Annotated in this window: 96 protein-coding genes, 1 tRNA gene, 1 other RNA gene and 1 pseudogene; 21 read left to right on the top strand and 78 right to left on the bottom strand. The window is 35.5% G+C overall.

The features are described 5' to 3' along the window. Positions 1–181: 181 nt before the first annotated feature. The 3 genes from copZ to AHA02nite_RS12230 form a co-directional block, all read right to left on the bottom strand. Complete coding sequence (gene copZ / locus AHA02nite_RS12215; protein ID WP_146817699.1) at positions 182–388, bottom strand: copper chaperone CopZ; 207 nt, start codon at positions 386–388, stop codon at positions 182–184. Between the two features lie 70 nt (positions 389–458). Continuing rightward, complete coding sequence (locus AHA02nite_RS12225; RefSeq protein ID WP_281284102.1) at positions 459–944, bottom strand: PCYCGC motif-containing (lipo)protein; 486 nt, start codon at positions 942–944, stop codon at positions 459–461. A 74-nt stretch (positions 945–1,018) separates the two neighbouring features. Further along, the gene (locus AHA02nite_RS12230; RefSeq protein WP_146817705.1) at positions 1,019–1,408 is read right to left on the bottom strand and encodes a DUF302 domain-containing protein; all 390 of its coding nucleotides are present in this window, start codon (positions 1,406–1,408) and stop codon (positions 1,019–1,021) included. A 165-nt stretch (positions 1,409–1,573) separates the two neighbouring features. On the opposite strand from AHA02nite_RS12230, the gene AHA02nite_RS12235 reads away from it, so the two are divergent. From AHA02nite_RS12235 to AHA02nite_RS12250, 4 genes are all read left to right on the top strand, one after another. After that, positions 1,574–2,776, top strand: a complete 1,203-nt coding sequence (locus AHA02nite_RS12235) for a metal ABC transporter solute-binding protein, Zn/Mn family (protein WP_146817706.1) — start codon at positions 1,574–1,576, stop codon at positions 2,774–2,776. A 106-nt stretch (positions 2,777–2,882) separates the two neighbouring features. Further along, positions 2,883–3,635, top strand: coding sequence for a metal ABC transporter ATP-binding protein (locus AHA02nite_RS12240; RefSeq protein WP_146817708.1), 753 nt, complete (start codon positions 2,883–2,885; stop codon positions 3,633–3,635). Positions 3,636–3,655: 20 nt separating this feature from the next. Then, positions 3,656–4,501 carry a metal ABC transporter permease gene (locus AHA02nite_RS12245; RefSeq protein WP_146817710.1) on the top strand — a complete coding sequence of 282 codons (846 nt, stop codon included), beginning with the start codon at positions 3,656–3,658 and terminating at the stop codon, positions 4,499–4,501. A 5-nt stretch (positions 4,502–4,506) separates the two neighbouring features. Further along, positions 4,507–4,917 carry a Fur family transcriptional regulator gene (locus tag AHA02nite_RS12250; RefSeq protein ID WP_146817712.1) on the top strand — a complete coding sequence of 137 codons (411 nt, stop codon included), beginning with the start codon at positions 4,507–4,509 and terminating at the stop codon, positions 4,915–4,917. Between the two features lie 50 nt (positions 4,918–4,967). On the opposite strand, the gene ftsW is transcribed toward AHA02nite_RS12250, so the two are convergent. Both ftsW and AHA02nite_RS12260 read right to left on the bottom strand, forming a co-directional pair. Further along, complete coding sequence (gene ftsW / locus AHA02nite_RS12255; protein ID WP_146817714.1) at positions 4,968–6,095, bottom strand: putative lipid II flippase FtsW; 1,128 nt, start codon at positions 6,093–6,095, stop codon at positions 4,968–4,970. 350 nt (positions 6,096–6,445) lie between these two features. Continuing rightward, positions 6,446–8,053, bottom strand: a complete 1,608-nt coding sequence (locus AHA02nite_RS12260; RefSeq protein WP_146817716.1) for an ABC-F family ATP-binding cassette domain-containing protein — start codon at positions 8,051–8,053, stop codon at positions 6,446–6,448. 183 nt (positions 8,054–8,236) lie between these two features. Between AHA02nite_RS12260 and AHA02nite_RS12265 the strand changes: the two genes are divergently transcribed. From AHA02nite_RS12265 to AHA02nite_RS12275, 3 genes are all read left to right on the top strand, one after another. Further along, on the top strand, positions 8,237–9,106 hold the full coding sequence (locus tag AHA02nite_RS12265; RefSeq protein ID WP_146817718.1) for a DMT family transporter: 870 nt from the start codon (positions 8,237–8,239) through the stop codon (positions 9,104–9,106). 108 nt (positions 9,107–9,214) lie between these two features. Beyond that, on the top strand, positions 9,215–10,435 hold the full coding sequence (locus tag AHA02nite_RS12270; RefSeq protein WP_146817720.1) for an MFS transporter: 1,221 nt from the start codon (positions 9,215–9,217) through the stop codon (positions 10,433–10,435). Between the two features lie 100 nt (positions 10,436–10,535). Further along, on the top strand, positions 10,536–10,805 hold the full coding sequence (locus AHA02nite_RS12275) for a YqhV family protein (RefSeq protein WP_017185147.1): 270 nt from the start codon (positions 10,536–10,538) through the stop codon (positions 10,803–10,805). 2 nt (positions 10,806–10,807) lie between these two features. Here AHA02nite_RS12275 and AHA02nite_RS12280 read toward each other — a convergent pair whose 3' ends face one another. Next, on the bottom strand, positions 10,808–11,263 hold the full coding sequence (locus AHA02nite_RS12280) for a DUF2512 family protein (RefSeq protein WP_170236096.1): 456 nt from the start codon (positions 11,261–11,263) through the stop codon (positions 10,808–10,810). 115 nt (positions 11,264–11,378) lie between these two features. After that, complete coding sequence (locus tag AHA02nite_RS12285; RefSeq protein ID WP_146817722.1) at positions 11,379–12,197, bottom strand: alpha/beta fold hydrolase; 819 nt, start codon at positions 12,195–12,197, stop codon at positions 11,379–11,381. A 257-nt stretch (positions 12,198–12,454) separates the two neighbouring features. Here AHA02nite_RS12285 and AHA02nite_RS12290 point away from each other — a divergent pair, with 257 nt between their 5' ends. Together AHA02nite_RS12290 and AHA02nite_RS12295 are read left to right on the top strand one after the other, a co-directional pair. Continuing rightward, positions 12,455–12,670: a helix-turn-helix transcriptional regulator gene (locus tag AHA02nite_RS12290; protein WP_146817724.1), complete on the top strand. Its 216-nt coding sequence runs from the start codon at positions 12,455–12,457 to the stop codon at positions 12,668–12,670. Further along, complete coding sequence (locus AHA02nite_RS12295; protein WP_146817726.1) at positions 12,660–13,400, top strand: hypothetical protein; 741 nt, start codon at positions 12,660–12,662, stop codon at positions 13,398–13,400. The genes AHA02nite_RS12290 and AHA02nite_RS12295 overlap by 11 nt, the downstream gene beginning before the upstream one ends. On the opposite strand, the gene AHA02nite_RS12300 is transcribed toward AHA02nite_RS12295, so the two are convergent. The 4 genes from AHA02nite_RS12300 to AHA02nite_RS12315 are packed head-to-tail and all read right to left on the bottom strand — an operon-like array spanning position 13,397 to position 16,084. After that, positions 13,397–13,912: a GrpB family protein gene (locus tag AHA02nite_RS12300; protein WP_146817728.1), complete on the bottom strand. Its 516-nt coding sequence runs from the start codon at positions 13,910–13,912 to the stop codon at positions 13,397–13,399. The genes AHA02nite_RS12295 and AHA02nite_RS12300 overlap by 4 nt on opposite strands. Positions 13,913–13,934: 22 nt before the next feature. Then, positions 13,935–14,192, bottom strand: coding sequence for a M48 family metalloprotease (locus AHA02nite_RS12305; protein ID WP_146817730.1), 258 nt, complete (start codon positions 14,190–14,192; stop codon positions 13,935–13,937). A 27-nt stretch (positions 14,193–14,219) separates the two neighbouring features. Then, the gene (locus AHA02nite_RS12310) at positions 14,220–14,837 is read right to left on the bottom strand and encodes an NUDIX hydrolase (RefSeq protein ID WP_146817732.1); all 618 of its coding nucleotides are present in this window, start codon (positions 14,835–14,837) and stop codon (positions 14,220–14,222) included. 11 nt (positions 14,838–14,848) lie between these two features. Beyond that, positions 14,849–16,084 (bottom strand): phosphotransferase, encoded by a 1,236-nt coding sequence (locus tag AHA02nite_RS12315; RefSeq protein WP_170236097.1) that lies wholly within the window; start codon positions 16,082–16,084, stop codon positions 14,849–14,851. A 164-nt stretch (positions 16,085–16,248) separates the two neighbouring features. Between AHA02nite_RS12315 and AHA02nite_RS12320 the strand changes: the two genes are divergently transcribed. Next, positions 16,249–17,268 (top strand): DUF2332 domain-containing protein, encoded by a 1,020-nt coding sequence (locus AHA02nite_RS12320; RefSeq protein WP_146817736.1) that lies wholly within the window; start codon positions 16,249–16,251, stop codon positions 17,266–17,268. A gap of 101 nt (positions 17,269–17,369) precedes the next feature. Here AHA02nite_RS12320 and AHA02nite_RS12325 read toward each other — a convergent pair whose 3' ends face one another. From AHA02nite_RS12325 to smpB, 6 genes are all read right to left on the bottom strand, one after another. Continuing rightward, on the bottom strand, positions 17,370–17,717 hold the full coding sequence (locus AHA02nite_RS12325) for a hypothetical protein (RefSeq protein WP_170236098.1): 348 nt from the start codon (positions 17,715–17,717) through the stop codon (positions 17,370–17,372). Between the two features lie 41 nt (positions 17,718–17,758). Continuing rightward, on the bottom strand, positions 17,759–18,910 hold the full coding sequence (locus tag AHA02nite_RS12330; RefSeq protein WP_170236099.1) for an erythromycin esterase family protein: 1,152 nt from the start codon (positions 18,908–18,910) through the stop codon (positions 17,759–17,761). 100 nt (positions 18,911–19,010) lie between these two features. Next, positions 19,011–19,211, bottom strand: a complete 201-nt coding sequence (locus tag AHA02nite_RS15475) for a hypothetical protein (RefSeq protein WP_407642747.1) — start codon at positions 19,209–19,211, stop codon at positions 19,011–19,013. 21 nt (positions 19,212–19,232) lie between these two features. Continuing rightward, a complete protein-coding gene (locus AHA02nite_RS15480; RefSeq protein ID WP_407642748.1) occupies positions 19,233–19,376 on the bottom strand; it encodes a hypothetical protein in 144 nt (47 codons plus the stop codon). Positions 19,377–19,872: 496 nt separating this feature from the next. After that, positions 19,873–20,232, bottom strand: a transfer-messenger RNA (tmRNA) gene (ssrA, locus tag AHA02nite_RS12340). 87 nt (positions 20,233–20,319) lie between these two features. After that, positions 20,320–20,778 (bottom strand): SsrA-binding protein SmpB, encoded by a 459-nt coding sequence (smpB, locus tag AHA02nite_RS12345; RefSeq protein WP_146817742.1) that lies wholly within the window; start codon positions 20,776–20,778, stop codon positions 20,320–20,322. 185 nt (positions 20,779–20,963) lie between these two features. Between smpB and AHA02nite_RS12350 the strand changes: the two genes are divergently transcribed. Then, entirely contained in the window at positions 20,964–21,830 is an 867-nt protein-coding gene (locus AHA02nite_RS12350; RefSeq protein WP_146817744.1) for a GNAT family N-acetyltransferase, read from the top strand. Between the two features lie 148 nt (positions 21,831–21,978). After that, on the top strand, positions 21,979–23,235 hold the full coding sequence (locus tag AHA02nite_RS12355) for an amidohydrolase family protein (RefSeq protein ID WP_146817746.1): 1,257 nt from the start codon (positions 21,979–21,981) through the stop codon (positions 23,233–23,235). A 50-nt stretch (positions 23,236–23,285) separates the two neighbouring features. On the opposite strand, the gene rnr is transcribed toward AHA02nite_RS12355, so the two are convergent. The 11 genes from rnr to AHA02nite_RS12410 form a co-directional block, all read right to left on the bottom strand. Beyond that, on the bottom strand, positions 23,286–25,445 hold the full coding sequence (gene rnr / locus AHA02nite_RS12360) for a ribonuclease R (protein ID WP_146817747.1): 2,160 nt from the start codon (positions 25,443–25,445) through the stop codon (positions 23,286–23,288). Positions 25,446–25,470: 25 nt separating this feature from the next. After that, positions 25,471–26,217, bottom strand: coding sequence for an alpha/beta hydrolase (locus AHA02nite_RS12365; protein ID WP_146817748.1), 747 nt, complete (start codon positions 26,215–26,217; stop codon positions 25,471–25,473). 162 nt (positions 26,218–26,379) lie between these two features. Beyond that, positions 26,380–26,613 (bottom strand): preprotein translocase subunit SecG, encoded by a 234-nt coding sequence (gene secG, locus AHA02nite_RS12370; RefSeq protein ID WP_146817749.1) that lies wholly within the window; start codon positions 26,611–26,613, stop codon positions 26,380–26,382. Positions 26,614–26,711: 98 nt separating this feature from the next. Continuing rightward, complete coding sequence (locus AHA02nite_RS12375) at positions 26,712–27,965, bottom strand: dicarboxylate/amino acid:cation symporter (RefSeq protein WP_146817750.1); 1,254 nt, start codon at positions 27,963–27,965, stop codon at positions 26,712–26,714. 185 nt (positions 27,966–28,150) lie between these two features. Beyond that, the gene (gene eno, locus AHA02nite_RS12380; RefSeq protein WP_146817751.1) at positions 28,151–29,434 is read right to left on the bottom strand and encodes a phosphopyruvate hydratase; all 1,284 of its coding nucleotides are present in this window, start codon (positions 29,432–29,434) and stop codon (positions 28,151–28,153) included. Between the two features lie 22 nt (positions 29,435–29,456). Next, on the bottom strand, positions 29,457–30,995 hold the full coding sequence (gpmI, locus tag AHA02nite_RS12385; RefSeq protein ID WP_146817753.1) for a 2,3-bisphosphoglycerate-independent phosphoglycerate mutase: 1,539 nt from the start codon (positions 30,993–30,995) through the stop codon (positions 29,457–29,459). Next, positions 30,988–31,749 carry a triose-phosphate isomerase gene (tpiA, locus tag AHA02nite_RS12390; protein WP_146817755.1) on the bottom strand — a complete coding sequence of 254 codons (762 nt, stop codon included), beginning with the start codon at positions 31,747–31,749 and terminating at the stop codon, positions 30,988–30,990. The genes gpmI and tpiA overlap by 8 nt, the downstream gene beginning before the upstream one ends. Next, entirely contained in the window at positions 31,749–32,987 is a 1,239-nt protein-coding gene (locus AHA02nite_RS12395; protein WP_407642749.1) for a phosphoglycerate kinase, read from the bottom strand. The genes tpiA and AHA02nite_RS12395 overlap by 1 nt, the downstream gene beginning before the upstream one ends. A 75-nt stretch (positions 32,988–33,062) precedes the next feature. Next, positions 33,063–34,070, bottom strand: coding sequence for a type I glyceraldehyde-3-phosphate dehydrogenase (gap, locus tag AHA02nite_RS12400; protein ID WP_146817757.1), 1,008 nt, complete (start codon positions 34,068–34,070; stop codon positions 33,063–33,065). Between the two features lie 36 nt (positions 34,071–34,106). After that, positions 34,107–35,120: a sugar-binding transcriptional regulator gene (locus AHA02nite_RS12405; protein ID WP_146817759.1), complete on the bottom strand. Its 1,014-nt coding sequence runs from the start codon at positions 35,118–35,120 to the stop codon at positions 34,107–34,109. 174 nt (positions 35,121–35,294) lie between these two features. Next, a complete protein-coding gene (locus AHA02nite_RS12410; RefSeq protein WP_146817761.1) occupies positions 35,295–35,552 on the bottom strand; it encodes a glutaredoxin family protein in 258 nt (85 codons plus the stop codon). A 186-nt stretch (positions 35,553–35,738) separates the two neighbouring features. On the opposite strand from AHA02nite_RS12410, the gene AHA02nite_RS12415 reads away from it, so the two are divergent. Further along, a complete protein-coding gene (locus tag AHA02nite_RS12415; protein WP_146817763.1) occupies positions 35,739–36,074 on the top strand; it encodes a hypothetical protein in 336 nt (111 codons plus the stop codon). A gap of 345 nt (positions 36,075–36,419) precedes the next feature. Here the strand turns inward: AHA02nite_RS12415 and AHA02nite_RS12420 are convergent, their stop codons facing one another. The 28 genes and pseudogenes from AHA02nite_RS12420 to AHA02nite_RS12560 form a co-directional block, all read right to left on the bottom strand. Then, positions 36,420–36,632 (bottom strand): hypothetical protein, encoded by a 213-nt coding sequence (locus AHA02nite_RS12420; RefSeq protein WP_146817766.1) that lies wholly within the window; start codon positions 36,630–36,632, stop codon positions 36,420–36,422. Between the two features lie 222 nt (positions 36,633–36,854). Further along, positions 36,855–37,319 (bottom strand): hypothetical protein, encoded by a 465-nt coding sequence (locus AHA02nite_RS12425; protein WP_146817768.1) that lies wholly within the window; start codon positions 37,317–37,319, stop codon positions 36,855–36,857. A 12-nt stretch (positions 37,320–37,331) separates the two neighbouring features. Next, positions 37,332–37,541, bottom strand: a pseudogene (locus AHA02nite_RS12430) (tyrosine-type recombinase/integrase); the annotation flags it as partial. Between the two features lie 293 nt (positions 37,542–37,834). Next, positions 37,835–38,647, bottom strand: a complete 813-nt coding sequence (locus AHA02nite_RS12435) for a metallophosphoesterase (RefSeq protein ID WP_146817771.1) — start codon at positions 38,645–38,647, stop codon at positions 37,835–37,837. Between the two features lie 88 nt (positions 38,648–38,735). Further along, positions 38,736–39,629, bottom strand: a complete 894-nt coding sequence (locus AHA02nite_RS12440) for a hypothetical protein (RefSeq protein ID WP_146817773.1) — start codon at positions 39,627–39,629, stop codon at positions 38,736–38,738. A gap of 648 nt (positions 39,630–40,277) precedes the next feature. Continuing rightward, entirely contained in the window at positions 40,278–40,577 is a 300-nt protein-coding gene (locus AHA02nite_RS12445; RefSeq protein ID WP_146817775.1) for a hypothetical protein, read from the bottom strand. A gap of 110 nt (positions 40,578–40,687) precedes the next feature. Next, positions 40,688–41,857: a DUF4238 domain-containing protein gene (locus AHA02nite_RS12450; RefSeq protein ID WP_146817778.1), complete on the bottom strand. Its 1,170-nt coding sequence runs from the start codon at positions 41,855–41,857 to the stop codon at positions 40,688–40,690. 303 nt (positions 41,858–42,160) lie between these two features. Further along, positions 42,161–42,601 (bottom strand): hypothetical protein, encoded by a 441-nt coding sequence (locus AHA02nite_RS12455; protein ID WP_146817779.1) that lies wholly within the window; start codon positions 42,599–42,601, stop codon positions 42,161–42,163. 705 nt (positions 42,602–43,306) lie between these two features. Further along, positions 43,307–44,218: a hypothetical protein gene (locus AHA02nite_RS12460; RefSeq protein WP_218025426.1), complete on the bottom strand. Its 912-nt coding sequence runs from the start codon at positions 44,216–44,218 to the stop codon at positions 43,307–43,309. 767 nt (positions 44,219–44,985) lie between these two features. Then, positions 44,986–45,252, bottom strand: a complete 267-nt coding sequence (locus tag AHA02nite_RS12470; RefSeq protein WP_170236101.1) for a DUF1871 family protein — start codon at positions 45,250–45,252, stop codon at positions 44,986–44,988. Between the two features lie 124 nt (positions 45,253–45,376). After that, a complete protein-coding gene (locus AHA02nite_RS12475) occupies positions 45,377–45,703 on the bottom strand; it encodes a GIY-YIG nuclease family protein (protein ID WP_246118863.1) in 327 nt (108 codons plus the stop codon). Positions 45,704–46,323: 620 nt separating this feature from the next. Beyond that, complete coding sequence (locus tag AHA02nite_RS12480) at positions 46,324–47,328, bottom strand: PD-(D/E)XK motif protein (protein ID WP_146817788.1); 1,005 nt, start codon at positions 47,326–47,328, stop codon at positions 46,324–46,326. Between the two features lie 15 nt (positions 47,329–47,343). Then, complete coding sequence (locus AHA02nite_RS12485) at positions 47,344–50,163, bottom strand: Z1 domain-containing protein (protein WP_146817791.1); 2,820 nt, start codon at positions 50,161–50,163, stop codon at positions 47,344–47,346. 150 nt (positions 50,164–50,313) lie between these two features. Beyond that, positions 50,314–51,339, bottom strand: coding sequence for a hypothetical protein (locus AHA02nite_RS12490; RefSeq protein WP_146817793.1), 1,026 nt, complete (start codon positions 51,337–51,339; stop codon positions 50,314–50,316). 114 nt (positions 51,340–51,453) lie between these two features. Further along, entirely contained in the window at positions 51,454–51,867 is a 414-nt protein-coding gene (locus tag AHA02nite_RS12495) for a hypothetical protein (RefSeq protein ID WP_146817795.1), read from the bottom strand. A 697-nt stretch (positions 51,868–52,564) separates the two neighbouring features. Next, positions 52,565–53,122 (bottom strand): recombinase family protein, encoded by a 558-nt coding sequence (locus AHA02nite_RS12500; protein WP_146817798.1) that lies wholly within the window; start codon positions 53,120–53,122, stop codon positions 52,565–52,567. A 369-nt stretch (positions 53,123–53,491) separates the two neighbouring features. Continuing rightward, the gene (locus tag AHA02nite_RS12505; RefSeq protein ID WP_170236102.1) at positions 53,492–55,489 is read right to left on the bottom strand and encodes a hypothetical protein; all 1,998 of its coding nucleotides are present in this window, start codon (positions 55,487–55,489) and stop codon (positions 53,492–53,494) included. 85 nt (positions 55,490–55,574) lie between these two features. After that, a complete protein-coding gene (locus AHA02nite_RS12510) occupies positions 55,575–58,781 on the bottom strand; it encodes a DEAD/DEAH box helicase (RefSeq protein WP_146817803.1) in 3,207 nt (1,068 codons plus the stop codon). A 53-nt stretch (positions 58,782–58,834) separates the two neighbouring features. Beyond that, positions 58,835–59,545, bottom strand: a complete 711-nt coding sequence (locus AHA02nite_RS12515) for a hypothetical protein (RefSeq protein WP_146817805.1) — start codon at positions 59,543–59,545, stop codon at positions 58,835–58,837. 18 nt (positions 59,546–59,563) lie between these two features. Beyond that, a complete protein-coding gene (gene pglZ, locus AHA02nite_RS12520) occupies positions 59,564–61,513 on the bottom strand; it encodes a BREX-3 system phosphatase PglZ (RefSeq protein ID WP_146817808.1) in 1,950 nt (649 codons plus the stop codon). 20 nt (positions 61,514–61,533) lie between these two features. Further along, positions 61,534–64,302, bottom strand: coding sequence for a DNA methyltransferase (locus tag AHA02nite_RS12525; protein WP_146817810.1), 2,769 nt, complete (start codon positions 64,300–64,302; stop codon positions 61,534–61,536). Between the two features lie 18 nt (positions 64,303–64,320). Continuing rightward, entirely contained in the window at positions 64,321–68,004 is a 3,684-nt protein-coding gene (locus AHA02nite_RS12530; protein ID WP_146817812.1) for a DUF6079 family protein, read from the bottom strand. A gap of 16 nt (positions 68,005–68,020) precedes the next feature. Then, entirely contained in the window at positions 68,021–68,479 is a 459-nt protein-coding gene (brxF, locus tag AHA02nite_RS12535) for a BREX-3 system P-loop-containing protein BrxF (RefSeq protein WP_170236103.1), read from the bottom strand. A 23-nt stretch (positions 68,480–68,502) separates the two neighbouring features. Continuing rightward, the gene (locus tag AHA02nite_RS12540; RefSeq protein ID WP_146817816.1) at positions 68,503–68,754 is read right to left on the bottom strand and encodes a TIGR04540 family protein; all 252 of its coding nucleotides are present in this window, start codon (positions 68,752–68,754) and stop codon (positions 68,503–68,505) included. 618 nt (positions 68,755–69,372) lie between these two features. Continuing rightward, positions 69,373–70,431 carry a replication-relaxation family protein gene (locus AHA02nite_RS12545; RefSeq protein ID WP_146817818.1) on the bottom strand — a complete coding sequence of 353 codons (1,059 nt, stop codon included), beginning with the start codon at positions 70,429–70,431 and terminating at the stop codon, positions 69,373–69,375. Positions 70,432–70,731: 300 nt separating this feature from the next. Continuing rightward, positions 70,732–71,124 carry a hypothetical protein gene (locus AHA02nite_RS12550; protein ID WP_146817821.1) on the bottom strand — a complete coding sequence of 131 codons (393 nt, stop codon included), beginning with the start codon at positions 71,122–71,124 and terminating at the stop codon, positions 70,732–70,734. Between the two features lie 239 nt (positions 71,125–71,363). Beyond that, positions 71,364–72,857 carry a DUF3987 domain-containing protein gene (locus AHA02nite_RS12555; protein ID WP_170236104.1) on the bottom strand — a complete coding sequence of 498 codons (1,494 nt, stop codon included), beginning with the start codon at positions 72,855–72,857 and terminating at the stop codon, positions 71,364–71,366. A 104-nt stretch (positions 72,858–72,961) separates the two neighbouring features. Beyond that, the gene (locus AHA02nite_RS12560; RefSeq protein ID WP_146817826.1) at positions 72,962–73,282 is read right to left on the bottom strand and encodes a DUF771 domain-containing protein; all 321 of its coding nucleotides are present in this window, start codon (positions 73,280–73,282) and stop codon (positions 72,962–72,964) included. Between the two features lie 176 nt (positions 73,283–73,458). On the opposite strand from AHA02nite_RS12560, the gene AHA02nite_RS12565 reads away from it, so the two are divergent. The 4 genes from AHA02nite_RS12565 (at position 73,459) to AHA02nite_RS12580 (ending at position 78,108) form a co-directional block, all read left to right on the top strand. Beyond that, the gene (locus tag AHA02nite_RS12565) at positions 73,459–74,022 is read left to right on the top strand and encodes a helix-turn-helix domain-containing protein (RefSeq protein WP_281284103.1); all 564 of its coding nucleotides are present in this window, start codon (positions 73,459–73,461) and stop codon (positions 74,020–74,022) included. A 17-nt stretch (positions 74,023–74,039) separates the two neighbouring features. Further along, the gene (locus AHA02nite_RS12570) at positions 74,040–75,167 is read left to right on the top strand and encodes a tyrosine-type recombinase/integrase (protein ID WP_146817831.1); all 1,128 of its coding nucleotides are present in this window, start codon (positions 74,040–74,042) and stop codon (positions 75,165–75,167) included. Positions 75,168–75,571: 404 nt separating this feature from the next. Continuing rightward, positions 75,572–77,023, top strand: a complete 1,452-nt coding sequence (locus AHA02nite_RS12575; protein ID WP_146817832.1) for a DUF5677 domain-containing protein — start codon at positions 75,572–75,574, stop codon at positions 77,021–77,023. Further along, positions 77,020–78,108, top strand: coding sequence for a hypothetical protein (locus AHA02nite_RS12580; protein WP_146817835.1), 1,089 nt, complete (start codon positions 77,020–77,022; stop codon positions 78,106–78,108). The genes AHA02nite_RS12575 and AHA02nite_RS12580 overlap by 4 nt, the downstream gene beginning before the upstream one ends. A 411-nt stretch (positions 78,109–78,519) precedes the next feature. Here the strand turns inward: AHA02nite_RS12580 and AHA02nite_RS12585 are convergent. Beyond that, positions 78,520–78,591, bottom strand: a tRNA-Arg gene (locus tag AHA02nite_RS12585). A 207-nt stretch (positions 78,592–78,798) separates the two neighbouring features. Between AHA02nite_RS12585 and clpP the strand changes: the two genes are divergently transcribed. The 4 genes from clpP (at position 78,799) to AHA02nite_RS12605 (ending at position 82,783) form a co-directional block, all read left to right on the top strand. Then, positions 78,799–79,377, top strand: a complete 579-nt coding sequence (gene clpP / locus AHA02nite_RS12590) for an ATP-dependent Clp endopeptidase proteolytic subunit ClpP (protein ID WP_146817837.1) — start codon at positions 78,799–78,801, stop codon at positions 79,375–79,377. Between the two features lie 152 nt (positions 79,378–79,529). Then, positions 79,530–80,372 (top strand): ATP-binding protein, encoded by an 843-nt coding sequence (locus AHA02nite_RS12595; RefSeq protein WP_146817895.1) that lies wholly within the window; start codon positions 79,530–79,532, stop codon positions 80,370–80,372. Between the two features lie 10 nt (positions 80,373–80,382). Beyond that, a complete protein-coding gene (locus tag AHA02nite_RS12600) occupies positions 80,383–82,287 on the top strand; it encodes a vWA domain-containing protein (protein WP_146817898.1) in 1,905 nt (634 codons plus the stop codon). A gap of 40 nt (positions 82,288–82,327) precedes the next feature. Continuing rightward, positions 82,328–82,783, top strand: a complete 456-nt coding sequence (locus AHA02nite_RS12605; RefSeq protein WP_170236105.1) for a hypothetical protein — start codon at positions 82,328–82,330, stop codon at positions 82,781–82,783. Here AHA02nite_RS12605 and AHA02nite_RS12610 read toward each other — a convergent pair. From AHA02nite_RS12610 to uvrB, 21 genes are all read right to left on the bottom strand, one after another. Continuing rightward, positions 82,738–82,995: an HPr family phosphocarrier protein gene (locus tag AHA02nite_RS12610; RefSeq protein ID WP_146817843.1), complete on the bottom strand. Its 258-nt coding sequence runs from the start codon at positions 82,993–82,995 to the stop codon at positions 82,738–82,740. The two genes, AHA02nite_RS12605 and AHA02nite_RS12610, sit on opposite strands and share 46 nt — an antisense overlap. A 107-nt stretch (positions 82,996–83,102) precedes the next feature. Next, a complete protein-coding gene (whiA, locus tag AHA02nite_RS12615; protein ID WP_146817845.1) occupies positions 83,103–84,050 on the bottom strand; it encodes a DNA-binding protein WhiA in 948 nt (315 codons plus the stop codon). A gap of 35 nt (positions 84,051–84,085) precedes the next feature. After that, the gene (locus tag AHA02nite_RS12620) at positions 84,086–85,042 is read right to left on the bottom strand and encodes a gluconeogenesis factor YvcK family protein (protein ID WP_146817848.1); all 957 of its coding nucleotides are present in this window, start codon (positions 85,040–85,042) and stop codon (positions 84,086–84,088) included. Next, positions 85,039–85,923, bottom strand: a complete 885-nt coding sequence (rapZ, locus tag AHA02nite_RS12625; RefSeq protein WP_146817850.1) for an RNase adapter RapZ — start codon at positions 85,921–85,923, stop codon at positions 85,039–85,041. Before rapZ ends, AHA02nite_RS12620 begins: the two co-directional genes overlap by 4 nt. A 256-nt stretch (positions 85,924–86,179) precedes the next feature. Continuing rightward, positions 86,180–87,130 (bottom strand): thioredoxin-disulfide reductase, encoded by a 951-nt coding sequence (gene trxB, locus AHA02nite_RS12630; protein ID WP_146817853.1) that lies wholly within the window; start codon positions 87,128–87,130, stop codon positions 86,180–86,182. Positions 87,131–87,243: 113 nt separating this feature from the next. Next, positions 87,244–88,257, bottom strand: coding sequence for a tetratricopeptide repeat protein (locus tag AHA02nite_RS12635; protein WP_146817855.1), 1,014 nt, complete (start codon positions 88,255–88,257; stop codon positions 87,244–87,246). A 464-nt stretch (positions 88,258–88,721) separates the two neighbouring features. Then, positions 88,722–90,365, bottom strand: coding sequence for a glycerol-3-phosphate dehydrogenase/oxidase (locus AHA02nite_RS12640; protein WP_146817857.1), 1,644 nt, complete (start codon positions 90,363–90,365; stop codon positions 88,722–88,724). Between the two features lie 21 nt (positions 90,366–90,386). Continuing rightward, on the bottom strand, positions 90,387–91,880 hold the full coding sequence (gene glpK, locus AHA02nite_RS12645; RefSeq protein ID WP_146817860.1) for a glycerol kinase GlpK: 1,494 nt from the start codon (positions 91,878–91,880) through the stop codon (positions 90,387–90,389). A gap of 33 nt (positions 91,881–91,913) precedes the next feature. Then, positions 91,914–92,720: an MIP/aquaporin family protein gene (locus tag AHA02nite_RS12650; protein ID WP_146817863.1), complete on the bottom strand. Its 807-nt coding sequence runs from the start codon at positions 92,718–92,720 to the stop codon at positions 91,914–91,916. 203 nt (positions 92,721–92,923) lie between these two features. Beyond that, complete coding sequence (locus AHA02nite_RS12655; protein ID WP_146817865.1) at positions 92,924–93,487, bottom strand: glycerol-3-phosphate responsive antiterminator; 564 nt, start codon at positions 93,485–93,487, stop codon at positions 92,924–92,926. Continuing rightward, positions 93,477–94,028: an acyltransferase gene (locus AHA02nite_RS12660; protein WP_146817867.1), complete on the bottom strand. Its 552-nt coding sequence runs from the start codon at positions 94,026–94,028 to the stop codon at positions 93,477–93,479. Before AHA02nite_RS12660 ends, AHA02nite_RS12655 begins: the two co-directional genes overlap by 11 nt. 4 nt (positions 94,029–94,032) lie before the next feature. After that, positions 94,033–94,671 carry a pyrophosphatase PpaX gene (gene ppaX, locus AHA02nite_RS12665; RefSeq protein ID WP_146817870.1) on the bottom strand — a complete coding sequence of 213 codons (639 nt, stop codon included), beginning with the start codon at positions 94,669–94,671 and terminating at the stop codon, positions 94,033–94,035. Further along, positions 94,668–95,621, bottom strand: coding sequence for a nucleoside recognition domain-containing protein (locus tag AHA02nite_RS12670; protein WP_146817872.1), 954 nt, complete (start codon positions 95,619–95,621; stop codon positions 94,668–94,670). Before AHA02nite_RS12670 ends, ppaX begins: the two co-directional genes overlap by 4 nt. Positions 95,622–96,040: 419 nt before the next feature. Then, entirely contained in the window at positions 96,041–96,925 is an 885-nt protein-coding gene (gene lgt, locus AHA02nite_RS12675) for a prolipoprotein diacylglyceryl transferase (RefSeq protein ID WP_146817875.1), read from the bottom strand. Positions 96,926–96,937: 12 nt separating this feature from the next. After that, positions 96,938–97,873: an HPr(Ser) kinase/phosphatase gene (gene hprK / locus AHA02nite_RS12680; protein ID WP_146817876.1), complete on the bottom strand. Its 936-nt coding sequence runs from the start codon at positions 97,871–97,873 to the stop codon at positions 96,938–96,940. A gap of 274 nt (positions 97,874–98,147) precedes the next feature. Then, positions 98,148–98,504 (bottom strand): phage holin family protein, encoded by a 357-nt coding sequence (locus AHA02nite_RS12685; protein ID WP_146817879.1) that lies wholly within the window; start codon positions 98,502–98,504, stop codon positions 98,148–98,150. Between the two features lie 22 nt (positions 98,505–98,526). Then, positions 98,527–99,591 (bottom strand): DUF4097 family beta strand repeat-containing protein, encoded by a 1,065-nt coding sequence (locus AHA02nite_RS12690; RefSeq protein WP_146817881.1) that lies wholly within the window; start codon positions 99,589–99,591, stop codon positions 98,527–98,529. 113 nt (positions 99,592–99,704) lie between these two features. Further along, positions 99,705–100,397 (bottom strand): bacillithiol biosynthesis deacetylase BshB2, encoded by a 693-nt coding sequence (gene bshB2, locus AHA02nite_RS12695; RefSeq protein ID WP_146817884.1) that lies wholly within the window; start codon positions 100,395–100,397, stop codon positions 99,705–99,707. Positions 100,398–100,411: 14 nt separating this feature from the next. Continuing rightward, positions 100,412–100,762 carry a YojF family protein gene (locus tag AHA02nite_RS12700; protein ID WP_146817885.1) on the bottom strand — a complete coding sequence of 117 codons (351 nt, stop codon included), beginning with the start codon at positions 100,760–100,762 and terminating at the stop codon, positions 100,412–100,414. Between the two features lie 13 nt (positions 100,763–100,775). Then, positions 100,776–103,628: an excinuclease ABC subunit UvrA gene (uvrA, locus tag AHA02nite_RS12705; RefSeq protein WP_146817887.1), complete on the bottom strand. Its 2,853-nt coding sequence runs from the start codon at positions 103,626–103,628 to the stop codon at positions 100,776–100,778. 6 nt (positions 103,629–103,634) lie between these two features. After that, positions 103,635–105,611, bottom strand: coding sequence for an excinuclease ABC subunit UvrB (gene uvrB / locus AHA02nite_RS12710; RefSeq protein ID WP_146817890.1), 1,977 nt, complete (start codon positions 105,609–105,611; stop codon positions 103,635–103,637). Positions 105,612–105,910: the final 299 nt, after the last annotated feature.

The following is a 105,910-nucleotide window of genomic DNA, read 5'->3' on the forward strand; positions in this document are numbered from 1 at the left end:
TTTGCGTTGTTCACTTAATACACAAGCATTTTTATCACTTTTGTCCTGTACCATTTTATTCTGTTAGAGATGTTGAAGATACATTTTCGCTATATCAAATATCAACAAAAAACGTAAACAGAGGACAAAAATAAAAAAGCACTAAACTTCATGTTGAGAAGCTTAGTGCTTGTATACTTTATTAATTTGTTACATCATAACCTTGTTCTTCAATAGCTTCTTTTACTTCTTCAGTACTCACGGTATCTTCATCAAAACTTACATCAACTTTACCGCTATCTAAATGGACTTCTACAGAAGCAACGCCGTCTAAGTTCTTCAGCGCACCTTGTACTGCTTGTTTACAATTCCCACATGACATTCCTTGTACATTAAGAGTTAATTCCATCTAATGTTCCCTACCTTTCAACCTTTTCTATATTATTGCGTATTTTCTGATATTTTTCAAACATAAACTACTATTCAGACATTGGCGTTGGTGTAGGTTCTAAACCTGTGTCTTCATACTGAGCATCAATGGCTTCACGAATCTCTACTATGTCGTAACCTTCATCATACATTTGTTTAGCCTCACGGGCTATATCAACACAGATCGTTCAACCAAAGCCCATTTGGTCAATTTCAGCTATCCCATCATTAACGCCTTCTACAAAACAGTCACGATTGCTTTCGTGCCCCATCTCGTAACACCCACAATAACAGGGCATATAAGACAATAAATCACCGTGATGAATCGCAATTTCATATGCTTCTTTCATCGGTTCTAATGTCTCGTCTTTAAAAACATCAGCTAGTTGCGGTGACCAAGCTTGTTCTTCTACATTATAAGTTAACCCTTCTAATGAAGAATCATACTTAATACCTGCCTCATTTTCGCTAATTGGATCGGAGCATGCAGCCAACATTGTCAGTAGAAGGACTACTATTAGGAAGTATTTCTTCATCGTCTGATTCCTTTCTAATATATTGTACAAACCCAATATATCATAAAAACTTGTGCTACTTTTTATCAATTTTATTACGATTTAGCTTGATCAATTGCTTTAACCATCGTCTCTTCAATATCTTGTGCAAATTGTGTTACCTCTTCTTTTTCAATATAGCTTAATAAAACTGTTGGTTTCGGCATTCCGATCTTCGTCGTTCCTTCACTTTCATAAACAACCACTTTACATGGTAAGAAGTAACTTACTTTTTCCTCCATCCCTAATACATCTTTTGCTGCTTTCGGATTACAAACTTCTAGAATTCGGTAAGTTTGGTCAAAGTCATCAAACCCTTTTTGGTGCAGTGTTTCTTTCACATCAAAATCCCACAAAACACCGAACTTCACCTCTTGCAGTGACTGCGTTAATGCTTCAACCGCCTCATCTACTGACTTATGCGTCGTAACCGTATAATCAAACATGGCAATCCCTCCATTATTATTCATTTATTTTCAGTCTACCCAATATAGTAGGTATTGAAAACTTTTAGTAAATCGTAATAATTACTATTTACAAATCGTAACCGTTACGATATAATCCGTTATAGTTACTTACAAAACGAAAAAAAGTAAAGGGAGAGAAACAGGTTGAAGCTACTTAAAGGATTTATTTTTATTACTCTTTTATTTATTCTAGCCGCTTGCGGTGGAGAAGCTGAAGAAGAAACTACAGCAGATGAAAACGGGGATACTCAGTCAGAAGAAACTGCAGATGAAGAAGTAATTGAAGAAGAACTAGGAACGATTGTTACTTCACTTTACCCGATTGAATATATCATCTCAGAAATTGCTGGGGACTTAGTTGATGTAGAAACAGTAATTCCTCCAGGTGCAGATGCTCACGTATATGAGCCATCTACTAGAGAAATGATCGAATTAGCAGATAGCGATGCTTTCTTCTATATCGGTGAAGGTATGGAAGTATTCGCTGAGACGATGGCGAACACGATTGAAGATGAAGGTGTTTATACATTAGCCCTTTCAAAATATGAAGAAGAACTATTCATGGAGTATGATGACGACCATGGCCATGATCACGACCACGGTCATGAAGATGACCACAATCATGAGGATGATCACAGTCATGAAGACGATCACAGCCATGAAGACGATCATAGCCATGAAGATGACCACAACCATGAAGACGACCATAGCCATGAAGACGACCATAGCCATGAAGACGATCACAATCATGAAGATGATCATAACCATGAAGACGAAGATCATGACCATGACCACGGACACGATCACGATCATGACCACGGTGACTATGATCCACACTTCTGGTTAGATCCATCTCGTATGATTGCTGTTGGTCAAGTGATCTTAGATGAACTAAAGGACATTTACCCAGATCATGCTGATTTACTAGAAGAAAACTATGAACAGTTTGCTAACAACATGTTAGAATTAGACACGACGTTCCAAGAAGCTTTAACAGTTGACGAAGATGTTAACCTTTTAGTTGCTCACGAGGCTTTCGGTTATTGGGAACAAGCATATGGTATTAACCAATATGGCATTCGTGGCTTATCATCATCTCAAGAACCATCTCAGCGAGAGCTTCAAGAGCTGTTTGAGTCATTAGATGATTTAAATATTCACCATGTCATCTTAGAGAAGAACCGTGAAGATCGTTTAGCTCAAACGATTGCGGATGAATTTGATTTAGCAGTATATGAATTACACAACTTAGAAACTTTAACAGAAGAAGATATTGAAAATGATAAAGATTATATTGATATTATGCTAGAAAACCTAGACATTTTACTAGAAACAATCGAAGAATAATATGTTATGATAATAAAGGCGAAAAGCGGACTAATTATAGTTCGCCATCGCCTTTCTTTTCTTGTTTATAGTTATTTAAATTACCTCTTTGGAAGGAGGATCAACAATGGCGAATTTAATTACCGTTAACGGTGTGACGCACCGATATGATAAACACAAAGTACTTGAAGATGTTAGTTTCACAATTGAAAAAGGTTCATTCGTCGGTTTGGTCGGTCCAAATGGTTCTGGTAAAACGACGATTATTAAACTAATCCTTGGACTTGAGAAGTTACAGAAAGGCTCGATTGAAGCATTTGATAAGCCAATCGAAAAGTTTCACAATAAAGGGCATGTTAGTTTCGTCTCACAAAAAGCCAACTCGTTTAGTCGAGGGTTTCCAGCAACGGCTAAAGAGGTCGTTAGTATGGGGTTAACATCTAAAGTGAGCTTACTTCGCCCAACGACTAAAAAATATGAGTATTTAATTTTTGAAGCATTAGATCGCGTCAATATGATGGAGTATGCTAATCATAATATTGGCGACTTATCTGGCGGTCAGCAACAAAGAATTTTCATCGCGCGTGCGATTGTTAATAACCCAAGTCTATTAATCTTAGATGAACCAACAGTTGGTGTTGATACAGAAAACGTCGAGCAATTCTATCAACTACTGTCTCAATTAAACGAAGAGTTAGGGATTACGTTAATTCTCGTTTCACACGATATTGGAACAATTACGACACATGTTACTGACTTATTATGCTTAAATAAATCTGTCCATTATCACGGTAATCCAGGTGATTTTGAACATATGACAGATGTGCAAAGATCAAAAATTTATGGACACGACATGCACACCATTACGCATGATCATTAACGTCGATTGGAGGGGCAATTGTGTTAGATGCTATATTAAACTTTGAAATTTTACGAAATACGTTTTATACCGGATTAATTGTTGGTTTACTTGCCCCTTTATTAGGGACATTTATTGTTGTACGTCGCTTGTCACTGATCGCAGACGGTCTATCTCACGTGACGTTAGCCGGAATTTCTTTTGGCTTATTTATGCAAAAGAAATATACACTTCTTGCTTTGACACCCTTTCACACCGGAATTATTTTCTCGATTATTGGTGCGATCGTCATTGAAAATTTACGAGGGGTTTATAAAGCTTTCCAAGAGATTGCAATTCCAATCACGTTATCCATTGGTGTCGGTTTAAGTGTCGTATTTATTGCGATGGCTGATGGGATAAACACGGATATATATGCGTATTTATTCGGATCAGTAGCTGCTGTTAGCCGTTCTGATCTATATTTAGTTTTGTTTACTGCTGTTTTCGTAATTGTTGTGATTATTTTCTTATATAAGGAACTGTTTGCTTTATCATTTGATGAAGAATTCGCGACAGTATCTGGTATACGTGCTAAGATTATTCATTATTTATTTATCATTATGACAGCTTTAGTCATTGCTGCTTCTATTAGAATTGTCGGTGTCTTACTAGTTTCTGCTTTAATGACGCTACCGGTTGCTACAGCAATGCGTATAGCAAAAAGCTTTAAACAAACGATTGTCTATAGTATCATTTTTGGTGAAGTTGCTGTTATAATAGGTTTAATTGCAGGTTATTATTTAGAAATTCCACCAGGTGGAACGATTGTGATCACATCCGCTATATTACTAGGTTTAACATTATTAATTAAGAAATGGTATTTGGCTTATATTTATAAAGGGTGAGCGTTATGAATCTTGAGAAAGCTTTAGGTCTTTTAAAACAAGAGGGCTATAAGTATACGAAAAAAAGAGAAGATATATTAGAATTTTTCACTGAAGAAGATGGTTATCGTACAGCGAGCGACCTTCTTAACTTCATGGGTGAAAAATATGGTGGCTTAAGTTATGACACGATTTATCGTAATTTACATCTATTTCGTGAGCTTAACATTTTAGAGTCGACGGATTTAAATGGTGAGAAACATTTCCGTTTAGCTTGTGATCACCATGAGCACCACCACCATTTTATATGCCAATCTTGTGGTAAAACAAAAACGATTGATGCTTGCCCAATGAATTTTATTCAACAAGACTTTCCTGGATATACGATTGAAAATCATAAATTTGAAATATACGGACGCTGCCCAAGTTGTCAATAAAGTAAAAGGTCTTTTCTCTAAATGAGAAAGGACCTTTTTTATGTGGTGTATTAATTGGCTTCTCCTCTTCTTAAAATGTTTCCTTTAATAGCAATATTCATTAGGACCCCTAAGAGGAAAAAGGTAATTAACATCGATGAACCACCGTAACTTATTAATGGTAATGTAATACCTGTAATTGGCATAAGCCCTGATACGGCAGCGAAGTTAATCATTGCTTGTGTTACGATTTGAAATGTAATACCGAATGCTAACAATCGACCGAAGCTATCAGGCGCTCTTTTCGCAATTAGAATGCCTTTAAACATAAAGACAAAATAAATGCTAATAACTGTTACGGCACCAATTAGGCCAAGTTCTTCTGCAATGATCGACATAATAAAGTCAGTATGGGCTTCAGGTAAGAAACCAGACTTTTGAACACTATTCGCAAGACCAACACCTGTTACTTGTCCATTGGCAATTGCGATTAATGAATGAATTAACTGATAACCATCTCCAGCAGGGTCAGCAAATGGATCTAGAAAAGATGTAAATCGACCCATTCGATAGTCTGCACCCCAAATTAATAAAACAACACCTACTACGGCTGTAACACCTAATAAAAGCAAATGATGAATTCTAATGCCAGCAAATAATAAAATCATTCCACAAGCTAAAACAATTGAAGCTGCGGTACCTAAGTCTGGTTGTAACACGATTAAACCACCAACGAAAGCTAGCACTAATAAAGGCGGCAAAACACCTTGCCCAAAATGGTGCAACTTATCTCGTTTATTCGTATACACTTTAGCAAAGTACAATATCATAGCTACTTTTGCCAATTCAGACGGTTGGAATAACACTGGCCCTAAACTTAACCACCTTGTTGAGAAGTTACGCTCCACCCCAACTCCAGGGATTAATACTAAGACGAGCATCACTAAAGTTGCGATGATTAAAATTTTAATAAAATTCCCTAGTTTTCTATACGAAAATAGACTGACGACTAAGAAGACCAAAAAGCCTAAAATAACCCAAAGTCGCTGTCTATTAAAATAAAATGATGGATTATCTATATCTGGATTCATCCCTGCATATACAAAGCTAGCACTATAAACCATGACAAGGCCGATACAAGAAAGAATCACGATCATGATAAATAAAGGGTAATCTATATTTCTCAAATGCTTTTTCAATTCGAACACGCTCCTATATCTACCATCATAACGGAAAATCAAACTATATGGATAGTAGATTTTAGGACTATTTTATAAAAATTTTATAACGATAGATTTCCTTTGACGATTTTTGTCGGCTATGAGCCTTTTGAGCGGTTCTATGAGCCATTTGTGCCGGTCTATGAGCTATTTGAGCATTTCTATGAGCCATTTGCACCGACCTATGAGCTATTTGAGCATTTCTATGAGCCTCTTGAATGATTCTATGAGCCTCTCGAACGGTTCTATGAGCTTCTCAAGCAATTCTATGCGCCTCTCGCAATAATTCCCATCAAAAAGCCCGCCGACAAAATCGGCGGGCTTCCAAATTATACTGTTGGTGTTTTAATTTCTTTAACATCCTCTAAATACTCTTCATAACTTAACTCACGGTCGATGACACCTTCATCTGTAAGTTCAATAATACGATTTGCGATCGTTTGAATGAACTGGTGGTCGTGTGACGTAAAGATCATTGATCCTTTAAAGTTAATTAATCCTTCGTTTAATGACTGAATGGATTCTAAGTCTAAGTGGTTAGTTGGATCGTCTAACAATAGTACGTTCGCTTCGCTTAACATCATACGTGACAGCATACAACGTACTTTTTCACCACCTGATAAGACGCTTGCTTTCTTAAATACTTCATCGCCTGAAAATAGCATACGACCTAAGAAGCCACGTAAGAAAGTTTCGCTCTCATCTTCTGGTGAGTATTGACGTAACCAATCGATTAAGTTTTTGTCATTTCCTTCAAAGAACTCAGTGTTATCTTTCGGGAAGTACGATTGAGATGTTGTAACACCCCACTTGAACGTTCCTTCATCTGGTTCCATTTCACCCATTAAAATTTGCATTAATGTCGTTTTGGCAACATCATCACCAAGTAAAACAACTTTATCATCTTTATTCATTCTAAATGTTACGTTGTTTAATACTTTTTTACCGTCGATTGTTTTTGATAAGCCTTCTACTTCTAACAAGTCATTACCAATTTCACGACCTGGTGAAAATGCAATATACGGATACTTTCTTGATGATGGTTTAATATCATCGATTGTAATTTTATCTAAAAGTTTTTTACGAGAAGTCGCCTGACGTGATTTAGACGCATTGGCGCTGAACCTTGCGATAAATTCCTTAAGCTCATTAACTTTCTCTTCTTTTTTCTTATTTTGCTCATGTGCCATCTTTTGGGCTAATTGGCTTGATTCATACCAGAAATCATAGTTACCAACGTAAAGTGTAATCTTCTCAAAGTCTAAGTCAGCAATGTGTGTACACACATTGTTTAAGAAGTTACGGTCGTGTGATACAACGATGACTGTATTATCAAAATTAATTAGAAACTCTTCTAACCAACGAATCGCCTGAATGTCTAGACCGTTTGTCGGCTCGTCTAATAGCAATACATCTGGATTACCAAATAACGCTTGAGCTAATAAAGTTTTTACCTTTTCTGACTCAGGTAAGTCTTTCATCTGTTTGTTGTGAAGCGAACCATCTACACCTAAACCTGTTAATAGTGAGGATGCATCGCCTTCTGCTTCCCAACCGTTTAACTCAGCAAATTCACCTTCAAGTTCTGCAGCACGCATGCCGTCTTCTTCAGTAAACTCACCTTTAGCATAAATAGCATCCTTCTCTTTCATCACTTCAAATAGACGCTCATGCCCCATCATAACAACTTGTAGCACTTCTTCTTCTTCATAAGCGAAGTGATCCTGCTTTAACATAGCAATTCGCTCATCCTTACCTACTGAAATGTTACCTTCTTGAGGTTCGATTTCACCAGAAAGGATTTTTAAGAACGTTGACTTACCAGCACCATTTGCACCGATTAAGCCGTAACAATTACCTTTAGTAAATTTTATTGAAACATCTTCAAACAGCTTACGATCTGAAAAGCGTAAGCCGACACCTGTCGCTTGTAGCATATTAAAAATCCTCCAGAAAATTAAAGTTAACCTTTATTATTATAGCATTTATATAGAGGTTTTGACGAATTTTAACCAAACTTACGGAAACTCCACTCCACAGTTACCATCATTTACTAATTCTTACACTATAGCCAAGCACTTATACAACAAATGACAATATATTAAGTATAGGTGAATAACATGCGAGTATACTTAGCATTAATTAGTTTAAGTGTCATTTGGGGTTTAGCCTTTATTTTCATCAAAATGACCGTTGAAGATACTGGTGTTTGGGGGATGGTGTTTTTCAGGTGTTTTATAGGAGCATTTTTTCTCCTGCCAATATTTCTCGTTAAAATAAAACAAAGAACGACCGCAATTCCATACAAACATCTTATTATTCTCGGCATTATAAATGCAGGTATTCCATGGGGCTTTCTCGCCTGGAGTGAGACTGTAATTATGAGTAACACTACTTCTGTTATTAATGCGTTAACCCCTTTATTCACAGCTATAATTGGCTACATGTTTTTTAAAAAGCAACTAATAAAAAAACAGTGGATCGGTATTTTAATTGGATTTTTTGGCATTGTTGTATTAACAGAGTTTCAAATTCACCAACTTTTTGGAAGTAACTTTGTTGGAATTGGAACGATGGTTGTAGCGACAATCTTTTATGGGTTTGGTTCACAATATTTTAAGAAACATTTGCAACATGAAGATTTAATCATCACCATAACGATTTCTCTTTTTGTAGCGTCACTCGTAGGGTTGATGATCGCTGTGCCAGTTGAAGGTTTACCACAAATAGCAGCTTTTGATTTCCAAACATTGATTATTGTGTTAGCGCTTGGTGCTATCGGCTCTGGGGTAGCTCACTTTTTGTTATACTATATGATCATTAACGGAACACCCGAATTTGCTGCAACGGTCGCGTATATCATCCCAATTACGGCGATTATTGCGAGTTACTTCATTTTAAGCGAACCAATAACGGCTAATTTAATCGCAGGCATGTTGTTTATATTTATCGGAATTTATATTACAGGTCAATACCAAAAAAGACATTAGGTGCTTTCATGCGCCTATTATTTTTTGCCTTATTATCCCTCTTATAGAAACTGTTTATTTGCAAAGTCTAAGCAGTGAGTACAATGGATCTTCTATGAGGTGGAAATAATGGCAAGTAAAGTCACTAAAACAAATAATGTATCAATTTGGTGTATAATCACAATTGCATCGATCCCTCTTATTATGACATTGGGGAATTCGATGCTTATTCCAGTGTTGCCTGTTTTTGAAGAAGAGATTGGTATTTCGCCATTCCAATCGAGTTTAATTATAACGGTATACTCGGTTGCTGCTATACTGATTATCCCCATTGCAGGCTATTTGTCCGATCGCTACGGAAGAAAAATGATTATGATCCCAGGGTTAATTTTCACTTTCATTGGAGGCTTAATTGCTGGAATTGCTTCACTAATTGTTGAAAACCCGTTTGCATGGATTCTAGTTGGACGTGCATTACAAGGAATTGGTGCCGCTGGTGCGCTCCCTATTATTTTACCTTTAGTTGGCGACTTGTATAAAGACAATGATGAAAAAGCGAGCAGTTGTTTAGGGCTTGTCGAAACATCTAATACGTTTGGCAAAGTATTAAGTCCGATAATCGGTGCACTTTTTGCTGCTATGTTATGGTATTTACCGTTCTTTTCCATTTCTGCCTTTAGTTTAATCTCTTTAATAGCTGTCATCTTCTTCATTAAAGTTCCAAAAGACAAAGAAGAACCGCTAAAGCTTAAAGAGTTTTTATCAGAAACGAAAAAGATCTTCCAAGTCGAAGGTAAATGGTTGTATACCGTCTTTCTACTCGGTGCTTACACGATGCTCTTACTGTTTGGCATTCTCTTTTATTTATCTGACATACTTGAAAAGCAATATGGAGTTGATGGTGTCCCTAAAGGTGTCGTCTTAGCCTACCCATTAGTCGTACTATGTCTAACCTCGTTTATTACTGGGCGTAAAATTAAAGGTGACTTAAAGACGATGAAAATTATCATTATGAGTGCTGTCGCAGTACTAGCTGTTAGCATTACAACAGTTGGATTTTCTTCTGATTCAATTGCTTTATTACTTATTTCAACGAGTTTAAACGGTTTAGCTATTGGAGCTCTACTTCCAACATTAGATGCAATGATTACAGAAAGCATTAATAAAGAAACCCGAGGAACCATTACTTCTTTTTATAGTTCTGCTCGTTTCATCGGGGTAGCTGCTGGACCGCCAATCGTTTCATTAATGATGCCAATCGATATAAATGTTGGTTACATTATGGCTGGTGTACTTGGTGCACTATTATTTATCCTCTCGTGGAAATGGATTAACCCTAATCAAACATAAAAAATCTCCGGAATAATTTCCGGAGATTTTAATTTTTAGGACTAGCTTCCTACCTCATACCATATATTAGATTGAATGATGTTATAGGGAGAGTTCTACTATGAGTTGGGACAAACTACTGTTGGCGATTATTATGATCCGTGTCTTTTCCGGCACACTTGAAATAACAGCTGCTTATTTAATGTACCGTTTCAATGACCTATATAAAGCCTTTGTCATTAATAGCTTGTTAGCCTTTGTTGGTCCTGGTGTTTTATTGTTAACGACTTTTATTGGTTTATATGGGCTTGCAGGAAGAATTTCATTGCTTAAAGCCGTGTTACTCGTTGCGGGTATTTTGCTTATTATTATTAGCTTACGAATTAAATAATGCTATTTTGGTCGGTCTTGCTTTTCAACTGGGTCAAGCTCTTCAGACGCTTCCGTCCGTAAGTTGTTTATCGAAGAACGTACACTGCCCTTTTCTTCATATTCAGCTCTTTTAAGAGTCCTCTGCATATAGAAATGGTAATAAGCTTCAAACACACTCAAACCTACAGCAGAAAAGAAAGAAGCTGCAACAATGCTTACCACTGGTGCGAATAGATCAAGTAAGGCATAAACAACGACTAATGCTAATGCGAAATCTCCTAAAGTAGCTACTGTATGATTGTATCGCTGGTTTAATCGACGGAAAATCAGCATATCCCCCGCATAAGCAAGTGCACCTAATATTAAAGTAAACATGATAATATTACCGATTCCAACTCCAAACCATAATCCTAAAATAACGAACAACCAAGCAAACGTAACAGCGAGCTTAATCGCGATTAATTTAACATGACTCATAACTTTCACCTCCTGAAAGTAGACCATCTCATATATATTTTGGATTATAATAAAATCGTTATGCGTTCTTTAAAACACAAAAAAACTTCCAGCTATTAATAGCTGGAAGTTTAATTTACGCAATTGTTGATGCAACTTTATCATTTTGGCGTGTTTCTTCACATTCAACATGCTGCTTTATAAAGTTAATGCAAATCTTATTAAAAGCACTAGCTTGGTCAATATTACAAACGTGCCCACAATCCTCAATCACTTCTACCTTAGCATATGAGTCACGCTCTGCAGCATAGTGAGCGCCGTTTATAAAGACGTGGTCCTCATCTCCCATGAGAAAAAGCTTCGGTACTTTACTTTTCATTTCAGTAAATGTTTCATGAATGTTATTTGACGTAACAAGAAGTTCCGCCCACTTAATAAACTCCGACTGCCCTAACTTCGACGCTTCTCGCACGAACATATTTCGCGACTTCTTGTGGTTTTTCTTCGGCATTAAAATACCTGCGAATAGTTTATATAGAAACATGTACGGAACGATCGAGCGAACGAGATAAGCAATTTTGAACAAAAGATCAGTCCAAAACTTCCACTTAATTACTGCTCCACCCATCGTCATCGATGCGATTCTTTCCGGGGTACGACGACAAATCTCTGTCATAACCATTGTTCCTAAAGAAATCCCGACTAAATGCGCTTTTCTTATATTTAAATGATCTAACACTTCCATCACTTTATTAGCGATGTTTTTACAAGTGTATTTAACATCTAACGGCTCACTTTCACCGTGTCCTGGAAAGTTGATAAATAAACAGTTAAAGTACTTTTTAAACTGTTTTGCTTGTTTATAAAATAAAGTATGGTTTCCTCCAGCACCGTGCAAGAATACAACCCATTCCTTGCTCGTCTCATGCTGATACATCTTATAATCTAATAACATGAATCTCCACCCCAACAACCAAAGCTTAATGGAATTTAGACGACTCCCAGTGTGGCAAGCCTTTCCATTTCAATTCTTAATAAAAATATCCTTAAGAAAATGTAACACATTTGGCCTTGTCTGTCACCTTTTGGCGCGTGTCGATTGTGTGACATAGCTAGGATAAAGTTGTTTTCAAACTCATTTGACTATTTGTTAATTATACTTTACACTTTGTTAACAATACATAACATAAAATTGAGTTGAAGGTGACTGTAATGTTGCACAATTGTGTAAAAGAACTACGAGCAAGATATAGCTTCTCACAAACTGAATTAGCAAATCGTGTTGGTGTAACACGGCAAACAATCGGGTTCATCGAAAAGGGTGACTTTTCACCTTCTATCACACTTTCACTTAAAATTGCTCAAGAGCTAAATGTGAGTGTCGATGAATTATTCTGGCTAGAAGGAGAGGGTTATAATGAAGAATGATGATTTCAGAGTACAATTTCCGTTGTGGAATATCGCCTTATTATTAATTTTAACAATATGGTCATACGGCGTGGTTTATGCGATCGACTTAGCAGTAAGTGATTTTGAGGGTGTGTTTTATACAACTGGACAACAAGTTTACGTCAATTGGCACATGCCAAGTGTTTTGTCATTAATTATTGGGCAATTGGCACTGATTGCGTTCTTCATCATCTACTTCATCAAATTAAGACAATACAATAAAAATAATCCAGGAAATGAATTAAGACCTTTCACATTTCTTAAACCTCATGAACTCTTAGAAGACGATGAGTTGTTTCGTCAAATAACTGAACGAACAACAAAAAAAATATACATCTTATATGCCCAGGCTATTCCTGTAGTCATTTTTCTCATCATGTTCCTACCGACACATCGATTCCTTTACATTGCATTACTAATCGGACTTTTAATCGCTCATAACGCTTTATATTTTTGGGAGATCCGCAAGTTTATGAACGGCAAAACTCAACTAAGTCACACTAGCATAAACGCTAAAAAACGTTTATCAAAATTCACACTTGTTACGATAGCAATCATCACCTTTTTTGCATTGGCTTTCCCTACTTATCAAGTTGTTCAAATTCAAACGAACCAAGAACGAATGTTTGAGCAATTTGAACGTTGTTTAGAAGATGGACATGAAGCTATTTTAACTGAGGATAGCACTGTAAACTGTTCGAAAGATTAACGAAATTCAACCCACTCTAATGCTAAACGCTCTATTTCTTGTACCATTTGCTCCTTGCCTTGAACATATGCTTGAGAATCGTACGGATCAAGACGTGACAACCGCTCTTTCAAATCCCCATATTGCCCACTCATTTGTGGATGGTGAATTAAATAATCACGAAAAGCAAGGTGTCTTTTAATGTGGGAACTACCTGTTTGGAAAATATGAAGATGATGTGAGCGGTTGTCACCACCTTTTATAAAAAAACGTCTACCTTCTATTCCATTTTCACCTTTTGGGATAAAGCCTATATTTATAAGCTGTTCATTGTATTGATCAACCGCTTCAACAGCTTTAACGACCGTTAATATATCAAAAATTGGCTTAGCTTTTAAGCCTGGAACAGAAGTGCTGCCAATATGGTAGATGTCTATGTACTCATCACTTAAAAGCGACTTTAACTTTGTAGCCTCTACTTCATACATTTCAGGCCTACTGTTTTGGTATGGAACGACTCCAATTTTTCTCATCTGTACACCTCATATAAATATTCTAAAAAGCAGTCAAGATTCCAATAATGATACCAATTGCCATTAAAATTAATACAGCCTTGCCGAAGTTGTTTATATTAGGATTGAAAGTACCAAACGCCATCACTAAAAGCGCAATTAAATTAATAAATGGAATAGCAGTTAAAATTAATATAAAGATCCATGTCATAATTGATACTTCATCATGATGGTTAGTTATTGCATGCTCTTGATGTTGTGATTGTTCTTGTTTATGTTGTTCCATGTAATTGTAGTCCACATTACCCCTCTTCCCTTCTCTAAATCTCTAATCAAAATAAGCTAATTCGTCTGGGTGGTCTAAATGTCTAAAAGCTAATTTGATTTGTTCCTCTGTATTTCTTGCAACCGAAAGTTCTGGCAATTCATCTTCAGCGAAGAAATCAACTGCACTAGTTTCAATTCCTTCCTGAGCTTGTCCACCAATAATTTCACATTGAATAAACATCTTATAAACATGATACGGAGATGGTGGATGTTGGTGGTTTTTCTTATCAAATATACTAATTAACTTAGTTGCTTTAACGTCATAACCTGATTCTTCTTCAACCTCTTTTACAGCAACTTCACTTGGTGATAAACCGATATCACCCCATCCACCTGGTAAGGCCCATTTGCCGTCTCCATTTTCCTTGACCATTAAAAGTTTATTGTTTTTAAAAACAACTGCTCTCACATCTACTTTCGGTGTGGCATATCCAGTTTCATTTGCGAATAAATCTTTGATTACGGTTTGGTCAATTTCTGTTTGCTGCGATATAATCTCGACACTAATATTTCTAATCATCTCAAATCTTTCTATGTCATACACATCTTTAGAATATGTTAATCCTGCTTGTGCAATTGATTGAAGTTGCTTTGCCCAATCAAGCCATTTGACGTCCATTTAATCATCTCCTATCTCCTTTTATATAAATCAAACTGCGATAACCATTGCTCCACATAAGAGTTAATGATTTGCTCTTGATCCCAGTTATCAATAAAATGTGGCACAATAAACTGCTGATAAATAGTTAAATAATATAAAGGCGCAACCTTTTTTACTAGCATGAATTCCTTCTTTAATTCATCAATACAACCGAATATAGTCCAATGACCTAAGTATTGCTCTAACAAATCATTAGCTACATTTTCAGAGAAAGTTTCCTTAATTTCATCAAAAATAACTGTCATACTTAAAAAAGGATGCGAAATAGTACAATCTGACCAATCATAGATGATTGATTTTCCATCTTGAACCATAATGTTTCCACCAAAAAAATCACCGTGTTCAAGAGCTGGTGGAACTTGGTTAGATGTTAATTGCTGACATAGTTTTTTAGCTTCTATCTGCGTTATGCTTAATTTTTCATATGCATTTTCTGAAATAACTTGAGAAGCTTTTAAGTCATTTAAAGTCCTTTCCAAGTAATGTTGTAAAGTACTAGAAATCTCATATGAAGGACACCCTAAATTTTTGGATTCATTCAATTGATGGGTTGAATGTTTTTGTATCGTTGCTAAACTGGTTAAAGCATCTATCCAATAACTTTTTTCCTTCATATATCCTAACAGTTCCCCATGAACTTCTTGCATAATATATTCATTAGACTTAGGATCAACCGATACAACTGGTGGAACAACATCACTGTGATGGTGATATAAGTATTGAGCGATAAGAGGTTCATGTTTAAAAACTTGCGGAACTGTTTTGATATAATAGGCGTTATTGTCTGTGGACACTTTATGTAATGCCGACTTTTCCCAACTTCTTATTTGCTCAAAGTTCACATGATTAGTATTAGTGCCGGTAAATGATAAAGCTCGTTTTTCAAAAGACTTTCGCCATCCCAACTTGAACCAACTTGGATAAGTTGAATTGTTAATACTTATCCGACTTAGAAGCTTTAACTCTTCATTATATAAGTTTTGTTTAAAATCTTCAAAACGTTTAAACATTTTATGGTCTCCGCCATTTAAAACCTCAACTTCGTAAGCACGGTAATGATTACTAACAAAAGCACACCTCAACACTTGCGTCTCTAAATTGTACGTTTGGCAGAAATAATCATTAATATGTTCAGTTATAGCAATATGCTTTGGTTGAAAATATGTATTGGGAAGTGTCCATTCCTTCTGTTCATTAACTAACATAGAGCCCCCGCCATGTGAATAAACGAGAAATTTATGGAGTATAGCATTTTTCATAAATTAAATCCTTTCGAAACTTATAACGAGTTAATATAAAAGTGATTATGTTATCATTTTATTATGGTAAGTTATGGAATTATATACATTATACATTGGGGGAATGACTCATGGAACAACGTGTAGCAAATATTTTCAAAAAATTTGCAAAAGAAGAGTGTGAAGGGTACTGCGAACTTTACGAACACCTTTCTTTAAAGATCGCAGACGACGAAAAAATGCTACAACTGGCTTTACACGCAAGAGAAGGACAACCGATTCCGAATTTGTTATTTGGTGCAGTACATGCTCTTCTGTTAAAAGGGAAAGTACACGAGTTAAAACACTTCTATCCAAGTATTGTTTCAGATGTTAAAGGTGTAAAAGATTCTTATCCGTATTTCAAAGACTTTTGCGAGAATTACCGCGATGAAATTATAGAGTTTTTACAAACGAAACTAGTTCAAACAAACGAAGTAAGACGTTGTACATACCTTTATCCAACATTCAGCTACATATATGAAATCTCGAATAAACCGTTAGCCTTAATTGAAATTGGGACTAGCTCAGGTCTTCAGCTGCTATGGGATCAGTACAATTACTCTTATGGTTCAGGCCAAATTTACGGTAACCGCCATTCAAATGTACATTTAACTGCTGAGATTAGAGGTGATAAGGAACCCGCCCTTCCAGTAGAAGCTCCACCAGTTGCGAAACGAATTGGCGTAGACCTCAATGTGTTGGACTTAAATGATGAAGAAGATGAATTCTGGCTAAACGCTCTCATATGGCCGAACCTTCATGAACGAAGAGAAACGCTACAACAAGCTGCTGAAATTGTTAAACAACACCCACTTACTTTAATTGAAGGAGATGGCGTGGCAATGCTTTCAGATATAGTCAATGACATTCCAGAGGACTATGCAGTTTGCGTTTTTCATACACACGTTGCCAATCAAATGCCGGACCAGACTAAAGATGATTTGCTTGAAGAAATTAAGAAGATTGGTTCAACTAGAGAAGTCTTTCACGTTTACAACAACATTCAAGACCGTGATTTACACTTAGACTACTATATAAACGGCGAAGAATCTCTAAACACGATCGCTACAACAGCTGGTCATGGGAAATGGTTTACTTGGAAATTATAAATTATTAAACAAACGTACTAGGGCATTGAATTGTAACTTAATTTAATGCTCTTTTTCATTTCATACATACATAATCACTAGGATATATCCTAGATAAAATATTAATTTTCTAAAAGCCACAACTTTTCCAAGTTCACTTGATTTTGCCCCTCACTTTCTTTAGGTACCCAGGAAACCGAGACTTCCACCCCCTCCTTCAAGTCTTCGAGGTGAATAACTTCCTCTACTTGATCTACCATCTTGCTATTCTCTGTCACTCGCAAGTTAACTTGCATATTCTCACCTTCAACAGTCATCTTTTTATTAATATGGTCTAAATCAGTAATAACTCCCCTTAATGAAGAGTGTTGGTGCGTATCAGAAGTGTCTTCCATTGTATTAGAGTAACCGCAGGCGCTAAGTGATAGAAATATACTTATCATTAAAAGAAAAATTAGCTTAAACTTCACTATTATCACCTCCGTAAAAAGAATTGCAAAAGCAATATTTATTAAAAATACTTAGGTTTTTTTACATTTTTTAAAATTATTAATGCGTCATAATGATTATAGGGGTTAATTGACATAGGCAGTTGATTTTTTAATCCAGATTCCAACAACCACCATCGCTTGTTTAACGAACAATTCGCATTATTTAAGGCCAGAAAAGTATTTCCTCCAACTATATTCTCTACCTGTCTTTCTAAATGTTTATTATTAGTTATTTTTATTTCATTATCTTCTCTTAATAAGTTTGAGTAATTTCCATCAATTGCGTAAAACCCTATTGTATAAATATTGTTTTTGAATTTTCCATTTAAATATTGACCTAAGTTTCTTATGTTTAATAATTTAGAACTAGTAGTTTGACTTTTTCTAATATGATAATTATGTGCCCAAATAATTATTTTTTCATCGAGAATTATATTTTCTTTCAACCAATTCACATTATTGAACATTAATTCTCCTCGTTTACTACCACCTTTAATACCTCCTAAATTGATCAGTTGCAACCACTCTATTCTATTCTTAAAGCCATTTATTAATATATTTAAATGTAACTGATCTACTGAAAATTCATTACTTTGTGAACGTAATAGATTGATTAATTCTTCATATAAGAACTCACAATGTTTTTGCTTTTCTTTATCTTCCGCTGATTTTTTTCTTTTACCATCATTTTCAGATTCTAAACTGAAAAACATTTCTTCAGCTTCAATGACCTTTTTTGCAATATCCCAAGGAGCTATAGAAATAACCCAGTTCATAAATTTCTCTGAGTATTTAACAGGTTGAGCGTCCATTCCCCAAAACCTCAATCTTTTCACCCAATTTTGCTTGTAAAATTCCAACATCTCTTCGTTGTGGTAAATATCTAACTTAAATTCTTTTATAAACTGATCAATCTCTGTATCATTAAAAACTTCAGTACCTAAGCTTGACTCTAAAAAACCATTTTCGAATATAACATGACTAAAATTATGTACTTCATGTAAATATTTAATGATATTGATCTTAGTTCGATAATAATCATTTATTCCATGAGAACTTTCACCTAAAACTATTATTTGTTTATCTTTAACATGTTTATCTAAACTAGATAAATCATCAAAACGTATAGCCTCATCACTAATATCTTTTTTCTGTTTATTCTTTTTAAACAAACACATCACCCTCTTTTTCTATTTACTAAAGAAAAGGTAGCTCAATTAAGATACTTGTTGCCAAGATCACCTAAACTGAACTACCTAGTATTTGATAACTTTATGTTAAATCCTCTAACTCTAAATCCGTAAGCGTCCCTTGATGAAAATAAAATTGCCACCTGTCATCGATATACTTCCAGATCGAACTACGTAAAGTCTTTCTTCCTCGCGTGTGATCCATAATGTAGTATGTCGATAAGACAACATCAGAAGCTAGAGGGCGAATTTCATAATTGTGAAGTGTCATTTCTGTTAACACAACACCATCTTCTAAACATTCCTATTTACCATACATCTTGCCTGAACTACTTATTTCTAAAAAATCATCAGCTAGTATATGATCAAGTTGTTCGTTGCTTTTACGTACTTCTAAGTTAATATGGCTTTCCTCTAGTTGCTGTAGATGACTTTTCAAGTTATTCATTTTAAATATCCTTCCTAACATTCCTTCTTGGCTAAATTGTAATTTTCTGTTATTTAAAAATTAACACAAGTATACTCCCCCTGACCACATTAGTCAAATCGAGTTCGACTCAATTAACACATCATATAAAACAACCCACAAAATGCTGCATCAACACTTTGTGGGTACTAGACTTTTAGTTCACAGTATTCACTTTTTAAATTGATCTTTTTGCTTTCGCTCAGACTCTGCTTTTTTCGATTTTGTATAATGGAGTATATAAAAGGTTCCTATAATCAATACAACAAAAGCGATTAGAAACAATAATTCATCCAAAATGTATAACCTACCTTTCTTCGTGTAAACTTATATAGTATTAGACTTAGTGTTTGTAAAAAGATAAGTATAAATCCAAAAAGCTGAAACCACCTTTGTAAAAGAACTGCAAATTAAAAATCCCCCATAAAATGTCCAATTAGACACTTTATGGGGGATTCTCATATTAAGTCCATATTTAATATGGAGATGGCGGGAATCGAACCCGCGTCCAAAGATATCGCCACTCAAGCTTCTACGAGCGTAGTCAGTATATTGTCATTCGCCAATTCTTCAGCCTACTGACAGGCTTCGGAATGACTAGTCTGATTAGTCTCTTCAGAAGACCTCAGACGGTGGCCTTCTGCGTAGCCCGCTTCATTTGAGACCCTTCGATCTACCACACGGGCGATGGTAGGAAGGATCCTGTAGCACTGCTTACGCAGCTACAGCGAAATCGTTTTGTTTGCCAGTTATATTTAACTGAAATGACGTTTATCGAGTCGTCACCTCGGCTCGCTACTTAAGCTCGACCTATCCCTGTCGAATCCAAAACATCCCCGAGTAAAAGAATGTTTCTTCACCAAAATCATTTGGTAATACATATTATAACATGGCATTAGTACTTTGAAAATGTCATTGTTTGGTATTAATAATCTTTTAACGCGCGTTCAACATCACGTTTCATCGCTTTTTGTTTTAAGTCTTCACGCTTATCATACTTCTTCTTACCGCGACCTATACCAATTAAAAGCTTAGCCACACCATTTTTAATGTACATTTTTAGTGGTACTAATGAGTAACCTTTTTGTTGGGTTTGGCCAATTAATTGGTTGATCTCTTTACGATGAAGGAGCAGCTTCCTAGCTCTTGTCGGCTCATGGTTAAACTGATTACCTTGAGTGTACTCTGAGATGTGCAAGTTATGAACGTAAGCTTCACCTTTATAAACACGTGCGAATGAATCTTTCAAGTTGACACGCCCTGCACGAATGGACTTAATTTCCGTTCCTTTTAAAACCATTCCTGCTTCAAACGTCTCTTCTATATGAAAGTCATGTCTTGCTTTTCGATTTGTTGCAATGGCGCCTGGATCTTTTTTTGCCATGGTCTTTCCTCCTCACTGCAAAGGTTATTTTACCAAAAAAGACGGTGCTTTTAAACTGTGATGACTAATTACGACAATATTTCCTCATTAAATTCAAAATTTTAGTACAGGATAATAGACAGTCAAACCATTTTTATGGCATTCTATGTAATTAGGGAACCGAAATAAAGGGAGGAACTGCTAAGATGATTGATACCATTCAAATTAGACCTTTAACAATAAATGATGAAGAAAAGATCGCCAATATGCAAACGGGCATTGAAGACGATTACGTCGTCCGTATATTTGAACGTTTAATTACGAGTGAGGAACACGCATTATACGGTCTATTTTCGGATGACCAACTCGTTTCAGTTGCTGGTTATTCTGTCTTTAAAGGGCAGTACGGAATGCTTGGGCGCCTTAGAAGTGACCAACGTTATTTAGGTAACGGTCTTGCCACAACGATTATTGAATACATCATCGAACAATTAAAAAAAGACGACCAAATTAAATGGGTTGGTGCTAATACGCAGCTGCATAACTTCCCAGCTTTACGTGTGTTAGAGAAATTACAACTACCTAGACTTGAGCTACTTCACCCAGCAGTATTAGTCGATCAAAGCAAAATGCCAGAACCTACTGGCGATGTGTGGACGAAGCTTGAGACGTTAGAAGAAAAGCGTAAATGGATTGATACGATTCAACATGATGATTCAGTCATTTTCCCGCTAGAAGCTTACTATCCATTCCCAACGAGTCCTGAACTTTTTAAAGATGAAGACCTTGAAATGTGGTCGTTCTTTGAAAATGAAGCTCAAGATCGTTTTGCTATTGTGAAATTTGATCAAAAGCGCGATCAATATGCACATGTCGTGTATTTATGGGATGACTTATTCGAACAACCAGGATTAATGAAGACTTTATATGAAGAGCTTGAAGAATTTAAAAAGCAATATGGTGATGAGACTTATATTCGTTTTGACCTTCCAGATGAAACACGTAACAAAATACCAAATGACGATGCATTTAAATTCCAAGACCCATGGATTTTACACGGGTACTGGAAATAGAACCATTAAACCAGAACTTCTGCTTTGGAAGTTCTGGTTTTTTTGAAGTTCTAATTATTTTAATAAGATTAAAAATCATTAGACAATTAAACTTTACATGTTAAAATACAGATATTTGAATTCTATTAATAATCGAGGAGCATGCTAAGTGATTTTGAAAAACGTAACATTTTTAAATAAAAACATGAAGTTTAAAACGCGAGATATTGAGATTACTGATGGTAAAATCTCATTTGACCCTAATAGCCACAATAACATGATGGACTGTAAAGATTACATTGTAATCCCAGGGTTAATAAATGGGCATTTTCATAGCTACTCTTCATTAGCTAAAGGTTTAATGAAAGAAATGGCTTTACCAGATTGGTGTAATGATTCTGAACAAGGAAAGGTTCAACAAGCTTTCTTTGATTACTTAGATGAAGTTCTTTCTGAAGAGGATTTTGTACATATAGCTCAAAAAAGTTATTTGGATATGATTAAACATGGGGTCACTTTTGTCAGTGATTCTGACCCAGGAGAGGCACCACATTTATTAAAAGATGCGATGAATGAACTTGGTATTCGTGGAATGATAGACGTTTATGAAGACATTGGAGATTACGTTCAACATACAGATGACAATATTTCATTCGGCTCTCATCTTTTAGAAGAAGAGGATCTAACGAATGAAGAGCTACTTAAAATTAAAGAGATAAAAGCTGAGTATAACCCTGTTATGATGACCCATTGTCTAGAAAATGAATGGAGAAGTAATTTAGTTCAATCTAACTTCGGTAAATCCAGTATTAACCTTTATGATGAACATAATTTACTTGATGAAAAAACAGTACTTTTCCACACCGTTTACGCTTCAAATGAGGATTTGGATGTTGTATCTCAAAAAGAAAGCTCCATCGTTCATTGCCCGTTATCAAATTTAGATACCGGAGCTGGAGTTGCAAATGTTAACAAGATGTTAGAGAAAAATATTAATGTTTGTTTAGGTACTGACTTTGCTCATACTAACATGTGGGATTTGATGAAATTGACTTATTACTTGTTGAAGATTAATCAGCCCGTTAATAACTATGCTGCTGAAGATATTTTCAAAATGGCAACCGTAAATGGTGCTAAAGCTTATGGACTTCATGAAGAGATTGGTCAAATACAAGAAGGCTACAAAGCTGATTTAATTTTTATTAACAAAAATTCTTTAGAACCTTTAGTGAATCAAGGCGATTTTTCAACATCTCTTCACAATATGCTTTTTGGTGAGCAAAGTGATTTAGTCCAACATGTTATGGTTGACGGTAAATGGGTGATGAAAAATCGCAGAGTATTAACAGTGAATGAAGAAGAGATTAATGAAAAGTATAGCCAGATTGTGAATGGCTTTCTTAACCATCTTAAGCAGCTAACTTAACATATAAAAGAGCATTGAATTGGCCCCCAACTCAATGCTCTCATTTTACCTTAAGTCTTTTTCTTCTTTTTACGTTCTTTCATCCCGACGATTTCAAAATCGACGACGCGTTCTTCAATATTTGTACCAATCACGCGTACTTTTATTTCATCACCAATTCTAAAGATATTACCTGTACGCTCACCGATCATCGCTTGAGCATTTTCGTGATAATGGTAATAGTCATCTGTTAAATAGCTAACGTGTACTAAACCTTCAACTGTATTCGGTAACTCGACGAACATTCCGAAGTTCGTAACAGAGTTAACAAGACCATCGAACTCCTCGCCAATTTTATCTGACATGAATTCTGCTTTCTTAAGGTCATCTGTTTCACGTTCAGCATCCACAGAGCGACGTTCCATTTCTGATGTGTGTCGCGCTATGTCTGGAAGCTTCTCTTCCCATTTCTTTGTCGTTTGACTGCTAATGTCACCTTCTATTAGATACGTTCGAATTAATCTGTGAACGATTAAGTCTGGATAACGTCTAATTGGTGATGTGAAATGAGTGTAAAACTGTGTTGCTAGTCCAAAGTGACCAACGCTCTCAGGTGAATATTTCGCTTGTTGCATCGAGCGTAACATTAGTTTTGATACAACTAAATCTTCTTTACTTCCAGAGACTTGATCTAAAACGTTTTGTAAAGCTTTAGGATGAATGTCATCTGTTGTTCCTTTTATTGTATGACCTAAGTTGGCAACAAACTCAAAGAACTTTTCCAACTTACCGGCGTCTGGGTCTTCGTGAATACGGTGAATGAATGGCACGTCCATCCAATGGAAGTGCTCGGCTATTGTTTCATTGGCGATTAACATAAATTCTTCAATTAAACGCTCAGCTTCACCACGTTCGCGCAAGACAACATCCGTTGGTTGACCTTCTTCATCAACTTCAATCTCTGCTTCTTTAAAGTCAAAATCAATTGCCCCACGGCCTGAACGTTTGAAACGAAGTGTTTGAGCTAATGTAGCCATCAGTTCAAACATTGGCACAAGTGACTGATATCGTTCTCGGACTTCTTCATCACCTTGTAAAATAGAGTTAACGTCTGTATAAGTCATGCGCTCTTCTGTTTTAATGACAGCTGCAAAAATTTCATGATTAACGACTTTACCAGAACCATCAATCTCCATCTCACACCCTAACGTTAAACGGTCGACATGTGGGTTTAATGAACAGATCCCGTTTGATAAGCGGTGTGGAATCATCGGGATGACTCGGTCTGTTAAATACGTACTCGTACTACGTTCCAACGCTTCCTTATCTATCGGTGAGCCTTCTTTAACGTAGTTTGTCACATCTGCAATGTAAACACCTAATAAGAAGTTGCCATTATCCAATTGTTCAACACGCACAGCATCATCTAAATCTTTCGCATCAGCACCGTCAATCGTAACGATCTGTTTATCACGCAAGTCACGACGACCTTCTAAGTCAGATTCGTCAATCGTTTCTGGAATACTATTTGCATGTTCAATTGTTTCATGATCAAACTCGGCTTTAATGCCATGTTTATGAATAATCGCTAAAATATCAATACCTGGGTCATTTTTGTGTCCAAGAATTTCGGCTACTTCACCTTCTGCACTTCTAACCCCTTTAGGATATTCAATAATCTTAACAATGACTTTATGACCGTCGACGGCACCATTTTCATTACCTTCTTTAATGAAGATGTCACCAGGGATCCGTTTATCATCTGCAATAACGAAGCCAAAACGCCCATTATCTTGGTAAGTACCGACAATTGGCTGGTCGTTACGCTCAATAATTCTAACAACAATCCCTTCAGGACGATTACCTGCATATGATTCATTCTCAACGCGGACATGGACAATATCACCATTCATCGCTGACATTAAATCAGATTGATGAATATAAATGTCCGAATGGTTCTCGTCCTCTGGAATTAAAAAGGCAAACCCTTTCGCATGCATTTGGATACGTCCACGAATTAAGTTCATTTTTTCAGGTAAACCATACAATTCATTACGGTTACGAATTAACGTACCGTCATCTTCTAAGCTATTTAAAGCTTTCATCAACTGAATGAGTTCATCACTGTCCGTAATTTCTAGTGTTGCTTGTACTTCTTCGACGCTTAACGGTTTTGTTGCCTCTTCTGTGAAAAATTGTTCTAACCTTTGTTTCATTTGTTCAAAGTCCATATTATATCACCTCAAGTAAAACCATTTATTCAGACCAATCTAGCTTTTCTAAGTACTGATGAACATCAACATGTACTTGATCTTTGTAATCACTTAATGTAATGACGTGAGGAGCCCCCTCATACCATTTTAAATCTTTTTCATCACATTCAACATTGTCATAAATATAGTTAGCACTATCTTTATTAATCATTTCATCTTCTTCTGCTTGTAATACATACGTTGGCGCATAAATTGTATCTAAGTCTTCTCGTACAGAGTTAATCAAGTTGGCTAATGAATCAAATGTGTCATCTGATTCTTCCATTAACTCGTTTACTTCTTGCTCGATTGTTTCTTTATCCTTTTGCTGTAATTGCTTATATTCTTTTGCTTTAAAACGAAAACCTGCTGAAAGCTCTTCTTTATTATCAAAGAAGATCGGCGTACATATTGGAATTACACCTTTAATAGGCCTATTCATCGCTAGTTTTAATGACAAAACGCCACCTAGTGATAAACCAGCAACCGCAATTTCATCATAGCCTAACTCTTTTAAATGATCATAAGCAGCTTCAACATCTTCCCACCATTCTTTCGCTGTAGCTTTAGTAAGTTCTTCTGGTGGTTTACCGTGTCCTCGGTAAATTGGTGCATGACTTGTATATCCTTGCTTTTCTAAATAACGGCCAAGCATACGAACATCAGCTGAATGGCCAGTAAATCCATGTAATAATAAAACTGCTCGATTTCCTGCTTCGAATGTAAATGGTTTTGGTTCTTTAATTTTCATCTCTGTCTTTCTCCCTTTCTACTCTACTCTCTGTTACGTTTCCCCAATTAAATAGGGTTTAATCATTTTGTCATTCACACAATATTATTCCTTTATTTTCCATCGTTATAAAACATAAAAGAACAGTAAGTGTAGCACTTACTGTTCTCTTAACGTTTATTTTTACGTTACGATATAACCTAATAAAAATGTAACAACCATGAATGATACACCTAATACAACGGTTACACGGTGTAAAATGGCATCCATGCCGCGTGCTTTCTGTTTTCCGAAAAGATGTTCAGCTCCACCTGAAATCGCTCCAGATAAACCAGCACTCTTACCTTGTTGAAGTAATACAACCGTAATTAACGCAATCGTATTAAGAAATAAAATAGTAGCTAGAACTCCATACATAGCTATGACCTCCTATTGCGTGCGCACAATTCCATAACATTAATGTAGCACACTTTTCAGAACAATTTCAAGCTAATTTTAACTAAATAGCTAAACTATTAGCTTTGACTAACAGAAGGTCGATCGTCTTCTTCTGTATCTTCTTCTGTTTCATTAACCCATAATGCACAAGCAGCATCGCCTGTTACGTTAACAGCTGTTCGTGTCATATCAAGTAAACGGTCGACACCTAAGATTAAACCAATCGCTTCTACTGGCAATCCAACTTGGTCTAATACCATCGCTAACATAATTAGACCGACACCAGGAACACCTGCAGTACCGATTGAAGCTAATACGGCAATTAACACAACTGTAATCATTTCAGTAAATGTTAAACTTTGAGCATAAACTTGCGCGATAAACACGGTTGCAACACCTTGCATAATTGCAGTACCGTCCATGTTAATCGTGGCACCAATTGGCTGTACGAAACCACTAACAGATTCACGCACACCTAAACGTTTTTGAGCTGTGCTCATCGATACTGGTAATGTAGCACCACTACTTGCTGTACCAAAGGCAACACTCATTACTGGTGCAAAGTTTTTGAAGAACCAGATTGGGTTTTTCTTGGCTAAGAATTTAACAACAGCTCCATATGTGAGTACCGCATGTAATAATAAGACAAATAGCACAACGAAGAAGTATTCAGCCATTGCACCAATAGCATCGATTCCTGCTCCACCGACAGCTGATGCAATTAAACCAAATGCACCAAATGGGGCTGTGTACATAATAATCGTAATTAAGAACATCACAAGTTCAAATGCTTGATCAAATAACTTGTGGATACGATCTGTTTTCTTACTTAATAATGCCAAACCGAAACCGACAAAAATAGAGAAAAAGATGATTTGTAACATTTCACCTTGAACCATTGCATCGATTGGGTTAGTCGGAATGATATTTACTAGTGTATCAACGACAGAAGGAGCTTCTTCCGCTTCAAAACCACCCTCTGCTTCAACATTATCAATAATACCTGGTTCACCAGGTTGAACAACTAAAGCGACTGACATCGCGAGTGTCAATGCAATTGTCGTTGAGATTAAGAAGAAACCAACAGTCTTACCACCAATTCTTCCTAACTTTTTGGGATCACCTAAACCAGCTGTACCTAACACAATTGATATAAATACAATAGGTACTACCATCATCTGAATTAAGCGTAAGAAAATATCACCTAAAGGTGCGAATAAGTACGTATCAACAGGTTCAAATAAGTCTGGTAAAAATATATTCATACCTAGACCGACAGCCAAACCTAAAATTAACGCAATAATTATTTGCTTCGTTAAGTTACCTTTCATCTGTATTCCCCCCTAAGAAAGTTACTATATTGTTATGTGATCGCTTTCTAATTTATAAAATAGTTTTTTATGTGTTTTCGATTATATATTGAAAATGCTCATTTGGGAATTAGTTTTTACAATTGGAAAAAATTAATCCCTAGAATTGAACATCCTAGGGATCAAACTCAATCAAATCATTTAGTTTATTTCAAGTTGTAAAATGCTGTTTGACCAGCATAGAACGCTGTTGTCATTAGATCATCTTCAATACGTAGTAATTGATTATATTTAGCGACACGATCTGTACGTGAAGGAGCACCTGTCTTAATTTGCCCAGCATTTGTCGCAACAGCAATATCAGCAATTGTTGCATCCTCCGTTTCACCAGAACGGTGAGAGATGACAGCTGTATAGCCTGCACGTTTCGCCATTTCAATTGCTTCAAATGTTTCTGTTAACGTACCGATTTGGTTCACTTTAATTAAAATCGAGTTACCAATACCTTTTTGAATACCTTCTTCTAACTTCTTCGTGTTTGTTACGAATAAGTCGTCTCCTACTAACTGAACGCGATCACCAATACGTTCTGTTAATAGTTTAAAGCCGTCCCAGTCATTTTCATCTAAGCCATCTTCAATACTGACAATTGGGAACTTATTAACTAGCTCTTCATACCAGTTAACCATTTCTTCTGCTGTACGCGTAACACCTTCACCTTTTAGTTCGTACTTGCCGTCTTTATAAATTTCTGAAGCGGCAACGTCCATTGCTAATTTAATATCCTTATCAATTGTATAGCCAGCTGCTTCTACTGCTTCTACAATCGTTTCTAATGCTTCTTCATTAGATTTTAAGTTCGGAGCAAAGCCACCTTCATCACCAACTGCTGTGTTGTAGCCTTTGTCTTTTAATACTTTTTTCAGTGCGTGGAAAATTTCCGCACCTTGGCGAAGTGCTTCTTTAAAAGTCGGTGCAGTAACAGGCATGATCATAAACTCTTGAATATCGACGTTGTTATCCGCATGCTCTCCACCGTTTAAAATGTTCATCATCGGTGTTGGTAGTGTGTGTGCTGAGAACCCACCTAAATATTTATATAATGGTGTGCCACTAAAGTCAGCTGCTGCATGTGCGACAGCCATTGATACACCTAAAATTGCGTTTGCACCTAGGCGGCCTTTGTTTTCCGTACCATCTAGTTCAATTAACGCTTGGTCAATAATTAATTGTTCAGTTGCGTCAAAACCAACTAATTCAGGTGCGATAATTTCGTTTACGTTCTCTACAGCTGTTTCGACACCTTTACCTAAGTAACGGCCCTTGTCACCGTCGCGTAGTTCAACCGCTTCGTATTCACCTGTTGAAGCACCACTTGGTACCATTGCTTTACCGAAAGCACCTGATTCAGTTACTACTTCTACTTCTACTGTTGGATTACCTCTTGAGTCTAAAACTTCACGTGCGTATACATCTAAAATGTAAGGCATTGTCTTCACTCCTTAGTTTGATTTACTTTTTGATTAATGACTGTCCTGTCATCGCTTCTGGTTGTTCAACATTTAATAGTTGTAAAGCTGTTGGAGCAAGGTCGCCTAAGACGCCATCCTCACGTAGCTCTACTCCCTCTTTTGTAACAATGACTGGAACTGGGTTAACCGTATGCGCAGTCATTGGGCTTCCATCTTCATTTAACACTTCATCTGAATTACCGTGATCTGCAGTAATAATCGCTGTACCACCAAGTTCAATGATTTGATCGACGACTTTACCTAAACATTTATCTACTGCTTCAACCGCTTCAATCGTCGGTTGAAGTTTACCTGAGTGCCCGACCATGTCAGGGTTTGCAAAGTTTAAAATGGTTAAGTTTGGTGGATCCTCATTGAACCTTTCAAGCAATGCATCCGTCACTTCGTAAGCACTCATTTCAGGCTTAAGGTCATAAGTAGCCACTTTCGGTGAATCGATTAAAATTCGATCTTCACCTTTGAAAGTTTGCTCTAAACCGCCATTCATAAAATAAGTGACGTGAGGATACTTTTCAGTTTCAGCAATACGAAGTTGCGTTAATCCGTTTTTAGAGATGACTTCACCAATTGTATCTTCTGGTGTATTTGGCGGATAAGCGACATCGACATCGAGCTCATCACTATATTGCGTCATCGTTACCATATGAATACGGTCAATTGGATCATAATCACCTTCGAAATCCTGTAAGCGATTATTAACGAACACATCTGTTAATTGTTGGGCACGGTCAGGACGGAAGTTGGCAAATAAAATCGCGTCACCATCATTAACTTGCGCAACAGGTGTTTCGCCATCTTCGCTTAAGACGAACGGTTCAACAAACTCATCGACAACTTCTTCATTGTAAGATGCCTCAACTGCTTTAACAGCATCTTTAACTCTAGGTGCATCGCCGGTACGAATAGCGCGGAATGCTTTTTCAACACGTTCCCAACGCTTATCTCGATCCATTGCATAATAACGTCCAGAAACCGATGCGAGTTTTCCAATGCCGATTTCGTTCATCTTTTCATCTAAACGCTTTAAATACGTTACAGCTGTTTTTGGACCAACGTCACGACCATCTAAAAAGGCATGGACATAAACATCTTGAACGTCTTGTTGTTTAGCTGTTTCTAACATCGCATGAATGTGTTGTTCATGACTGTGTACGCCACCATCAGATAATAAACCAAAAATGTGCCAAGCGCCGTTTGTTTCTTTGACATGATTAGCTGCATTTTTAAGGCTCTCATTTTGATGAAACTCACGATTTTTAATCGCTAAGTTAATACGGGTTAAGTTTTGATAAACAACACGTCCAGCACCAATATTTAAATGACCGACTTCTGAGTTACCCATTTGCCCTTCAGGTAAGCCGACTGCTTCACCTGATGCTTTTAATGAAGTGTGTGGGTACTGATTCGAATAACGGTCAAAGTTTTCCGTATGCGCTTGTTTAATCGCATTGCCGAACGCTTCATCGCGTATTGCATAACCGTCTAAGATGATTAAAGCTGTAATCGGTTGGTTAGGCATTCGCACCAGCCTCCACTAACTTCAAGAATGAATCTTCTTCTAAACTAGCGCCACCAACTAAAGCACCATCAATATCAGACTTGCTTAATAGCTCATCGATGTTCGCTGGCTTAACACTACCACCATACTGAATACGAACAGCTTGCGCTACGTCTTCTGAATACGTATCTTTTAGCACTTGGCGAATGTGTGCACATACGTCATTCGCTTCTTCGCTCGTAGCTGTTTTTCCTGTACCAATTGCCCAAATTGGCTCATAGGCAATGACAACTTGTTTTAACTGCTCTTCAGTTACCCCGTCTAAGCCATTTTTCACTTGCTGTTCAACAAATGTGAATGTCTCATTGTTTTCACGTTGTTCTAATGATTCACCAACACAAACAATTGGCGTTAGTCCATGGTTGAATGAAGCTCTCGTTTTCTTATTAACTGATTCATCCGTCTCACCGAACATTTCACGACGTTCTGAATGACCGATGATGACATACTCCACTAAAATATCTTTTAACATTTCAGGACTTACTTCACCTGTAAAAGCACCGCTATCTTCAAAGTGCATGTTTTGAGCGCCAACTGAAACAGGGAAGTCACGCGCTGCTTCTGTTAATAATGGTAAATGAATGTAAGGTGAACAGACGACTGTATCAACCTTCTCTGCTTCTGGTAATTTCTCACGCAAATCCATTAAAAATCTAGCGCCTTCTCCAGCTAACTTATGCATCTTCCAGTTTCCTGCAATAATTGGTTTACGCATTATTTCACCTCTTCGTCTAATTCGTTAAGTGCTGCAACACCTGGTAAGACTTTACCTTCCATAAACTCTAATGATGCACCACCACCTGTTGAAATGTGGTCCATTTGCTCAGCATAGTCGAACTTCTCAACCGCAGAAGCTGAATCGCCTCCACCAATGACAGTGAAGCCTTCTGTTTCAGCTAACGCTTTGGCAACACTTTTCGTTCCGTTTGCGAAAATGTCATATTCGAATACACCCATCGGTCCATTCCAAATGACGAGTTTTGAGTCTTTAATGACTTGGCTAAAGTTCTCTACTGTCTCGCTACCAATATCTAAACCTTCCCAGTCACTCGGGATCTCTTCAATTGGCACAACTTTCGTATTGGCCTCGTGAGAAAAATCATCTGCGACCGTTACATCAATTGGTAAATGGATTGATACACCTTTTTCAGCTGCTTGATCAATAAAGCTTTTCGCTAAGTCAATTTTATCTTCTTCAAGTAAAGACTTACCAACATCGTGGCCTAAAGCTTTAATAAACGTATAAGATAGTCCGCCACCGATTAATAAGTGATCGACACGGTCAAGTAAATGATCAATAACGCCAATCTTATCTTTTACCTTTGCTCCACCGATAATCGCAGTAAATGGACGGTCTGGATTTTCTAATGCTTTACCTAATACTTCGATTTCTTTTTCTAATAAATAGCCTGAAACAGCTACAGGAACATGGTGAGCAATACCTTCTGTTGAAGCATGTGCACGGTGCGCTGCTCCAAACGCATCATTAACATAAACGTCTGCTAAAGAAGCAAACTGTTTTGCTAACGTTTCATCATTTTTCTTCTCACCTGGTTCGAAACGGACGTTTTCTAATAGTAAAACGTCACCATTCTCTAGTTCACTAACAGCGTTTTCGACATCTTCACTATATACATCATCTGTTTTAAATACAGGTTGTTCTAAGTAATTGCTTAAATGTTGTGCAATTGGATCTAAGCGCAACTCATCATCAGGCTTTCCGTCTGGTCGACCTAAATGACTCGCTAAAATCACTTTTGCACCATTCTGAATTAAGTACATAATCGTTGGTAGTGCTGCTTGAATGCGTGTATCATCTGAGATTTCACCGTTTGACATAGGGACGTTAAAATCCACACGACAAAATACACGTTTACCTTGTAATTCAACATCTCGTAAATTCATTTTTCGTTTCACTCGAATACCTCCAACGCTAAATTTAAGGAGGGACATAATCAGTCCCTCCTCCTATTTTAGAACAAGTCCTTCAATAATGAAACTAAAGATTCGTCATAAATCTTCAATTTTTTATAGGCCTTGCTCTGCCATATAAACAGCTAAATCAACACAACGGTTGGAGTAGCCAGACTCATTGTCATACCAAGTAACAACTTTAACCATGTTATCTTCCATAACTAATGTTGAATCACCATCAACTACAGAAGAATGAGGATCACCATTATAGTCCGTTGATACTAATTGTAAGTCACTGTATCCAAGAATACCTTTTAGTTCACCTTCAGCTGATGCTCTTAGTGCTTCGTTTACTTCTTCAACCGTTACATCTTTGCCTAGTTCTGCAGTTAAGTCAACTAAAGATACGTTTGGCGTTGGTACACGCATTGCCATACCTGTTAACTTACCATCAACTTCTGGAAGTACTTTACCGACTACTTCTGCTGCACCAGTAGATGTTGGGATAATGTTCTCACCAGCTGCACGTGCACGACGGTAGTCTTTGTGTGGTAAGTCTAGAATTTGTTGGTCGTTCGTATACGCGTGTACTGTCGTCATAATACCGCGGTTTAGTCCAAACTTGTCACTTAACACTTTCGCAACTGGCGCTAAGCAGTTCGTTGTACAAGAAGCGTTTGAAACGATTGTGTGCTCGTCTTTATTGTAATCTTCATGGTTAACACCCATTACAACTGTTAAGTCTTCTTGCTTAGCTGGAGCTGAAATAATAACTTTCTTAGCACCTGCATCAACGTGCTTTTGAGCATCTTCACGCTTCGTGAATAGACCAGTTGATTCAATCACGATATCAACACCTTGGTCACCCCAACCTAAGTTTGCAGGGTCACGCTCAGACATAACATTGATCTCTTTTCCACCTACGACAATATTGTCACCGTTAACTTCTACGTCTTCTGCTAATTGACCATGTACTGAGTCGTACTTTAATAAGTGTGCTAGCATATTTGCATCCGTTAAGTCGTTAATTGCAACCACTTCAACATTGTCGTTATTTAGAGCCGCACGGAATACGCGTCGACCAATTCTTCCAAAACCGTTAATTCCTAATTTTACTGTCATAATAAATGCCTCCTATATTAAATCTTGATTTATATATTATTGAAGTAAATGACGAGCAATCGCTTCATCAATCACTAATACATCACTTTCTCCCCATTTCAAATAAGCAGAAATGGCATCACGTTTCGAGTAACCGCCTGCAACCGTTATGAACTGGCTATTTCCTTTTAACTGATCAATTGATAGCCCAATCGAATTCACTCTGTGTACAGTTTTCCCGTTTTTGTCAAAGTAATAACCAAAAGATTCTCCAACTGCATCATTTTCGACAATTTTTTCTACAGTTGATTCAGATGTTTTACGCCTATTCGCCATCGTTAAAGCATCACCAACTCCATGAATGACAAAATCGGCTTGATTCATTAAGTCCATTACTTCCAAGATCGTTGGCTCTTCTTGCATTTTCGCATGTAATTCTTCACCAATTGAGTCTGGAACATATAATAAGCGATACTGACCATTCGCATTTTCCGCCATTTTGACGCAAATCGAATTGGCTTGATACTCATGTAAGTCACCGAGTCCACCTCTTGCTGGGACGAATACTGGACGCGCCCCTTCAACAGGTTGCACGTGTTCAGCGACAGCAGCTGTCGTCGAACCACCCGTTACGGTAACGACAGGTTCATCCTTGAATGAATAAATTAATAACTCAGCCGCTTCTTTACCTAGTAGTTGCTTAACTTCTTTTGATTGATCAGCATCTCCTGGAACTACTTTCACTTGGTTAACAGGTAGCTTTTGAACGAGTTGTCGTTCCATATAATTTAAATCTGAACCTTCTTTTAACATTTGGTGATAGCTGTCGATAATCCCTCTGCCTTCAGATGTGACATACATCCCTCTTGAAGTGACTTTCACTAACTCATGTTCATCTAGAAATTCTATTTCACTACGAATTTGGCGTTCCGTTTTATTTAACCGTTCTGCTAAAGCTCGACGCCCAACAGGCTCAGTATCAGAAATCGCCTTTAAAACGTTATAACGAGCATCCATTTTACGTAATAAGTCTGGAACTAACTTTTGTTGAAACTCAAATATTCGATGCAAAGACACATCACCTTCCCACAAGACAGTCACACTTATTTAAGACAAAGCATGTTCAAACAGACAACAACTATTCACGGACACTTAACGACCATTAGTTAGTCAAAAAATGTCCCACCCATGTCAAAAAAATATTCTACATAAAGATTAGCAAAAACAAGAACATTTAGCAATCATTTAAGTTAAATGTTCTTGTAGAAATTGCTCTAACGTCGCAAAAGAAATCTCTTCAGCCGAGATCTCCATATCGCCCGCTTTTACAACTGGAATGTGTAAAAAGTACTTCTCTAAGAGAGTGTCGTTCTTATAAATGTTTTGTTCAACAATCGTGAACTGATAATCCATTTGTAAAATTTGTAGCAGCTGTTTGACGTCTTCGCAAAGTTTGCAGTTGTTTTTCGTGTAAAAGTAGATGATGGATTTTTTGTCGTTCATAATGATTCCTACCTTTCGAAGTTAAGAAAAGTATATCATCCTATGATTTAGATGACTATTCATGTGTTCCATTAGTTAATTCTATTAAACATATATCAAAATGTTATTGGTATCAAAGGAACTTTACAATTTCATAAGTTTAGCACAAAATGTAAATAAATAACTTAAGGGAGTCTGGGGATCGTTATGTTAACTAAAAACAAAAGCTCAATCGTCATTATAATTCTAACAATATTAGTTATAACCTTAACCACTTTGTTCTATATAGAAACTCAAAAAACACAAACTTCAGGTCAATTGCTTGAAGATTTGTTAGTTAGTGAGGACCTAGTTGAACATAGTGAGGAAGTCAGTTTTGACGAAGTTTCTGAACTGAGCAGTTACATTCGAAGTTACAGCTTTCATTTTGTTAATGTGTTAGAGATCTATGATGAGAATAATGAGGATGTTATTTACCAAGTAGAATACCATTATGACAATAATGATGAGATTGTAGTTTCTAAGATTGAGAGGGTGGAATGACGGGAAGGGACATGAGCATCTGTTCCAATTCCGAATCTGCTAGCATAGAGATGAACACCTGTTTATAGAATAACGCCCTCGAAGGGATGATTAAAATACTTATAAAACCCATTGTATCAACTTTCTTTACATATACAGTGTAAATTCAGTGTAAAAAAGATCAAAATAAAATTCTTCATTAGTATAAGGCTAATTTATATATAGATAATAATTCTTTTCACTGACTTATTTGACTTAAACCTGATTTAACCCTTATGTAATGCCCATGATACCTAAGTCAATTAGCAACTTATCAAAGGTTGTAAGTTTACTCTTCAGAGTAATAATGTCTTAGAACAATATGCATCATCCAGCTTGAAAACCATTATCATTACCTAATTGATTTAAAGAATCTCTGATAAAATCTTCTGAATCACTAACCTTTTCTGTAGAATCAACCCAAGAAAGCCATTCCCTAAGATAATACCTTGATTTATCAATTAACAAAAATAATTTTTCCGCATTCCTGGGTTCTAACAAGCGTAATTCAGAATCATCATTAAGCTTAAAATAAAACATAATTCCTCTCCCCTCATTACCCTTTTTATAATGTTTAAAAAGAACAGTTATTTCAGTTACAATTACTCTTTATATAAAGTACCAATCCTATTAACCTTACATATTAATTAATGGCGCTCCGAGCAGACTAAAATATTATACCTTGAACACTGTTTCATTAGTGTTCAAGGTTCTTTTTGTGTGAATTTTGCATAAACTATTTTAATTTTAATTCATTATAATTTAATAAAATTCCCCTGTATTTAAATCCATTAAATCCTCCAATTTTATTGACGGTTTAAATTGTTCGCCGTATTCATCATTTCGAGTTTCATTGTCATATTTAAATGAGATATTATAATATCTACTAGACTTGGTTTTAGGTACTAACTCATGATCGATCAAAAAATTAGCTAAACTCTTTAGATTCTCTCTTTCGTCATTTGAATACCAAATAACCACCCATGAACCATCTGTTGAACGTGGATTAAAACCAAGCATTTCAAGGTCATTATGCTTAACTAACGGTGTGACACCTTGTTTGATTGCTTTTAGTATTAATTCTTGCAGTTCGTTAGAAAGATCTCCTTTTCCATAGGTCATAAATTTACCTATATTATCAGTTTTTTTAAACGCTGGGCTTTGACTATTATTTTTACCATAATAACACCACCCCCCAAGTCTATAATCCACTAATTCATGTTTCATTTTACTTCCTCCTTAAATTACCGCGAAAATTTTATTAACAATATATCTAAGAGTTATTGATGGTGCTGAATGATTAAAAATATCTTGTAGAAGTTCAACATCTTTCGTCCTTTGGTAAAAGTGATAGCCAAATGTTTTTCTTAAAGTATGCATACCTATTTCTTCAATACCAGCTTCTTTTGAAACTGCATTCAATATTTTATAAGCCCGTCCCCTTTTTAATAGTTAATTCCTTCGGAGGGAATTATAACTTTTGATTATTTACCAATATAACAACGTTTTCTTGTGTCAGGGTGCAAAATTAATGCAAAAGGGACTTTGTAGTGTCTCACCTTAATTTTATACGTTATAAAAAATTATCTTTGACTTAATTGACTTAGTTAACCTCAAAAAGGATTAATTTATTAATTTTCATTAAGTCTAAGATAACTTAATATTACTTAATTTCTTTTTATAATTAACTTGGCAATGAGATAATATATTACAGTAGGACAGGCATTATTATTGAGTATGACTCACTTACCCTTTATTATTTGATATTCTTTCCATCCCCCATCGCTTTTCTTCATATAACTTGAATATTTTCCAGTCGATGAATTATATTTAAGTAAAGGAACTACTTTACTCTTCACTGTATCGCCATCAATAAAATAGTGACTTTGCCCGTCCCAAAAAACTCTCCCGTGATAACTTTTATCCTCTGCTACCTCTACCGATGAAATATGACCGGCAATAATATCTTTAAAAAAAGTACCTGTTTCAGCTGGGTATTTCCAAAAAAACTCATCTGGCCTAGTTGCATGTTTCCAAAATACTTCATCTTCTTCACAGATACCTGCATGAACATAAATCTGATTCTCCGTTTCATAAAAGGGAGAAAACTTACTTTTTTCAGAAAGCCAATTCAATAATTCTGAATGATGACTTCTAATTTCCTGTATAAGATATTTACTTATTTCAGAATAGTTTCCTTTTCTTAGTTCTGGTTGGTCTTCAATGATTTCAAACTGTTCACTGGTAAAGAAGCTTTTAATAGTAAGTAGATTAACGTCATGAGAAAGCCATTGTAACTCGTCTGTGATGGAAGTATACCAATCAATGAACATCTTATCGTGATTTCCCAAAAGAATGATCACTTGCTTAGGGTACTTTTCTTCAAGTTCCTTTACATAGTAAAGTACTTTACAGCTTTCCGTTCCACCATCCACATAATCTCCTAATAAAATTAGCTTGTTATTCTTATTAGAATCTAAATCTACTAAACGCAAAGCGTCAATCATCGGTTCATAACAACCGTGGATATCACTAATAGAATAAATTATTGGCATTTTAGTTCACCTTTGATTTCCAATAGATAAATTTTCATTTAGTCGCTAGCAGCCTTAGTCATCATTCTATATTAGGGTTCCTCTCAAGCTACAGCAATAACCTTCCTCTATCCTTTATTGCTTTAGTTAAAAAATCGATACTACTTAAAAAATCTTCCTTTGGTGGAAGTAGTACACCTTCATATATTCCAGGCCATAACGTTACTGGCTCATAATTGGAATCCAAAAAAACTTGCAATTTATATATATAAACAAACCTTTCAAAACTAGAATATTTGTTTAGCCAATCTTGCGCTCTGCTAATAACTTCATCCTGAGTTAGTTTTTCTTTTCCATTGACTATATTAGCATCCAAAAACTCTGCCAAAACATCACGAAGTTCTAAATTTGAACGTCCCTCTCTTCGTTTATCGAAGTAATCCTTTATATGATATAAAGCGATTAGAAAATTATCATTGGTCTTTTCATTAGATCTTCCCATATTAAAACCTTCACATATGCTACTAAAATTAGGTATGGTATATACTACATCTAAAAATTCGCTCATTATATCAAATGCCTTTGGTTCGCTTTTTTGCATGATTTCTAATTTGTTTTTGATAAAGAATGCCCACACAGACTGATTATTAATTTTTCCTTTTTCTAATTCTAGATAACTAAAAATCTGCCTTTTCACTCCTGAAATATTTGGTACAATATAATCATTAGAGTAACTATTGTAGACTAACAAATCGGAATGAAAATAACGCATATATTTCGTTACATAATTTTGAGGACTAATGAGCGTATCAGTATAATCAGACTCTCCAAAAAGAGCTGCCAGTTTATTTTTTACTTCTGGTAGCGAATCACACTCACATTTTGGTTTTAATACCTTTTGTTTTATTCGCATCTTGTATTCTGCGAAACTATTTATGGAATTACCCATTGTAAGATTATCATCATAAAGCTCTAAGCAGTTTATATTTTTGTCCAAATCCATTTACTCATCTCCTCTAAGTAATAGATGAATTTTTTGCTTTTTTTATCCCTCACAAGATTGAGTAGGGTGTGGAATTAAGGTTTATACATATAATCACCTCATTTTTTTGTAAATACCAAAGTCCATATCAATTTGAAATTTTAATTGAGTAGCATTTGAAGTCACTACTTCAAAAAATGTTACTTAATTGTTATTTATAGACTAATCTATTTATATAAAACCTATTAATCAACCATTAGTTTGACCTAGCTACATTATGCCCGGCATAAATTATATGGTTGTAACATCATTAACATTAGCCTAAAACCATTGATATGACAGTACTCATTCATTTAATAGATGTAACATTACACCCTTCAATTCCGTACTTTTTATGAGCCTTTCTTACTTTTTTCTTACTTCCGATTGTTTCGTGATTTAGATATCATATTTAGATAAAGCTCATATATTAGAAACAAAATTATATATTAAGTTGTATTCGCTCAAATACTTCTAAACGTATGTAAGATAATTATCTTACATACACTTTAAACCAGTTATGGCGGGAGTTTTAATTAAGATTTCTTCACTCTATTTAGTTCTTAATTAAATTATTAATAAATAATAAGTAATCATCACCAAAAGCACAAATCACCCCTTTGATAAGTGTCAACGATTCTTCGCATCTTCCAAAATACTCATGATTTTAATGTAATATTTATCGACACCTTTTTTAGTCCAGGCTCTATGCATTGATACTTCATATTCTTGAATTACCTTTTTTTCATCTTTTGTTAAATTATCATTTACACAATGCGAGCTAGCCCTTTTTGCATTGTCCATAATAGAGTGATACTGATTATAGAGTCGATTAGCTTCTTCTATAGTTATTGCTTCTTGGAATGCTATTTCAGCATTATCTAGTTCTTCCTGCTTTTCTGCCGATAAATATTGTATCAATAATTTCATTAGAACCCTCCCCACCCTTTTAGTAAACTTGATAATTTCAATTACTTTAATATTATATTAACTAGAAATACATTCTTATTATTGCCTGTAAAAGCACTACAACACACAAATTATTCTGTTTTAGTAGTAGCTTCTTTAACCTGCTTTAGTAGTTCTGGCTCTTCAAAGCTTATTAATTCATCAATACTTTTTTCTGCAACATATTTCGAATTAATCATATAAGTAGTTGGGTTTACCTGCATTTGCATGTCGTTTTTTATTTTATCCACTTTTTCATACACGGATAAGCAACACTTCTTAAACTTTAAATCACTTCCACATGGGCAAGTATCATTTCGTCCAACATACATAAATTTTTGATACTCTAAATTAGCAAATAACTCATACGCTTTTTCATCGTCATCATATAAAAACACTTCTTTTTTTAATGTAAAACTTTTATGTAGTCCCGACGCATAGGATAAAATTGTTTTAGCGGGAGAATGGTATTTAAAATCTGCTAGCCTTTCTTTCAAAACATTTTCAACTTGGGCAACACTTTTATGATAACTATTATTAATGATCGCTCTGTTTAACAAAAATAATGTATCAGTCGATATATTATTTATTCGTTCTTTTTGTATATCATTTGGTACACTTCCATCGAAAAAAACAATATAGTATTTACTGGAAAGGGGAATCAAAATAATGACATTCTTTAACCCGATATGTCTATTGGAGATATTTGCAAATCTAGTTTTAACATTCAAGGAAGCTGTTGAAATATACTGATCACTTAATAAGAACTCGTTGTTAGCACTTCTAATTATCGCAAAGTTGTAGTTATCAACAATAGTTTTACTTAAGGAGTAAATATATTCCGAATTTGAAATATGCCTAAGCAAATTCATTAGTTGCTGATCCTTATTTTCTTTTTGGAAGGACATTTCATGCAATACCGCACCGCTACGATAATAAAAAATAATCACTTCATATATAATATCAAGAACTATTTTTTTAATTTCTACTATTTCACTTTCTTCACTGTCCAGCAACTGAATTAACAACTTAAACTTTGGCGCAATACTACCCTCAATTTCAGAGAAAGTTGTTTCTAAACTATTTTGCTCTAATTCTGAGTGTTCGTAAGTTAATTTCTTGCACATAGATTGATTTATATTAGTTTGGTATACCTTACTTTCTCCGATTAAAGATTCAAATACTTGTTCCTTATGATTAGCAAAATTTTTTAGAATGAATTTTGATACATAATGCTGCTTTATCACCTGGGTACCTTTCATTCAGTTAGCCACCTCTTATCAGTATTTTCTTCAGTAACCGTGAAGTTCAATTTCGATGACACCTCATAAACATAGAGCAGACTCCTATTGGACCATAATCTTCCTTAACCAGTTACAGTTTAAGTAAGTGAATGTCATAGTACGCGTCATCAAGTGTCTCATATGCTTACTTAATGATGAAATCAATCAAGAAGATCCCAGTTGTGTTATGACGCTCACTCTACAGTGTTTCTGTTCATAATCGTCATTTAATTAAATACAGTATTTCATCTATCATCTCGGAAATTTAATAGGAAGAAAACCTTATTCTTTTATCAGTACAGGATTTAGAATACCTGCAACTATTCTTTCTGACAAGTCAGTACGTGCTATTACTGTCATGGATTCACTTTCTTCTAATTCAAACTCTATTTCTGTTGGCGAATTATCAGTATCTAGGTTATATTCATACAACTCTTCACCTTCATCGTTTATGAAGGTGAAAATTATACTAGAATTAATTTCCTTCCAAGAATTTTCATAATAATCCTTATAAGGCATTATAGATAATGTCCCAGCAAATTTATCATAATCAGACAACTGCCCACGATCAACATTACTTTTCACAGCAACATAATTCATATTTTCAATTATCTCAATGTCCGATTCGTCATCCATAAAAGGCCCATTATTATACCCATCTAGCACTTCCTGTATCGAACGAGGGTTGATATCCATCCAAATTATATCATCGTAAACTTCCATGTTAGAGTCATGTACCTCAATACCCTTCTGAAAATCGGTCTCATGAGGAGGAGTATGTGCTTCCCACTGTAGATCACCTAATGAGATATCTCCATCTAAGTACACTCTATTATTAAAACTTATTTCATCATGCTCCCCTTAAGAACGGTTTCTGAATATATGTTGTGAATGAAGAACGCTAAAAAAATTCCTAAAATTAATATCGCCAACCATTTCCCTAAATCTTCCGCAAATTCAGTGATCGCATCAAATATCATCTTTTTCCTCTTTTCTACACTTAAACTTTTTGTGCTTACCTAAAGTTTTCATTGTAATTATTAAAATTCTATCAATCCCTAATCAATATATAAATGTGGAACAGTTGTCCCCCCTCTGCTTCCAACTATCCCATCATTTCATATCCTTGACTCAAACATTTATGGATGTGATGTAGAATTTAAGTAAATATAGATTTCCAAAGTCTTCGCTCAATCGACTACGACAATATTTCCTACTTTTTTCCTCCACCTACCATCCTTTCAGGCCTTTCAATCCAAAAACAACAAAATTATGTGGGGAGTATACTCGATTTCAAACTATTCTAGACATATGTAAGGTGATTCTTAATTATCTTAATTGCACTTCAAACCAGTCATGGCGGGGCTTTTAATTAAGAACCCTTCAATCTTATCAGTTCTTAACTAAAACCATATTTGAAATAATAAATTAATTTACAAGTTTAATAGCTTTAATAATGCTTTTAAAGTCTATTGATTCTAACGAATTACGTTCTTGGATTAATTCTTTTAGTTTCTTAGATTCATACCCTAACTCTTTTGCTTCTTCTTTTGTTAATTCACACTTTTCTTCGTCCAATTGAACAAAATAACTTTCTTTTTCCTTTTCAACCTCAAATTCATGAATCTGTTTTAAATTTTCCATATCACAAAGGTTTTCTTCTTCGTCCTTTTCTTCCTGTTCATTTGTTTCATTCTGCGGTGTTTGATTATTTTCTTCCTCAGTAGTTTCAGAGTGTTCGTTTGATGTATCATCATTTCCGTTTGAACTTGATGTATCGTTTTGTTCATCAGATGTATTGCTCTCTTCATTGGTTGTAGAACTATCATCTGTTTCTTTATCAGAAGTCGAGCTGTCATCTGTATTATTAGAGTTGTTATCAGATTCTTCGTTCGAGCCTTCTGATTCACTTGATTCCTTGTCTGTATTTTCAGACTCATTATCATTAGAAGTGTCTGTTTCTTCTTCCTTTTCGCTTTCCTCTTGTTCGTTTTGTTCGTTTTGTTCCTCAGATGAATTATCAGGTTCTATGATATATACCGTTAATGTTGGATTAGGTTGTCTGGGTACAGGAACGTTTTCAAACTCTTGACCGTTGTATTCTACTGGGTAAGTTAGAGAACCATTAATGTAAAATTGATCCTCACTTTCTTGATAATAGCCCCATACTGTATCACAAGGGTCTGTCGCATCTGCTTGATTATTAAAATCGTGACTATTACCATCAATTGTCATTTCACACGTTGTTTCATATTCTTCTTCGTCTGCAAAAGTATTTGTTGGAAAGGCTACAAGTAATAATCCTATAAATAAAACCAATGTTCTAGTTATACTTTTCAAGTTTATCTCCCCATTTAAATCTTAGTATGAATTTGAATACAATATATCATAAGTACTAATAAAAATGAATATTTTGTGAATTTTTGGCGACAATTGTCTATAATTAACAAAGTTAAATATTATCATAGGGAATCAATACTTATAATCCAATTCATAGTATCAAATTCCTCAGTCGCATCGTATAAAAAGCTTAGTTCACTTTCTAAGGGCAAATATTTTTCATAGGCTTGATTACCTTTACTTCGCGCTTTGTGTATCGTAAACTCCTTTTTCGTTAAATTTAATTGAGCTTCATAATGTTTATTAAAAATGCAAACATTTAACTCTTGGAATTCAATTTGATAAGGTTTATGAACAAATTCAGTAAACATTTGATATAACACAGGAGTGATATAAAGCGTCTGCCTACAAACGGACAAGAGTGATTATTTTTAAATAGATCGTCAAGGGCATCTCTATCATACGCTGTCAATAACATGAGATAACTCGGCATTTCTATAAAACCATTTGTAATTTCATATAAATCTTTGCAAGAGCGACAACCTAATACTACTTTATTGTTATTTTCCAACAGACGAGCACCTCCTTTTTCAGGCAATTCAGTAACTCTACCCTGTAGCAGAAATAATAATAGAAGTTGAAACTGTTTATTCTATCTACTACAACATTTATACATAGAGGAAAGTTATAATGAATTTTAATCGAAAAATAAAATAGCCACAAAACCTCCTTATACAGAGCTTGTGACTATAGCACAGTACCATTAATTATTCGTATAGTTCCTTCCAGATATTTTTTGCAATAATTAAGGTTTTATTAAAATCTAATTCTCTACCAAATGTATACTTGAAACTTTCAACAATACTCTCTGCTAATTGAATTTCATCTTCATTCTCCAAGATCGTATTGACTACCTTTTCAACCTCTTCTTCATATTCATCAGGTGGAGCTCCCATTTCAATTAGTTGCATTGGATCCCAAATATTAATATGTTTTGTTACCACTTTAGTAGCTAAAGGTTTAAGATAACTCACATAATCCTCCTTCACAATATAAAATGAAAGTTTTAAAATTAACTTAGCCATTTTTTAGGTTATCTACGTTTCTTCTAAATTATATATAAAACTAACTTTTTTGTTTACACTCGCATAATAGAGTTTAATTGTTCCCTCTAGTTTTATTATAGCCTTTTTTGTAAGACTCATAGGCTTCAATGGCATACCTCTTCAATTCATTTAAAGTGTTAAAACCACTATTTTCAAGTGCAATCATTTTAATTACCCAATGATCTCCGTATTTGAAATCTGCATACACATCACCATTTCCTCTTCCAGTGAAATGACTGTTTACTCTATTCAATACTTGCTTCCCTTGTCCTACATAATAAACGTCTTTAGACTTATTATATAAAATATAAACTCCTGCAAAATTATAATTGTTTGAATACAATGGTTTTCCACTTCCACCAAAACTTTTATTTCTCATTACCCAAAATTCATCATGCGTTATTTCTAATGTGTTGTTAGCTAAATCAAATATTTGCTCACTTATTTTCTTTTGGTTTTTAATTTAAGCTATATAAAAAACAATTATAGCTATTATAAGGACAAATGGTATAAAGAATAGCAAATCCACTAAATCACCTTTTAAATGTAAATAGTGCGAATAAAAATAAAAAACTACCTTCTCCAAACGATTACCAACCAACACAAAAATACCTCAGCCCCTTTATTTATAAAAGGGGCTGAGGTTAATCAGCTATTATTACATTTATCACAAAAAATATTAAACGTCCTCGAAGCAAACATTCTTCACGCATAAAATGCTGATATGACAACATACTTAAGCAAAAAGGTGCAAAAATAGTACAAAACAATAAGTAGTGTCATTTAAGTTTTTACCAGGTACTTATTACAACTCTCTTAATGTCAGGAATAATAAAGGTTGCAACCTTTGACTTAAACAACCTATAACCCCAATTAAGTCAATTACAAACTTTTAGGAATAGATGCAAGGATTCTTCTAACTCAATCAACAACACACTCTATTTTATAAAGACCACTAGAATAGCAGGATAATTCCTCATTCATATCAAAAACCACTAACTAAGTTATATTTACAAGCATTTCATTCTTATTAACTAGGTAATCTTCACAATCCACTAAATTAATACTGTATGAAACACCTGAAACTCCCTGCCTCATTTCGCTTGGTAAAATTCTTGGAAACCTCCCTTTCACTTCGAAAACCGATTCCTTTCTAATTTCATAAGAGGTATCATAAGACAAGTCATGTAGATCATCATAGTTCCACTCGTCTAACTTATCATTGAATCTCTGATATATGAATGGGTCCGTTTGAAATAGATCCTTCACTTCATTCACTAATGAAGGCAAGGTCACTCCACAGTTTGGTGTCTTTTCTAACGATAAGTGATACATATACAGATGATTTAGTCTATTTTCATCAAGTTGAAACTCATTGGCTATTTTCACCTTTTCATTTGCTCGATATAATGAGGTTTTCACTTCTACCTCTAGACGATTGTAAGAGAAGTCTCGATTTGCACCTTCTGGACCAATCCACCCATTGATAACTAACGCCTTGTCAATCCCTGCATTTACTTTTAATTTTATGAGATATAATTCAGCCAATAGTCCACGTTGTTGCTCCTCCGTTAACTTTAAGCTAACTTTCCGTGCTAAAAACTGCTGCCACTTTGTCAGCCGTTTGATAAAAGTTCTAACAGCAATCACTTCATCAGTAATTTTATCCATCCTTCGAATCAAATCCATCGTTAACGTTTCAAAGAATTCCATATATTCTTTTTTCGTTACGGTTAAAGTAATATCGATGTAACTATCTCCCCTAATGGATTTATATAGCTCTACATTATATCCTTTAGTTTCAGGAATATCGTGTGGGTTTGGAGCCATTTGAACAGGGATTGACACAGTTAACATTCTTTTACGTGTATTAGCATGAAGCCCAATGTACATACAAACTTCTCCTGCCCAAACCTGTAATCGTTCAACTACTCCATCTTTCTTTTTAGATCTTGCTATTTCTGATTCCATCTCTAACCATAAATTCTTTGGTGGCTCAAGCATTAAAAGCACCTTCCTTTACTTTTCATCATATAGATTTGCAAGATAGGTATCATTCGCTAAATATTTTACAGATTCCGCCGTTTCTGTTTCTGGGAAACTAATTGCATAAGAAACAATTGGTTTACACTCTCCTGGTACAACATAGGCAGGGTCGATAATATAAATCATAAGGAACCCTGCTTTATCTGGTCGGTTGTATCGAACAAAAGGACCAGCTGGATAATAAATTTTTGTTGGATCTGAATTTTTATTTTCACGCATATGTTCACGATATTCATTCAATGCTTGAGTATAATGCTCTGGATAGTACACCTCCATATCCATCGATTCATGGCGTTTCGAAATTAAATGGGCTTTCTCAATCTGAAAATACGTGGGGTTAGTTGGGCTAGCATCTTTTCGTATAACCATACCAACTTTGTGACCTGCAATATTATGAAATACTCTATATTTAGTTACACCTTCCCCCCCTAATTTTATTTTGATTTTCTTCTGTGATGAACTCATTATTTGCACGGTCCAATTTGTTAACCTACCCAAATTGACTTGTTGTTCAATATATGAGCTTAATGCTTCCGGATGAGTATTTACAGAATAAGGATGGTTTATAAAACTCATAATCAATTCCACTACTTTATCTGCTGAAATCCCTCCCCACTGAAGAGTTCTCTTACTATCAGGTGCTCCTAACGAGTCAATCCATTTTTCGAACATCATATAGTTATTGGCGATTATTTCCTTATTTTTATACATAAAAGTATGAGCAGCCAATTTCCCACTAAAGTTAACGGTTAATTCGGTGCTATTTCTTTTTTTGTTTGGAGATGTGACATGAAGGCCTTCAGGGTGGGTTCTTACCTTTAGCCCGTATTCTTGAGGAGTTTTGCCTCTCGCATTCATTATGGCAAATTCTTGTTTCATTTCTTCTTCAATCTTCGCCATATGAATGTATGCATTGACTAAATCTTCAGTTGTATATAAACGACATAAATCGATAAACCCATCTTTATATCCAAAAAAGCGCCCCATTTGTACAAGCGTGTCTCCTGCACTTGTGCCTCTTAATAAATAAGAAATCGACAGCCCTTCTAAAGTCAATCCACGCGATAACAAGTCTCCTCCTACAGCAATTACATTTAATCCGTTTTCACTGTAATCATCATAATTTAAATATTCACGTCTTTTTGAATTAACTGTCCTCACTTCAATAATTTGAACCTCTTCTAACAACATTTCTTTCACATCATACCAACTGGTGCCAGTGATTTTTTTGTCCCGAACCATTTCTACGGTTTCTTTCGTTGTATTTACAATATCCGAGAAGTACAATTCCTTAAAAATTTCATATATAGGGTCATCTTGATCTTTGAGTGCATTCTTAATGTTTCGCAATTCATCATCAATCAAGTCTGCCACATCACATTGCACATCTTTAAATCGAGAAACATGCACAAGCATAGAATTATGACTTTTCTCTTGCTTCCTAGCCTTCCGAACACAACACACCAATATAAACATTTGGATAGCTTCTCGCAAGCTATTTGGAAGTTCATTTATCTCTAAGTTTATTTTATGAGGGGATGGAATAATGTCTTCGGTATCAGTAACCCTCCTTATAATTGGAAGAGAGTCTTTATGCTCTAACCCCAATTCATCATCACTTTCTAACCCGAAGATTTTAGAAGGACCATAATAATTGGTGGGTGTTGGCATGTTAACAATAAAATCTTTGGGAAAGAGACTCAAACCGAATTCTTCCAAGTTTTGTTCATCAGTCTCTTTCTTAGCAAATACATTGGCATAAGGGGTAGCAGTATAACCTATATACGCGTTTTTCCGAAATAATTTCATAATTTTACGCACATTTCCATTAATAGCTTTTACTTCGTTATTCTTCCCAGTATTTGCTGTATAAAAGTCGCATTCATCATCTAAAATAACCGCTGGCACATCATCAATATATAATTGACCTGTTTCTGAATCAGTTTTTGCATTGCGCTTCAGCCATGACAACACATTTTTTAAGATAGAATCATTCTTTTTTACTACAAGTAAAATAGTATCGCCACCAACTTTAATATTGGTATCTGACAATATTCTGTTGAAATCTTCTTGGTACTCCTTCCCTGTCAATGAATGAACAGTTGGCAAGTTGTATGTATCACCTAAAACACAAATACTTCCTTGGTCACTATATTGCTCTTCTAGAACATATTCCCCTAAGAAGCCTTCATCAATTCTTTTTTGTGTCTGTGTTCGAAGTCCTTCATCATGTCCACCTAGAACGATTACTAACTTTGCACCTGCATCTACAGATTTACAAACTAATCCTGTATAATGAGTCGTTTTTCCAACTTGAACTTTTCCAGACACCACCCCGAAAACATCCTTGAAATCTTCCCCTTTTGGGTTACCCATCATATCCAAAACACGATTTGTACTACTGTCGAGAGAGGATATAACAAGGGATGGCATTTTTTTTACTTGTTCTAGATACGTTTCATATCTCTCCCAAAAATGCCACTTGATATTTGATATCTCTTCATTCAACCAAGGTTTTTTCTTTTTTGATGACTTACCTTGAATAACTCGTTCTTTGTCATCAATAAAGATGGACATATCATATTCCAACCTTTTCTCTAGCAATTCTTGATCATAGTCAGCATGTTTATCAATCGCTTTTACCATATGATTCACCTTTAGTAATATTTCCTTCTTATCTCTCATATTAATCATGTTATTATTTTTACGATAGCTCTTCATCACCACAGGTAAAATACGTAAAGCTTCTTCCGTAAAATCCAGGTCTTGTACCTTTAACGTTTCATTCGACATTCAAGATCCATCTCCTAATTAAATGTTTTTAAAATTATTTACATTTAATTAAGTTTTTAAACTGGGACAATATGAAATAAATTAAAGGAGGTGTTCTAAAAGTAACTTTCAATCACTTTTGGACACCTCCTTTGTTTTATTTCAATCTATTCACTTAATATTTTGGGAGAACAACCTTCCAACTGTTTTAATTGTAGCTTGAAGATTTTCTAACAGAACTTTACACACATCAAAAGTCAATTCTTCACGCCCTTCATACCCTACTTTTCTTAAAGTATTGTAATCAATATTACCAGTATGCATGAGGGCGTTCCGGAATTTATAGATCGAATGCAAACTATTATAAAGCTTGGGGTCGATTTCATATAAACTATGCCCAGTTAGATACTTAAGAATAATATTGTAATAAGAATTAATAACTTTATTATTACCTGCCACCATTAACTTTTCTAATACAATATCTTTTTCCATACCATATATTTTAGGTTCTGTAAGCTGTTTTATGAACGCTTCAGCAGCAATTGAGCTATAAATTATAAAGTCATTAAATTCACTTTCAAATAAAGCTACTTTAGCTTTATTAACAAATTCCATCCAAGGTGATCCAACAATAACTAAGTTATCGCATTCATCAACAATCGAACCATCTATAGGGGTGATTTGTTTACTTCCTGTCTCCAGTTCTGTTTGGTAATTATCCCAATATTCATACCAAGCCCGAAAACTAGTATTCATTGATTGATTAGGATGTAAAAAAATAAACTGACTTTTGATACCTATATTTTTACTTAAAGGGTTCATCGACAAACCTTCTACCCAAAACATTTTTGTTTTAATATTAAGAGCTTCTAAATATGTATTTAGTCTTTCTCTCAGTAATCCAAAAATCAATTTTCTATCATCGTCTGGCAACTCATAGATAGAAATATGGTTTATTACTTTGTGATTATAATCCTCAAATGAAAAAATTTCCGTTACTGCTTCAACATCAATAAATAAACAATTATTATTTGGATAATCTGCATTATATGGTTCATAATCTTGACAGTTTGGATAAAAAGTAATTTCAAATTTTGAGAAATGCTCCGTAGGGCTTAATCGAGAGGTAATTTCTTTACTTTCTTTCATTCTAATAATATATGGTAACTTTATCCTAGTGACAACTTTTAATCCCATATCACCGCCCTCCTTACTTTTATAATACTGCTACTTAAACATTATTAAGAGTTAACATAATCAATTATAACTAGAGATACTAATATAAATAATTATAGGAACTTTTACTTGTAATTAATACCACTTCTTATCATTATGGAACTCTAACGCTTTTATTAGCACTTTATAGTTACTACATTGCCACATTCGTAAAAATGCGTATATAGCATAAGGTACAGTTAATGAGTACAACCATACTGAAGCATTGCCAAAGTTTACCAAAGCAAGAGTTACCGCTACAATAAGTGACATTAGAACAGTATAATAAGTATTACTGTTTAACCTTGACTCTAATTTTATTTCAAGCCTCTTCTTTAATATTTTCATATCATATGTTGTAAGCTTTAAATTATCAAGTTTCTCCAATGCAATATGTAAATCTTTAGAAAATGGAAAAAGCCTTTTTTTAGGAATACTCAAGTCTTTTTCAATGCTCTTTAACCATTTATCTGTATTTGTAATCTCTTCTTCACTCTCTTTTAATACCATAACCTTATCCCTCCTGAATAGAGTATTCGACAAAATATAAGAAAGTCCTTCAATATTTCCCAACAATCAAACAAACGTCATACTTTTTCTTCCAAAGAGAAGGAATAATTTATATAAATACAAACGAGCTCTAAATATGATTTTTCAGAAATAAATGTATATATATAAAAGTATAGACTTTGGCATAAGATTATATATATTATTAAGTGTAAAGAATTTAGTTTATAGGTATTTAGGGGAACAGTATATAAATAAACTATATTTATAGAAGCACTATGTCTGAGTATTTTCATAGCAGAAGACCGGCTATTAGACATATTATAGGGGTTTAAACCTATGGATATGAAAAACTTAGAATTGAACAGAATAATAGACTTATCAAAAGAGCTCAGTTATGAGAAGGAATAAATGACGCTATAAACTATTTAACTAGTCTAGAGAGAGAAATATTGAAATTTGTTGAAGAAGTAGAAGTGAAATTGCTAGATTATCTAGAAATTTTGAAGGGTATATGCATTTTACACAGTGTTTGAAAACCTGCCGAAAAAGCAGCAGAGCATTTCAACCTAGAAATTGAAGAAGTAATAATATTTTTAGAATCAGCAACAGCAAAGGTCAATCAAATATTAGAAAAGAAATAGAGATGGACATTGTCCATTCTCAAATTAAAGGTTAAGAATCCAGTGTAATAATTTCATTAATACTCTTTATGTTTTCTAGCTCGAATTAGTGTGCTCTTAGAGATTCCAGTCATTTCAACAACTTTCTTATAACTATTTCCATCTTCTAATAATTTCAAGGCATGTTTGATTTGTTGTTTTCCATACTTTCTTGGCCTCCCTTCTCTAAAATCACCTCTTTCCTTTGCAATTGCTTTACCTTCCTGTGTCCTTTCGACAATCATATCTCGCTCAAATTGTGCAAAAGATACCATGATATTAAAAATCAGCCTTCCTGTTGGTGTATCTTCTACTATTCCCATATTCAAGACATGAACCCTGACACCTCGATTAAATAGATCTTCAATAATCGAAGTTGCGTCATTGGCTGAACGAGCAAAACGATCTAACTTTGTTACAACCAAAGTATCTCCTGATTCTATTTGGTTTAATAACGTTTGAAATTCAGGTCGATCACTACTTGTTGCAGTGAATTTCTCTTCAAATATTTCATCACAATTTTCTTCCATCAATTTATTTACTTGTGCCTGTAAATCTTGTCCTTTAGTGGACACTCTAGCATATCCATATTTCAAATAAGCACCTCATTTATGAACATAAGTTATGACACCTCTTAATCATTGATTTTACAGGTGTATAAAAAAAGAGTCAAAACTTTTAAGTTTTGACTCCTACTTATACTACTTCCCCGAGAGCGATAAGATTCACCGTACTGTTTTTTTAGGGTGAAATGACTCAGTATTTTTAATTCAAATATATTTTAAAAGTAGTAAAGACCTTTGTTTAACTTGAATTTCCGGACGATATAACGAAGGCATACCTTTATATAAACTGCTCGTTACACGTTATTTTAGGTTACAAAGAATTTCAGCTCTGCCATTTTATATGCCATTACCCGTAAGTATGATAACCCTAAAATAATGATGATTATTACAGACATATGTTTAAAAGGGTAAACCAAAAAATTTATCAGTTAACGTTTTTTCTTTGGGGTTTAATTCCGCTCCCACGTGCATTGTTTTATTAACTTTTAAGACCCCGTCCATCTCTACATTTAGTAATGGTAATTTATAAGATTTACTTTCAAATAATGCTTCAGATACCGTAATTTGAGGTGGATGTTTCAGGAATTTTCTTAATTTATTTGCTGATATTCTTCCTTCATAAATATCAAATTTATCACTAGGTATATCTGATACTTCTCCTTTGTCATAGTACTTTAAAACAGGAGGAGTACGATCAAAAAACATAGTAAAAGCAGACTCATCTATTATGCTACAATTGTTTATCCAGATTTTTTGTCCGACCATAGATGTAGTTAGTACAATTTTGTTAATTTTGGTTGGCCTAAAATCCTCAGGTAAGCCTAACCTGTCATTAACTATACCAATATTCTTAGAAAAATAATCTACTATTCGATTTAACTGCTGTGTATCCTCATGCATTTTCTTCAGCTGGTTACAGTGCTGTCTAGTTGTGTACGGCTGAATATTGGCTTTACATTCTACAAAAAACAGTTCATCATCTTTAACAAATGCAACATCACATTCATATTCAGTTCCATTATCTTTCCTATATAAGCTTTCACAAGTTATTCCGGCTTGATTTAACACTTGTTTAGTTCTCTCCTCAAAACCATAACCCTTAAAATTCAAATTATAATTCTTATTTACAAAATTAGAAGCAAGTGCTCTAGTTGGATCTGAATTAGCTGTAACCGAGGGGACAACGACTAGAAATTCGTCATCAATTTCTACCATTGGACAATCAAATAAATCCTCTGAACTTTTAGAAAAAGTGAAAATGTCAATAATTATATTTGCATCGGCAACACTAAAACCATTTTGATTAAATATTCTTACCCAATCCACCCTTTTTTTACACAAACAAATTTTATTTAAGTTAGTAGCTTTAATCTTTTTCTGTCTTCTTAAAAATCGTCTGGATTCTTTAATAAGTATATTATACGCACTAAGCCAATCTTCTAGAGATATACTTTCTATTTCTTCCTTTAATTCAGCAGAACCAAAATAGATAAACATGAATAATCTATCCAGCTTATTTTTATGTATCGAATCAAGAAGAGACTCCTCGTTCTCTATAATGCCTTTGCTTTTCAACTCACCGATGAAACTCATATGCCAACCATCTCTAAGATTTTGGAACCTTTCATTTGAGATATAATTATTAAGCTGTAATACTTTATCTAATTTTACTTCAACTGTATCACCTTTCACTTTAAATGTACCTTCTGAATACTTCCAATTATCTATTGCTTCATTTAATTGAAGCCAAACCTCACTAAATAATAAGTGTGCTGATGAAGTTTTAATATTTTTCGGAGAAATATTTCTTTTAACTCCTTTAAATTTGTATTTATTATACGAAAAAAACTTTAAGATCATCCCAGTTGACTCAGCTGCTGCATCAAACATGTTTGCTTTAAGTACAATTCTTTCTTTCTTTGGTAAACCGTTTAGCTCTTCATTATTAGGGAGTAATGAAGAAAGTGATTCATAATCCAGTTTAATATTATTTTCAGAGCATTGTCTCAAATAGACTTCAAGTGCTAAAAGAAAAGATGCTACTTTATAATCGTCTTCTACTTCTTCATTCTCTAGAAAATAAGACGCTCTAGTATGGTTAAACATATTTATAATACTTTCAGCTAACCTCTTATCTTCTAATAAAGCCTCTATGCTTTCTTCTGCATCAATCCCACCATGTTCACGTATAATTTCTATAGATTCATTTAAAAGTTTTTCATACTTATTTGACCCAAAAATATCCACACAGATTCCAGAGGACTTTATAAAGTCTAATCCACCATCTACACCTGATTGCTTTAAAGTTTGTGAAAGGCTTTCAATAAACTCCGTCTTATCTTTTAATAAATTTTCATACTTATAAAAATCAAACCTTCGCACAAGATAGTCTTCCAACCTTCTCACCTCGTTAATTAAATTAAGCTAAGTTATTACTTTTAAAGTAAAAAAACATCTCCAGGTATTTCAGTAGTATCATTCTTTAAATATTTATAATTTCTTCAGTAATTTTCCTCTCTTCAACTACTTCACTATCCTGAACTACATAAATAAATACATTTTCTAAAATATCTTTTAAATCTTCTAAGTAACCTTCATCTGGGAAGTAATCTGCTGACTCAGTTAAAATAATAAATCTTGATTCACCGTTGATTTTTTCACTATAAAAATCTACTAATGACAATGGGTTATAAGTCTTTATATCACGCCTGTCGTTTTGTTTTTCATAGTTTTCAATAATATCTTTATAGTCCGTTGATATTAACCTGCCTATACTTCCATTTGGTGTTACTTCCAATTGAATAAGCTGTTTCGGCGGAGTCAGTCCGATGTTCGTTTGCCTTTCTATCAAACTCATCCGTTCTTCCTTTTTGTGCTCAATGTCAATTAACTTTGCATTCATTTGGTTAATTAAAGCGCTATTTTTATTATCAATGTTATCTTGTTGATATTCTTCTAACTTTTTAAACGTATCTTCATATTGAGCTCTATAAGTCTTTTCTAAAAATGATTTCATTTTATTTAACTGATTTTCTCGTTTCTCCTTGATTTCATCCCTAATTTTTATCGATTTCCTTAATACTTCATTTTTCAGTGCACTCATGTTTTCATTTAGTTGTACACCTTCACCAGTTAATTTACTTTGATAAAGCCAATAAGGATCAATGTGAATAATTTCCCCATTTTCTCGTTTAGCTAAAAAGATATACTCCTTTTTAAGTAATTCGCCTGTTCCATCCTGGATTTCGATCAAATAAAATTCTATAGATAATGGCTCGGAAATTGGATACGATACCATATACCTACCTAGAGCATATTGGTCGAGTTCATTTTCAGTTAAAATAAGTGCTAACTTTAACAATAGTGAATCGACATCAACTATGATTGTATTATTATTTTCATACTCATGATAACCTGTATAACGGATTGTTTCAGATATGTCTAAAGGTATATTTTGTTTTGCTACTAAGTCACGGATCGATTTTGGTAAACGCTCTATCCGTTTTACATAACCCTCATTAGATTCATACACTCTTATATTTTTATCCTTAAATATGCGTGTTATAAAATCACTATACTCTCTTGCTGGCAATTGGTTGATAGCAATATCATTTTGTTCTTTTCTTAGTTCAGGTAAATTAATAGTATCTTCATCTAACTTTTCTTCTTTTAGTTGTTTTAGTAAATCTTGGTGTTCTTCTGATAGCGATTTTTCCATATTTTCAATGATTTCATTTAGTTTCTCGCGGTTAATAATAGCCTCTTGCATTAAGTTAGCTAAACTATCATAGCGATCTTCTAAGACATCCCCTATAAAGTCATAAACAGAATCCGTCCCTAAATCTGATCTCATACGTTCCATTTTTTCGATTAAGCGAACCATAACATTACCTTCTCTAGTATTTCCTGCTACTAGATTAAATGCAAAAACTTCATTCTTTTGTCCTATTCGATGAATACGCCCCATTCTCTGTTCTAATCTATTTGGATTCCATGGTATATCATAATTGATCATTTGATTACAAAATTGTAAATTTATCGATTCACCACCGGCATCTGTTGCTAGCATTATTTGGGCTTCATTCTTAAACAATTCAACTTGTTTTCTTCTTTCTTCCATTGGGAAATCACCAACAATTTTAGCTACAGATGGTACTCTGTTTAATAATTGTTTTTCAAGGTATTTAAGTGTATCTTTTGATTCAGTGAAGATTAATATTTTTTCATTTTTATTTAGTAATCCATTAACACCAAATAAAGTTTCTTCAAGTTCTTTATATTTTCGTTCTACGAAATTATTTCTAACATAAGTTGATTGATTGATTAATTTTTCAAGTTCTCTAATTTCAACTTTTAATTCTTCAGGATCTATATCGTCGATGGAGTATAGTAATTTTTTCTCAATATCTTCAATTATTTCAGATGATTCCTCATCATAGTCATCGAGTTCTACCTGTTTCAATTTAGCGAGATACTTTTTTCTTTCTTTTAAGGTTACATCCAACAACTTTTCTAGACGTTTCTTTCTCCGCTTCAATGAAAGGTGTATTGCTTCAATAGAAGAGCTTAAACGACGTTGTAATAACATCATCGCAAAAGCCGTACTATTACTTCCATTATTGACTGCCCTATTGAAATGTTCTCGTACATATTCTGTCACTAAATCATATAGCTTCAATTCTTCATCGGATAATTGATAGTTAATAGTTTTTGTTGTTCTTTTCGGGAATATTGGTGTCCCATCAAAATTCGTCATGCTCTCTTTTAATCGACGAATAATAAATGGATTGCTTTTTTCTTTTAAGCTTTCATTAGCTGAAATGGATGAAAAAATATCATTGTCTAATAGCCTCATTAAATGACGGAAATTTTCCATGTCACCTTTATGAGGTGTTGCTGTCAGCAAAACAGTATGTTCAGTTTTATTTAATAACGATTCTCCCAATTGATATAAACGTGTTCGCTTGGTTCTTTTTTTATGTACACCATAAGTATATGCAGCCATCTTATGAGCTTCATCAACGATCACTAAATCAAAATCCGCTTCATTAATTAAACTTTTGATATCATCTCTTGACGCCCAATACATAGAAGCTAAACAGTAATCATTTGCAACGAAAGGATTTTTATTACCATTTCCTTTAAGAGTGTGTCTGTTAATGATAGTATACGATTCGTTAAATTTCACTTCTAGTTCCTCTTGCCATTGTCTTAATACAAGTGGTGGAACTAAGATTAATATTCTATCAATACTCTGTCTTGCTTTTAGTTCCTTAATGAGCATTCCTGACATAATGGTTTTACCTGCACCAGGGTCATCAGCTAACAAGTAGCGTACTTTTGGCGACTGTAACATTCGGCTATATACAGCTTCAATTTGGTGAGGTAATGGTATAACATTATTATTACCTAACGCTCTTGATTGTTTATAATGACACTCATTTAAAATGGTATAGTATTGTAGGAAATGTTGGATGGTTTCTGCCGATAAATTTTGATATTCATTGTTTTGGTTAAGCATTTCCAATGCATCTATTTCTGTCTCCTCTAACATTAATTCATAGTACTTATTGGTATCTCTACCAATCGCTTCAATAACATAAAACTGGTGATCTAGTTGTTCACATTTTTTTACTGTGACAGTTTCCGGAAATTGTGAACCCTTCACTATAGATCCCTCTTCTAACATGTCTTTCACCCCCGTAAGCGATAATAAATGACCCTTATTCATCCGAATAAGGGCTATTTAACTCCTACCATTATCATGTCTAATCCTTGTCTGTTAACTTCAAAACCTTCATCACTTAACTCTGACGAAGAAATAGAATAATCAAATGGGAAAACTAACGAATTGGTGTTTATTTCATCCAGCGTTATTGCTTTGCCTTCCGAAGCACGAATAATAACTTCTGCTAACCACTTTTTCATCTCATTTGATTCTAGTGATACTTTCTCATTTAATTTATATATATGTCTTTTTTCACTAGGTTGAATAATCCCCCAAGATTTTAAACTCATTAATACAGCGCTTGTAGCAACTTCTACTCTTCTTCTGTCACCATAAAAGTTTTTCATAATACGTCCAACCTGGTGAGCCGGGACTTCATCCTGTAATTTAAATAACTTTCCCATTTCTCGAACTAAATCTTTAACGAACGGATAAGCTAGTATAGTCATACCATAATGAAGCGCCAATCGTTCTTGACTACTTAAATCAGGGTATAATTCAAACGCCTTACTTTGTAGGTTTTTATAATCATCACTGACTAAATACCAAATCTTCATCAGCATTGTAGCAGCGTTCTTTCTTGACTTAACACCTTTAATGTCATCAATAAGGAATTCATCAAGTTTCTCGTACATACCTTTTCTTTCCGTTCTTCTAGCTTCGCTTAAAGTAAAATTTAATTGATGTAATAAAATCTTCTGGTCGAACCCTACTGATTTTGACATGTTCATCCCTCATTATCATTATAGTTTAACTTCAACAAACGGAACGATTACTTCACTCAAACTAATAGACCCATGACTAACTGCATGCTGTCCTTTAGGTATAAAAGCTTTATTATCATTTGCTAATAGTACATGCATATTTTCGGGTATAGCGATTTTAGGCCAATTGGTTAGTGAATATTCTTTCATCCTTTCATCTCTTGTTACTTGGTCATTATAGATTCTTACTCTCTCACCTTTAGAATGAACTAATACACCATCAGATAATCTACCAATACCAACACATTCAGTATTTCCATGGTCTGAAGTAAGGAAAACCGAATACCCAGCTTTGCTTAATCTTGTAATTAATTCTAGCAAATAATTGTCTTTAAGCCAGATATCTATTTCTGCATTCATGCCTTTGTGTCCCTGAATAGCTCCGTGTGTTAATTCATCAATCGTATCAACTACTAATCCAGCTACGTTTATATTCTTTTTATTAAGCGCTTCAATTTGTGTATCTTTAAACGAACCTTGTCCTAGAGATCTTTGATAGGATACTTTCTGCCTAGAAATACCACTATTTTCCCAGAATGTTTTCCAGAGTTTTTCTTCCTTATTTGTAGTATGAATACTATCTGAGAACATCATAGGCAATTTACCTGAAAAAATAGCTTGTCTAGATATAGATGTTAACGTAGGTACCCATGCAAAAGTTCCACTTTCTTGAACCTTGATATTATTGTTAGATAGATATTGTTTGATTTGACTCCATTGCATAAAGTTCATCCCATCAAGTACAACTAAAGCTACTTTGTCCCTCTTTAAACTTTCTAAATAATGAGGAATTTTATCAACCATCACAGGTGTTGGATAGTAAGGGATATTATACAATGTCCCATAATTCTCAAACATCCATATCTCAAACTGTTCATTTACCCGGTTTGATAAATCATTGTACTTCGACCTTATTTCTTCATCACTAGATTGCATCTGATAAAACAGATAACCGCATTCACCATATAAGGAAGCAATTTCTATCCAGCTTTTATAAGATAAACCATGTTCTAATTTCTCTGAAATGATATCATTCAATTTATATAATCTTTCTTTTAAATCATCATTTGTATCAGTAACAATGCCAGGATGAGTCCAAGATGGCAATTTTTCTTTATGATATCCTTTTATAGGTTGCAATTTATTCTCATAAAAAAGATCATTCATCAGTCTTCTAACATCCGGGTGAGAAAATGAATGTTCAGTATGATAATAGGATTGAGAATTGACTGGGTCATTTACCTGTTCACTTTCATTTACTAACTGAGATACATATTCATCCCATTCATTTTGAAGATATGAATAAAAGTAACTTCTTGATCTTACCATTTCCTCTACAGGGAACGGTTTAAGCATAACATTTTGTTTTAAAGTCTCTATTATATATGTTTCTAACTCTTCTGGTAGATGAACCTTTTGATAATGGTGTGAAAGTAAAAATTTCATTAGGTCTGATGTTGTCTCTATTAGTTCTGGGTAAATTCTATAAACCTTATTTAATAAAAATCTAATTGTTTCAATTTTAGACGAAGAGCCTTGATACTGCTTATAAACAGTATACAAGACATCTAAGTCTGTAGTACTTAATTGTTTTATAGTTGGATAAGACATTTGAGGAAAAATGTTTGATAAAGATAATTTATGTTGGATTCCCATATTCAATAAATCATATGGCAGTTCATTATAGTCTGTTGAATCAGTTCTAATGACTAACGTTAATAGTTTATTAACAACAGCACTTCGATATTTTGATTCGAAAATATACCTAAAATTTATATTATCCTTAATATCAACCATCTCAATTTTTCTATCTTTCAGTTCTTTTAGAACTAACTCGTCATACAACAAGCCATCTGGATCAGAAACCAAATATAAAGTAGGAACCTGATTACTAAATACCTCTATAACTTCATCTCTCCAACTAACCATATATAACACCAAACTTTCTATTATAAGCCTAACCTGATTTGAGCATTATCAAAATACATCAACAGTTTGTCATCTTCTTGTATAACTTTTTCAGGTAAACGTTCACCCACATCTACAATTTTTTGATAATCCTTGTCGCTCCAAGCTTTCTTAAATCCTGCACGTATAGCCTCTGTGCGGAATTGTTTTAATTTCTTACGACTGTTACTAACTTCTTCAACATAAGCTTCAAATTCACGTAATAGAGATTTCTCACGTAATTTTTCAAGGTCTGCTTGTTTATTAGGATTAGGTACATACCAACGGTTCATGGCTTTGTTTTTCATTTCAGTATTGTTATTATCCGTACCACGTAGATCCTTATAATTTTGCTTAAGGTAACTCGCTACTTGATCCGGAACAGCACTGCCTCCATCGTATTGCAAGAAATTCTGTTCTAATAACTGATCTAGTTCAGGAAGCAATTCATGTTTATCAATATGTTGTATTTCTTTCATAAAACTAGGGTGTAAATCTTGTCTAGTTTGAGGCTTTTGCATTAATTGTTGACGAATCCATTCAATCGCACTGTTTTCATCTGAAACAAATAAACTAGTTTGTGTGAATTCTTTTACTAAAATTCTTTTCTTATCATATTCAGCAACTTGATTTTCTAGAAAAGCCATACCATCTCTCATCGGAAAGTGTTGAGAAATCCCTTCTTGGAATTCAGCAGATGACAAAGGTACTTGAAATCCATTTTGAACATGATAAGCTACCATTCTATCAAAAAGGACTCTTGGCGTACGCTCGATTATTATATCTGCGTCTCCTTTTTTACCAATGAATACTGGTAATTTTTCTAAGTGTTGTTTAACAAATGCCCAAGCAGACTTTTGTGTTTTATGGTAACTACTCATATTGGAAATCATTTCCTTATTTGGCTTATAAGCAGAAATAATTAAATCTTGTTTAACAGCTGTTGTAGAAGTAACGGCTTTAAAACTACCTTGTTTTTTATCTAGTGTCGACACATTTGCAATAATAAATCCAGACCTTTGAATCGCTTCTTGTATAGCGTTCCATACACTAGATTGAGAGTTACTAAATTCAACTGTCATCCATTTACCTGGTTTTAATACTTTATAATAATTTTTAAAACAAGTTTCCATTAATTTTTGATATTCTGGTAACCTTTTTCTTTGTACCTTATTAATTATAGCTTCATTTGTATTGTCTGATAAAACTTTTAACCACGCTTCCCATAATAAGTTCAGTTCTGAATACATTAAATTAGAACCAAATGGAGGATCAGTGAAAACATAATCTATAGATTCTTCTTCTATTTCTAGATTTGTTAAAGACTGAGTGGTTATAGCTGCACTTTGCTCTTGGTTTAGGATTTTTAATATATCATTTAATTTTCTATTTAACTGTTTAAATGGATTGTTTTCTTGAGGCGTTGAACATACATATAAAGTCCCCGAAGTTGCCCCGCCTTTGCCATTAGCTCTCCATCTATATAAATAAGACAAGTTAGTTAAAGATGATGTTAATAAAAATAATGCTGTGTCTCTAAAAGGTAAGTTTTTAATTTTCTTATAAAATTGACCTAAAATAATATTATTTCTTCTAGTAAAAAAATGGTGAACATGAGTGAAACCGTGACTTTTTATAGGTTGTGAAGTGTTTATACCATTAGGTAACTTGTAAAAGGGCAAATTACAATTAACTTCTAAATCATTAATTTTTTTTAATTTATATAAATCTGTTTTATCCGGTGTCTTACTTAAATTAACGCCATTAAAAGTATAATTTATTTGAACAGGTGTCATTTTAGCTTTTTCAACAGTTTTCCCTAAGTCAATATCATAAACTGTTTCATATTTTCTTTCTAGTTTTTTCTTATTTAATTCAGACGCGCAATTAGTACAAATAAATGTGGAATTCATATTGTTTTTTTCAATATCAATAGCAATATCCCAATAAATAAGTTCTTGTGTACAATTGGGACAAGTAAAAACATCACTCCATATTATATTGTTCACTTCAGCCTCTTTATCATTATGAAATGTTGTAAACATCCATCCAAATTCATTTTTTAATTCTGTTAAAATTTGATAAATTTCCTTTTCAAATGTATCTTTGTCCAACTCATTATTAAAATTTTTGGATATAAAAGTAGCGATGGGAGATAAATCGTTTAATATGGAATATCTCCTACCTTTTTTAGATACTAACTTATTCATATCATCATAAATCTCATCGCCAATTACATTATATCCTAACGCCTTTAATTCTTCTTCATCATCACATAGAGTGCTAGCTATCCCTGTCATACCAGTTCCCGCAAAACCATCAAATATTATATCTCCAGGCTGTGTATAATGTAATAAGTATCTTATAATCGCCCTATGAGGTACCTTCGTATGGTAACTATGTGCCATATATATAGGATGACTTTTCCCTTCACTTATATCAGCCGTAAATGGCGGTTTTTTTTTCATTTGGAGAGTACTGTCTAATTCGCTCTTTTCAGTAACCCATTTTTTTATAAAATCGTTAATCCAAGGGTTAGGACACGCAGTATAATAAGGTGGATCGGATAAGGCAAGGATATCTTCATCCTCACCTACCGGGAAACCTTCAATATTCTTTAACTCAGGTAGTTTTTTTCTTAATTCTTCAGTAAAATACTCCCTTCTTTCTTGATCATTTTTAAAAGTCATTCCTAGTACGGTTACATGGTTATTTTTTTGCTCATCCTTATGTTTGTTAAACATTGATAATTGTTCATTATCATTAGACATAATTAGTACCTCCATTATTTATTGTTTCAACATAACTCTTACTCGTTCGGATGGGGAATTTCCAACTTGTTCTCTTAACATTGCTTCAAAACGGTTCCTGACTTCAACAACTGTTAATGGTGAACCATTAGCAAATGCTTCCTTGAGTTCATCTATTGATACTTCAACTTTCTCAATACCTTGGAATAACTCTTTGATAGTCTGAATTAGTTTAACATCAATTGGTAATGATAAGTTAGCTTGATTAAGAAATGCATTCACAACCTGCTTTTCATCGTTATTTAATAGTTCAATACTTCTACTGACTTCACTGTCTTTTAAATTCGTAAGTAACGATTCTGTCCAATTTTCTAAAATGTCATCTAACTCTTCATCGAATGTCTCTAAACCATCTACTTTTTGCGTATTTTCATCCTTAGGTCTAAAACGACAATGTGGACAAACTGTGTTCTGCTGTAAATCTTCTCTTGTTAAACTCCAACATGGCTTTAATGAATTTAATCTTTCTTGCCAATCCTGTAATACTTGAGATGGTAATATATCAATATTCGATAAATCTTTTAACGCTTGATGCCTCTTGTCATTTAGCAATTTACTTTTTTCATTATCTTCAGTAGCGTTAATACGGAATTGATTATGCAATTCCATATACAATTCAATATACTTTTGCTTTAATTCTTGAATGGTCTGGTACTCTTTTTGTGTCTTTCCACTTTCCTTTAGAGCATGGATTAGATCTTCAATTGTATTTTCTAATTTTTCATGCCAATCATAACCTTGCGGTAACTGATGTTGAGCAGTTTGAAGATAAGTTATTTCCTGTCCATATTCAGTAGTTTTCTCTCTTAGAGCTTTAAGTTCATTTAGAAGTTTTAATGATTTTTCATATCCTTCAATATCTTCAACAGAATATTTTAGGTTCTGTAGTTTTGCTTTTGTATTATAAGCTTGAAGTTTTTCTAAGAAATCTTTTAATGTTTCTAATTGCTCTCTATAATTTTGAATCTCAGTATCAGATAAGACATTTCCTTCCCATATAGGGAAGCCGCCTTTTAGATCATTCAGCATTTTTGCAACATCTTCTACTAATTTTCGTGACTCACTTACCATCTGTGCAATTCCCATTTGAAGTGCTTGTTCACGAGTTAAAGCTTCGTCAATGTCTAATAGGTTAAAGATTGCTCGAATAGCTGGCATTGGTAAGCCACTAGGTTTTTTAATGTGACTGAAATTAGTAAAACCTTTTAGTGGAACTTTAACTAACTCATCAAAATTCATAGCATCATAACTTTTACCATCAATTGTAATGACGATATCTCCGTTCTTAACTAAAGCAGCTAGAATAACTGAAAACAACTCAGGTTCCATGTTGAATTCGATTGTTTGCTTTATATCCTCTGTACCTTGGCTCGTATACACATCTTCTATGAACTCAGAATGGTTTATAACTTGACCTTGTGCTTTATGGTCTAGTTTATCTATTACCCATTTCGCATAACCGGATTGTCGAGGGTTAATCTTATCTTTTTCATCCAATAACACGAGCCCATTTAAAATAGCATAACCTTGTCTTGTATTAGCACCATTCAAATTTTTTAGAGCATCTTGTACATAAGTGGATAAACTTTCCTTAGTCATTGGGCTTTGCAATTTACCAAACGAAGGGTAATCAGGATACTTTGAATCAAAATGCTGACTTAGACATTCCGAAGCAACTGAATCAATCACTTCGCGTACACTTGCCCCAACTGGAATAAACATACCATATTCTGCTACTCGATCAGTTTTACCTTTATAAGTTATCTCAAAAGCTGTGGTCAAATTCTCCCTTAGCCAAGTACCAAGTTCCTTTAGATAAGTACCCGCTTTAGATTCATAAAGTTTCTTTGTGCTACTTGCTGCAGTTGTAGCCATCTCCTTTGCCCCAGAATAAAGTTTTAAAGCACGCATGAACGTTTCATCTTTATCGACAAGTTTAAAGAATACTTCATCTGATTTTTGCTCATCTTTAAATTTTGGTGGAGCAAAAGGCTGTAATAGGTAAATATAAAAATCCCTCGGTGGTTGTGCTGTTGAGCGCTCATTTGGTGCTCCAAAAAACATATATCCTTGTCTTGTTACTTTACGAACAGGCCAAGCTAATTCATGTAACCATATTCTATAGTTAGTTACGTATGTTGAATCAGCGACCTGAGTGGCTAATTTTAATGCTTCAAAATAATAACGATCTAACTGGTCATCAACCAATCCTTCAGCTTTTTGTTCAATTAAATCATCGACGGCTACATCTTTCTTTATATCTAAGAAGTATTGCCCATTTGATTCGTTTGCAGAAATATACTGATAACTAACAGTTTTTTGAATTTCTTTCAAAACAGATTCTACAGTTGTCTTTAGGAAATCAGCCGCATCGTCATCATCTAACAAATCAATGTGTAAGAATAAATTATCTCTTAACTCTTCTGGTGTAAGACCTAACTGAGCATAGATGTCATCAGTTGTTAACCTAAACACCGCTAGTGCACGGACAATTCTTCTGGCCATCGGTTTATAGATAGGTTTCGTAAAAGCATTTTCTACTTTATCTTGTAAGATTTTCGTCTTAGTCATAACTTCTTTTATGTCTGGATCGCTCTTCAATGATGAATTCGACTCAATATATGGCCAGTAACTATCAAATGCAATCAAACCAGGTTGATCTTCTGGCACTTCTTCATCCATAATTTTTCTAATTTCATGACTTAATGTTTTTAGTATCTCTCGTTTTTCTGCTACAGTTACTTTTTCAAAGGTTGATAAGTATGAAGGGTGTATAGGAAATAAATTAACATACTGATCGAGCTCTTCACCTAAGCGATCATATAGGTTGGTAAATTTTTGTAGGTGCTCACGAATTAAGGCCTTTTGCTTATCATCCTTTCTCAGTAGACGTTGTGATACAACAAAAGAAATATCTTCTCGTACAATACTAATTTGTTCAAACCTTTCTCTTACACGACGAAGTTGTTCAGCCACAAATTGGAATTTTGGGTTATCAAATAGCATTTCCTGTACGCCCGCTATAAAACGGAATTTAGTTTTACTACATATTTCACCTAGTTCTCTTAAAAACCCTAAGTCAAGATATAATTCTTGCTCTTTTCTTCCCCTTAAGTAATCTAATAGTTCGTCAACAACTAAAAGTAAACCTTGGTCTGGATAAACCTCATGAAATGCAGCCATCATCTCTATTAGAGCATCTTTATTGTTTATAATTTCGTCTGCTTCCGGAAAAGTATAATCTACCCCTATTTCTTCTAAACCATCTTCGATAGCACCACAAATAATATCTCTAAAGGAAGTTTGAACGCTTCCGATCTCTGTTCTGATAACTTTAAACTTACCTTCAATTTCTTTTGACTTTTGAGCTACTTTTTCATTTTGAATTCTTTCACTAGCACCATCTAATTCAGCAATAGTTGAGATCACACTCATTAAGTGAGACTTACCTGTCCCGTAATTACCCACTATTAACATACCCTTATTATCTGCAGGACGGTTAAATTGTAACTGTTCCACTACTAATTCTTCTAAAGTTTCAGCCATACGCTCTGAAATGACATATGTATCTAGCAAATTAAAAGCACTTTCTTTTTCATCGGCATCTGTTAACTGTACAACAGATTCTATCGGTTCAAAATGTAGTAAATCATTGTATTTCATGAATAATTTCCTCCTCTTAATTATCGTTTATAATAATTCCTTCTGGATTGTCATACGTAAAATATTCATTGTGACCAGGTTCACCATATATGAGTTTGTGATGTTGACTACTACCTTTCCAACCTACAATCAATGTAACATTCCTACTGACATCTTCTAATAAGATACCGGGATTTTGTTGTAAGTTTTGGTCAAATAATATTTCAATATGATCTAAAACCAATGTTCTTGCTTCGTGATCCTTAACAATTTGTTTCACAAGTTGATTCACTTTTCTAGGCCTTTTAATTAGTGGAACATCCATTAATTCTTTGCTTAGTTCAAGGTTTAGATTTATGTAAGGTACATTTAATTTTTGTGAAACAACCCGTAAATCTTTCTTCAACGAAGGTTGAACAATATAGATTAATTGATGTCTTTTGAGCTTAATACTTTCAGTCTCTTTTTCAACCATTTCAATTAACTCTTCTCTCACAGCATTCACTCCCTCAATACATCTTAAATAGAGTAATGCTCACTTGATTGCAGTACATTGGTAACAACCTCTAATCTTCTCTTACCACACTGTTGACGAATAACCGTTGTGTACCTGCCATCTTTTATGAGCTTCTTTTCATTATTGACATGTAATTTCTTAATCATAACGACCATTTCATGTTCGCTAATAGAATCTTCCCAATATTTATCGATTACTTGATTAATAGAATCTGCTAAATCTCGTTGTGTTCTCTGAAACAGTTTAACTTCCACGTTGAAGTCACCTACTCTTACTTTTTTTATACTTAATTTTTATTTTATAGATAGTACTGAAGTAAAACAATAGAAAAGGAAAAAATAGTATATAAATTCTATAGGCCTTCTGTCGGATACCTCTCACTATGAGGTGATACCAGAATACCAATAGGTAAACTGATTTTTTAACAAAGAGTTTTACCAAAGGTCTATCCTAAAAGTATCTGTAATTTGTTTTATCGCACCCTTACTAATGTGCTGAGTCGTAAGATTGATCCTTTACCACAGGGGATGTCATTCGAGTTCATACATGCCTTAAATATTTTGGAGGGATACTTAAAGAAATTGGTTATGATGAAGATGCATTAACCGTTGTCAGTGTAAACGGTGAAGATATTATTTTGACTGAGGAAACCAAACCTATTATAAAGCGAGCTCCAACTTGATGTTTCTCGTAGGATTGACGCAGAGAATGAAGGGAGAGTGAAGTAAGTGTACCTCACTCCCTTATTCTCTAATACTCGACAAATTTACTCTTACTTAAGTGTAGTTTTAACAGCATGGTTTACCATTAACGATGATATGGTTCGCCTTCACACAAATAACACCATCAAATTATACCTTTACATTTATTTTTCAAACCTGTATTACGTTAGGTTTGTTTTCACCAATAATGTTGCTGTAATCTTCAATTGATATTTGTTGCTTTTCTGTTATTTGTTGTGCTTTGTTACCAATCATATAAATTGACTGCTCCATCATATAAGTAATAAAGAGTGGCCGTTTCTCCCAGCGATATTCTGATTCAACATAGGCATTTACTTTATGCGAAAGAGACAGATCACTAAAGCTCATATCTACAAGATATTTTTCTTGACCGTTGTGGCGTATCAAATAAGGAAATGACTGACTGGTTGACCCATTTTCTTGTCGTTTCGTGGTTAATACATCAAAGTTAAACTTCTCTCCTAATGTTTTAACCCATTCTTCCTCATTCGGAAAGGCGCTCATTATCTGAACTCCCACTTTATATGGAATTAATTTAACTTTATATGCAGTGTGTAACTGAGTTCTTACACCTGAATCAATAAATTTATTATATGACTGTTCCCCTTTTACAAAAATCATGTAATTAGATATATTATTAGAATTGGCAACAATTTCACTTTGAATTCGACCAATAGTACGAATATCTGAATTCTGTTCTAGTATATATATACCGTAATTTTCTTCATTTGGTGTAACTAACTCTCCTAGAATATTATCCCTACGATCAAGTTCATATTTAGACTTTACAGCTCGACTATCTAGAGCCTGCCAACCTGCTTCTTCTAAATGTAAAAGTACTTCATTTGCAGATAGAATGTATTTTAACTGGTTATTCCTAAGATAAGGTTCTTTCACTTCAGTTAAGTATTCTTTACCATAGGCATAAAGTAGGTCAATACCTTTATCCGTTATCTTATAGTATGAATAACCCCTCTTTCCAACTCGACTCCCTTTAAGAGTATCAGACTTAACATATCCCTTCTTTCGTAATTCACTCAGTATGTTGTTTACATGATATCCTTTTCCATCAAAGTGCTTTCGATGAATTTGTTCTTTCGTTAAAGCTCGAAATCTAGTTAAATCATCCATTATTTCTATGCGTTTATCATCTAACTTTTCGTAATAATCAGGTACTAGGTCAAACAATACTTAACCCTCCATTACAAGTTTTGATTATCAAAATGACTGTTCAGAGGTAGTTTTCGCACAAGGGGTTTCGCTACAACCTACCTCTTCACTTCTTAGTAAAATCCCCTTATATTCATATCCTGTTTATAGTACTTGAAATGTTGTCACACCAACGGTTTAAACATCTTTAAATTCCTTAAAATTGTCTATTAAAGTATCCTTAAAATTCTTTCTCATGCGACCATAACTTTTAAGGTATGTGTTAAGGAGTAAGTTAATTGCTTAGTGAAACATAGATTACTAGCTTTAATTGGCTTATTATTCATTCACTTGTTCAATTCTAAAATTAATTACTTCAAATATTAAATTGCGTTCCATAACATCTTCATGTAGCTCATTTAATATACGTTTTTTCCATTCATGGTAAGTTAAATTCTCTTGACTCTCTTCTTCAATCGTGTTGAGTGACAAACCATCCATCCTCGAAATCATACGAGCATTGTTAAACCCGTCAATATAAATCATCTTATCTTGTTTTAGGCTGTATACTAACTTCCCCATTTTACAATCTAAAAAGAACGCTATTGCTTGTTGTTTTGCATCGTCTTCATCTGTTGCTAAAAGTGATCGAATAGGAAGTTCAACTGTGAAAATATTACCTACAAGAAATGTCGCAATGAAAGAGTATTCTTTTATAGATGTTTCATTCATATAATTACCTCTTCCATTTAGTTACTTGTTTAATTGTATACACTTTAATGTCTAGAAGTTGCCGTCATACCAATGATTTGATTAAAAAATGTTTACAAACAGTCAAACTCATACCACTTATGTTCAAAACTAAGGTTTGTAAACATTTAGAATTCTAAAAGACGTTAAACCATTGATACAACAGCAATCCAGACAGGTCAATAGTGTTTACACTTCTGTTTAAAAGTGTTATAATTTAATTATCTAAAGTATTGCTTGTTGTCTTTGATGTAGCCTAGTGCTTCATTCAAAGACATTTTTTTTAGTTTAGGATTTAGAAAGACAGTAATTGAACTACCTTTCCTTACAAACTTTATAAGATTATGTTCCTCAAGAAGCTCATACATTATCAGCCGTTCATTACTATTAAACTTCTTAATGTGATTATTAATCTTTGCTCCTGGAATTTCCCCTCTGCTTCCAAGTGATTCATTCAGTTCTAATAGTCGTCTAAAGAAAAAGGAAAGACCACTCTCACCTGATTCCTTATTACACTGAATCATATCGTTCACATTTTTAAAGTGTCCATAGTAATAATGAAATAATACTTCCATCTTATTAATGTCGTCACATGATAAAACTACTTGTTTCCCACTATCCAAATTCTCTCTCTCTGAGGCCTTTAATAAGCAAACTACTCTAATAAGGTTTGAAGTAGCTTTTGAAAGCCATTCCTCTGTCAATTTACTTACATCCTTGTAAGATTCAGTCGTTACCTTCATGTAAAAATTTTCAAATGCGTCTGTTGCAGATTCTTCAACACCAATAAATTTATTTCTGTCACTCGGATTTAAACGAAAAAGTTTTTCTATATTCTCGTTATATGTTTCTACAACACGTTGTTCAATTGTGCTTAATTGAAAATCCTTAAGTGGATATTTATCAGGGTATACAACGAGAAACCTCTGTAACAAACCTCTGTGTGCAGTTTTATTAAACCTAAACACTTCTGTTGGTTGGGTTAGCAAATTTAAAGTGATCAATGGGTTATGAACTATAATGTCACTTCTTGTTAATCTTGATTTTGAATAATATGACCCCGACCATGCTTTCAAAAAGAAATCTAGGCTTCCACCACTTTTTGTATATCTCCCAAAAAAGTGATCAACTAATTCAGATGCCTCTGGTGTTGCAATAGTTAAAGTCTCTCCGTTATATTGCATCATCTCAATTGTTTTTTCATTGGTAATATCACCAGAGATTAAAAATTTCTCTTCATTCAATTTTCTCTCTAACTTCTTAACCTCGTCCAATAGTTCAGTTGCCTGTTCCTTCGCATCATCTTTACTGCTTTTGATTAACTTTTCGTACTGGCTTATTTTTAACTCCATATCAACTTTAAGTTTGTTTTCTTGTTCATCATTATAATTCAACTTATAGATTTGCTGTTTATATAGTGGGTCAAAAGCGTATTGATGAACTGCATCCTTCTTAGTTCCTGGAGGCGCTAGTGATAAAGTATACAAATTTAAATCCAATTTCCAATTAGATTTTGGGTAATAAAACGTGTACTTTCTTGTCAGACAAGTTGCTAATGCTCCAAGAACAACAGATGATACAATATCAGTCTTCACATTAAGGCTGTCAGATATCTCAGTGACAAAAGACTGAATCCAATCAGGTAATACTTCAACTGGAAACTCCGGCAATTTATTAACCTGAACAGGAATTGGTTCTTCCCAGTTTGTTCGCATCCGCATTCCTCCTAATTCAATATAAGTTTTCTAATGACTTACATAGAGACCACTTCTGACGTGGGAAAAATAGTGAGTAAGTCAAATAAGTCGTAGTTTTGGCACTAATTATTAAAAATTTGATGAAAGTATTCATCTAAAAAGTCAGCCATTTTCTGAGCATGAAAGACCCATTTCTCCCCTTTCACTTTTGGGTAGTATACAAACCCTCCGTTCTCCACATCCAAAATCCCCTTAAATTCAGAAGGGTAAAGAATGTTCTCTTTGATCCACTCACTTTTTTTGTTGGTTCTTGCTTCCAAGTCTTTCATTGACCAATAGACACCAGACAATTCCTTCCCCTTCAATTCCTCAAAGTCTGCTCTGGATAGCAAAACTTTATCTTCGGGAATTGGAACTTGTACTTCAATCGCAAACCTTTGCATAAAAATACCTCCCTCCACAAAAGAATACTAAAGTGAACAAAAAGTACACCAAAATGTACGTTTTGTTATAATCATAATACGTTCATTTTGGTCCTTTGTCAACACAAAAAGTATACAATGTTGTACTTTTTGGTTATAATGATAATATAAAGGAACTAATAAAGAACTTTAAAGAGGTGGTTATTATTCATAAGATATTTTCAAAGTTAAGACTAATATTAGCTGAACAAGGAATGTCAATGGCTAAACTAAAATCAAAAACTGACATTTCACGCACCACAATAAGCAAGTTATACCATAATAAATCTAACGGGATTCAGTTCGATACTTTAGAAGAATTATGTAAGCTATTAAATTGTAGACCAGAAGACATTTTGTCTTATGAAGAAATCCAAATTGATTATAAAGTAATAGATATTTGGACAGATTGTGAAGATATTTTGAATGATGGTAATGGCCGAATTACTAATGATGTAGCAAGGTGGATAATTGAGGCAGAGATTTTGTACGAAGGGGAAAAAAACATTCTGGAGTTAATAGTCGAAGTAGGTTTTGATTATAGGAATCCAGATCATATTGATATTGAAATTCCAGATTTTTATGATGAAACTTATGAAAAATTAAACGAATTAAAATATCCTTATTACATTCAAGAATATATAAAAGAATATTTAAAACCTTATTTATACTATGAAATAGAACAAATTGTGGATTACCGTGTTAATTTTTTAAACTTGTAGGTTCAGGAGATGTTAGAATGGCGAGTTATCAACAAAGGAAAAATGGAAAGTGGCAATACACCATTTCCCGAATGATTGATGGCAAACCCTCCCCTTTAAGAAAAGGAGGGTTCAGAACTAAAAAAGAAGCTAAATTAGCTGCTGAAGAAATAGAACATAAAATGAGACGTGGAAAAACACCTCAATTTAATAGTATATCCATAAGTAACTACTTTGAAGAATGGATTAATACTTACAAAAAAGATAAAGTATCTAATGCTACATTTCTTAGATATATAAATAATTTGAACGGGGTACGGAATCACTTTAAAAATACACCTTTAAGAGAAATAAATAAAAGAGACTACCAGAAGTTCATTGACTGGTACGGTGAAGGAAGAAGCTTTGAAACAGTCAACAAGTTAAACAAACACGTACGATCATGTGTTAAGGATGCAATAGATGAAGGTCTAATCGATATTGATTTCACTAGAAAAGTTCATATTCACTTTACGAAGGAAGCAAAAAAATCATCAGAGAAGCATTTAAGCTTCTCTGAGACACAGCTACTCACTCGGGAAATTGTTAAAGATATCAATCAATGCTTAAGCCAATCAAAAAAGCCTAATTTAGGCTCACTCATGATATTAATCGGAATTACAACGGGAATGAGATATGGTGAGATTGCTGCACTCAGACACTCTGACTTAAACCTAAGAGAAGGGTATATATATGTTGAAAGGGCATGGAAGGAAAAAGAGAAGGATTTTGGCGAGACAAAAGGTAAAATGACTAGAACAATTAAAATTGATCAAAACACAACTGAAATATTAAAAGCCTATTTAAAAATGAACAATTCAGCCAATGATTCTAAACTCTTATTTGAATCTAATAAACCGAATGAATTTCTTTATACAAATGCTTCTGCAAATAAAAGACTCAGGCATTTTTTATCTAAACTAGACTTACAAATCATTACTTTTCATGCCCTAAGACATACCCACGCAAGCCTCTTATTATATAAAAGAAGATCAATAATCTATGTATCCGAACGCCTTGGACATAGAAGTACAATTACAACAAGCGATACATATTCACACGTCATAAAGGAACTTAGAGAAATTGATAACAAAGAAACTCTCGAAGTAATAAATTCACTATATTAAGTGTTCACATTTTGGTGAACAGTTCAACTATTAGTAAATCCTCAATTTGCAAATTCTATAATCAATACTTCAAATCCATGAGCAAAAAACAATCTATTTTATAAAATAAAAAAAGCAGATTCCTTGTCGGAAAATGCTAAATGTTATTAAACCACCCCCCTTATAGTCTAGTAAGGTCAATGACTAGGGGTCACCTTTTTCCAGCTGAATAGTATGGTTGTACTGTTCAGCAGATGCCTTTTTTTGTTAGTTGTTTCCTCTTCAAAATAAGCACAATGAGATATCTAATAAACAATATTATTCAGTACAGCATTCCATGAATATACTTTTTTTCTCATTTATTATAAAATTAACCTAATATATTTGCTATATTTTATTTAAGATTATTTTATGGAGGGATGTCTATGGTTAAAGAATATAAAGGACATAAATTTAAAAGTGGTAAATTTGTTACTCCATTTAATGAGTTATTAACACAATTAGGTAGAGAGGAACAATGGTACTTAGGAAGATTACCTGAGTATATGTGGTTAGCTTTAATTTTTCATTCCCATCCTCGAGAAAAAGCAATTATTTTAATTCAAGATATCTTACAAGAATTGAATAAAATTTTACCTGATAAAGTTATGCAACCTAGAGTTTCATATATTCTTCAATTAAGTGAAGAAAGACAACAAGATTTCTATAAATACTTATTAAGTAAAATAGATAAAAGCGTTTTAAGTCCTCTGACCATAATTATTTCTTATTCTATTAGCCGCCCTTTTTCAAAGTACTTTTCAAATAAGGATGAAAGTATAGAAGAAAAAATATATAAATTAGAATCTATATTACAGACGTTTTCAAGTCAACATTCAGAACAGACAACGGACATTAGATATCTAGTTTTCTTTTTTATTCAGTTAAGAAATAAAATAATTATGTCCGAGGATCAAAGTGAATTAATCAATCAATATCCAGATATAACTCACGATAATCATTTAATGCCATTAATTAGACCAATGGTAAGGAACTTAGAAATGATGTCCTCAAATTTTGAGGACAATCCTAATATAATGTATTTAGAACTATTTTGGGAGAGGATGAGTGAATTGACGGATTGTGAATTATTTAGTGTTCAATTTGAAATAGAAGACGTTTCAGATAAACAAACAGCTTTAGAAAATTGTTATAGGGAGTTGAAATATTTTACTGACCAATTTCATACAGTTTCTCCTTTAGATCAAAAAATGTTGGTTTTATTAGGGATAACAACATTTTCCTATAAACGCTTTTTAGAATTAGTTGAGCATGATCTTTACAATACAATTACTGGTCGAAGTACTATTAGATCCCTAATTGAGAATTATATTATGATGAAATATTTGATCTTAAGGGAGTCAGAAAAGCCGAATATATGGGAAGAATATCAATATTATGGTTTAGGTCAATTCAAGCTTATTACTGAGCGATATGAGGATACTGGAGATATATTTCCAAATAGTCATGTTGAATATAAATATCTAAGTCTACTTGTGGAAGAATACAAAATGAAAGATTTTGTTGATATGGATTTGAATTATTTTGATCGCCATAATATAAAAACTAAAGCTGAAATGGTTGGTGAATCCAATTTATATAAGCATTTATATGATTACGATTCCATTTATGAACACGGCTTATGGGGAGCTATTAGAGAGAGTAGTTTATTAAAATGTAATACAGCTAGTCACCAGTTTCATTGCGTTCCAGATATAGAAAATCAGCAGCAACTAAAAAGTGTATGGCATGATTGCCAACTACTAATGCAAAAAACACTAAATATATTAAAGGAACAATACGGTTTCCCACCTCATATAGAGGTGAAAAATAAATGACAAAGACTAAATTTCAAGAAGAACTTATACATATTCAAAATGAATATAAAACTTTATTAGAAAGGGGACTAAATGAATGGGAAGACGTATATTTTGTTGAATTTATTGAAGAAGTAAACCTCTTTTGGAAACAAAATGAGCCTGTATTGTTAAATATCTATGAATATGAATTTCCTCAAATAGATACAGTTTTCCTTACAGCAGTTACAAAGATTGATCTAGAATATATGCAGCATTATTCGATGAAAATAACAGGAAGTGTTTGTTTGATAGACGATCCCTTAATTAGTTATTTAAATCTTTTGAATCGAGAAATACCTAAAAGAATGAGAGAAAAACTTGCATCTGTTGCTCAAGCTAATATAAATGAATCTTTAAAGTTAATCGAAAATTGCCCTAATGACTTTTTTATTTTACCTATTCGAACAATAATACCAAATGATTTAATTAATAAAGCTTCAAAACAATTTTTTGTATCACTTTTTAATGATATATCAGATACTGAAGATTATTTTAAAAAGATCAAAACTTTCAATGATATTGAACAGAATTTAAAAGATGTAGTAAAGACATGGATATTATTTGGTTGGGATGATGATGGGTATCACAATGGCAGTTTAAAAGAGAGATTTGATGATTTTGTAAAGGCAGAATATATAGGAAACAAAAATAGTACAGCTGGTGAAATATTTTTCTTTTCACAGATAGGTTATATATCACAGTCAATGAATATTTTATTTACTATGATGGAACTTAATTTTGTCCCTTATGTACGTGGGACTATACCGTTTAGGTATCTAACAATTCTATATACCAGCCTCAAAGAAAATTTGAATTTAAATTTAGATATTCAAATAGTCCGGACTAGTATTAGCTACTTTTTTGAGAGAGTCTTTGATTATAATTTAGTTTCTGAAATTTCCTACAATGAATATTTAGAAAAAATAAATGGTCTAAGTTTGTACAAATACGTTGAGGATGCTTTATCACTCTTTAACAAAGAGTTGGATGAAATAAGTCTTAGACAGATAGATTTAACAGTTGAGCAGTTTTATAAAAAAGAATTTTTAGTACGCTTAAAATAGCCAAAAATTAAATTTTGGCTATTTTTATATTCGATTATTTACCATAATATTTTCCACTTTTAATCTTTAATGATAGTGAGTTAGCTTAAATATTATTGTTGCGTAGTATATGTCTACTGCGCATTATTGTAAAAGAAATTTCCATATTTTTAATTACTATTTCGTTACCCAAATAGTCCTTCTTAACTTATTTTAGCATAAAAGCAGTATTTACCTTCAAAACAGTGCACAAAAAATTGTTTTAAAACTCAACATACAATAAATTCAGTGTAAAAAAAGTGTAAAACAGAATAAAAATCAATCAATTTGAACAATTTTCTTTAACATAAACAAAAATGACTGAACCCACTCACACCAATGTCCTAAGTAATTTTCAGTCATGTTCATTCTTATACAATATAATACTCAAAACGCCCTCGAAGGGAATCGAACCCCTATCGCAAGAACCGGAATCTTGTGTGTTATCCGTTACACCACGAGGGCATGTGATCAAGTGCGACGCATTAGTCATTATACTGTTTACCTTTGTAAATTTCAACATTTTAAAAGGCGTTATGACATGTTTAAATCTCCATTTGAATGGGAAGAGTGGAAATGGTAAAAGGATGGTGTTTTTCGTTTGACCTTTCTTGACCAAAGATGTATCATTAAATTAGAAAAAATATTACAAGTAATAAGGAGTGACGTGAAATGAACTTAATTCCTACAGTTATTGAACAAACTAATCGCGGTGAACGTGCTTATGATATTTACTCTCGTCTATTAAAAGACCGTATTATCATGCTAGGTGGGCCAGTTGATGATAACATCGCAAACTCAATCGTTGCGCAAATGTTATTCTTAGCTGCAGAAGATCCAGATAAGGATATTTCATTATACATTAACTCACCAGGTGGTTCAATTACAGCTGGTATGGCAATCTATGATACGATGCAATTCATTAAGCCAAACGTTTCAACAATTTGTGTTGGTATGGCGGCTTCAATGGGAGCATTCCTACTTGCAGCTGGTGAGCCTGGTAAGCGTTACGCATTACCAAACAGTGAAGTGATGATCCACCAACCATTAGGCGGTACTCAAGGTCAGGCTTCTGACATTCAAATTCACGCTAAGCGTATCGTTGAAATGCGTGAGAAGCTAAACAAAGTTTTATCAGAGCGTACTGGTCAGCCGTACGAAGTCGTTGAGCGCGACACAGACCGTGACAACTTCATGTCTGCTGAAGAAGCGAAAAATTACGGCTTAGTCGATGACATTATGCAAAAATAAATATTAACCATTTAACTCCCTCATGTTCATGCATGGGGGAGTTTTTATGTGAGTTTAATCTTTCAATATTACATGATACTATGGGTAGATGAACTAAAGGAGTGAACGCATTGAACAACATCGAAACAAACCTACCTAACGATATACAAAAAATGATTACACAGTATCAAAATGAAGGTGAAACGCCATTTGACCATTTAAAACCAGAAAGCGGTTATATTCCATATGACAAGGATCTTTTAACAGATGCGGTTGTCGCTTTAGCACAAGGTAAGAACATTTTACTAAAAGGTCCAACAGGTTCGGGTAAAACAAAGCTTGCTGAAACGTTAGCGAATTTATTTAACCAACCGATGTTCAGCGTCAACTGTTCAGTCGACCTAGATGCTGAAAGTTTTCTCGGATTTAAAACGTTAGACTATGATGAGAATGGGAAACAACAGATTGATTTTGTACCAGGACCACTTGTTCAGTCGATGGAACATGGCCATTTTCTTTATATTGATGAAGTCAATATGGCAAAACCAGAAACGTTACCTTTAATTAATGGCGCGCTAGACTATCGTCGAACGGTTACGAATCCACTGACGAACGCGTTGATTCAAGCAAATGAAGGGTTCACTGTTATTGCCGCAATCAACGAAGGTTATATCGGCACGACACGTTTGAACGAAGCGTTGAAAAATCGCTTCATCGTATTTGATGTTTCTTACATTGAAGGTCAACAACTTCGATACTTAATTGAAAACAATACAAATTTAGAAGACGAACAGCTGATTAAGCAGTTTATTCAACTATCAGCCGATTTGATTGAAGCAGCAGAACAAGGGAAAATTTCGGAAGACGCTGCTAGTATTCGTGCTTTGCTTGATGCTTGTGACTTAGCTACATTTATTCCAGCTAAGAGAGCGATCACTCGATCTATTGCCGATAAATTAGAAGATGAACGTGAAAAAGAAGTCGTTCACAATTTAGCTAGCACGTTGTTTGAATGAGGTGTCTTACGTGAAATTTAACGACAAAGTCATAGATACACAACTTTTAGCTGAGCTAAGAGATTTCGTGACGGTATTATCCAAACAAGAGGATTTAGAATTCGATTATCATTTTGGTGCGACGATTCATATTGATAATCGGCAAATTACGGCTAGTCATTTTTGGGACCATCGTGATGAACAAGTGCGCTCGATTGGTTATAAGACGGATATTTTATTAAGGTCAATTGGCACGATGCACTACACCTCTGTTTCTGAATGGCAAAAGTTAAAGCGTGAAGTTGGGCAAAGTTCTCTTCCCTACTTTTGCGAACAGTTGTTTACGATTTTAGAAGATGTTCGGTTAGAAGAGATCATTCGTAGCGAACGTCGTGGCACGATTAACTGGTTTAGACAAAGGTTAAACACTTACCGCCATTATTTCGAAACTCAGCTAAATACGAATATTACCCGTAGTTATACGCTTGATGAGCTATTTTGCATGATTTTTCTTACGGTCACGTCTGAATCGCCTTTTATAACGTTTGAACAGGCAAATGTGCAGCAGCGTGAAACGTTGAAGCGACTACAACCTTTACTTGAGTCGGTTTATGAAGCGCGATCGACTAAAGATGTTGTGAACTTGACGCTTGATGTAAAAGAGGCTTTAGAAGAAGACTATTCTGATATGATCAACCGTTATTTCGTTTATCCGATTCAACATCAAACGGAGGTGACGGAAGAACTGGTCGTCGATGAGCTGAAGCGTGTTGATCCATTAAATAATGATGACGAAGAAGATATTAGTGATGACGATGAAGTCATTAGCGAGACGTTTTCTACGTGGCATCGTGAAAATGAAAATAGTGACCGGAATCAAAGTTTTATGCAGTTTGAACTTGAGCAAGGAACGAAAACGAATTTAATCGGTGATGGCGCGCGTCAAACTGAAGAAGGCGACCAAGCGATGGCGAGTGTTCAAGGCATGTCAGCTCAAACGGACCAAAGTGAGTACGAGCATTTAGAAAGCCTTGATGAACAGAAAAATAAAGAAGCTAACGAAAGTGAGCAATACGGTAAAGAAAATCGAAATACGATCAAGCTGAATCGTTATCCTTCAAAACCGAGTCAAAAGGATCAAACTCAATATCATGAACTGACGAAGATAATTGACCCTATTAGAAGAAAACTTTCGCAAACTATTGATCGTGCTTTAGAGCATAAACAAAATGCAACAAGGCAAAACTTAATTACAGGCAGGCTATCTAAAAAGCAGTTACTTCCCCTTGTAATCGATAATGAACCGAGAGTCTTTTATAAAAATGACCTAGAGAGTCATGAGTTTGATGCGGTCTTTACGTTATTAATTGACTGCTCAGCATCTATGTTTAACAAAATGGATGAAACGAAAAAAGCAGCGATCCTCTTTCATGAAGTGTTAAAAGAGCTCAAGATCAAACATAATGTGATTGGTTTTTGGGAAGATGGATTTGATGCGAAAGACGATGAACAACCTAACTACTTTCATCGCGTCATCACTTATGATGAATCACTTCAAGCCCATGCAGGCGCGGAAATTTTACAGCTTGAGCCTGAAGAAGATAACCGTGATGGCTATGCAATCCGTGTGGCGACTGAAGAATTACTTGCTAGACAAGAAAAAGACCGATTTTTACTCGTCTTTTCCGATGGAGAACCTTCCGCGTTTAACTATAGCGAAAACGGGATAATTGATACACATGAAGCTGTGTTAGAAACTCGGAAGCAAAATGTCGATGTCGTTGGGATCTTCTTAGGTGAAGGGGAAATTAAAGAACACGAAGCAATGCTAATGCGTAACATTTATGGTCGCGAGCATATGCTTATACCGGATCTCGTGGAGCTACCTGATTCCTTTTCTTATATTTTAAAGCGATTGTTATTAACGACGATTTGAGTTGGGTTATGTTTTGGCGTTCGAGGGTGACTTTTTGGCGTTGGCGAGGATTATTTGGCGTTCGTGTTTAGTATTTTGGCGTTCAGGAAAATTATCTGGCGCTCGGGATTGGTATTTTGGCGCTCAGGGAAATTATTTGGCGCTCGCGATTGGTATTTTGGCGTTCAGGAAGATTATTTGGCGCTCGCGATTGGTATTTTGGCGTTCAGGAAAATTATTTGGCGCTCGGGATTGGTATTTTGGCGCTCGGGAAATTAATTTGGCGTTCACAGATTTTATTTGGCGCTCACGGAATTTTATCAGCGTTCGGGATGATTTTATCGGCACTCACGGAAATTTATCGGAGCTCGGGATGATTTTATCAGCGCTCACGAGTATTTATCAGCGCTCACATCATAAAAACAAAAAACGAGCGTTTATTGCGTATGGCAATGAACGCTCGTTTTCATTTTACTCTTCAGATTCCATTAATGAAGCTAATGTGGTGATAGCTTGATCTTGATCGGCACCTTCTGCTTGTAGGGTTACTTCTTCATTTGTACCAATTGCTAAGCTCATGACACCCATAATACTTTTCGCATTTACGCGTTTGCTTCCTTTTTCTAAAAACACTTCTGATGAGAAGCGGTTAGCTTCTTGAACAAATTTTGCAGCTGGTCTAGCTTGTAAGCCAGTTTCTAAATTGACAGTCACTTTTTTCTCAACCATACTGACTCTCCTCTCTATTACTAATCGTTCGGTTATAAATTCATGTTATGATGACAAATGATTAAAATGTATTATAGCATAAATGTAAATTTTGGTACAACGAACACCTATTTTTCAAGGAGTTCGCCTTTCCTTAGTTTTTCGGCATATTCATCGATTTTGCGGAAGCGGTGGTTCAAGCCGGATTTACTGATCGTACCTGACTCCGCTAAATCAACTAATTCTTTCAATGATACTTCTTGGTGCTTCATTCTTAGCTCTGCTGCTTCTCGTAATTTCTCAGGTAATGACTCGATTCCAACGACAGCATCGATGTATCGAATGTTCTCCACTTGCCTAAATGCTGCACCGATTGTTTTATTTAAATTAGCTGTTTCACAGTTGACTAGTCGGTTAACAGAGTTACGCATATCGCGCATAATTCTGACGTCTTCAAACTTAAGTAAAGCTTGGTGTGCGCCAATTAAAATAAGAAACTCAGTAATTTTTTCGGCTTCTTTTAAATAAGTAATAAAGCCTTTTTTACGCTCATGTGTTTTAGCATGTAAAGTGAAGTCATTCATTAAGTCAACGATTGCTTCGTTATGCTCTTCGTAAAGTGTGAAGATCTCTAAATGATAAGAAGACGTTTCAGGGTTGTTAACTGAACCTCCAGCTAAAAATGCTCCTCTTAAATAAGACTTTTTGCAGCATTCATTTTGTAAATACTGTTCTGATATTTCACGTTTAAATGTGAAGGGTTCTTCTAATATACCGAGTTCAGTTAAAACGTTTTTAGCCCCTTCATTCATTCGCACGATATATATATTGTTTTTCTTAAGGCGCATTTTTTTACGCACTAGTAATTCGACAGGTATGTTATATAAGTTCTTAATTAACGTATAAATTCGCCTTGCAATCGCTGCATTTTCTGTTTGAACGTCTAAAACGTATAAGCGGTTTGAAAATGACAGAGAACCATTCATACGAATAAGTGCAGACAGTTCAGACTGTTTACAGCAGTCGTCTGTCTGAATACCTGTTAGTTCTTTTTTAGTTTCAGAAGCAAATGACATAGTAATTCCCCTTCAATCGATCAAACTTACTTTTATTATAACAAGTTATAGAGAAGTTTAGCGATTTTATGCTCATGGTGTTTTAACGTACCATCTGAGTGTAAATCGGCTATATCTCCTTCAATGACTTGCACTTTCATATCGTTTAATTGTTCGTAATCACATACAACTGGTTCTGCCAATTCTTTTTCGTACTCTTGTTTAATAGTACGCTCAATCTTTTGTCCGTGAACTATGATCCCGTCTACAAATGAACTTCCGACATGGCGATGTAGTGCTTCAACGTGCTCTGAAGCTGTATACCCTCGTGTTTCACCGTACTGAGTCATCACATTACACACATAGACAGATTTCGCGTTTGTTTGACTTAATGCGTCTTTTATTTCCTCGGAAATCAAATTTGGGACAATACTCGTATACAAACTTCCCGGTGCTATGACAATAAGTTCGGCCTGCTCAATCGCCTTTACCGCTTCTGGTAATGGTTGAACTTTCGGTGGGTCATAGAAGACGTGCTTAATTTTTTTATTCACTTTAGGAATATTAGATTCTCCACGGACGACGGTTCCATCTTCGAATTCAGCCTTTAGATACATGTTCTCATTCGCGATTGGATAGATACGTCCTTTTACGTTAAATACGCGTGAGATCTCTTTAATGCCTTTATAAAAATCGCCTGTAATTGACGTCATTCCTGCTAAAATCAGATTGCCTAATGCATGACCTGACAGCCCATCACCACTATCAAAGCGGTGTTGGAATAACTTTAATAAAGTCGGCTCAACATCAGACATTGAGGCGATGACTTTTCGGATATCTCCTGGCGCTGGAATGTCTAAGTCTTCGCGAAGGCGCCCTGAGCTACCGCCGTCATCTGATACTGTAACAATTGCTGATAAGTTGATCGGAAATTTCCTTAAACCACGAAGCAGTACAGGCATTCCTGTACCCCCACCGATCACAACTACTTTAGGTCCGTTCACATCTGTCATGATTTCTTAACCTTACCTTTCCCAATATCTCGGTGATAAACGTGTGATGTAAAATCTTTTTGGACTATTTCTGAGATTTTATGCGCTAAGGCAACTGAACGATGTTGACCACCTGTACATCCAATACCGATCACTAGTTGGCTTTTACCTTCCCTTTGATATTGCGGCAGCATAAACTCTAACAAGTCTGTTAGCTTTCTTAAAAAGGTGCGTGTTTCTTTCCACTTCATTACGTATGAAGAGACTTCTTGATTTTGTCCGGTTAAATCGCGCATTGATTCGACATAATGCGGGTTTGGTAGGAAACGAACGTCAAAAATTAAATCAGCATCAATTGGAACACCATGTTTATAGCCAAATGAGACTAATTGAACTGAAAAGACGTGTTGTTTTTGTTCTTTATATTGACCGATAATTTGTTCACGTAATTGTCGCGCCGTTAATTCAGACGTATCAATAATCGTCTGCGCTCGCCCTTTTAACTCATCTAATATGTCGCGCTCTTGGTTGATCCCATCTAATGGTAACCCATTTGGCGCTAACGGGTGAGATCGTCTTGATTCTTTGTAACGTTTAACGAGTGTTTCTTTGTTTGCATCTAAAAACAATATGTGTTCTGCAATGTCTTCATCAGTTGTGAACTGATTTAAATTGTCATATAACGTATCGAAAAACTCTCGCCCTCTTAAGTCCATAACGACTGCGAGTTTTTTGTTCTCTTTGTTTTCTTTCATGAGTTCAAGAAACTTTGGAAGCAATGTAGGTGGTAAGTTATCGACACAAAAGTAACCTAGGTCTTCTAAGCTTTGAACTGCCACAGTTTTTCCAGCACCAGACATGCCTGTAATTATAACTAATTCGACTTTGTTACCGTTCCCCATGACCATCACCCTTACGTTCGAAATAAGTTCTTCTTATCATTATACATTGAAAAGCAGGTCATGACTATGAATGGATATTGAACAGTGTTGGTATTTGGTAGAAATTTTTAAAGAAGCACAGAAAAAACACAGGCAGAAAATCTACCTGTGCCACAGAAGCTCTATATAGAATAAAGGGGGTCAATTATTTAAACCCATTATAACAACTCAATGTTTCATCCGTATTACAGCACCATTAAAATGGAGTTACGGTTTATTATTGTTTAATTTCTAGCTCTTCTAATAGGTCTTCAATGTAGTGCTGTGCTGATTGTGCAGCGATACTTCCATCACCTGTAGCTGTTACAATTTGGCGTAATTCTTTGTCACGAATGTCACCAGCTGCAAAGATTCCAGGTACTGAAGTTTTCATAAGTTCATCTGTTTGAACCCAGCCTTCTTCATTCGTAATACCAAGGTCAGTGAACGCATCATTTAATGGCAACATACCGATGTAAATAAATACGCCTTCGATTTCTTCCTCACGTTCTTCACCTGTTTGGTTATTATAAAGAACAGCACTTCCGACTTTGCCGTCTTTTTCTTTAATTTCTTTTAATTCTGTGTTCCAATAAAAGTCGATCTTCTCATTATCAAAAGCACGATCTTGTAGAATCTTTTGCGCACGTAGTTCATCACGACGGTGAACGATTGTAACTTTTTCCGCAAAACGGGTTAAATAAATTCCTTCTTCAACAGCAGAGTCTCCCCCACCAATGACGAATAGTTCTTTTTCTTTAAAGAATGCACCGTCACATACAGCACAGTAAGACACACCACGTCCACTGTATTCCGCTTCACCAGGAACGCCTATCTTTTTGTACTGTGCACCAGTCGTAATGATGACTGAGCGTGCTTTATATTCTTTCTCTCCGGCGATGACTGTTTTATATTCTTTACCGTCAATAATTTGTTTAATGTCACCGTATGCATATTCTGCACCGAATTTTTGTGAATGTTGGAACATTTTAGTTGATAAATCTGGTCCTAATATATGATTAAAGCCAGGGAAGTTTTCTACATCTTCTGTATTTGCCATTTGTCCACCTGGCATACCGCGTTCTAACATTAACGTATCTAAGTTAGCACGAGATGTATAAACGGCAGCTGTCATCCCCGCTGGTCCAGCTCCTGCAATAATTACATCATAAATTTTCTCTTCTGACATTACTCTCAACTCCTTAAAGTCTCTATCTCTTTTTCCCCTTATATATCATATTAAATTCATGTTCGTACGACAACTTTTCTGCTTACATGATATTGTCTTCTGAAAAGAGTTGCTTATACCCAACCGTGTGCTTTTAAAAGCTCGTCAAATGAAGGGTGATGCTCTTTAGCTTCTTCCCATATATAAGAGGCCTGTTTAGTTTTATTTATGCAATTTAACGCGTACCCGTACCATAAGTAGTAGCTAACATAATTAGTCATTTGCTCTTTGTTCAATTTTTTAAAACGTTCGATCGCTTCGTCATAAACATCCACTTGAGCAAGCGTAACAGCAAGCTTTAACTTTTTCTCATTATACGTTGGATAAATATTAAGAAGCTGATTTAAATAAGCTTCAAACGCCTCCGTATTGCCCATGTGATAACTGAAGTAGGTTAAATTCATACGACTGTTTAAAGACAAGTCATCTTGCTTTAACCAAGCCTCTTCTAAAGCTACTGCTTCTTCAGCGTGTCCAAGCTGAAATAGTGCGTACGCATATTCATGTTTTGCTGGCAAATATTCTGGATAGTAAACCGTCATCTCTTCTAACGTTTGAAGTGCTTCAGCCCACTCTTCATGTTCCAAGTGATAAAAAGCCGTCTCTTGATAAAGCATCAACTCATCTTCTTCGTCAAACTCTAAGTCATCATCTTCCGCTTGTTCAACCATTACTTGTTCTAATAACTTAAGCAGTTCATTCGTTTCAGTAACGAAATCACCTTCTGGGTCCTCTTCAAGATACTTTTCTGCATTTTTCTTAGCTTCATAAAAAAGCCCAAGATGAGCATAGTTATTAGCTAGTAAATAATACGTGTCGACGTATGGTTGATCACTCTTTAGCACTTGCTGTAAAAAGTCATTGGAACGATGATACTGATGAAGTTCTGTATATAATACTGATAGTTGGCATAAATAAAGTGTATTGTCAGGTTCGACTTCTAACGCTTTATTAAACCACTTCTCAGCTTTTTCAAAGTCTTTTCGTTTAAATGCTTTTACGCCATATGTAAAGTAAAAGTCACCATCATGACGAAAAGTCGCTATGTTGTTTGGCATTTCATTTTGTCGATGATGTGTTGTATGCATAAAAGCCTCCTACAGTTCTGATGTGCTAAGTATAACACACTATAATCCGACAAATCGAACAACAATTTGACATTGTTTTGAAATAGCGATCTGGAAGTTTGAAATTTATTTGGCGCACGGTGGAGGCTTTTTGGCGCTTGGAAGGATTATTTGGCGTTCGCGAAATTATTCTGGCGCTTGATGGGAACTTTTTGGCGCTAGTGATATTTATTTGGCGTTCGGTCATACTTTTCTGGCGCTCATGAGAATAATTTGGCGCTTGCGTAGATATTCTGGCGCTCATGAAAATAATTTGGCGTTCGCATCTTTATCGGCGTTCACGAAGTTTTATCAGCGCTCGTATACCATTTATCAGCGTTTGCGGAACTTTATCAGCGTTCACACTCCATTTATCAGCGTTCGCGGAGTTTTATCAGCGCTTCACTCCTCTATAAAAAAGAAAAGTCGCCGGGGCGACTTTTCCACTACATCTCCAAACGGGTTTCTTCGATTGTTTTATTTAACTCAGCTTTATATTGCTCGTATTGTTCATCTGACCATTCGAAGTAACGGGCCATTTCCTTCATAATCGCTTCTTTATATGTTTCGACCCAATCAATGTCGAAGAATAATCCGCTCGTTCTTCTAATTAAGAAGTCTGTTGGTTTGTAGACCATCTCTTGATCGAGACAGTAGTTTAACTCGGCTAAAACTTCTTTCGGTAAGTCATGATCATCAGTTAATGCGTAGTAATTGTCTAACACTTGGCGTGTATTTCCGCCATAGCGATTCACCCAGGGTAAGACCATCTTTTTATCAAGTTCGTTTTGTTCGGCCTCACTAATCATTTCTTGAATGAATTTCGAAAATCCGACTGATCCTCCGACTTCACCGCCTGCTAATGGTAAGTGTTTTGTTTTACTTTTTTCATACGTGTAGCCTAGCTCTGAATTTAGACGCTTGGCTACAAGGTCGATGACGTGTTCAGCCATTTTACGATAGCCAGTCAATTTACCGCCTGCAATGGATAGCAAGCCTGAATCTGACTCAAGCACTTCATCTTTACGTGAAATTTCAGAAGGGTCTTTTCCTTCTTCATGAATGAGCGGGCGAATGCCAGCCCAAGAAGACTCTATATCATCATGGGTTAATGCAACGCTTGGGAACATGAATTCTATTGCGTCCATAATATAGTCGCGGTCTTCGTCTGTCGCGATAGGGTTTACTAAGTCTTCTTCATAATGTGTGTCCGTTGTTCCTACGTAAGTTTTACCATCTCGCGGAATCGCAAAGACCATTCTGTCATCTGGTGTATCAAAATAGACTGCTTGGCTTAATGGGAACTTCTCTTGATCAAAAACTAAATGAACACCTTTTGTGTGGAAAAGTTGTTTACCTTTTTTCGATTGGTCCATCGTACGAACTTCATCAACCCAAGGGCCTGCAGCATTAATGACGTGGAAACCATGAATGTCATGCTGTTGACCGTCAGTTAAGTCTTTCACTTTAACACCATAAACTTTACCGTCGTTGTAAAGCAGTTGTTCAACTTTCATATAGTTAAAAGCATGAGCACCGTTTTCAACAGCTTTCTTCATGACTTCGATCGTTAATCTCGCATCATCCGTTTTATATTCAACATAGTAGCCGCTTCCTTTTAACCCTTCTTCTTTAAGTAGCGGTTCACGATCTAGTGTTACGTCTTTTGATAGCATTTTACGACGTTCAGTCTTTTTAACACCGGCTAAAAAGTCATAGACACGAAGGCCGACACTAGTCGATAAAGGACCAAAATTTCCGCCTTTATAAAACGGGAGCATCATCCATTCTGGTGTTGTAATGTGTGGACCGTTTTCATATACAATCTCACGTTCTTTTCCGACTTCAGCGACGAGTTTAATTTCGAAATTTTTCAAGTAACGTAGGCCGCCGTGGACGAGCTTCGTTGAGCGGCTTGACGTTCCTGCTGCGAAGTCTTGCATTTCTAATACAGCCACTTTATAGCCTCGTGTAGCAGCATCTAAAGCTATTCCTGCTCCAGTTATACCGCCACCGATGACAAGCACATCAAATTGGTCTTTCAATACTTGTTTACTTTCTTGGCGTTGTTTGTTTGTAAATGTGCTCATTTAAAACATCCTTTCTAATCCTTACGATGTAAAAGCTTGTGTTGCCTTTACAGCTCGTTTCCATCCATCATATTGATTGTTGCGTTGTTCTTCATCCATTTCTGGTTGGAATGTTGTCTCGACATTCCATTGATTAGCTATATCATTTTTACTATTCCAAAAACCTACTGCTAAACCAGCTAAATAAGCCGCTCCTAAAGCTGTCGTTTCGTTCACTACTGGGCGTTCGACTTCGACATCAAGCATGTCGCTTTGGAATTGCATTAAGAAGTTATTTCTCACCGCGCCACCGTCAACGCGTAATTTTTTAAGTTCTAGTCCTGCATCTTCTACCATTGCATGGACAACATCTTTCGTCTGATAAGCTAAAGATTCTAAAGTTGCGCGTACGAGATGTTCTTTTTCAGAACCGCGCGTTAATCCGAATACGGCACCGCGAGCTTGGCTATCCCAATAGGGTGTACCTAAGCCAACGAATGCTGGTACAACATATACTCCGTCTGTCGTATTGACTTGTAGTGCAAGATCTTCAGTTTCTGCTGCTGTTTCGATTAAATGTAGTCCATCACGCAACCATTGAATCGCTGAACCAGCAACGAAAATGCTACCTTCAAGTGCATAGTGAACTTTACCATCAACACCCCATGCTAGCGTCGTTAGTAAGCCGTGTTCTGAAGCAACCGCTTCATCACCAGTATTCATTAACATAAAGCAACCTGTGCCGTATGTATTTTTCGCCATGCCTTTTTCAAAACAAGCTTGACCGAATAATGCAGCTTGTTGGTCGCCACATGCTCCACCGATCGGCACATTTTCCCCTTGGAAGTGGTAATCAACTGTATGGCCGTACACTTCTGAAGAGTCTCTTACTTCGGGTAACATTGCTTTTGGAACAGTTAAGTAGTCTAATAGTTCATCATCCCACTTCAGTTCGTGAATGTTGTACATTAACGTGCGTGACGCATTGGAGTAATCTGTAACATGAACGTCACCACCTGTTAATTTATAAATTAACCAAGTATCGATTGTGCCAAACATTAACTCACCATTTTCAGCACGCTCACGGACACCTTCTACATGATCTAAAATCCATTTCACTTTCGTCCCTGAGAAATATGGATCTAAAAGCAGTCCTGTCTTTTGTCTAAATGTCTCTTCTAGCCCTTGTTGTTTTAACTCGTGGCAAATATCTTCTGTCTGACGTGATTGCCACACAATCGCTTTATATACAGGTTTACCTGTTGCACGATCCCAAACGACAGTCGTTTCGCGCTGGTTCGTAATTCCGATGCTCACGACTTGTGAAGCTTCAACATCTGCTTTGCGCAACACCTCTGTCATACAATGTTGTACAGATGTCCAAATCTCATTCGCATCATGCTCCACTGAACCTGGTTCTGGGAAGTATTGTTTGAATTCTTGCTGTGCCACCTCGACAATTTCCCCACTATGGTTGAATAGAATCGCTCGAGAGCTCGTCGTTCCTTGATCTAGAGATAGTACGTATTTTTCCATTTTCCAGTTCCCCCTAAAAAAAGACTTGTTAAATTAGTATTCTAATTGAGCTTTTTTAACCTCAATTTTCGCTGCTGAATAAAAAATTGCGATGATTAACAATGATAGTAACCAAAATGTTAATGAAAACTGTTCTTTAAAAATCGCCATGTAAAAAGCTCCACCATAGGCTCCACCTAAAAGCGGCCCAAACAACGGAACCCAAGCATAGCCCCAGTCAGATGAGCCTTTCTTAGGAATCGGCAAGAAAGTATGCGCCAATCTCGGTCCAAGGTCACGTGCTGGGTTAATCGCATAACCCGTCGTTCCACCAAGTGACATACCAATTACAACGATTAGTAGTCCGACAATAACGGGGTTTAACCCTTCTGTAAATTCGTTTGCTCCTATAAACAATAATCCCATAACGAGCATGAATGTACCAATCATTTCACTTACTAAATTTGACAAAGGACTGCGTATGGCTGGATCTGTCGCAAAAACAGCTAGCTTTGCTCCTTGGTCGTCAGTTGCACCCCAATGTGGGAGGTAATGGAAGAAGACGACGATTGCTCCAATAATCGCTCCAATCATTTGCGCCACTATGTATAAAGGTACTTCATTCCATGGGAAATCTCCTGCTGTTGCAAGCCCTAAAGTTACTGCAGGATTTAAGTGAGCGTCACTAATTTGACCAACAGCATAAACACCCATCGTAACAGCAATTCCCCAAGCAATTGTAATGACAACCCAGCCGGAGCCTTCTGCCTTTGACTTTTTCAATACGACGCCACCAACGACACCGGCACCGAAAATGATCAAAATCATCGTGCCAATCACTTCACCCATAAATTCTGTCATCGTTTCTCCTCCTGATGTTATTCCTTTATTACAAAAATTTGAAACATAGACAGTGGGGAGCTTAAAACATAAAAAAATCCACACGTACTTAAACTACACCCAAAAAGGTTTGTAGTTTAAACACATGTGGATCTCCTAAACTCCGCCACGACACTATTAACTTGTCTATAAATTTATCAAATGCTGTAAACGCTGTCAATGAATTAAGCTAAGTTGAAATCCCAAAGCTCTTTTAGTGAAGTTGAAATTGCTGTCGCTCCAGCCTGAATCGCCTCATCGACATCTTGCTGCGTTCGAATTAAGCCACCGGCAATAATTTTAATGTTATGTTCATCGAGAGTTGATTTAATATCTGAGATGACATGAGGCATAACACCAGGTAACACTTCTACAAAGTCTGGCTTTGTTTGTTCAATTAAATTCAAATTGTGTTCAATGGCTTGACTATCAATTAAAAACATTCGTTGGATCGCTGTTAATTTATACTTTTTAGCTAGTTGAATAACGTTCGTGCGTGTTGAAATAATCCCATCTGGTTTCACATCTTGTCCGAGATATTCCATTCCGTAGTTATCTGTTTTTAATCCTTGAATTAGATCAGCGTGAACGATCACTTTTTTATTAGCGCGTTTAGCGTACTTCACCATTGATTTTAACGACGAAATTCTCGTTTCTAGTAGGACGATGACTTCTGTATCACTTTCTAACAACTTATCATAGTCTTTCATTTGTTTAACAGCTGGTAAAATGCGTTGGTTATGTAACATCTCGGTTGCTCCCTTCTGATTCAAGGCGAGATTGTGTACGCATTTTTCCTTCGCGTTCTTCTTTCGTATAAATTACGCGCATCGGATTACCACCAACGAAAGCTCCTGCTGGCACATCTTCATGGACTAACGTTGCTGCTGAAACAATCGCACCATCACCAATGGTTACACCAGGTAAAATCGTCGTATTCGCACCGATCATGACTTCATCACCAATGATCACATCACCTAAGCGATACTCTTCGATTAAATATTCGTGGGCTAAAAGCGTCGTATTATAGCCCACGATACTATTTTTACCGATTGATATTTTCTCAGGGAACATGACATCAGGCATGACCATGAGCGCTAGTGCTGTTTCGTCATCGATTTTCATTTTTAAAAATGTGCGATAAAGCCAATTTTTCAACTTCAGTGAAGGTGAATAACGGCCTAACTGAATGACGATGAAATTTTTACACACTTTTAATAACGGTACGGTTTTATAAATTTGCCAGAGCGAATTTGATTTTGTAACCGGGTAACGCGTCGTTTTCCGCATCCGATCACTCCTTAATAATATCAATTAAGTCAGACATATGGTTTAATACATAGTCTGGATTTAACGACTCCATATAATCTCTACCTTTTGCCGACCAACCAACTGCTGCCGTTTTCGTCCCGGCATTTTGACCAGCATGAATGTCATGAGAATTGTCGCCGACCATAAGAGTTGTTTCAAGTGTACCATTTAATGCATGCATACCTTTAAGAACAGGCTCTGGGTCCGGTTTTGCTTGGCTCACATGGTCTAAACCAATGACAACATCGAAAAACTCATCTAGCCCCGTCAGTTCTAACCCTTTACGAGCAGTTTGTTCAATTTTTGTCGTAACAATCGCCATAGGATAGCCAGATTCATGCAATGATTTAATCGTTTCATAAACACCATCATACATTTCGATGTAAGCATCATGATGAAGTGCATTGTGTTCACGGTACGTTTTCATCATTTGTTCGGTCTGCTCTTCGTCAAGCTTGTTCATCGTATCTTGTAGCGGTGGTCCGATAAAAGGTAAAATCTCTTCTTTCGTGTAGTCTTTTCCAAGGTGTTCTTTAAACGTATGTTGAAATGAGGCAACGATTAATTCATTTGAATCAATTAATGTGCCGTCTAAATCAAATAACAATGTTTTGATCGTCATGTCGGTACATCCTCTCTTTCTGCTTCTAGTTTTTTATTCTTCTCGATTCGGTTCCAAATATAAGCAACGAGTGCGGTTAGTAGTATGGCTGAAACGAGTCGAATGAGTAACAGCGGCCAGACTGGAATGCCTAGCGGGATAAAGACGAGTGTGTCTTCAATTACGGCGTGACAGGTTACTAAAAATATGAGAACGAGATACATATCTTTTTTCGACACACCGTCTTCTTTAACAGCTTGAATCATAAGACCCGCACCGTAAGCAAGACCAATCGTTAAACCAGCCACTAATGTCATTGATGCGTTTTTCTCAACACCAATCACTTTAGTCATTGGCGCTAGCTTGTTAGACATCCAATCTAACCATTTCTTATCACGCATCCATTGAATTCCAACCATTAACGGAATCACGATTGCCGCTAGCTGTAGAATGCTTAAGAACGCTGTTTGGACTGCTGCTAAGCTAATGTCTAACCATCCTTCAGGCGCAGGCCCTTCATTAGAAATCAAGCCATACTGTGCCATTTCGCCGCCACCTTGCCAGAAAATATTAATCATCATAGCAGCAAAAATAGCTAGAAAGACACGCACAGCCATAATAATCCAAAAGTTCACTCCAACTTTGGCAGCTACAGCTGATTCTATAATTAAGTTGTGAGAGAAAGATAGCATAATTGCTAAAATGAAAACTTCCTTCACTGTAAAATCGAAACTGACAATAGCTCCAATACCTGCATATAAGTTAAGAAGATTACCAAGGACGAGCGGTACAGCCGCTTCCCCTGGTAATCCTAGAAAACTCATAAATGGTTCCAACCAACTAATGAAGATTGGAAAAACAGGCGTATAACGAAGCATCATCACAATGACAGTGATCGGAAAAATGATTTTACTTAACGCCCAAGTGACAGACAGACCACTTAGGAGACCATTTTTCAGAGTAGATGCCAATTATAAAACTCCCTTTTTGTTTTTTCTTTGTTTGATTGATTGGGTGGTGCGCTTTTTGGCGTTTGCGTGTGATTTTTTGGCGCTTGGGTGCACTTTTTTTGGCGCTCACGCATTTTTATTGGCGCACACGTGATTTTATTGGCGTTTGCGTGTGACTTTTTGGCGCTCACGTGATTTTATTGGCGTTCGCATTCACTTTTTTGGCGCTCGCGTATTTTTATTGGCGTTCGCAACCACTTTATCAGCGCTCTGCCTATTTTATCAGCGCTCACATTCACTTTATCAGCGTTCACCTAATTTTATCAGCGCTCGCAACCACTTTATCAGCGCTCAGACCACTTTATCAGCGTTCGCAACCACTTTATCAGCGCTCAGACCATTTTATCAGCGTTCGCATCCACTTTATCAGCGCTCACTCTCTATTTCTTTTTCTTCTTCTTCTTTTTACTATTATTCTTCTTAGACTTACCTTTATTTAATGAAGTGCCATCATATAGGACTTCAGCGTAACCGTTTTTCTTACGGTAGTACATTAGGAATAACGCACCAGCAATTAGTAAGATCGAAATCAGTTGTGCGACGCGAATTTCACCGAATAGGTATAGGCTATCTGTACGTAAAGCTTCAATAAAGATTCGGCCAAACGAATACCAAATGACATAACTGAAGAAAATGACACCGCGACGTGGATTGACCTTATAGCGTAAGTATAATAGGACCGCGATTCCAAGTAAACTCCACATTGATTCGTATAAGAACGTCGGATGGTGCATAACACCGTCGACACACATGTTTTGCATAATCCAATTAGGTAAATATTGGTGAAAACTTTCGTAAATCGATTGAGTGATCGGTCCGCCATAAGCTTCTTGGTTCATGAAGTTACCCCAACGCCCGAGCATTTGACCGATTAAAATACTTGGCGCTGCAATATCAGCCACTTTCCAAAATGAAACTTTTTTAGCTTTAGCATAAAAGTAAGCAACTGTTAAGGCGGCTATTAAACCACCGTGGATCGCTAAACCACCTTCTCGTATGTCTATAATATCCATAAAAGAATTGTAGTTTTCCCATTGGAAAATAACATAGTACAATCGCGCACCAACAATCGCTGCTGGAAGAGCAAACACTAATAAGTCTGTAAAAAAATCTTTATGTAAGTTCAGCCTTTTACTTTCTCTGACCGCAACAAGTAGACCGATTAGTGCTCCTAACATGATTAGGAAACCGTACCAATATACAGGGAATGGACCTAGTTCGATAAAGACGCGATTATAAGGCTCATAAGCACAAGCTTGATACATATTCAACTCCCCTTATTCTATTTCTGTATTATCAACATCAATTACTGAATTTAATCTTTCAGAAAATTCTTCTGCAGTATTAACACCCATACGCTTTAATCTGAAGTTCATTGCTGCCACTTCGATAATAACCGATAAGTTACGTCCTGGTCTTACTGGGATCGTCGCTTTCGGTAAATGGACATCTATAATTTTCATCGTTTCTTCATCAAGGCCTAAACGGTCATACTGCTTTTCACCGTCCCACGACTCAAGGTGGGCCACTAGTGAAATACGTTTAAAGTTACGAACAGCACCTGCACCGAATAAAGTCATGACATTAATTATGCCTAGTCCTCTAATTTCTAACAAATGTTCAATTAAGTTAGGTGGGTTTCCTATTAAAGTATCATAGTCTTCTTGGCGAATTTCAACGTTATCATCAGCAACTAAACGATGACCACGCTTGACCAATTCTAACGCGGTCTCACTTTTACCGATCCCGCTTTTACCTGTAATTAAGACACCTACGCCATATATATCAACTAAAACACCGTGGACAGCAGTTGTCGGGGCAAATTTTGTTTCTAAGAAAGTAGTTAAACGACTGATCACACGTGTCGTCTTATAAGGTGAGCGCATGACAGGAACACCCGCTTCATCTGCTGCTTCAATTAAGGCAGCTGGAACTTCCATTCCCCTCGTAATAACGATCCCTGGTGTTACATCAGTACATAAATTTTCCATACGGTCACGTACTTCTGGTTCAGTTAAGTCATATAAAAATGATAATTCTGTACGTCCCATTAGCTGAAGACGCTCTTTCGGATAATGCGTGAAATAGCCCGCCATTTCCATGCCAGGTCTAGAGATATCACTCGTTACAATTTCTCGGTGGACACCATCTTTTCCACCTACTAGTTCCAATTCAAACCGATCGATTAAGTCTTGTGTACGGACTTTCACCACCCGTATCTCCTCCTATGTCACAATTATACAGTCAACTATATCACAAGTTTAGCATACTCACTAAGATTAGATTTAATAAATGCTTGAAAGTTCTGTTAGAAATTATTGTCGAATTTTGTACTCTATGAGCTTTATAGGAGTTTCTATGAGCTATTATTGTCGTTCTATGTGGCGTTTTCACAACTCTATGAGCCATTATCGCCGTTCTATGCGCTATTCTCACAATTCTATGAGCCATTAGCATAAAAAAAGCCCGGGCGCTTAGCCCAAGCTCTTATTTGACGACTTGCTTTAATAAACTTTGCAGCAAGCCGTTTAATATTGAAATTATAATCGCTGCGATGATTGCCCAGCCGAATCCATCGATGACGAATGCGTCGCCAATCATCCATTGTGCAATCATTAATGTGATCGCGTTGATGACGAATAGGAACAACCCTAGCGTTAGAAACGTGATCGGGAGTGTGAAGAAGACGAGAATCGGTCGTACAATCACATTTAAAATAGATAGTTTGAAACTGGCTAAAATAGCAATACCGACACCTTCTACGTAAAACGAGTCAAATAGTGCCGCGACAGCTAGAATGGCTACAGCATTTACGACTATGGCGATTAACCAATTTTTTAGCATAATAAAACTCCTAACTCGATTTCTATGAAATATTGTTTACTCTTACACTACCCGTTTTAGTTGATAAATCAACATCAAAATACGAATCTCCTTCTTCAACGTTGTAAAATTGGATTGACTTGCTAGAGCCATGATCGTCTAACGGCTCAACACTTGTGTCAACTAAATCTACTTTCACAGAGCTAATTTTAGTATTAGCTGTTCCGTTAATGTGCATTCTTTTCGGGACATATAACTGCAAGGAACCAGTTGAAACTGATAAGTCAGCTTGCTTCGCGTCGTAATTGCGGACATAAGTACGAACGCTACCTGTCGTAACATCAATATTAATTTGTTCAACTGTCCCGTCATAGTGGACCGAGCCAGTCGTTGTTTTCAACTTCGCTTTACGAATAGCGACATCATCGAGTTTAATCGAACCGTGTCGTGTACTTACACTTAGCGTTTCAGCTCGATAATCTAATAACGTGACTGAACCGTTGACCGTTGATAAATGAGATGAGTTACAAAACATTGTATAGACTTTAATAGATCCATTAAACGTTTCAACCGTCACTTGGTCATACTTTTTCTTCGGTAAGTAGACGGTGAAGTTCGCGGTTACATCTTTTCTTAATTGTTCAATAGATAAAGTATTGTCGCTAATCGATGTTTCAATCGCTTCATCATATAGAGCCTCAGCCCGCTTAATATCCGTTTCTTTAAATACTTTACCTCGTACTTCTATTCGAATGTTGTCATCATTTGATCTTAAAAATTCAACGGCACCATTTTTATTGTTTAGCCTCAAGCTTTCTACTGCATCACCGTTAAAGTGATAAGTCCGCTTCACATTAGAATGTTTAAACGAAAACTCAAACGGACCTTCCTTTACCATATTAACCGTCTCATCTATGAAGTTAGCAATGCCGTCTGTGACACTTTTTAACCCTTGTGCGAACGGGTTGTCATCATTGTGTTCTGTCGACTTTTCTTTCGTTTTATGCTCTTCTTCATAATTAAGTGCTTCTAACAATTCATCAGCCTCTTCTGCTGTAATATGACCTTCTTCTAATAGGTTTAGTATTTTACGCCTTTTTTCACTCATTGGCTTTCCCCCTAATTTGTTTCCTAAAGCTATTATACGCCAAGATATCAAATGTGAAATCAACCAGTCGACCGAAAATAGACGTTTTTGTTCTCCTACTAGAGACTGACCTATTAAGAATTCACTTGATCGACATCCACTTTATAAAAGGCTTCGTATTGTAGGCGTTGCAGTGCGCTATCGTATTCGCCGATAAAATCAGAGCTTTCGCGCATTTTACTCAACATACCTTCTGCTTGAGAGCGGTGAGATTTAATCGCTTCAAGTTTGCGATCAAAAACTGGCTCTGTGTCTACGACAATATCAGGTTTGCCTAACATTTCATCACGATTGTTAGAAATAGCCGTCGCCCATACTTCAGGACGCTTGTCTGCATCCATTTTGCGAACCGCTTCAAACGCAGCTGCACCCATTGCATCATGGTCTGGGTGAACCGCATAAGGTGGGTAAAAAGTAATAACGAGTGTTGCACCTAACTTTTCAATATGTTTCTTTAAATGGTCTGCAACCTCATCCTTTGCTTCAAACTCTAACGTTTTATCACGATAACCGAGCATGACTAAGTCCATATCTAACACTTGGCATGCATCAATGAGTTCTTGTTTACGAATTTTCGGTAACGTTTCACGGTTTGCGAAAAATGGACTCCCCATATTACGGCCCATCTCACCTAATGTGCCACACAAGTATGTGACGGGAACTTCTGCTTCGCGAAAATTTATAATTGTCCCTGATGTTCCGAACGACTCATCATCAGGATGCGGATAGATCACGACAACTTGTTCATGTTTTGAATAATCAACCATAGTTAATTCCCCTCCTACATTTGGAATGGTTTACGACTAATTTGTAAAGCAACCATTAGACGGCCGACTTGATCGTGTCCAGCTAATAAAAGTTGGCCATCTTCATTTAATTCATAATCGGTTAGACCCTCAGCGTAAACCCATCCATCTGTCTTTAAACCGACGCGGTAAGTCCCATCAGATTCGACTATTTTACCACGTTCATATTGAATTTGAGCGTTACGAATATAAGCACCAACATTATGTGCATTTGAATCAAAGTGCTTCGCATAAGCACCATTTGTCGTCTCTAAATGGATATATACTGGCTCATTGGCAAATTCATCTAAATGCTGTTGAACTTCTTCCATTTTAATTGCTTTCATTATTCTTCCCCCTTCATGTCGCTAGCCGTTGCTTCATACGATTACGATCGCGTTCTAAAATTGGCTTTAAATATTGACCAGTGAATGATTGGTCTATTTCAGAAACTTCCTCTGGTGTACCAGTAGCGACAATTTCACCGCCACCTTCTCCACCTTCTGGACCTAGGTCAATAATGTAATCAGCTGTCTTAATAACATCTAAGTTGTGTTCAATAATTAAAACCGTATCACCGTTTTCGACTAACCGCTGTAATACTTTTAGTAACCTTGCGATATCATCGACGTGCAAGCCTGTTGTCGGTTCATCTAAAATGTATAATGACTTTCCGTTAGAACGACGGTGTAGTTCACTGGCTAATTTAACACGTTGCGCTTCACCACCAGACAATGTTGTAGCTGGTTGCCCTAACCGAATATAGCCTAAACCAACATCTTCAACGGTTTGAAGTTTACGTTTAATTTTCGGGATGTTTTCGAAAAAGTCTAATGCTTCTTCAATGCGCATCTCTAACACTTCTGCAATGCTTTTACCTTTATATTTCACTTCTAACGTCTCACGATTATAACGTTTGCCGTGACAAACTTCGCAAGGCACGTAAACGTCAGGTAAGAAGTGCATTTCTATTTTAATGATCCCATCACCACGGCAAGCTTCACAGCGACCGCCTTTCACGTTAAAGCTGAAGCGTCCTTTTTTATAACCACGCATTTTCGCTTCACTCGTTTGCGCAAATACGTCACGAATATCATCAAACACACCTGTATATGTCGCTGGGTTCGACCTAGGTGTACGGCCGATTGGTGATTGATCAATATCAATCACTTTTTCTAACTGATCAATTCCTTCAACCGTTTCGTGTTGACCAGGTTTTACTTTTCCACGGTGTAATTTTTGCGATAAAGTTTTGTATAAAATATCGTTAATTAATGTACTTTTACCTGAACCAGATACACCTGTAATAACTGACATAACACCAAGCGGTAAGGAAACGTCGACTTGTTTTAAGTTGTTTTCTTCCGCTTTACGGATTACTAGTTCACGGTCAGGTTGAGTTGGCCTTCTCTCTGCAGGTAATGGAATGAACTGCTTTCCACTTAAGTACTTGCCTGTTAATGAATCATCTTGCTCCATCACTTGTTGAGGTGTGCCACTAGCTGCAATTTCGCCACCTTGCGCACCTGCACCAGGACCAATATCAATTAGCCAATCAGCTGCTAACATCGTATCTTCATCATGCTCTACGACAATTAACGTATTATCTAGATCACGCATACGTTTTAACGTTTGAATTAACCGATCATTGTCTCGTTGATGCAGACCAATTGAAGGCTCATCTAAAACGTATAAAACCCCTGTCAGGGCTGAACCAATTTGAGTCGCTAAACGAATTCTCTGGGCTTCACCGCCTGATAATGTTCCAGCCGAACGGGATAAATTCAAATAATCTAAACCAACATTTTGTAAAAACGTTAAACGGTCTTCTATTTCTTTAACGATCATAGTCGCGATCTTTGCTTCTTTTTCAGACAGTGAAACTTGTCTAATCCAACTTAACCCATTAGAAACAGAAAGCTCTGTCACCTGACTAATATGTTTACCATCAACTTTAACGGCAAGCGCTTCACCTGTTAAACGATAGCCATCACAAGTTGGACAAGCTGATTGAGCCATATATTTTTCCATCTGTTCACGAATGAAACTAGATGACGTTTCATGATAACGGCGCGAAACGTTATTTAACACACCTTCAAAGAAGATCTCGTTTTCTCTTAATTGGCCACGTTCATTCTCGTAACTAAATAAGATTTTCTCATCGCCACTGCCGTGCAGCACTTTACTTAATTGCTCTTCTGGCAAATCTTTAACCGGTGTATCCATGTCAATGTTGTAATGGTTACACACACTTTTAAGTAGTTGTGGGTAATATTGAGAACTAATCGGCTGCCACGGAGCAATCGCATGTTGATTGAGCGTTAGTGAACGGTCAGGAATCACTAAATCGACATCTACTTCTAAATTGGAGCCTAGCCCATCACACGTCTTACAAGCGCCTAAAGGGCTGTTAAAAGAAAACAGTCGTGGCTCAAGCTCTGTAATGGTAAAACCACATTGCGGACATGCGTGATGTTCATTAAACAACATTTCATCACCATCAATTAGGTCCATAATGACTTTACCATCACTAATTTTTAACGCCGTTTCGATCGAGTCGCTTAATCGACCTTCAACCCCTTCTTTAACGATAATGCGGTCGACGACGACTTCGATCGTATGCTTCTGATTTTTGTGAAGCTCAATGTCTTCAGATACTTCACGCATTTCACCATTAACACGAAGGCGTACGTATCCTTCTTTTTTCAAGTTTTCCATGACCTTTTTATGTTCGCCTTTTCGGTCTGAAATAACTGGCGCTAGCACTTGTAACTTCGTGCGTTCTTCTAATTCCATGACGCGATCGACCATTTGTTCAACCGTTTGAGCAGAAATCTCTTCACCGTGAACCGGACAAATCGGACGACCGACACGCGCGAATAATAGACGCAAATAGTCATAAATCTCGGTTACTGTTCCAACAGTTGAACGCGGGTTTTTACTCGTCGTCTTTTGATCAATTGAAATCGCTGGTGACAGCCCTTCAATCGCATCAACGTCAGGCTTATCCATTTGTCCTAAAAATTGGCGAGCGTATGCTGATAGCGACTCAACGTATCGTCTTTGCCCCTCAGCATAAATTGTATCGAAAGCTAATGACGATTTACCTGAGCCAGATAAACCTGTCATAACGACTAATTTATTTTTCGGAACCCTAATATCTATATCTTTTAAATTATGTGCTCTAGCTCCTTGTACCGTAATTGACTTCATCTATTTTCACCCTTCCGCTTTCAACTCAAGCATCGCATCACGAAGTTCCATTGCTTTTTCAAAGTCGAGATCTTTAGCGGCTTGTTTCATTTCTGTTTCTAACTGATCAATGAGCTCAGCTTTTTCATCTTTTGATAAGTTTTTATATTGTGATACTTGATTATCCGTTTCTTCATCGGATTCATAAGTCGCTCGAATGACATCACGAATTTCTTTCTTAATCGTCGTTGGCGTAATGCCGTGTTTTTCGTTGTAGGCCATTTGTATTTCACGACGTCGGTTCGTCTCTTCAATAGCGACTTTCATTGAATCGGTCATTTTATCCGCATACATAATGACGCGCCCTTCTGAGTTACGAGCAGCACGTCCTGTTGTTTGAATTAAGGAACGCTCTGAACGTAAGAAACCTTCTTTGTCAGCATCTAAAATGGCTACAAGCGACACTTCTGGTAAGTCCAGTCCTTCACGCAACAAGTTAATACCAACAAGCGCATCATACTTTCCTAGTCGAAGGTCGCGAATAATTTGTATACGATCTAACGTCTTAATTTCAGAGTGAAGATAAGCTACTTTAATCCCCATCTCTTGTAAATAATTCGTTAAATCCTCAGACATTTTTATCGTTAGTGTCGTCACTAACACACGTTCATTGCGTTTGATTCGTTTATTAATTTCACCAATGAGATCATCAATCTGACCTTTTATTGGACGAACGTCAATTTCTGGGTCTAACAATCCAGTCGGACGAATGATTTGTTCTACCATTTTTGGTGTATGTTCTCTTTCATAAGGACCAGGTGTAGCTGAAACGTATAAAGCGTGGTCAACATGTTTTTCGAACTCTTCAAATGTTAACGGACGATTGTCCATAGCAGATGGCAGACGGAAACCGTGATCAACTAACGTCTGTTTACGCGCTTGGTCACCGTTAAACATCCCTCTAACTTGCGGCAACGTCACGTGTGATTCATCAATAACCATTAATGAATCGTCTGGAAAGTAGTCAAGTAACGTATAAGGCGTTGAACCTGGCTCACGGAATGTTAAATGTCTTGAATAGTTCTCAATTCCTGAACAAAAGCCCATCTCGCGCATCATTTCTAAATCATAATTCGTGCGCTGTTCTAAACGTTGAGCTTCAAGCAGTTTTCCTTCTTCGTGGAATTTTTCTAGTTGCTCTTCAAGCTCTTTTTCGATATTTTTAATCGCGCGCTTCATCTTCTCTTCACGCGTAACGAAGTGTGAAGCTGGGAAAATCGCTACATGGTCACGATCCCCTAAAATTTCACCTGTTAACGCATCGACTTCGCGAATACGGTCGATCTCATCACCGAAAAATTCAACTCGAATGCAGTGTTCCTCACGTGACGCTGGGATAATTTCAACTGAATCACCACGCACACGGAACGTACCACGCTGAAAGTCGATATCATTTCTCGCATATTGAATATCAACAAGCTCACGCAACACTTGATTGCGCTCCTTTTCCATACCAACTCTTAAAGACAGCACTAAGTCTTTATAGTCTTCTGGTGAACCTAAACCATATATACATGAAACACTCGCAACAATTAATACATCATTCCGTTCAAACAATGACGATGTCGCAGAGTGCCTCAATTTATCAATTTCATCATTAATGCTCGCATCTTTTTCGATATATGTATCCGAATGCGGCACATAAGCTTCTGGCTGATAATAATCATAATAACTGACGAAATACTCAACAGCATTATTAGGGAAAAACTCTTTAAACTCACTATAAAGCTGACCGGCCAACGTCTTGTTATGTGCAATGACGAGTGTCGGTCGATTAATTTCAGTTATGACGTTTGATACAGTAAATGTTTTACCAGTACCCGTAGCACCGAGTAACGTTTGATGCTTTTTATTATTTTCGATACCTGCGACTAACTCTTTAATAGCCTGCGGTTGATCACCTTGAGGTTCGAATTCCGATTGTAATTGAAATTTGTGTTCCACAACATCATCCCCATATCGAGTTTCTTTAGTCAGTATAACACACACGAACGTTTGTTTGCACAAATGTTAGGATGCCCTAGTAAAAGAATATTTTTTCACGACTTATAATGCAAAGAATATGTTTTTTGTGAGGGTTGATAAATTATGTGTGAGCGCCAGATTATTCTCGCGAGCGCCAAATTCCATCATACGAACGCCAGATTATTCCCGTGAGTGCCAAATCCTATCATGCGAGCGCCAGATTATTCCCGTGGAGCGCCAAATTCAATCATGCGAGCGCCAGATTATTTTCGCGAGGG

Source organism: Alkalibacillus haloalkaliphilus, assembly GCF_007991275.1.
GTDB lineage: Bacteria > Bacillota > Bacilli > Bacillales > Alkalibacillaceae > Alkalibacillus > Alkalibacillus haloalkaliphilus.

What these genes read in the sequence shown, in the direction of transcription:
- copZ (WP_146817699.1), bottom strand. Translation starts at nt 388, where the DNA reads ATGGAATTAACTCTTAATGTACAAGGAATGTCATGTGGGAATTGTAAA.
- AHA02nite_RS12230 (WP_146817705.1), bottom strand. Translation starts at nt 1,408, where the DNA reads ATGTTTGATTATACGGTTACGACGCATAAGTCAGTAGATGAGGCGGTT.
- AHA02nite_RS12240 (WP_146817708.1), top strand. Translation starts at nt 2,883, where the DNA reads ATGGCGAATTTAATTACCGTTAACGGTGTGACGCACCGATATGATAAA.
- AHA02nite_RS12250 (WP_146817712.1), top strand. Translation starts at nt 4,507, where the DNA reads ATGAATCTTGAGAAAGCTTTAGGTCTTTTAAAACAAGAGGGCTATAAG.
- AHA02nite_RS12260 (WP_146817716.1), bottom strand. Translation starts at nt 8,053, where the DNA reads ATGCTACAAGCGACAGGTGTCGGCTTACGCTTTTCAGATCGTAAGCTG.
- AHA02nite_RS12265 (WP_146817718.1), top strand. Translation starts at nt 8,237, where the DNA reads ATGCGAGTATACTTAGCATTAATTAGTTTAAGTGTCATTTGGGGTTTA.
- AHA02nite_RS12270 (WP_146817720.1), top strand. Translation starts at nt 9,215, where the DNA reads ATGGCAAGTAAAGTCACTAAAACAAATAATGTATCAATTTGGTGTATA.
- AHA02nite_RS12275 (WP_017185147.1), top strand. Translation starts at nt 10,536, where the DNA reads ATGAGTTGGGACAAACTACTGTTGGCGATTATTATGATCCGTGTCTTT.
- AHA02nite_RS12280 (WP_170236096.1), bottom strand. Translation starts at nt 11,263, where the DNA reads ATGAGTCATGTTAAATTAATCGCGATTAAGCTCGCTGTTACGTTTGCT.
- AHA02nite_RS12285 (WP_146817722.1), bottom strand. Translation starts at nt 12,197, where the DNA reads ATGTTATTAGATTATAAGATGTATCAGCATGAGACGAGCAAGGAATGG.
- AHA02nite_RS12290 (WP_146817724.1), top strand. Translation starts at nt 12,455, where the DNA reads ATGTTGCACAATTGTGTAAAAGAACTACGAGCAAGATATAGCTTCTCA.
- AHA02nite_RS12295 (WP_146817726.1), top strand. Translation starts at nt 12,660, where the DNA reads ATGAAGAATGATGATTTCAGAGTACAATTTCCGTTGTGGAATATCGCC.
- AHA02nite_RS12300 (WP_146817728.1), bottom strand. Translation starts at nt 13,912, where the DNA reads ATGAGAAAAATTGGAGTCGTTCCATACCAAAACAGTAGGCCTGAAATG.
- AHA02nite_RS12310 (WP_146817732.1), bottom strand. Translation starts at nt 14,837, where the DNA reads ATGGACGTCAAATGGCTTGATTGGGCAAAGCAACTTCAATCAATTGCA.
- AHA02nite_RS12315 (WP_170236097.1), bottom strand. Translation starts at nt 16,084, where the DNA reads ATGTTAGTTAATGAACAGAAGGAATGGACACTTCCCAATACATATTTT.
- AHA02nite_RS12320 (WP_146817736.1), top strand. Translation starts at nt 16,249, where the DNA reads ATGGAACAACGTGTAGCAAATATTTTCAAAAAATTTGCAAAAGAAGAG.
- AHA02nite_RS15480 (WP_407642748.1), bottom strand. Translation starts at nt 19,376, where the DNA reads ATGAATAACTTGAAAAGTCATCTACAGCAACTAGAGGAAAGCCATATT.
- smpB (WP_146817742.1), bottom strand. Translation starts at nt 20,778, where the DNA reads ATGGCAAAAAAAGATCCAGGCGCCATTGCAACAAATCGAAAAGCAAGA.
- AHA02nite_RS12350 (WP_146817744.1), top strand. Translation starts at nt 20,964, where the DNA reads ATGATTGATACCATTCAAATTAGACCTTTAACAATAAATGATGAAGAA.
- rnr (WP_146817747.1), bottom strand. Translation starts at nt 25,445, where the DNA reads ATGGACTTTGAACAAATGAAACAAAGGTTAGAACAATTTTTCACAGAA.
- AHA02nite_RS12365 (WP_146817748.1), bottom strand. Translation starts at nt 26,217, where the DNA reads ATGAAAATTAAAGAACCAAAACCATTTACATTCGAAGCAGGAAATCGA.
- secG (WP_146817749.1), bottom strand. Translation starts at nt 26,613, where the DNA reads ATGTATGGAGTTCTAGCTACTATTTTATTTCTTAATACGATTGCGTTA.
- AHA02nite_RS12375 (WP_146817750.1), bottom strand. Translation starts at nt 27,965, where the DNA reads ATGAAAGGTAACTTAACGAAGCAAATAATTATTGCGTTAATTTTAGGT.
- eno (WP_146817751.1), bottom strand. Translation starts at nt 29,434, where the DNA reads ATGCCTTACATTTTAGATGTATACGCACGTGAAGTTTTAGACTCAAGA.
- gpmI (WP_146817753.1), bottom strand. Translation starts at nt 30,995, where the DNA reads ATGCCTAACCAACCGATTACAGCTTTAATCATCTTAGACGGTTATGCA.
- tpiA (WP_146817755.1), bottom strand. Translation starts at nt 31,749, where the DNA reads ATGCGTAAACCAATTATTGCAGGAAACTGGAAGATGCATAAGTTAGCT.
- AHA02nite_RS12395 (WP_407642749.1), bottom strand. Translation starts at nt 32,987, where the DNA reads ATGTCCCTCCTTAAATTTAGCGTTGGAGGTATTCGAGTGAAACGAAAA.
- gap (WP_146817757.1), bottom strand. Translation starts at nt 34,070, where the DNA reads ATGACAGTAAAATTAGGAATTAACGGTTTTGGAAGAATTGGTCGACGC.
- AHA02nite_RS12410 (WP_146817761.1), bottom strand. Translation starts at nt 35,552, where the DNA reads ATGAACGACAAAAAATCCATCATCTACTTTTACACGAAAAACAACTGC.
- AHA02nite_RS12415 (WP_146817763.1), top strand. Translation starts at nt 35,739, where the DNA reads ATGTTAACTAAAAACAAAAGCTCAATCGTCATTATAATTCTAACAATA.
- AHA02nite_RS12420 (WP_146817766.1), bottom strand. Translation starts at nt 36,632, where the DNA reads ATGTTTTATTTTAAGCTTAATGATGATTCTGAATTACGCTTGTTAGAA.
- AHA02nite_RS12425 (WP_146817768.1), bottom strand. Translation starts at nt 37,319, where the DNA reads ATGAAACATGAATTAGTGGATTATAGACTTGGGGGGTGGTGTTATTAT.
- AHA02nite_RS12435 (WP_146817771.1), bottom strand. Translation starts at nt 38,647, where the DNA reads ATGCCAATAATTTATTCTATTAGTGATATCCACGGTTGTTATGAACCG.
- AHA02nite_RS12440 (WP_146817773.1), bottom strand. Translation starts at nt 39,629, where the DNA reads ATGGATTTGGACAAAAATATAAACTGCTTAGAGCTTTATGATGATAAT.
- AHA02nite_RS12445 (WP_146817775.1), bottom strand. Translation starts at nt 40,577, where the DNA reads ATGAAATTATTGATACAATATTTATCGGCAGAAAAGCAGGAAGAACTA.
- AHA02nite_RS12450 (WP_146817778.1), bottom strand. Translation starts at nt 41,857, where the DNA reads ATGAAAGGTACCCAGGTGATAAAGCAGCATTATGTATCAAAATTCATT.
- AHA02nite_RS12455 (WP_146817779.1), bottom strand. Translation starts at nt 42,601, where the DNA reads ATGGAAGTTTACGATGATATAATTTGGATGGATATCAACCCTCGTTCG.
- AHA02nite_RS12475 (WP_246118863.1), bottom strand. Translation starts at nt 45,703, where the DNA reads ATGAGAAATAAAAGTTTTGGTGGAAGTGGAAAACCATTGTATTCAAAC.
- AHA02nite_RS12480 (WP_146817788.1), bottom strand. Translation starts at nt 47,328, where the DNA reads ATGCTTGAGCCACCAAAGAATTTATGGTTAGAGATGGAATCAGAAATA.
- AHA02nite_RS12485 (WP_146817791.1), bottom strand. Translation starts at nt 50,163, where the DNA reads ATGTCGAATGAAACGTTAAAGGTACAAGACCTGGATTTTACGGAAGAA.
- AHA02nite_RS12490 (WP_146817793.1), bottom strand. Translation starts at nt 51,339, where the DNA reads ATGGGATTAAAAGTTGTCACTAGGATAAAGTTACCATATATTATTAGA.
- AHA02nite_RS12495 (WP_146817795.1), bottom strand. Translation starts at nt 51,867, where the DNA reads ATGGTATTAAAAGAGAGTGAAGAAGAGATTACAAATACAGATAAATGG.
- AHA02nite_RS12510 (WP_146817803.1), bottom strand. Translation starts at nt 58,781, where the DNA reads ATGTTAGAAGAGGGATCTATAGTGAAGGGTTCACAATTTCCGGAAACT.
- AHA02nite_RS12515 (WP_146817805.1), bottom strand. Translation starts at nt 59,545, where the DNA reads ATGTCAAAATCAGTAGGGTTCGACCAGAAGATTTTATTACATCAATTA.
- pglZ (WP_146817808.1), bottom strand. Translation starts at nt 61,513, where the DNA reads ATGGTTAGTTGGAGAGATGAAGTTATAGAGGTATTTAGTAATCAGGTT.
- AHA02nite_RS12525 (WP_146817810.1), bottom strand. Translation starts at nt 64,302, where the DNA reads ATGTCTAATGATAATGAACAATTATCAATGTTTAACAAACATAAGGAT.
- AHA02nite_RS12530 (WP_146817812.1), bottom strand. Translation starts at nt 68,004, where the DNA reads ATGAAATACAATGATTTACTACATTTTGAACCGATAGAATCTGTTGTA.
- AHA02nite_RS12550 (WP_146817821.1), bottom strand. Translation starts at nt 71,124, where the DNA reads ATGAATGAAACATCTATAAAAGAATACTCTTTCATTGCGACATTTCTT.
- AHA02nite_RS12555 (WP_170236104.1), bottom strand. Translation starts at nt 72,857, where the DNA reads ATGCGAACAAACTGGGAAGAACCAATTCCTGTTCAGGTTAATAAATTG.
- AHA02nite_RS12560 (WP_146817826.1), bottom strand. Translation starts at nt 73,282, where the DNA reads ATGCAAAGGTTTGCGATTGAAGTACAAGTTCCAATTCCCGAAGATAAA.
- AHA02nite_RS12570 (WP_146817831.1), top strand. Translation starts at nt 74,040, where the DNA reads ATGGCGAGTTATCAACAAAGGAAAAATGGAAAGTGGCAATACACCATT.
- AHA02nite_RS12575 (WP_146817832.1), top strand. Translation starts at nt 75,572, where the DNA reads ATGGTTAAAGAATATAAAGGACATAAATTTAAAAGTGGTAAATTTGTT.
- AHA02nite_RS12580 (WP_146817835.1), top strand. Translation starts at nt 77,020, where the DNA reads ATGACAAAGACTAAATTTCAAGAAGAACTTATACATATTCAAAATGAA.
- clpP (WP_146817837.1), top strand. Translation starts at nt 78,799, where the DNA reads ATGAACTTAATTCCTACAGTTATTGAACAAACTAATCGCGGTGAACGT.
- AHA02nite_RS12595 (WP_146817895.1), top strand. Translation starts at nt 79,530, where the DNA reads ATGATTACACAGTATCAAAATGAAGGTGAAACGCCATTTGACCATTTA.
- AHA02nite_RS12610 (WP_146817843.1), bottom strand. Translation starts at nt 82,995, where the DNA reads ATGGTTGAGAAAAAAGTGACTGTCAATTTAGAAACTGGCTTACAAGCT.
- whiA (WP_146817845.1), bottom strand. Translation starts at nt 84,050, where the DNA reads ATGTCATTTGCTTCTGAAACTAAAAAAGAACTAACAGGTATTCAGACA.
- AHA02nite_RS12620 (WP_146817848.1), bottom strand. Translation starts at nt 85,042, where the DNA reads ATGACAGATGTGAACGGACCTAAAGTAGTTGTGATCGGTGGGGGTACA.
- rapZ (WP_146817850.1), bottom strand. Translation starts at nt 85,923, where the DNA reads ATGGGGAACGGTAACAAAGTCGAATTAGTTATAATTACAGGCATGTCT.
- trxB (WP_146817853.1), bottom strand. Translation starts at nt 87,130, where the DNA reads ATGTCAGAAGAGAAAATTTATGATGTAATTATTGCAGGAGCTGGACCA.
- AHA02nite_RS12635 (WP_146817855.1), bottom strand. Translation starts at nt 88,257, where the DNA reads ATGCATACAACACATCATCGACAAAATGAAATGCCAAACAACATAGCG.
- AHA02nite_RS12640 (WP_146817857.1), bottom strand. Translation starts at nt 90,365, where the DNA reads ATGAGCACATTTACAAACAAACAACGCCAAGAAAGTAAACAAGTATTG.
- glpK (WP_146817860.1), bottom strand. Translation starts at nt 91,880, where the DNA reads ATGGAAAAATACGTACTATCTCTAGATCAAGGAACGACGAGCTCTCGA.
- AHA02nite_RS12650 (WP_146817863.1), bottom strand. Translation starts at nt 92,720, where the DNA reads ATGACAGAATTTATGGGTGAAGTGATTGGCACGATGATTTTGATCATT.
- AHA02nite_RS12655 (WP_146817865.1), bottom strand. Translation starts at nt 93,487, where the DNA reads ATGTTACATAACCAACGCATTTTACCAGCTGTTAAACAAATGAAAGAC.
- AHA02nite_RS12660 (WP_146817867.1), bottom strand. Translation starts at nt 94,028, where the DNA reads ATGCGGAAAACGACGCGTTACCCGGTTACAAAATCAAATTCGCTCTGG.
- ppaX (WP_146817870.1), bottom strand. Translation starts at nt 94,671, where the DNA reads ATGACGATCAAAACATTGTTATTTGATTTAGACGGCACATTAATTGAT.
- lgt (WP_146817875.1), bottom strand. Translation starts at nt 96,925, where the DNA reads ATGTATCAAGCTTGTGCTTATGAGCCTTATAATCGCGTCTTTATCGAA.
- AHA02nite_RS12685 (WP_146817879.1), bottom strand. Translation starts at nt 98,504, where the DNA reads ATGCTAAAAAATTGGTTAATCGCCATAGTCGTAAATGCTGTAGCCATT.
- AHA02nite_RS12690 (WP_146817881.1), bottom strand. Translation starts at nt 99,591, where the DNA reads ATGAGTGAAAAAAGGCGTAAAATACTAAACCTATTAGAAGAAGGTCAT.
- bshB2 (WP_146817884.1), bottom strand. Translation starts at nt 100,397, where the DNA reads ATGGTTGATTATTCAAAACATGAACAAGTTGTCGTGATCTATCCGCAT.
- AHA02nite_RS12700 (WP_146817885.1), bottom strand. Translation starts at nt 100,762, where the DNA reads ATGAAAGCAATTAAAATGGAAGAAGTTCAACAGCATTTAGATGAATTT.
- uvrA (WP_146817887.1), bottom strand. Translation starts at nt 103,628, where the DNA reads ATGAAGTCAATTACGGTACAAGGAGCTAGAGCACATAATTTAAAAGAT.